Source organism: Burkholderia sp. YIM B11467, assembly GCF_052952715.1.
The window spans coordinates 364,035-477,789 of sequence record NZ_JBQVSQ010000003.1 but is presented as its reverse complement, the minus strand read 5'-3'; the positions used below and the strand labels follow the sequence as shown (position 1 = coordinate 477,789).

At 66.2% G+C, this 113,755-nt stretch carries 101 protein-coding genes, 1 tRNA gene, 1 pseudogene and 1 riboswitch (1 of these 104 running past the window's edge); of the genes and pseudogenes, 57 read left to right on the top strand and 46 right to left on the bottom strand.

Annotated elements, in window-relative coordinates; genetic code table 11:
• The 8 genes from ACTRWB_RS14235 to ACTRWB_RS14200 form a co-directional block, all read left to right on the top strand.
• Positions 1-753: the 3' portion of a glycosyltransferase gene (locus ACTRWB_RS14235; RefSeq protein ID WP_446902265.1), read on the top strand. Its footprint begins 315 nt before the window's first position; 753 of the gene's 1,068 nt are visible here — the last part of the coding sequence; the start codon falls outside the window, past its left edge; it ends in the stop codon at positions 751-753.
• Positions 754-803: 50 nt separating this feature from the next.
• Entirely contained in the window at positions 804-1,820 is a 1,017-nt protein-coding gene (locus ACTRWB_RS14230) for a hypothetical protein (RefSeq protein WP_446902264.1), read from the top strand.
• Positions 1,817-2,566 carry a hypothetical protein gene (locus tag ACTRWB_RS14225; protein ID WP_129513806.1) on the top strand — a complete coding sequence of 250 codons (750 nt, stop codon included), beginning with the start codon at positions 1,817-1,819 and terminating at the stop codon, positions 2,564-2,566. The genes ACTRWB_RS14230 and ACTRWB_RS14225 overlap by 4 nt, the downstream gene beginning before the upstream one ends.
• Entirely contained in the window at positions 2,563-3,720 is a 1,158-nt protein-coding gene (locus tag ACTRWB_RS14220; protein ID WP_446902263.1) for a hypothetical protein, read from the top strand. Before ACTRWB_RS14225 ends, ACTRWB_RS14220 begins: the two co-directional genes overlap by 4 nt.
• Positions 3,717-4,334 carry a phosphatase PAP2 family protein gene (locus ACTRWB_RS14215; protein ID WP_446902262.1) on the top strand — a complete coding sequence of 206 codons (618 nt, stop codon included), beginning with the start codon at positions 3,717-3,719 and terminating at the stop codon, positions 4,332-4,334. Before ACTRWB_RS14220 ends, ACTRWB_RS14215 begins: the two co-directional genes overlap by 4 nt.
• Positions 4,331-5,278 carry a fatty acid desaturase family protein gene (locus ACTRWB_RS14210; protein ID WP_446902261.1) on the top strand — a complete coding sequence of 316 codons (948 nt, stop codon included), beginning with the start codon at positions 4,331-4,333 and terminating at the stop codon, positions 5,276-5,278. The genes ACTRWB_RS14215 and ACTRWB_RS14210 overlap by 4 nt, the downstream gene beginning before the upstream one ends.
• Before the next feature lie 43 nt (positions 5,279-5,321).
• On the top strand, positions 5,322-6,476 hold the full coding sequence (locus ACTRWB_RS14205; RefSeq protein WP_446902260.1) for a beta-propeller fold lactonase family protein: 1,155 nt from the start codon (positions 5,322-5,324) through the stop codon (positions 6,474-6,476).
• A gap of 78 nt (positions 6,477-6,554) precedes the next feature.
• Positions 6,555-8,891: a hypothetical protein gene (locus tag ACTRWB_RS14200; RefSeq protein WP_446902259.1), complete on the top strand. Its 2,337-nt coding sequence runs from the start codon at positions 6,555-6,557 to the stop codon at positions 8,889-8,891.
• Positions 8,892-9,139: 248 nt separating this feature from the next.
• Here ACTRWB_RS14200 and ACTRWB_RS14195 read toward each other — a convergent pair.
• The 9 genes from ACTRWB_RS14195 to ACTRWB_RS14155 form a co-directional block, all read right to left on the bottom strand.
• Positions 9,140-9,216, bottom strand: a tRNA-Lys gene (locus ACTRWB_RS14195).
• 111 nt (positions 9,217-9,327) lie between these two features.
• Positions 9,328-10,077: a tol-pal system protein YbgF gene (ybgF, locus tag ACTRWB_RS14190; RefSeq protein WP_048242890.1), complete on the bottom strand. Its 750-nt coding sequence runs from the start codon at positions 10,075-10,077 to the stop codon at positions 9,328-9,330.
• A gap of 19 nt (positions 10,078-10,096) precedes the next feature.
• Complete coding sequence (gene pal, locus ACTRWB_RS14185; RefSeq protein WP_446902258.1) at positions 10,097-10,609, bottom strand: peptidoglycan-associated lipoprotein Pal; 513 nt, start codon at positions 10,607-10,609, stop codon at positions 10,097-10,099.
• Positions 10,610-10,626: 17 nt separating this feature from the next.
• Positions 10,627-11,922, bottom strand: coding sequence for a Tol-Pal system beta propeller repeat protein TolB (tolB, locus tag ACTRWB_RS14180; RefSeq protein WP_446902257.1), 1,296 nt, complete (start codon positions 11,920-11,922; stop codon positions 10,627-10,629).
• Between the two features lie 111 nt (positions 11,923-12,033).
• A complete protein-coding gene (tolA, locus tag ACTRWB_RS14175) occupies positions 12,034-13,071 on the bottom strand; it encodes a cell envelope integrity protein TolA (protein ID WP_193097706.1) in 1,038 nt (345 codons plus the stop codon).
• Complete coding sequence (tolR, locus tag ACTRWB_RS14170; RefSeq protein WP_034182823.1) at positions 13,068-13,517, bottom strand: protein TolR; 450 nt, start codon at positions 13,515-13,517, stop codon at positions 13,068-13,070. Before tolR ends, tolA begins: the two co-directional genes overlap by 4 nt.
• 10 nt (positions 13,518-13,527) lie before the next feature.
• The gene (gene tolQ / locus ACTRWB_RS14165) at positions 13,528-14,205 is read right to left on the bottom strand and encodes a protein TolQ (RefSeq protein WP_129513815.1); all 678 of its coding nucleotides are present in this window, start codon (positions 14,203-14,205) and stop codon (positions 13,528-13,530) included.
• 130 nt (positions 14,206-14,335) lie between these two features.
• Positions 14,336-14,821, bottom strand: a complete 486-nt coding sequence (gene ybgC, locus ACTRWB_RS14160; protein ID WP_129513816.1) for a tol-pal system-associated acyl-CoA thioesterase — start codon at positions 14,819-14,821, stop codon at positions 14,336-14,338.
• A gap of 106 nt (positions 14,822-14,927) precedes the next feature.
• A complete protein-coding gene (locus tag ACTRWB_RS14155) occupies positions 14,928-15,674 on the bottom strand; it encodes an SDR family NAD(P)-dependent oxidoreductase (protein ID WP_412022408.1) in 747 nt (248 codons plus the stop codon).
• A 180-nt stretch (positions 15,675-15,854) separates the two neighbouring features.
• Positions 15,855-15,955: riboswitch (ZMP/ZTP riboswitch) on the top strand.
• A 137-nt stretch (positions 15,956-16,092) separates the two neighbouring features.
• On the opposite strand from ACTRWB_RS14155, the gene glyA reads away from it, so the two are divergent.
• From glyA to ACTRWB_RS14120, 7 genes are all read left to right on the top strand, one after another.
• Positions 16,093-17,340, top strand: coding sequence for a serine hydroxymethyltransferase (glyA, locus tag ACTRWB_RS14150; RefSeq protein ID WP_048242883.1), 1,248 nt, complete (start codon positions 16,093-16,095; stop codon positions 17,338-17,340).
• Between the two features lie 3 nt (positions 17,341-17,343).
• Positions 17,344-17,823, top strand: a complete 480-nt coding sequence (nrdR, locus tag ACTRWB_RS14145) for a transcriptional regulator NrdR (protein WP_006476792.1) — start codon at positions 17,344-17,346, stop codon at positions 17,821-17,823.
• Positions 17,824-17,976: 153 nt separating this feature from the next.
• Positions 17,977-18,540, top strand: coding sequence for a GspH/FimT family pseudopilin (locus ACTRWB_RS14140; RefSeq protein WP_446902256.1), 564 nt, complete (start codon positions 17,977-17,979; stop codon positions 18,538-18,540).
• A 5-nt stretch (positions 18,541-18,545) separates the two neighbouring features.
• Positions 18,546-18,947: a type IV pilus modification PilV family protein gene (locus tag ACTRWB_RS14135; RefSeq protein ID WP_446902255.1), complete on the top strand. Its 402-nt coding sequence runs from the start codon at positions 18,546-18,548 to the stop codon at positions 18,945-18,947.
• Entirely contained in the window at positions 18,937-19,770 is an 834-nt protein-coding gene (locus tag ACTRWB_RS14130; RefSeq protein ID WP_446902254.1) for a PilW family protein, read from the top strand. Before ACTRWB_RS14135 ends, ACTRWB_RS14130 begins: the two co-directional genes overlap by 11 nt.
• Positions 19,771-19,973: 203 nt before the next feature.
• Entirely contained in the window at positions 19,974-20,435 is a 462-nt protein-coding gene (locus tag ACTRWB_RS14125) for a hypothetical protein (protein WP_446902375.1), read from the top strand.
• A complete protein-coding gene (locus ACTRWB_RS14120) occupies positions 20,432-20,878 on the top strand; it encodes a type IV pilin protein (protein WP_446902253.1) in 447 nt (148 codons plus the stop codon). The genes ACTRWB_RS14125 and ACTRWB_RS14120 overlap by 4 nt, the downstream gene beginning before the upstream one ends.
• A 54-nt stretch (positions 20,879-20,932) precedes the next feature.
• Here the strand turns inward: ACTRWB_RS14120 and ACTRWB_RS14115 are convergent, their stop codons facing one another.
• The 3 genes from ACTRWB_RS14115 to ACTRWB_RS14105 form a co-directional block, all read right to left on the bottom strand.
• On the bottom strand, positions 20,933-21,376 hold the full coding sequence (locus ACTRWB_RS14115) for a DUF3318 domain-containing protein (RefSeq protein ID WP_048242879.1): 444 nt from the start codon (positions 21,374-21,376) through the stop codon (positions 20,933-20,935).
• Positions 21,377-21,419: 43 nt separating this feature from the next.
• On the bottom strand, positions 21,420-21,809 hold the full coding sequence (locus ACTRWB_RS14110; protein WP_048242878.1) for a phage holin family protein: 390 nt from the start codon (positions 21,807-21,809) through the stop codon (positions 21,420-21,422).
• 123 nt (positions 21,810-21,932) lie between these two features.
• A complete protein-coding gene (locus tag ACTRWB_RS14105; RefSeq protein WP_048242877.1) occupies positions 21,933-22,235 on the bottom strand; it encodes a DUF883 family protein in 303 nt (100 codons plus the stop codon).
• 319 nt (positions 22,236-22,554) lie between these two features.
• On the opposite strand from ACTRWB_RS14105, the gene ACTRWB_RS14100 reads away from it, so the two are divergent.
• The gene (locus ACTRWB_RS14100; RefSeq protein ID WP_011351087.1) at positions 22,555-23,193 is read left to right on the top strand and encodes a peroxiredoxin; all 639 of its coding nucleotides are present in this window, start codon (positions 22,555-22,557) and stop codon (positions 23,191-23,193) included.
• Between the two features lie 119 nt (positions 23,194-23,312).
• Here ACTRWB_RS14100 and ACTRWB_RS14095 read toward each other — a convergent pair whose 3' ends face one another.
• Positions 23,313-24,500, bottom strand: coding sequence for an acyl-CoA dehydrogenase (locus tag ACTRWB_RS14095; RefSeq protein WP_193097714.1), 1,188 nt, complete (start codon positions 24,498-24,500; stop codon positions 23,313-23,315).
• Between the two features lie 118 nt (positions 24,501-24,618).
• Here ACTRWB_RS14095 and ACTRWB_RS14090 point away from each other — a divergent pair, with 118 nt between their 5' ends.
• On the top strand, positions 24,619-25,410 hold the full coding sequence (locus ACTRWB_RS14090; RefSeq protein ID WP_446902252.1) for an IclR family transcriptional regulator: 792 nt from the start codon (positions 24,619-24,621) through the stop codon (positions 25,408-25,410).
• 217 nt (positions 25,411-25,627) lie between these two features.
• Here ACTRWB_RS14090 and ACTRWB_RS14085 read toward each other — a convergent pair whose 3' ends face one another.
• On the bottom strand, positions 25,628-26,431 hold the full coding sequence (locus tag ACTRWB_RS14085) for an EAL domain-containing protein (RefSeq protein ID WP_446902251.1): 804 nt from the start codon (positions 26,429-26,431) through the stop codon (positions 25,628-25,630).
• A gap of 363 nt (positions 26,432-26,794) precedes the next feature.
• Here ACTRWB_RS14085 and ACTRWB_RS14080 point away from each other — a divergent pair, with 363 nt between their 5' ends.
• Genes ACTRWB_RS14080 through fahA form a run of 5 tightly spaced genes read left to right on the top strand, consistent with a single transcriptional unit; the run spans position 26,795 to position 32,724 of the window.
• Positions 26,795-28,456 (top strand): FAD-dependent oxidoreductase, encoded by a 1,662-nt coding sequence (locus ACTRWB_RS14080; protein WP_446902250.1) that lies wholly within the window; start codon positions 26,795-26,797, stop codon positions 28,454-28,456.
• A 28-nt stretch (positions 28,457-28,484) separates the two neighbouring features.
• Positions 28,485-28,715, top strand: a complete 231-nt coding sequence (locus ACTRWB_RS14075; RefSeq protein WP_048242872.1) for a DUF2783 domain-containing protein — start codon at positions 28,485-28,487, stop codon at positions 28,713-28,715.
• The gene (locus tag ACTRWB_RS14070; RefSeq protein ID WP_446902249.1) at positions 28,712-30,073 is read left to right on the top strand and encodes an MFS transporter; all 1,362 of its coding nucleotides are present in this window, start codon (positions 28,712-28,714) and stop codon (positions 30,071-30,073) included. Before ACTRWB_RS14075 ends, ACTRWB_RS14070 begins: the two co-directional genes overlap by 4 nt.
• Before the next feature lie 15 nt (positions 30,074-30,088).
• The gene (gene hmgA, locus ACTRWB_RS14065) at positions 30,089-31,423 is read left to right on the top strand and encodes a homogentisate 1,2-dioxygenase (RefSeq protein ID WP_343493015.1); all 1,335 of its coding nucleotides are present in this window, start codon (positions 30,089-30,091) and stop codon (positions 31,421-31,423) included.
• Positions 31,420-32,724 carry a fumarylacetoacetase gene (gene fahA, locus ACTRWB_RS14060; RefSeq protein ID WP_446902248.1) on the top strand — a complete coding sequence of 435 codons (1,305 nt, stop codon included), beginning with the start codon at positions 31,420-31,422 and terminating at the stop codon, positions 32,722-32,724. The genes hmgA and fahA overlap by 4 nt, the downstream gene beginning before the upstream one ends.
• A gap of 78 nt (positions 32,725-32,802) precedes the next feature.
• Here fahA and ACTRWB_RS14055 read toward each other — a convergent pair whose 3' ends face one another.
• The 6 genes from ACTRWB_RS14055 to ACTRWB_RS14030 all read right to left on the bottom strand — a co-directional run bounded on the left by ACTRWB_RS14055 (position 32,803) and on the right by ACTRWB_RS14030 (position 39,118).
• A complete protein-coding gene (locus ACTRWB_RS14055; RefSeq protein ID WP_446902247.1) occupies positions 32,803-33,963 on the bottom strand; it encodes an MFS transporter in 1,161 nt (386 codons plus the stop codon).
• 92 nt (positions 33,964-34,055) lie between these two features.
• A complete protein-coding gene (locus tag ACTRWB_RS14050) occupies positions 34,056-35,225 on the bottom strand; it encodes an MFS transporter (RefSeq protein WP_048242867.1) in 1,170 nt (389 codons plus the stop codon).
• 241 nt (positions 35,226-35,466) lie between these two features.
• Complete coding sequence (gene bluB / locus ACTRWB_RS14045) at positions 35,467-36,216, bottom strand: 5,6-dimethylbenzimidazole synthase (protein WP_446902246.1); 750 nt, start codon at positions 36,214-36,216, stop codon at positions 35,467-35,469.
• A gap of 180 nt (positions 36,217-36,396) precedes the next feature.
• On the bottom strand, positions 36,397-37,395 hold the full coding sequence (locus ACTRWB_RS14040; RefSeq protein ID WP_343493018.1) for a 2-hydroxyacid dehydrogenase: 999 nt from the start codon (positions 37,393-37,395) through the stop codon (positions 36,397-36,399).
• 30 nt (positions 37,396-37,425) lie between these two features.
• Positions 37,426-38,409, bottom strand: coding sequence for a LysR family transcriptional regulator (locus ACTRWB_RS14035; RefSeq protein WP_048242861.1), 984 nt, complete (start codon positions 38,407-38,409; stop codon positions 37,426-37,428).
• Between the two features lie 532 nt (positions 38,410-38,941).
• Positions 38,942-39,118: a hypothetical protein gene (locus tag ACTRWB_RS14030; RefSeq protein ID WP_193097724.1), complete on the bottom strand. Its 177-nt coding sequence runs from the start codon at positions 39,116-39,118 to the stop codon at positions 38,942-38,944.
• Between the two features lie 33 nt (positions 39,119-39,151).
• On the opposite strand from ACTRWB_RS14030, the gene ACTRWB_RS14025 reads away from it, so the two are divergent.
• Positions 39,152-40,363 (top strand): pyridoxal-phosphate-dependent aminotransferase family protein, encoded by a 1,212-nt coding sequence (locus ACTRWB_RS14025; protein ID WP_048242859.1) that lies wholly within the window; start codon positions 39,152-39,154, stop codon positions 40,361-40,363.
• 18 nt (positions 40,364-40,381) lie between these two features.
• Here ACTRWB_RS14025 and ACTRWB_RS14020 read toward each other — a convergent pair whose 3' ends face one another.
• Positions 40,382-41,317: a helix-turn-helix domain-containing protein gene (locus ACTRWB_RS14020; RefSeq protein WP_446902245.1), complete on the bottom strand. Its 936-nt coding sequence runs from the start codon at positions 41,315-41,317 to the stop codon at positions 40,382-40,384.
• A 136-nt stretch (positions 41,318-41,453) separates the two neighbouring features.
• On the opposite strand from ACTRWB_RS14020, the gene ACTRWB_RS14015 reads away from it, so the two are divergent.
• Entirely contained in the window at positions 41,454-42,344 is an 891-nt protein-coding gene (locus ACTRWB_RS14015; RefSeq protein WP_193097726.1) for a DMT family transporter, read from the top strand.
• Positions 42,345-42,456: 112 nt separating this feature from the next.
• Here ACTRWB_RS14015 and ACTRWB_RS14010 read toward each other — a convergent pair whose 3' ends face one another.
• Positions 42,457-43,671: an MFS transporter gene (locus tag ACTRWB_RS14010; RefSeq protein WP_446902244.1), complete on the bottom strand. Its 1,215-nt coding sequence runs from the start codon at positions 43,669-43,671 to the stop codon at positions 42,457-42,459.
• A 348-nt stretch (positions 43,672-44,019) separates the two neighbouring features.
• On the opposite strand from ACTRWB_RS14010, the gene xdhA reads away from it, so the two are divergent.
• The 4 genes from xdhA to ACTRWB_RS13990 all read left to right on the top strand — a co-directional run bounded on the left by xdhA (position 44,020) and on the right by ACTRWB_RS13990 (position 49,094).
• A complete protein-coding gene (xdhA, locus tag ACTRWB_RS14005) occupies positions 44,020-45,570 on the top strand; it encodes a xanthine dehydrogenase small subunit (RefSeq protein WP_446902243.1) in 1,551 nt (516 codons plus the stop codon).
• A gap of 18 nt (positions 45,571-45,588) precedes the next feature.
• Positions 45,589-47,952: a xanthine dehydrogenase molybdopterin binding subunit gene (xdhB, locus tag ACTRWB_RS14000; protein WP_446902242.1), complete on the top strand. Its 2,364-nt coding sequence runs from the start codon at positions 45,589-45,591 to the stop codon at positions 47,950-47,952.
• Between the two features lies 1 nt (position 47,953).
• Positions 47,954-48,571 carry a xanthine dehydrogenase accessory protein XdhC gene (gene xdhC, locus ACTRWB_RS13995; RefSeq protein ID WP_412022390.1) on the top strand — a complete coding sequence of 206 codons (618 nt, stop codon included), beginning with the start codon at positions 47,954-47,956 and terminating at the stop codon, positions 48,569-48,571.
• A 121-nt stretch (positions 48,572-48,692) separates the two neighbouring features.
• On the top strand, positions 48,693-49,094 hold the full coding sequence (locus ACTRWB_RS13990) for a polyketide cyclase (RefSeq protein WP_446902241.1): 402 nt from the start codon (positions 48,693-48,695) through the stop codon (positions 49,092-49,094).
• 16 nt (positions 49,095-49,110) lie between these two features.
• On the opposite strand, the gene ACTRWB_RS13985 is transcribed toward ACTRWB_RS13990, so the two are convergent.
• The 3 genes from ACTRWB_RS13985 to ACTRWB_RS13975 all read right to left on the bottom strand — a co-directional run bounded on the left by ACTRWB_RS13985 (position 49,111) and on the right by ACTRWB_RS13975 (position 52,292).
• Complete coding sequence (locus ACTRWB_RS13985) at positions 49,111-50,058, bottom strand: LysR family transcriptional regulator (protein WP_048242847.1); 948 nt, start codon at positions 50,056-50,058, stop codon at positions 49,111-49,113.
• Positions 50,059-50,126: 68 nt separating this feature from the next.
• Positions 50,127-50,765 (bottom strand): DsbA family protein, encoded by a 639-nt coding sequence (locus tag ACTRWB_RS13980; RefSeq protein ID WP_412022387.1) that lies wholly within the window; start codon positions 50,763-50,765, stop codon positions 50,127-50,129.
• 84 nt (positions 50,766-50,849) lie between these two features.
• Complete coding sequence (locus tag ACTRWB_RS13975; protein WP_446902240.1) at positions 50,850-52,292, bottom strand: TAXI family TRAP transporter solute-binding subunit; 1,443 nt, start codon at positions 52,290-52,292, stop codon at positions 50,850-50,852.
• 431 nt (positions 52,293-52,723) lie between these two features.
• On the opposite strand from ACTRWB_RS13975, the gene ACTRWB_RS13970 reads away from it, so the two are divergent.
• The 3 genes from ACTRWB_RS13970 (at position 52,724) to ACTRWB_RS13960 (ending at position 57,769) form a co-directional block, all read left to right on the top strand.
• Positions 52,724-53,089, top strand: coding sequence for a BON domain-containing protein (locus ACTRWB_RS13970; protein WP_446902239.1), 366 nt, complete (start codon positions 52,724-52,726; stop codon positions 53,087-53,089).
• 138 nt (positions 53,090-53,227) lie between these two features.
• Positions 53,228-55,318, top strand: coding sequence for a D-(-)-3-hydroxybutyrate oligomer hydrolase (locus ACTRWB_RS13965; RefSeq protein WP_446902238.1), 2,091 nt, complete (start codon positions 53,228-53,230; stop codon positions 55,316-55,318).
• A gap of 612 nt (positions 55,319-55,930) precedes the next feature.
• Positions 55,931-57,769, top strand: coding sequence for a S10 family peptidase (locus tag ACTRWB_RS13960; protein WP_446902237.1), 1,839 nt, complete (start codon positions 55,931-55,933; stop codon positions 57,767-57,769).
• 156 nt (positions 57,770-57,925) lie between these two features.
• On the opposite strand, the gene ACTRWB_RS13955 is transcribed toward ACTRWB_RS13960, so the two are convergent.
• The 5 genes from ACTRWB_RS13955 to ACTRWB_RS13935 form a co-directional block, all read right to left on the bottom strand.
• The gene (locus ACTRWB_RS13955) at positions 57,926-58,714 is read right to left on the bottom strand and encodes a sulfite exporter TauE/SafE family protein (RefSeq protein WP_446902236.1); all 789 of its coding nucleotides are present in this window, start codon (positions 58,712-58,714) and stop codon (positions 57,926-57,928) included.
• A gap of 294 nt (positions 58,715-59,008) precedes the next feature.
• On the bottom strand, positions 59,009-60,448 hold the full coding sequence (locus tag ACTRWB_RS13950) for an MFS transporter (RefSeq protein WP_446902235.1): 1,440 nt from the start codon (positions 60,446-60,448) through the stop codon (positions 59,009-59,011).
• Between the two features lie 118 nt (positions 60,449-60,566).
• A complete protein-coding gene (locus ACTRWB_RS13945; protein WP_193097737.1) occupies positions 60,567-61,298 on the bottom strand; it encodes a DsbA family oxidoreductase in 732 nt (243 codons plus the stop codon).
• A gap of 210 nt (positions 61,299-61,508) precedes the next feature.
• Complete coding sequence (locus tag ACTRWB_RS13940) at positions 61,509-62,303, bottom strand: helix-turn-helix transcriptional regulator (protein ID WP_129513850.1); 795 nt, start codon at positions 62,301-62,303, stop codon at positions 61,509-61,511.
• On the bottom strand, positions 62,300-63,262 hold the full coding sequence (locus ACTRWB_RS13935; RefSeq protein ID WP_446902234.1) for an ornithine cyclodeaminase family protein: 963 nt from the start codon (positions 63,260-63,262) through the stop codon (positions 62,300-62,302). Before ACTRWB_RS13935 ends, ACTRWB_RS13940 begins: the two co-directional genes overlap by 4 nt.
• A 381-nt stretch (positions 63,263-63,643) precedes the next feature.
• Between ACTRWB_RS13935 and ACTRWB_RS13930 the strand changes: the two genes are divergently transcribed.
• The 9 genes from ACTRWB_RS13930 to ACTRWB_RS13890 all read left to right on the top strand — a co-directional run bounded on the left by ACTRWB_RS13930 (position 63,644) and on the right by ACTRWB_RS13890 (position 72,624).
• Positions 63,644-64,423 carry an ABC transporter substrate-binding protein gene (locus ACTRWB_RS13930; protein ID WP_446902233.1) on the top strand — a complete coding sequence of 260 codons (780 nt, stop codon included), beginning with the start codon at positions 63,644-63,646 and terminating at the stop codon, positions 64,421-64,423.
• Positions 64,424-64,490: 67 nt separating this feature from the next.
• Positions 64,491-65,735, top strand: a complete 1,245-nt coding sequence (locus ACTRWB_RS13925; protein WP_446902232.1) for an NAD(P)/FAD-dependent oxidoreductase — start codon at positions 64,491-64,493, stop codon at positions 65,733-65,735.
• Positions 65,736-66,260: 525 nt separating this feature from the next.
• Positions 66,261-69,005 carry a beta strand repeat-containing protein gene (locus tag ACTRWB_RS13920; RefSeq protein WP_446902231.1) on the top strand — a complete coding sequence of 915 codons (2,745 nt, stop codon included), beginning with the start codon at positions 66,261-66,263 and terminating at the stop codon, positions 69,003-69,005.
• 284 nt (positions 69,006-69,289) lie between these two features.
• Positions 69,290-69,649, top strand: coding sequence for a COG4315 family predicted lipoprotein (locus tag ACTRWB_RS13915; RefSeq protein ID WP_048242825.1), 360 nt, complete (start codon positions 69,290-69,292; stop codon positions 69,647-69,649).
• A 43-nt stretch (positions 69,650-69,692) separates the two neighbouring features.
• Entirely contained in the window at positions 69,693-70,208 is a 516-nt protein-coding gene (locus ACTRWB_RS13910; protein ID WP_048242823.1) for a sigma-70 family RNA polymerase sigma factor, read from the top strand.
• Complete coding sequence (locus tag ACTRWB_RS13905) at positions 70,205-70,987, top strand: anti-sigma factor family protein (RefSeq protein ID WP_446902230.1); 783 nt, start codon at positions 70,205-70,207, stop codon at positions 70,985-70,987. The genes ACTRWB_RS13910 and ACTRWB_RS13905 overlap by 4 nt, the downstream gene beginning before the upstream one ends.
• Before the next feature lie 28 nt (positions 70,988-71,015).
• Complete coding sequence (locus ACTRWB_RS13900) at positions 71,016-71,435, top strand: quinol oxidase (RefSeq protein WP_446902229.1); 420 nt, start codon at positions 71,016-71,018, stop codon at positions 71,433-71,435.
• On the top strand, positions 71,432-72,064 hold the full coding sequence (locus ACTRWB_RS13895; RefSeq protein WP_129513858.1) for a LolA family protein: 633 nt from the start codon (positions 71,432-71,434) through the stop codon (positions 72,062-72,064). The genes ACTRWB_RS13900 and ACTRWB_RS13895 overlap by 4 nt, the downstream gene beginning before the upstream one ends.
• A 44-nt stretch (positions 72,065-72,108) precedes the next feature.
• Positions 72,109-72,624, top strand: coding sequence for an SRPBCC family protein (locus ACTRWB_RS13890; RefSeq protein WP_419686394.1), 516 nt, complete (start codon positions 72,109-72,111; stop codon positions 72,622-72,624).
• Between the two features lie 26 nt (positions 72,625-72,650).
• On the opposite strand, the gene ACTRWB_RS13885 is transcribed toward ACTRWB_RS13890, so the two are convergent.
• The 6 genes from ACTRWB_RS13885 to ACTRWB_RS13860 form a co-directional block, all read right to left on the bottom strand.
• Complete coding sequence (locus ACTRWB_RS13885) at positions 72,651-73,700, bottom strand: ABC transporter ATP-binding protein (protein WP_446902228.1); 1,050 nt, start codon at positions 73,698-73,700, stop codon at positions 72,651-72,653.
• A 28-nt stretch (positions 73,701-73,728) separates the two neighbouring features.
• Positions 73,729-75,327 carry an ABC transporter permease gene (locus ACTRWB_RS13880; RefSeq protein ID WP_446902227.1) on the bottom strand — a complete coding sequence of 533 codons (1,599 nt, stop codon included), beginning with the start codon at positions 75,325-75,327 and terminating at the stop codon, positions 73,729-73,731.
• Positions 75,328-75,329: 2 nt separating this feature from the next.
• Positions 75,330-76,364, bottom strand: a complete 1,035-nt coding sequence (locus ACTRWB_RS13875) for an iron ABC transporter substrate-binding protein (protein ID WP_446902226.1) — start codon at positions 76,362-76,364, stop codon at positions 75,330-75,332.
• A gap of 72 nt (positions 76,365-76,436) precedes the next feature.
• Positions 76,437-77,744: an iron uptake transporter deferrochelatase/peroxidase subunit gene (gene efeB / locus ACTRWB_RS13870; protein WP_446902225.1), complete on the bottom strand. Its 1,308-nt coding sequence runs from the start codon at positions 77,742-77,744 to the stop codon at positions 76,437-76,439.
• Positions 77,745-77,755: 11 nt separating this feature from the next.
• Positions 77,756-78,889, bottom strand: coding sequence for a hypothetical protein (locus ACTRWB_RS13865; RefSeq protein ID WP_129513864.1), 1,134 nt, complete (start codon positions 78,887-78,889; stop codon positions 77,756-77,758).
• A 67-nt stretch (positions 78,890-78,956) separates the two neighbouring features.
• The gene (locus ACTRWB_RS13860) at positions 78,957-80,423 is read right to left on the bottom strand and encodes a carbohydrate porin (protein ID WP_446902224.1); all 1,467 of its coding nucleotides are present in this window, start codon (positions 80,421-80,423) and stop codon (positions 78,957-78,959) included.
• A 918-nt stretch (positions 80,424-81,341) separates the two neighbouring features.
• Between ACTRWB_RS13860 and ACTRWB_RS13855 the strand changes: the two genes are divergently transcribed.
• From ACTRWB_RS13855 to ACTRWB_RS13845, 3 genes are all read left to right on the top strand, one after another.
• Complete coding sequence (locus ACTRWB_RS13855) at positions 81,342-82,916, top strand: tetratricopeptide repeat-containing glycosyltransferase family protein (protein WP_446902223.1); 1,575 nt, start codon at positions 81,342-81,344, stop codon at positions 82,914-82,916.
• Between the two features lie 560 nt (positions 82,917-83,476).
• Positions 83,477-83,614 carry a hypothetical protein gene (locus ACTRWB_RS13850; protein WP_446902222.1) on the top strand — a complete coding sequence of 46 codons (138 nt, stop codon included), beginning with the start codon at positions 83,477-83,479 and terminating at the stop codon, positions 83,612-83,614.
• A gap of 244 nt (positions 83,615-83,858) precedes the next feature.
• Complete coding sequence (locus tag ACTRWB_RS13845; protein WP_446902221.1) at positions 83,859-84,029, top strand: hypothetical protein; 171 nt, start codon at positions 83,859-83,861, stop codon at positions 84,027-84,029.
• Between the two features lie 91 nt (positions 84,030-84,120).
• Here ACTRWB_RS13845 and ACTRWB_RS13840 read toward each other — a convergent pair whose 3' ends face one another.
• Positions 84,121-84,831, bottom strand: coding sequence for a response regulator transcription factor (locus ACTRWB_RS13840; RefSeq protein ID WP_343493045.1), 711 nt, complete (start codon positions 84,829-84,831; stop codon positions 84,121-84,123).
• Positions 84,832-85,310: 479 nt separating this feature from the next.
• On the opposite strand from ACTRWB_RS13840, the gene ACTRWB_RS13835 reads away from it, so the two are divergent.
• The 3 genes and pseudogenes from ACTRWB_RS13835 (at position 85,311) to ACTRWB_RS13825 (ending at position 93,578) form a co-directional block, all read left to right on the top strand.
• Positions 85,311-85,619 (top strand): H-NS histone family protein, encoded by a 309-nt coding sequence (locus tag ACTRWB_RS13835; protein ID WP_419686408.1) that lies wholly within the window; start codon positions 85,311-85,313, stop codon positions 85,617-85,619.
• 700 nt (positions 85,620-86,319) lie between these two features.
• A pseudogene (locus tag ACTRWB_RS13830) lies at positions 86,320-92,661 on the top strand (YadA-like family protein); the annotation flags it as partial.
• A gap of 113 nt (positions 92,662-92,774) precedes the next feature.
• A complete protein-coding gene (locus ACTRWB_RS13825; RefSeq protein ID WP_446902220.1) occupies positions 92,775-93,578 on the top strand; it encodes an EAL domain-containing protein in 804 nt (267 codons plus the stop codon).
• A 167-nt stretch (positions 93,579-93,745) separates the two neighbouring features.
• Here the strand turns inward: ACTRWB_RS13825 and ACTRWB_RS13820 are convergent, their stop codons facing one another.
• Positions 93,746-94,429: a GntR family transcriptional regulator gene (locus ACTRWB_RS13820; protein WP_129513869.1), complete on the bottom strand. Its 684-nt coding sequence runs from the start codon at positions 94,427-94,429 to the stop codon at positions 93,746-93,748.
• Between the two features lie 747 nt (positions 94,430-95,176).
• On the opposite strand from ACTRWB_RS13820, the gene ACTRWB_RS13815 reads away from it, so the two are divergent.
• The 3 genes from ACTRWB_RS13815 (at position 95,177) to groL (ending at position 98,755) form a co-directional block, all read left to right on the top strand.
• Positions 95,177-95,965: a response regulator transcription factor gene (locus ACTRWB_RS13815; protein WP_446902374.1), complete on the top strand. Its 789-nt coding sequence runs from the start codon at positions 95,177-95,179 to the stop codon at positions 95,963-95,965.
• An 809-nt stretch (positions 95,966-96,774) separates the two neighbouring features.
• A complete protein-coding gene (gene groES / locus ACTRWB_RS13810) occupies positions 96,775-97,068 on the top strand; it encodes a co-chaperone GroES (RefSeq protein WP_048251535.1) in 294 nt (97 codons plus the stop codon).
• A gap of 46 nt (positions 97,069-97,114) precedes the next feature.
• Positions 97,115-98,755: a chaperonin GroEL gene (groL, locus tag ACTRWB_RS13805; RefSeq protein ID WP_047899968.1), complete on the top strand. Its 1,641-nt coding sequence runs from the start codon at positions 97,115-97,117 to the stop codon at positions 98,753-98,755.
• Between the two features lie 143 nt (positions 98,756-98,898).
• On the opposite strand, the gene ACTRWB_RS13800 is transcribed toward groL, so the two are convergent.
• A complete protein-coding gene (locus tag ACTRWB_RS13800; RefSeq protein ID WP_048251533.1) occupies positions 98,899-99,765 on the bottom strand; it encodes a hydroxymethylpyrimidine/phosphomethylpyrimidine kinase in 867 nt (288 codons plus the stop codon).
• Positions 99,766-100,019: 254 nt separating this feature from the next.
• Here ACTRWB_RS13800 and ACTRWB_RS13795 point away from each other — a divergent pair, with 254 nt between their 5' ends.
• The 8 genes from ACTRWB_RS13795 (at position 100,020) to ACTRWB_RS13760 (ending at position 106,629) form a co-directional block, all read left to right on the top strand.
• Complete coding sequence (locus tag ACTRWB_RS13795; protein ID WP_004186709.1) at positions 100,020-100,190, top strand: rubredoxin; 171 nt, start codon at positions 100,020-100,022, stop codon at positions 100,188-100,190.
• A 104-nt stretch (positions 100,191-100,294) separates the two neighbouring features.
• Positions 100,295-101,596, top strand: a complete 1,302-nt coding sequence (locus tag ACTRWB_RS13790; protein WP_446902219.1) for a hypothetical protein — start codon at positions 100,295-100,297, stop codon at positions 101,594-101,596.
• Positions 101,597-101,778: 182 nt separating this feature from the next.
• Positions 101,779-102,357 carry a YqgE/AlgH family protein gene (locus tag ACTRWB_RS13785; RefSeq protein ID WP_011351143.1) on the top strand — a complete coding sequence of 193 codons (579 nt, stop codon included), beginning with the start codon at positions 101,779-101,781 and terminating at the stop codon, positions 102,355-102,357.
• Positions 102,354-102,803, top strand: a complete 450-nt coding sequence (ruvX, locus tag ACTRWB_RS13780) for a Holliday junction resolvase RuvX (RefSeq protein WP_048251531.1) — start codon at positions 102,354-102,356, stop codon at positions 102,801-102,803. Before ACTRWB_RS13785 ends, ruvX begins: the two co-directional genes overlap by 4 nt.
• A complete protein-coding gene (gene pyrR / locus ACTRWB_RS13775; protein WP_446902218.1) occupies positions 102,790-103,305 on the top strand; it encodes a bifunctional pyr operon transcriptional regulator/uracil phosphoribosyltransferase PyrR in 516 nt (171 codons plus the stop codon). The genes ruvX and pyrR overlap by 14 nt, the downstream gene beginning before the upstream one ends.
• A gap of 74 nt (positions 103,306-103,379) precedes the next feature.
• Positions 103,380-104,411: an aspartate carbamoyltransferase catalytic subunit gene (locus ACTRWB_RS13770; RefSeq protein WP_027807413.1), complete on the top strand. Its 1,032-nt coding sequence runs from the start codon at positions 103,380-103,382 to the stop codon at positions 104,409-104,411.
• Positions 104,412-104,462: 51 nt separating this feature from the next.
• Positions 104,463-105,752: a dihydroorotase gene (locus ACTRWB_RS13765; RefSeq protein ID WP_446902217.1), complete on the top strand. Its 1,290-nt coding sequence runs from the start codon at positions 104,463-104,465 to the stop codon at positions 105,750-105,752.
• Positions 105,753-105,771: 19 nt separating this feature from the next.
• A complete protein-coding gene (locus ACTRWB_RS13760; RefSeq protein ID WP_446902216.1) occupies positions 105,772-106,629 on the top strand; it encodes a lysophospholipid acyltransferase family protein in 858 nt (285 codons plus the stop codon).
• A gap of 79 nt (positions 106,630-106,708) precedes the next feature.
• Here ACTRWB_RS13760 and ACTRWB_RS13755 read toward each other — a convergent pair whose 3' ends face one another.
• From ACTRWB_RS13755 to ACTRWB_RS13725, 7 genes are all read right to left on the bottom strand, one after another.
• Positions 106,709-107,938: a hypothetical protein gene (locus tag ACTRWB_RS13755; protein ID WP_446902215.1), complete on the bottom strand. Its 1,230-nt coding sequence runs from the start codon at positions 107,936-107,938 to the stop codon at positions 106,709-106,711.
• A gap of 335 nt (positions 107,939-108,273) precedes the next feature.
• Entirely contained in the window at positions 108,274-109,089 is an 816-nt protein-coding gene (locus tag ACTRWB_RS13750; protein WP_446902214.1) for a glycosyltransferase family 2 protein, read from the bottom strand.
• A gap of 9 nt (positions 109,090-109,098) precedes the next feature.
• Positions 109,099-109,455 carry an SMR family transporter gene (locus ACTRWB_RS13745; protein ID WP_446902213.1) on the bottom strand — a complete coding sequence of 119 codons (357 nt, stop codon included), beginning with the start codon at positions 109,453-109,455 and terminating at the stop codon, positions 109,099-109,101.
• On the bottom strand, positions 109,452-110,288 hold the full coding sequence (locus tag ACTRWB_RS13740) for a sugar phosphate isomerase/epimerase family protein (protein WP_446902212.1): 837 nt from the start codon (positions 110,286-110,288) through the stop codon (positions 109,452-109,454). Before ACTRWB_RS13740 ends, ACTRWB_RS13745 begins: the two co-directional genes overlap by 4 nt.
• Before the next feature lie 7 nt (positions 110,289-110,295).
• Positions 110,296-111,078, bottom strand: a complete 783-nt coding sequence (locus ACTRWB_RS13735; RefSeq protein WP_446902211.1) for a pyridine nucleotide transhydrogenase — start codon at positions 111,076-111,078, stop codon at positions 110,296-110,298.
• An 8-nt stretch (positions 111,079-111,086) separates the two neighbouring features.
• Positions 111,087-112,241 (bottom strand): FAD-dependent oxidoreductase, encoded by a 1,155-nt coding sequence (locus tag ACTRWB_RS13730; RefSeq protein ID WP_446902210.1) that lies wholly within the window; start codon positions 112,239-112,241, stop codon positions 111,087-111,089.
• Positions 112,241-113,263, bottom strand: a complete 1,023-nt coding sequence (locus ACTRWB_RS13725; protein WP_446902209.1) for a glycosyltransferase — start codon at positions 113,261-113,263, stop codon at positions 112,241-112,243. Before ACTRWB_RS13725 ends, ACTRWB_RS13730 begins: the two co-directional genes overlap by 1 nt.
• Positions 113,264-113,755 lie beyond the last annotated feature (492 nt).

Below are 113,755 nucleotides of genomic sequence, written 5' to 3'. Positions count from 1 at the left end.
GGATTCGACCGCGTCGACGCGGAGCGCTGCGACATCGTCGTGTTCGGCGATGCCGATTGCCGGCCGGCCGACAACTGGCTCGAGCACCTGCTCGCGCCATTCGCGCGCGACGCGGGTGATGCGCCCGTCGCGGTGGCGGGGCGCACCAGCTATGCGCCGAACGTGCTCGGCACCGCGCTGACGTCGATCGACTTCATGTATTTCCCGAGCCCGCTGCGCGACGGCGCGACGCGCAATTTCTACGCGAACAACGTCGCGTTCCGGCGCGACGTGTTCGCGTCATTCCGCTACGAGCCGCTCGATGGCGTCTATCGCGCGCATTGCCAGGTGATGGGGCTGCGGATGCAGGCTGCCGGCGTGGCCATCGAATTCGCGCCGGACGCCCACACCGAGCATCGGCTGCCGGACACGCAGCGCGAATCGCTGAAGCTGCGCTGGATGCGCGGCGAGGACAGCGTCGCGCTGACGCCGTATCTCGTGAGCGCGTATTTGCCGCACCACTGGCAGTGGTTCGGACGCAGCGGCCCGCTCGCCCCGTTCTGCGTGATGGCGATGCGACTCGGCTACAGCCTGCGCGCGCTCAATCGCCAGCAACTGCCGCGGCTCGGCGCCGCCCGCTATCTCGCGGCGGTCGGCGTCACGATCGTCGCGTCCGGCGTCGATACGCTCGGCGCGATCGCGCGCGGTTTCGGCCTCACCGGGCGCGCATCGGCCCGGCGCGATCTCGAAGCGCTGTCCTATCACCGTCATTGACACGGCGCCGCCACGACCGCCGACACCCTGCATCCATCCCGACGACGACCATGCCCTCACTCGCCACCCGTGTTGCCTGCCTCGCCCTGTTTGCCGCCAGCGCCGGCGTCCATGCCGCGCCGGTCGATCACGCGGGGCGGGGGATCTACCACTTCGCGTCGCAAAGCGGCTGCCCGTTTGCGAGCACGGCCGCGACGGACTGCAATCGCGTCGCGCTCGATGCGCCCGACGTTCACGCGAGCATCGATACCGACGCGCATGCGATCGTGTTTTCGAGCGATGCGAATCGCCGCACGAAGGACGTGCTCGGCGACGTGCTGTTGCAGGGCACGGGCGTCGACGGCGACGGCCGGCGCGTGCCGTTGAGCGTGCACGTGCTGCTGCGTCGCGATGGCGCGAAGTGGGACCGCGACGTGTACGTTCATGCGCCCGTGCGCGGCAAGTTCACCGATGTCCGGATCGATCCGTATCGTGTGCGCGTGAAGGAGGGCGACGGCGAGCGCGACATGCTCACGCCGGATGAAACGCTTGCGCTGTTCGCGCATCCGTCGCTGGCATCGCGGCTCGCGCGGCATCTCGTGAAGGTGAGCGCGACCGATCCGAAGCAGCCGTCGGCGGACGACATCACGATCGCGCTCGGCGTCGGCGGCCTGACGAAGTCGGTCGCGCGCGCGAGCTTCACGTCGAACGCACCGCACGATGCCGACGTCGATCGCGCGCTCGCGTCCGGCACGTGGTCGATCCGTTTCGATGCGCTGAGCGATCACATTCCGGTGTGGGTCGCGCAGCGCGAGCTGTTCCTGTTCGGTCTCGACGGCAGCGCACTCGTGAAGGACGTGCGCGCGCGCGGCTTCAGGAAGAACGACCGGATCGAATTCGGCGCGCGCGACGGCACCGGCTATCTGCGTGTGAACGGTCATGAGGAGGCATTCGCGGGCGCGGCCGCATCCGCGCATGCGTTCATGCAGGAAAGCTTCGTTGGCCTGATCCTCGGCTGGCGTCGCGATTCGGCTGCGGCTGCGGCGGCCGCGACGAAATCCGCGTCCGCACGAGGCGTGCCCGCATGACTTCGGCGCGCGAACTGCCCGCTTCGCCGCAGGCATCGCACGGCGAGCGCTTCGACTGTCTCGATGCGCCCGTGCCGCGCGGCGTGGCGCGGGCACGTGCCTATCTCGTCGATCGCATCAAGCGGGCGGCGCTCCGGCGGCTGCATCGCAGCCCGCATGGCGAGCGCTGGCTGTTGCGCATGTACCTGATCGGCGAGGAAGCGACCGAGTGCGCGCTGCACGAGGACTGGACCGGGCAGCCGCCGGACTGGCTTGCGCCGCGGATCGAGCAGCATCTCGCGGACGAGCACCGCCACGCGGCCGCGTTTGCCGATGCGCTGCGTGCGCGCGGCGTCGTGCCATCGACGGCGCCGCACGAACTCGACTGGCTGAGCCGGCGCAAGATCATCCGATGGCGGCGGCTCGCGCAGCGCCATGCGCCGCACTTCGCGCAAGGCAAGCTCGTGCCCGCCTATGCGGCGGGCCTGTGTGCGGAACAGATGGCGATGCGCGTGCTCGCGCGCCACTGCGAGACGATCGGCGCGGCGCATCCGCTGTATCCGCTGTTCGCGCGCGTGCTCGCCGACGAGACGCGGCACGTCCGGCTCTGCTCGGACGCACTGCGCCGTCTCGTTGCACCGTCCGAAGCCGCACATCTCGCCGCGTTGCTGGACGAGATTCGCGCGATCGAGGCCGGCTTCGGCGTGACGGGCGCACTGGCGCTGTACGCGGCCGGCTGGCTCCAGTCGCTTCGTCCGCACGCATGATGCAGCGGATCGTCTATCTCGCGACGGCCGACGCGCGCGGCCACCTGATGCGTGCGCAACTGCTCGTGCATGCGTTGCGCGCGGCCGGTGCGCAGGTCGACGTGCTGACGACGTCCGATGCGGGGCAGGCATTCCTGTCGGCATTCGGCATCGACGCGGCCGTACTGTCCCGTCACTACGCGGTGCAGTTCGACGAACGGCAGAACATGCTGCGCGACGCGACCGATCGCAACGTCGCGCACTACGTGTTCAGGCCGACGCGCATGTTGCGCGACATCGCGCGGCTGCATGCGATCGTCCGCGATGCCGATCTCGTGATCAACGACTCGTTTCATCCGGCGCTGCTGTTCATGGGCGCGGTGCCGGGCTGGCGGCGTCGCATCGTTCACGTGTATGGCGGCAGTCTCCGCCGCGCGTTGACCGCGAACTTCGACGAGCGGCTGCCGCGCGCGCTGGCGCGTGCTTTCGCGCGGATCGTCGACTGGCAGATCGATTCGGCGCTGGGCTGCATCGAGCACGACTTTGCGTACGACGTCCCCGACGATGCACCGCGCTCGCACCTGCATTGCCGGCTGCCGACGCCGGTACCGGTCGCCGCCGAACTGCCGGCTTCGGAACTGGCTGCCGCGGCCATTTATCTGAACCCGAACTTTCGCGATGTCGCGATTGCCGATGCGCTGTCGGCCGGGATGCGCGACGCGGGGCTCGCCGCGCACCGCGTGGGCGAGGGCTACGCCGGGCACGACGGCTGGAGCGGCGTCGACGCTGACTGGCCGACGCGCGCCGCACATGCGCCGCTGATCGTATCGGCGCCGGGCATGGCCGCGCTGTCGATCGCGCGTGTGTATCGCCGTCCGATCCTGCTCGTGCTGACCGATCAGCCCGAGCAGGTGAGCAACGCCGCACGCGCGGCACGGCTGCAACTCGTGCATCGCGTCGTCACGTGGCGCGGCGATGCGGCCGCGTTCCGGCACGAAGTCGGGCAGGCCGCAACCGAGCTGATGCGCGATCCCGGTACGCCGGCAGGAACGATCGCCGGTCGCGAGCATGCGCGTGCGCGCGTCGATGCATGGACGTCGCGCGTCCTCGCGTTGCGCCCGCGGGCGCAGGCGATCGACGCCGATACGCGATGCGAGGCGCCGGCGCCGCGATGAACACGTTGTCGATTCGAGACGAGCGCCGGCTCGATATCCGGCAGATGCTGGCCGCGATGTTCGGCATGGTTGCCGGCCTTGCGATCTTCCTTTTGCTGGAACGCGGCGTCACGCCGCGCTATGTGTTCGCCACGGCGATCGATGCGCGGATTCCGTTCATCGCGTGGTCGTGGGCCATCTATGTCGGCTTCTTTCCGTTCGTGATTGCGCTTGCCGCGTATGCACGGCCATCCGCGTTCGCCGCGTTCAAGGAGGCCGCGCTGATCGCGTTCGTGCTCGGTGTCGTGTCCTTCCTGCTGTTTCCGGAAGCGGTGCCGAGGCCGGATGTCGCGGAGATCGGCAATGCGTTCCTGCGCCAACGTCTTGCGCGCATGTGGCAGCTCGATGTCGCGGCCAACGGTTTTCCGAGCCTGCACGTCGCGGTGACGTGCCTTGCCTGCCGGATGCTCGCGGAGCGGCGCCGGATCGTGGCAACGGGAATCGGGCTGCTGATCTGTGCGTCGACGTTGACGCTCAAGCAGCATACGGTTGCCGACGTGCTGGGCGGCGTGGCGCTCGCGATGGTCAGTGCGCTGTGGGTCGAGCGCCGTTCGCTGCGCAGGAGGCTCGCTTGACGGATGCCCAGGTTCATCACGCCGGATCGAACGCCGAGCTCGCGCGGTTCGTGCCCGATCCCGCGCTGTTTCGCGTGAACGCGTCGCGCATCGGCGCGGCGCTGGCAGGCGACTGGCTGATGATTGCCGCCGCGTTCGCGGTTGCGATCGCATTCCCGCATCCGCTCGTGTACGCGGTTGCCGCGATCGTGATCGCGCGCAGCCAGCTCGCGCTCGCGGTGATGATGCACGAAGGCGCGCACGGGTTGCTGGCACGGAACCGGCGCGTCAACGACGCGTTGGGCCAGTTGTTTGCGGCCGGCCCGCTGTGGCTGTCGCTTCGCACGTATCGCGCGGGCCATCTGAAGCATCATCGCGCGCCGATGCAGTCGGACGATCCCGTCGCGCTGCTGTTCGGCGTTCACGACTATCCGGTGACGCGCGGGCGGCTGGTCGGCCGCCTGCTCGCCTACGCGTGCGGGATCGGCTACGTGACGAGCGTCGTGAAGCTCGCGCGCGGCGAATTTGCGCATGCGTTGCCGAAGGTCGGCAAGTCGCGCGCGTATACCGTGTGGGAAGTCGCATCGATGTTGGCCGGCAACGGCGTGCTGTTCGGCGCGCTCGCGCTGGCCGGGCATCCGCTGCTGTACGTCGCGTTGTGGATCGTGCCGTCCGTCACGCTGTTGCCGCTCGCCGGGCAGGTGCGCGCGATCTTCGAGCACGCGGGGCTGCCGGCTGGCGCGGACCAGAGCCGCAATGCGCGCACGATCGTCCGGCGTTCGTGGCAGACATTCCTGTTCGGCCCGCACGCGATTCATTTCCATATCGAACATCACCTGTTCACGCGGATGCCGTTCCATAACCTGCCGATCGTGCACCGGCAACTCGCGCAGCGGCAGTTGCTGCCCGACGGCAATCTGTACGCGGGATACGGTGCGGTGCTGCGCGACGTGAGCGTGCGCTGAGGTGTCATCCGGCGCCGCATGCCCATCTTCCAGGAGCAAAAAAGTGAGAGTCGATTTCAAGCCGCGGATCCTGCATCGGGCGGTGCTTGCCGTGGCGCTCGCGATGCTGGCGGCCGGCGCGTGCGCCCAGACGGACCCTGCGGCGGCAACGCCCGCGAAGACCGATGCGCCGGCCGTCATCGCGGTCGGTAGCGGGCCGGCCGGCATCGCGTTCGGGCCGGACGGCAAGCGCCTGTACGTCACCAGCAACAGCGACAACATGGTCGCGGTGATCGACGTGGCGGCCGGGCAGCGCATGCGCGATCTGGGCGATCGACCGGCGAAGCCAGCCAAGGATGGGTGTCCTGACAACTTTTGTCGCGGGATGGGGGCGACGGGCATCGCGATCGCTGCTGACGAACGCCATGCGTACGTCAGCTCGATGCGTCCCGATTCGCTGGCGCAGCTCGATCTCGACAGCGGGCGTGTCGATGGCGTCGCGAAGGTGCAGCGTTTTCCGCAGGCCGTCGCGGTGTCGCCGGACGGCACGCGCGCGTATGTGCTCAACGTGGTCGCCAATTCGGTATCCGTCGTCGATCTCGCGACCTTCCGCACGCTCGGCAAGCCGATTGCGCTGAGCGGCGGGAACGCCGGCAACCAGCCGTTCGGGCGGCCTGCCGCGCTCGCGTTGTCCGCGGACGGCCGGCGCCTGTTCGTCACGAACGACGTGGCGGGCGGCATCGATGCCTTCGATACGCAGACGCGCGCGCAGGTCGGCACGATCGCCGATGCCGACGCATACGACGTTGCGGTCGAACCGCGTTCCGGCGATCTGGTCGCGCTGTTTCGCGACGGCATCGCAGCCTATGACGCGAACACGTTGCGGCCGCGTCAGGCCGCGCAGTATTGCCGCGCGCTGACGAGCTATCACTTGGCGTTCAGCCCGGACGGCCGCACGGTGGCTTTCACGCTGCCGCAGGAGAACACCGTGCTGGTCGCCGATCGCGCGACGGGCATGCTGCGCGCGGCATATCGCACCGGCGAATGGCCGCTCGCGCTGACGTTCAGTCCGGACGGCAGCCGGCTCGCGGTGCTCAATGCGAGCCAGGACGGCAGCGTGTCGCTGTTCGATGTGCGCGATCCGGGGCGATTGGCCGACTATGTCGCCGCCAATGGCGAGCTGTTCTGCCAACCGGCTGCGCAAGCCGCGTCGCAGTGAACGACAGGAATCGTCCGGCTGGCCCGCGCGATGCGCGTACCGGCAGCCGGCGTGAATGGAACGGGTAAGGAGAAGAGGATGATCCGGAATGCGAACGGGTTGGGCGTGCGCATCGCGACCTGCGCGGCCGTGGCCGTGCTGCTGAGCGCATGCGGCAATTTTCCGCTGGCGGGCGGGCCGTCGCTCGAATGGGTAGCCGGCACGCCGGGTTCGGAAGGCAATCTCGACGGCACCGGCGCGGCTGCGCGTTTCGCCGGCGCCCTGCGGCTGCATGCCGATCGTGACGGTGGCGTGCTCGTGGTGGACAAGTACGCGTCGACGGTGCGGCATATCGATGCGCAGGGCCGTGTGACGACGCTGGCCGGCCGCAGCGGCGTGCGCGCGTATCAGGACGGTGCGTCGTCGGCCGCGCGCTTCGACCAGCCCGGTGACGCCGTGCGTGCGCCGGACGGCACCGTCTACGTGGCCGACGCCGGCAATTCGCTGGTGCGCGCGATCCGGCCGGACGGCACCGTCGTGACGGTCGCGGGCGTGCCGGGCAAGTCGGGCGACGCCGATGGCCCGCGCGGGGTCGGCCAGCTCGATCAACCGGACGCCATCGCGCTCGACGCGCAGGGCCGGCTCTGGACGCTCGAACAGTACTCGGGCCATTTGCGCATCGTCGGCGCCGACGGATCGGTCGCGACGTGGAAGCAGCCCGACGGCGATTGCACGCCGACGCGGATCCGCGCGATCGCGGCGAGCCCGGATGGCGCGATCTGGATCACCGACGGCAAGACGTTCGGCCGTGTGACGCCGACCGGCTATACGCCGCTGCCTTCATGCAAGGCAGCCGACGCGTCGGACGTGGCGGCGGCCGCGAGCGACGCAGCGGCCGCTGCCACGCGCGTGCCGCCCGAACCCGGCCCGGTCGCCGCGCTGGCCGGCAGCGTGCCGTTCATCGGCGCGGCGCCGGCGAGCGAGACCGACAAGAACACCGAAGCAAGCGACGCACACGACGATCCCGACTACATCGCACTTGCGTTCGATGGCGCGGGGCAGATGATCGCGGCCAGCGCACGTTCGATCGTGACCGTCGGCGCCGACGGCAAGCCGGGCGCGACCGTGCGCATCGCACAGCCGACGTTGCGCCGCGGCCGCTCGGACGATCGCGACCTGACCTCGCTGGCGATCGACGGATCGGGCCGCCGGCTGGTGACGACGGGCAGCGGCGAGGTCGTGCTGCAGGCAGCGCCGGACGGCCGCCTGCTCGCGTACGCGGGGGTGAGCAATCGCAGCGATGCGCTACTGGTGACCGACACGGCCGACGCGAAGGCCGTGCCGTTGCCGGGATCGGTCGACGACGACTTCGCGGTTGCCGCCGACGGCACGATCTACTACGTCGACCGGCTCGACGACGCGATCTACCGGATCGCGCCGGACGGCAAGGGCGAGCTGTGGGCAGGCGCGCCGGACGACAAGGGGCGCAGCGACGGGCCGCGCTTGCGTGCGCGCTTCCGCTATCCGTCGGGGCTTGCGCTGGATGCGTCGGGCAACCTGTATGTCGCGGACAGCGGCAATGCGCTGATCCGGCGCATCGATCCGCAGGGCAACGTGCAGACGGTGAGCGGCAAGGTCAGCGACGAGACGCGGGTCGACGGTCCGTTCGCGCAGGCGACGTTCTGGCGGCCGCGCTACCTGCGGTTCGACCGCGATGGCCGGCTGTACGTGCTCGACGACAGTCCGTATGTGGCGGGTCACGGCGCGAGCATCCGCCGGCTCGATTTCTCGACGGGAACGGTCGCGACGGTGGCGCGCGAGGCGCAGCAGTACAAGATTCCGCGCGAAGACGTCGAGCGTTTCGTCGCGAGCCGGCGGCGGCCGGGCAGCTATGAAGATCTGGCGATCGGCCCGCAAGGACAGCTCTACGTGCTGAGCCGCGATGTGATCTGGCAGATCGATCCCGCGACCGGCGCCCACCGGATCCATTTCCTGCCCGGGCCGTGGCCGGCCGCGGAGCACGCGTACTACGGCGCGCTTGCGAATGCGAAGTCGCGCGACGAGGAGGACCGGCTGACGAACAACCTGATCAGCTGCGACTGGACGTGGTGCATGCCCGACCGGATCGCGGCCGATGCAAGCGGTAACGTGTACATGAGCGACAGCGGGAACCATACCGTGTTGCGCATCGACGCGAAGGGCGATGCGGCGGTGATCGCCGGGCAACTCGGGTCGCGCGGCAATCGGCCCGGCGCGTTGCCGGGGTCGCTGAATCGTCCGTCGGGGATGGTCGTCACGCCGCACGGTGATCTGTTCGTCGAAGTCGGGGAGGCGGGAATCGTGCGGTTGCGCGCGCCGGGAGCAGCGGCGGGGCAGGTGCCGGTTGCGGCGGCGACGTCCGACGGGGCCGTGGCGGCGAATGCGCGTCAGCCGTGACGGACAGGGCGATTGTGGCTTGTTTGCAGGCGCGTGGGCCGTAGCGATGGCCGGTGCCGGGCACGAGCCGAAGGAAAAGGGGCTTGGCATTGCTGCCGAGCCTCTTTTTGCATCCTGCTAGGCGATGAGCCTTGAGTCATCAGGCGAGTCAGGAAGGATGCCGGATGCTTGCGAATTCGACGCGCAGAAAGCAGACGCAAAAAAGCCTCCGCGCGGGAGGCTTCAATTGCATCTATCAAAAAGATAGATGGTAGGGTGGGAGGGACTCGAACCCTCGACTCTCTGATTAAAAGTCAGATACTCTAACCAACTGAGTTACCACCCCACGTGCTCAAGCACTTCTCGAGATCCGCTGCGCTAACAACTAAGCCAACGACCCGAAGAGCAAAAGATTATAGCGACGGATTGTCAGGCCGTCAACAATCCGCCACGATAATTATTTGATCGTTTCGAGCTTGCCCTGTGCCGTCTGCGCCGCGTTCGACCCCGCGTACTGCGAGACAACCTGCTCGAACGTCTTCTTTGCGGCCGCCTTCTGGCCTTGTTCGAGCTGGTTCGTACCGATCGCCACGAGGGCGTCGGCCGCGCGCGGGTGCTGCGGGAACTTGCTGACGATCCCTTGCCACGTCGCGGTCGAACCGCGGTAGTCGCGCAGCGCGTATTGCGCGTTGCCGAGCCAGTACTGCGCGGTCGGCTGGTAGGGGCTCTGCGGATACTTCGCGATGAAGCTGCGGAACGAAGCCGCCGCCGCCTTGAAGTTGCCGTTGCGGAACTGCTGCTGCGCCGCGCTGAGCGCATCCGTCTCACCCGGCTGCACGGTGCCTTCGACGCCGTCGATCGTCGCCTGCTGCGGCTCGAACTTCTTGAGCCGCGTGTCGAGATCCTGGTAGTACTCCTTCTGCTGCCGCTCGAGCGTCGTCAGCCGGTTCGTCAGGTCCTCGTTCTCGCCGCGCAGCGTCGCGACCTGCTGGTTCAGCTGGTCGAGACGGCTGGTTTGATCGAGGATCGTACGCTGGGCGGCCGACAGCTGGCTTGCCAGGTTGTCGGTCTTGCTGCGCAGGTCGAGCACGGCGCGGCGCGCTTCGTTGTCGTCGAACACGCCGGCGTGCGCCGGCGCGGCCGACCACGCCGCGCCCGCGACGCAGATTGCTGCGGCGACGCGCAGCCAGGATACACGGTGCGTCATACGGCGATTCTTCCGTTACTTACTGTTGGTAGACGAGGTCGGCGCGACGGTTCTGCGCCCACGATGCTTCGTCGTGACCCGTTGCCTGCGGCTTTTCCTTGCCGAGGCTCACGGCTTCCATTTGCGAATCGGACACGCCGAGCAGGGCCATCGCACGGCGGACGGCTTCCGCACGCTTCTGGCCCAGCGCGAGGTTGTACTCGCTCGTGCCGCGTTCGTCGGTGTTGCCCTGGATCAGCACGTGGCGCTGCGGGTGGCTCTTCAGGTACTGAGCGTGTTGCTGCATCAGCGACTGGTAGTCGTCCTTCACCGAATAGCTGTCGAAGTCGAAGTAGATGCTGCGCTTCGCGAGCGGGCCGTTCGGGTCGTTCAGCGGATCGACGTTCACTTGCGCGACGTTGTCGGCGCTCGGCTGCGTGCTTACCGCACCCGCGTTGTTTGCCTTGTCGTCGAGCTTCACGCCCGACTTGCACGCTGCGAGCGCGCTGATCATCATCACGGCCAGGGCCAGACGAGCTTTATTCGACATCATGGTTACTCTCCTTGTGGTCATTGCATGAAGGGCCCCCACGACGGCTCACGAACGGAGCCGCCCTGGACGGACAGGATTTGCGGCGGCGCGCTGCCGTCGGAGGGCACTGCAGCCAGAACGTTGCGACCACCCGACTGGGTAGCGTACAGAAGGTACTGGCCGTTTGCCGCGAAGCTCGGCGATTCGTCGTGATTCGTGTTCGTGATGGCGTTCGCCGCGCCGGATTGCAGATCCTGAACATACAGCTTGAAGCCCCCGCCCGTGCGGGATATGTAGGCAAGCTGCTTGCCGTCCGGGCTCACGCGCGGACTCGTGTTGTAGCTGCCGGTGAAGGTCACGCGCTGCGCGGCACCGGCGCTTTCGCCCTGTGCGGGCATCCGGTAGATTTGCGGCGCGCCGCCGCGATCGCTCGTGAAGTAGATCCAGCGGCCGTCCGGCGAGTAGTACGGCTCGGTGTCGATCGAGCTGCTCTGCGTGAGACGGCGCAGGCCGCCGCCGTTCGCATTGACCGTATAGATTTGCGTATTGCCCGTGAGCGACAGCGCGACGGCGAGCGTGTTGCTGTCCGGCGACCATGCCGGCGCGCTGTTGTTGCCCTTCTGGTCGGAGACCATGTAGCGGCGGCCGGTCGGCAGGTCATGGATGTAGACGATCGGCTTCTTGCGCTCGAACGACACGTACGCGACCTTCGTACCGCTCGGCGACCAGGCCGGCGAGATGATCGGTTCGGTGCTCGACAGCGCGATGCGCGCGTTCTGGCCGTCCGAATCCGAAATCTGCAGCTGGTAGCGGTTACCGGTCTTGATCACGTAGGACAGGCGCGTGGCGAATACACCGCGCACGCCGAGCAGCTTCTGGTAGATGTAGTCGGCGATCTTGTGGCCGGCCGTGCGCAGCGTGGTGTCGGTGGCCGTCAGCGACAGGCCGCCGAGGCTTTGCTGCTTCACGGTGTCGTACAGGATGAAGTTGACCTTGTACTGGCCGCTCGCTTCGCGGTTCACGCTGCCGGCGACGAACGCATTCGCGCCCTTGGCCTTCCATGCGCCGAGATCGACCGAGGCGGTCTCGGGCACGGGCGTGCTGCCCGCGTCGATGTTGGTGAATTTGCCGCTGCGGGCGAGGTCGGAGCGGACGATCGACGTGACCTGCTGCGGCAGGCCTGCCTCATTCGCGAAATTCGCGGTGGCAATGGGGAACTGGGTCGACCCGACACCGGTGATCAGCACGTTGACCTGGGCGTTAGCGGCGCTGCCCGCCGTAATCAGACACGAGGCCACGAGTGCCCTGAAACCTAGCTTTGTCATCAAACTCATGCTTCTTGCTTCCCGTATGGCTTGGATCGCTGCGCAACCGCAGAGAGACAGTAAAAATACCCGATTCGTTCCCGTCTGACCGCGACGCACGGAGTGTAAGTGTATTTCCTTTCACTCCGCCGCCTTGAAGGTAATCGTAATGTCAGACGGGGTACGACCGTTAGAATCGGGCGGCAACGGGACCGACGCGTGGATCGCACTGACCACGGCTTGATCCCACCCCGAATTCCCGCTGGAGCGGGAGACCGATGCGCTCAATACGTCACCGGTCGGCGTGCACCGAATCTTGACGACGGTGGTCAGGCCTGTGCGCTCGCCGGCCCAGACGATGTTCGGCTTGACGCGGCGGCGCACCTTGTCAGCATAGCCGGGCGTGGCGGCATTGCCGCCGGAGCCCGTGCCCGTGCCGCTCTTCGCGAGGCCTTCGCCGCCGCCTTCGCCGGCGCCGGACAGGCCCTGCATCTGCGCGAGGCGTGCACTGCGTTCGCGATCGAGCTTGGCGTTTGCCGCCGCGTTAGCCTTCGCTTCGGCCTTCGCCTTTGCCTGGGCTTCCGCCTTCGCCTTCGCGGCCGCGTCGGACTTGGCCTTCGCCGCCTGCTGCGCCTCGAGCTGTGCCTGCTTCTGCTGCTGAAGTTTCTGCTGTTCGAGCTTCTGCTGCTCGGCGAGCTGCTGTTGCTTGAGCTTGTCGGCCTGCTTCTGCTTGTCGCGTTCCGCGGCCTTCTGCGCGGCGAGCGCGGCAGCCTGCTGCGCCGCGAGCTGCGCACGCCGGGCGTCGTCTTCCTGCTGGGCCTTCAGTTGCTGCGCGCGGCGCTGCTGCTCGAGCAGCGCTTCGCGCGCGGCCGCTTCCTGCTGCCGCTTCTTCTGCTGCAGCGCGATGTCGGCCTGCTCGTCGCGCACCGGGGGAGGGGGCGGCGCGACCTTCGCGGGCGGCGTCACGACGGGCCGCGGCGCGGCGACGTCGGGCACCTCGGTCCACAGCTCGGCTTCGGCGCCGGCCGGCGTGCTGTTCTGCCACTGCACGCCGTGATAGAGGAACAGCGCGAGCAGCACGTGCATCAGCGCGGCGAGCGCGAACGCGCGCCACGTGCCCCGCTCGCGGGGAGGCTGAGGCGGGTAGCCGGTGCCGCGCGTGGATTGCTGCGGGTTCATTGCGATTTGACGAGGAGACCGACGCGCTTGACGCCGCGCGCCTTCAGATCCGACATCACGGTCATCACTGCATCGTACTGCACGGTCTTGTCGGCCGCGATCACGACCGGCTGGTCCGGATGATCGGCCTGCCGGGCCGAGATGAAGCCGTCGAGCTCGGCCTTCGTCATCGTGTCTTCCTGGGTCGCGCCCGAGTCGCCCTTGTACTTGACGCTCATCGTGCGGTCGGCCTTGATGTTGACGACGACGGGCGGGGTCTGCTCCTGCGGCGCGGCATTGCCGACGGTCGGCAGATTGATGATCGACGGGGCGACGAGCGGTGCGGTGACCATGAAGATCACGAGCAGCACCAGCATCACGTCGATGTACGGCACGACGTTGATGTCGGCCATTGCACGGCGCGAGCGGCCGCCGCGCATGCTAGATCGGATGGGGCTTCCTGCCATGGCGCGCTCCTTACTGGGCCTGACGCTGCAGGATGTTCGAGAACTCTTCGATGAAGGTCTCGAAGCGGATCGCGAGGCGGTCGATGTCGTGCGCGTAGCGGTTGTACGCGACCACGGCCGGAATCGCGGCGAACAGGCCGATCGCGGTGGCGACGAGCGCCTCGGCGATGCCCGGTGCGACGTTCGCGAGCGTGGCCTGCTGCACGTTCGCGAGGCCGCGGAACGAGTTCATGATCCCCCAGACCGTGCCGAACAGACCGATGTACGGGCTGACCGAGCCGACCGATGCGAGGAACGCGAGGTTCGCTTCGAGCACGTCCATTTCACGCTGGAACGACGCGCGCATCGCGCGGCGGGCACCGTCGAGCACGAGGCCCGGATCGCTGATGCGCTTTTCTTTCCCCTTCAGGAATTCGCGCATCCCCGATTCGAAGATCCGCTCGAGTGCGCCGATCGTGTGGCGGTTGTTGGCCGCGCTCTGGTACAGCGCCTGCAGGTCGCCGCCCGACCAGAAGTCCTTCTCGAAGCGTTCGGTCTGCGCGCGCGCGCGGCGGATTGCAAACCACTTGCGGAAGATGAAGGTCCACGACATCAGCGACAGCAGCAGCAGCAGCCCCATCACGGCCTGGGCCAGCACGCTCGCGTTGAGGACGAGGGAAATGATCGACAGGTCTTGAGAAGTGTTCATAGAGGTTTGAGTAACGTCCCTTCGGGGCGCCCGGTATGCGTGTGGCGCGGCGCGCCGGCCATGCCTGGCGCCGAACCTTGCTTAGTATCGAATCAGGAAGGCAAGTTCATAGGCTTTGTCTAAACGGCGCTCATGCGAGCTTCGTTGACAATACAGTCTGCCCGGCCTCGATGACGGGCCCGCGGTGCAGTGCGTCGAGCACGACCGGCGGGATGGCCGCGGGCCGGATGCCGGTACGGTCGACGCAGCCGAGGCGGATGTGTCCGGCCACGAGCAGCGTATCGCCACACCAGGCTTCCTGCCTGAATTCCACCGATGCGCGGCCGATGCGTCCGGGCCGGCTCGTGATCGCCAGCGTGTCGTCGAGTCGCGCCGGCGCGCGGTAGTCGAGCGACGTGCTGCGGACGATGAAGATCGCGTCGGTATCGTCGGCGAGCCGGCGCTGGTCGATGCCACATGCGCGCAACCACTCGGTGCGGGCACGTTCGAAGAACTTCAGGTAGTTGGCATAGAAGACGATGCCGCCTGCATCGGTATCCTCGTAGTACACGCGCACCGGCCAGGTAAAGCCGGAAGGCGCTTCCGGGGGGCGGGTAGGCTGAGTCATGGCGCGCATTCTACCGGAAGGCGGGAACCGGATTCGTAACGGTTTCGTAACGGAATGTAGTACGACGTAGCACACCGCGGGCCGGCCGGAGGCGGCCCGCGGTGTGCCCGGTGTGTCAGCCGCGATGGATCGTGAGGCCGGCCGGCGCCTGGGCGACCGGCATCATCTCGATCGTGTTGATGTTCACGTGCGCCGGGCGCGTCGCGATCCAGTAGATCGTGTCGGCGATGTCCTCGGCCGTGAGCGGCTGGACGTTCTGGTAGACGTTCGCGGCCTTCGTGTCGTCGCCGCGGAAGCGGACGTTGGAGAACTCCGTGCCGCCGCACAGGCCCGGCTCGATGTCGGTGACGCGCAACGGCGTGCCGAGCAGGTCGGCGCGCAGGTTCAGGCTGAATTGTCGGACGAAAGCCTTGGTCGCGCCGTATACGTTCCCGCCCGGATACGGATAGGTGCCGGCAACCGAACCGAGATTGAAGATGTGGCCGCGGCCGCGCGCGATCATGCCGGGCAGCAGCGCGTGCGTGACCGTGACGAGGCCCGTGCAGTTCGTGTCGATCATCGTGTGCCATTCGTCGAGGCTGGCCTTTTGGGCCGGCTCGACGCCGAGCGCGAGGCCGGCGTTGTTGACGAGCACGTCGAGCGCCGCGAATTCGGCGGGAAGGGCGGCCGGCACGGCTTCGACGGCCGCGCGGTCGCGCACGTCGAGCTCGAGCGGCAGAAGGGAGTCGCCGAGTTCGGCGGCGAGCGCATCGAGACGATCCTTGCGACGCGCGGTCGCGACGACGCGGTGGCCTCCGTTGACGAAGGCACGGGCGATGGCGGCGCCGAAGCCGGCGGACGCGCCTGTGACGAACACGATCATTGCTGCTCCTGGTCGATGACGAAATAGCGTGCGATATCCCGCAAGCCTACTGAGATTGCCGCACCGCGGCAAGGCGCCAAAGCGTTTCGGCACGGGCACGTAGAGTCTGGCCCCAATTGCTTGGGGCGCACTGCCGTGCGGTTGCCTATTCATGACGCATCCAATACACTAACGCGCTCATCACCCCTGCGTGACTGGCGATAGAACCCTTCGGGTTCAAGGTGGAGCATCCCACCGTGAAGCGCGGGGCGCCGTTTTTGCCGTTCGCCTGGGCAGCCGTTGTGCGCCGTTGCGTGCATCGCCGGTGGCTGTCCTGCCTCGCGTCATACGGATTCTTCCGCCACGTCGAGCTGGTCCCGCCAGCAACGCACCGTACTCGGCCACTCCGGTCAACCTGTACACACTTAACGGAAACCGTATGTTTGACAGAGCCCAAAGCACCATCGCGAACGTCGATCCCGAAGTCTTCGCAGCGATCGAACAGGAAAACCGCCGCCAGGAAGATCACATCGAGCTGATCGCGTCGGAAAACTACACGAGCCCGGCCGTGATGGCCGCGCAGGGCTCGCAGCTCACGAACAAGTACGCGGAAGGTTATCCGGGCAAGCGCTATTACGGCGGTTGCGAGTATGTCGATGTGGTCGAGCAACTGGCGATCGAGCGCGTGAAGCAGCTGTTCGGCGCGGAAGCCGCGAACGTGCAGCCGAACTCGGGTTCGCAGGCGAACCAGGGCGTGTTCTTCGCGATGCTCAAGCCGGGCGACACGATCATGGGTATGAGCCTCGCGCACGGTGGTCACCTGACGCACGGCTCGCCGGTGAACATGTCGGGCAAGTGGTTCAACGTGGTGAGCTACGGCCTGAACGAGAACGAAGACATCGACTACGAAGCGGCCGAGAAGCTTGCGCAGGAACACAAGCCGAAGCTGATCGTCGCGGGCGCATCGGCGTTCTCGCTGAAGATCGATTTCGAGCGTCTGGCGAAGATCGCGAAGTCGGTGGGCGCCTACCTGATGGTCGACATGGCGCACTACGCCGGTCTGATCGCCGCGGGCGTGTATCCGAACCCGGTGCCGCACGCGGATTTCGTGACGACGACGACGCACAAGAGCCTGCGCGGCCCGCGCGGCGGCGTGATCCTGATGAAGGCCGAGTACGAGAAGCCGATCAACTCGGCGATCTTCCCGGGCATCCAGGGCGGCCCGCTGATGCACGTGATCGCGGCGAAGGCGGTGGCATTCAAGGAAGCGCTGTCGCCGGAGTTCAAGGCCTACCAGGAGAAGGTGGTCGAGAACGCACGCGTGCTGGCTGAAACGCTGGTGAAGCGCGGGCTGCGGATCGTGTCGGGCCGCACGGAAAGCCACGTGATGCTGGTGGACCTGCGCGCGAAGAACATCACGGGCAAGGCAGCGGAAGCGGCGCTGGGCGCGGCACACATCACGGTGAACAAGAACGCGATCCCGAACGATCCGGAAAAGCCGTTCGTGACGAGCGGCGTGCGCCTGGGTTCGCCGGCGATGACGACGCGCGGTTTCGGTCCGGCGGAAGCGGAGAAGGTGGGCAACCTGATCGCCGACGTGCTGGAGAACCCGGAAGATGCAGCGACGATCGAGCGCGTGCGCGCGCAGGTCGCCGAGCTGACCCAGCGTTTCCCGGTCTATCGCTGATCGATGCGCTGCCCGTTCTGCCGGCATGACGACACGCAGGTCGTAGACTCGCGCGTGTCCGAAGATGGCGCCGCGATTCGCCGGCGCCGTCGCTGCTCGGCTTGCGACAAGCGCTTCACGACGTACGAGCGGGTTGAGTTGTCCCTGCCGTTCGTCGTGAAGAAGGACGGCAGCCGCACGGAATTCGACCGTCGCAAGATCGTCGCCAGCATGCAACTCGCGCTGCGCAAGCGGCCGGTTGCTGCCGACGCGATCGACGCGGCGGTCGCCCGCATCGAATATCAACTGCTCGCGACAGGCGAGCGCGAAGTGCGTAGCGAGAAGCTCGGCGAACTCGTGATGAACGAGTTGCGCGGCCTCGATACGATCGCCTATGTCCGCTTCGCATCGGTATATCGCCGGTTCGAGGACGTTTCCGAATTTGCCGACGTGATCGAAGAGTTCCGTCGCGCCTCTCCCGCCAAGACACCGCGTAAGCGCTGACGCGCTGCGTCCGTTCATCGTCTTCTCCGTTGGTTCAGTTCGCGTCGATTGTGTCGGCCGCGATCGCATGTCGCCAGTCGGCCGTTCGGCAAATGGCGTGCGTCCGCACGCGTCGCTACAGTCGTCGCATCACCTTGACGGAAGACGACTGCGATGGGACTTCACTGTCACCCCTTGAAAAACGTGGTGCGACGCCCGGGCGGGTTCACGCTTGTCGAGCTGATGGTCGCCATCTCGCTGGCGGCCGGGCTCGCGCTCCATGCGGCGCCCGCGTTCGACCAGTGGCGCATGCGTGAACGCGTGGATGCGCGCTCCCGCGCGTTGCTCGGGGCGCTGTCGTTTGCGCGGTCCGAGGCGACGCGTCTCGGCGTGCGCGTCACGCTGTGCCGGGCCGGGAGTGACGGCGCCTGTCTGCGTGCCGGCGAGCGGTGCGATCCGGCCGAATGGTCGTGCGACTGGATCGTCAGCGGGCAGTTCGACGGGCAGTCGCGCGTTCTGCGGCGCTATCCGCGCGATGCCGAAGTGGCCGTCGCGGGCGCAGCGCACGATCTGGCTTTCGCGCCGCCGGTCGGTCAGGCGGTCGGCGGAATCCGGCGCTTCGAATTGCGTCCGCGACGCGGCCCGTCCGGAGTCGACGACGCGCGCGTATCGCGTTGCGTGCGGATCGCTGCAGGCGGCCGGGCGCGTGTCGCCGCCGGCCGTTGCGACGCGGCGTGATCGCCATGCGCAACACCATGCATGGCACGTCGCTGATCGAGGCGATGCTGGCCATCGCGCTGCTCGCGACCGTGATGCTGGCGGTGGCCGGCAGCCAGCTCGCGATGGCGCGCGCGCAGCGGTCGACGATCTGGCGCGAGCGCGCGCTGTGGCTGGCCGATGCGCGCATTGAGCTATCGCACGCAGCAGCGGGAGACGACGCCGGTCTCGCGGCGCTGGCGGCTGCGTCGTTGCCCGGCGGCGCGATGACGCTCGATGAAGGTCTCGACGGTGTCCGTTACGCGGTGGTCGGCTGGCGCGGCGGCAAAACGGCCGCGTCGCCGCGATGCGAAACCGCTGGCGTGTCGGCGCAGCCGCCGTCGTGCGTCCGGATTCCGTTTCGGGAGGCTGCCGCCGATGCAGGTTGATCGCCGCATGCGCGCCCATACGCTGCTCGAAGTGCTGATTGCGATGACCGTCGGTCTCCTCGTGCTCGCGGCGGCCGGTGTGCTTTACCACGCGCAACGCGTTGCGCAGCGGCGCGCGGAAGAAGGGTTCCGGATGCGCGATGCGGCCGGCACCGCGCTGATGCTGATTGGTCAGCAGATCCAGATGGCGGGATTCAGGCCGCTCGATGCCGAAGGGGCGTCGTCATTGCCGCCGGTGTTCGGTTGCTCGATGGCGCGCGTGCGGGGCGACGGCGCGCAGGTGCGGTGCGAGCCCGGGCGCGCTTTGTCGGACGGGGTGCTGATCCGGTATGTCGGCGATGTCGTGTCGACATGGCCGACCGTGAGCGGGCAGGTGTCGGACTGCCTCGGGCAGGGTGTCGGCGAGTCCGGCGAACGATCGCCGGTCGAGAACCGCTTCGATGCGCATGTCAGCCCGTCGACGGGCGAACCCGAACTGTATTGCGAAGGAAGCGGCCGCCCGGGCACATCACAGCCCGTCGTGTCGGGAATCGATCAGTTGCGCGTGCGCTATCTGCGACGCGGCGGCATGCCGTTCGTCGATGCCAATGCAATGCGTGTCGACGACTGGCGCGATGTCGTGGCCGTGCATGTCTGCGTGCGTGTGCGCGGCGAGCCGATGCGCGCGCCGGTTCGCCACGTCGACTGCGACGGTCGCGTTGCCGTTGCACCGGACAACCGCGCACGTTTGACGCTTGATCGCATCGTCGCGTTGAGGAATTCCGCGATCGCATTCAACGATACGTTGAGCGACGCAACGCACGCACGTGAGGTGTTGCGATGAGCGGAGCAGGACATCACGAGCGGGAGATGTCGCGATGCGTTGCGGCAGGCAACACGCATCGACGCATCGCGGCGAACGGCGACGAACCTCGGCAGGCTGCCCGCGCGGGAACTCCGACGGCGAGCGGGTGCGAGCCGCGCATACGCTTGCGGTCAGCCGGTCGCGATTGGCGACGCGACGCAGGGCTTGCATTGCCGGCAGTGATCGCGGTCAGTGCGGCCGTCGCGGCGCTGACGGGCACGTGGTTCGAATCCGCGCTGACGGAAGCGCGCCGCACGCGTGCGTTGTCGGATCGGCTGATCGCATTCCATGCGGCCGATGCCGCGCTTGCGGCGTGCACCGCGCGCTTGCTGCGCGGCTCGGCGCCGTATCTGAGCGAACGCGAATCGCACGCGGAGCCCGATGCGTGGCGGCGTATGCCGGCGCTGGCAACCGACGAAGCGTTCGCGCCGTTTGCCGGATGGCCGATGGCCGCGCAGCCGCCGCGATGCCTGATCGAGGCATGGCACGGGGCAGGGCCGGCCGGTGGCCGCGCTTACCTCATCACCGCGCGTGGCGTCGGCGCGCATGCGTCGAGCGCCGTCTGGCTGCAGCATCAGGTCGCGATACGCGACGGGCGCATCGTCGCACTACGCTGGCGTCGTGTCGCAGCGGGGCTTCGATGAGCGGCCGCACGTTCGTGTACCGATCGGCGGGATTCACGCTGATCGAGCTGATGATCGTGCTCGCGATCGTCGCGGTGCTGGCCGGCTGGGGCATTCCGTCGTATCGCGAGCATGTCGTGCGTGTTCATCGCGCGTCGGCGGTGTCCGCGCTGTACCGGGCGGCCCACTATCTCGAAACGCTGGATGGCGCGCCGCCTGCGGCATTGCCGGATGCGCTCGCGCAGGCGCCGCCGGATGGGCGGGCCGTCTATCGATTGACGCTCGGGCAGCCGGACGGCGATGACTCGCCGGTGAGCTACGAACTGGAAGCAAGCCCGCTCGACAACGGCCCGATGCACGACGACGCCTGCGGCGCATTCACGCTGCGCTCGGACGGAACGAAGGGCAATGTACGGAACGATGGCGCGGACGAACAGCGCGCTGCTTGCTGGGGTGTGCGTTGAATTCGCAAGAAAGGCGCGCGACGGCGCATGGCCGTCCGCGCGTGTCGCCGGGTGTCAGTCGTCGTGCGCGTCGAGTCCGCGCTCGTCGCGGGACTGCTTCCAGATCCGGTAGACCTCCCATGCGGCGAAGCCGAGCGTGCCCCACTTCAGCGCGGGGCCCGCGCTCGCGCGCAGCAGCGAGCGAACGGGTTTCGCCAGCACGAGCGACGCGAGCGAACTCAGCATCGGATACTGGTTGACGAGGTTGCCGAGGCTCGCGTTCAGGTTTTTCGCGGACTGGCCGAACTTGTTGCTGGACAGGCCGGGGACGAACACCTTGAGCCAGCTGAAGCGCGTGACGGCCTGGCGCATTTCGCCGGCAGCCTCCGCGAGTTCGAGCCGCTCGACTTCGGATCGCAGGATCAGCAGTTCCTTGCGGAGCGCGCGGTGCTGCGACGCGCTCCAGTTCGATCGCGACGAATGGGAGCGGGGTGAATTGCCCGTAACGTTCTGGCTCATGGCGCGTCGGCGAAGTAGGTGGGAAGGGTGAGCGCGACTGCGTTCACGGCTTGCCGCGGAACAGTTCGCGGTCTTTGTCGAGTTCGGCGAGCGTCGCCTCGAACACGGTCGGCGCATCGCGCAGGCTCGAGCGCGCCTTCAGCGCGCACGCGATGCCGCCCGCGGCATACAGCGCGGTGATCGCCGCGAGCGACTGCCAGCGATAGGTGTCCCAGAACGCGATCGCGACGAGCACGGTCAGGCTGATGAGCGCCATCGTCGCGAGCATCATCGCGGCGAGCCCGAGGAACAGCACGCCCATCAGGCGCTCCTTCTCCTCGGCGAGCTCGATGCCCACCAGTTCGAGGCGCGTCTGCAGAAGTCCGATCACGGAGCCGACGAGGCGGCGCAGCGGTCCTTGGCCGGACGGCTGCGAAGTAGTGTCTGTCGTCATGGATGAGATGCTTGCGCGTGCAGTGAGCAGCTAGGACAAAGCCGGCCGGCGGCATCCGCCGGCCGGCTTCGACGTCCGTGGCCCGCGCGACGCGGCCCACGGGACGGAACGGCGCAGAGCGCGTTACTTGCGGTTGATCAGCAGACCGACCAGCACGCCGACGCCGGCGGCGACGCCGATCGACGTCCACGGATGCTCGTGAACATAGTCGTCGGTCGCGCGAGCGGCCTTCTTGCCTTTCTCGACCACGACGACCTGGACGTCGGCTGCCTTGTCCTTGGCCTGCTTCAGGCGCGACATGGCCTTCTCGCGCAGTTCGGCTGCACGGTCGCCGGTGCTGCTGGCGGCTTGCTTGAGCAGGTCTTCGGCGTCCGCGAGAACGGTTTTGATATCCGACATCAGTTTCTCCTTGTTGATTTCCGACATTGCAACTCCCTTCGTGCTGTCATGCTGCAGGTTCACATCGTAGCGAAACCCCTGCCTGCTGGCGAGCCGGGAAGACGCACGGCGGCAGTGCAAGACTGCATGGTAAACGACTTGTAATCATGAACAGAGCGGCAAACGGGGTGAAAAGTTTCCTCCGCGGCCGGTCGTCGTGCAGCAGCACCGGGTAAAAATGACAAAAAAGTATGAATATCAAACGGAATAATCGTTCGCACGGCCCATTGCTTCCCGTAAGCTGACAGACTGTCCCGCGCCGACCCGGCGCGCGATTTCAACCAGCATCGTTCGAGGAGGGAACATCATGAGTCTGCGTCTTGGCGACATCGCACCGGATTTCGAGCAGGAATCGAGCCTGGGCCCCATCAAGTTTCACGAGTGGCTCGGCGACGGCTGGGGCGTCCTGTTCTCCCATCCGGCCGACTACACGCCGGTGTGCACGACCGAACTCGGCCTGACCTCGAAGCTGAAGGGCGAATTCGAGAAACGCAACGTGAAGGTGATCGCGCTGTCGGTCGACGGCGTCGAATCGCACAAGGGCTGGATCAACGACATCAACGAAACGCAATCGACGGTCGTCGGTTTCCCGATCATCGCCGATGCAGACCGCAAGGTTTCGCAGCTGTACGACATGATCCACCCGAACGCGAACGAGACGCTGACGGTGCGCTCGCTGTTCGTGATCGACCCGAACAAGAAGGTGCGCCTCACCATCACCTATCCGGCCAGCACGGGGCGCAACTTCGACGAAGTGCTGCGTGTGATCGACTCGCTGCAACTGACCGACAACTACAAGGTCGCGACGCCCGGCAACTGGAAGGACGGCGACGACGTCGTGATCGTGCCGTCGCTGCAGGATCCGGAAGAGCTGAAGAAGCGTTTCCCGAAGGGCTTCAACGCGGTGCGTCCGTATCTGCGCCTGACGCCGCAGCCGAACAAGTAAGCATCGGCGGCCCGGACCTGCGGATCCGATGAAAAACGGCCCGCCCGGCAGTCATGCCGGGCGGGCCGTCTCTTTTGCGCGGGCGCGGCAGGGCTGCCGGGCACGTCGCATCCGGACGATCAGAAGAATGCCTGGATGCCGGTCTGCGCGCGGCCGAGGATCAGCGCGTGGATGTCGTGCGTGCCTTCGTACGTGTTGACCACTTCGAGGTTCACGAGGTGGCGCGCGACGCCGAATTCGTCCGAGATGCCGTTGCCGCCGAGCATGTCGCGCGCGAGCCGCGCGATGTCGAGCGACTTGCCGCACGAATTGCGCTTCATGATCGACGTGATCTCGACCGCCGCGGTGCCTTCATCCTTCATCCGGCCGAGACGCAGCACGCCTTGCAGGCCGAGCGTGATTTCGGTCTGCATGTCGGCGAGCTTCTTCTGGATCAGCTGGTTCGCGGCGAGCGGCCGGCCGAACTGCTGGCGGTCGAGCACGTACTGGCGCGCGGTGTGCCAGCAGGACTCGGCGGCGCCGAGCGCGCCCCACGCGATCCCGTAGCGTGCCGAGTTCAGGCACGTGAACGGGCCGCGCAGGCCGCTCACGTTCGGCATCAGATTCTCTTCGGGTACGAACACCTCGTCGAGGACGATCTCGCCGGTGATCGACGCGCGCAGCCCGACCTTGCCGTGGATCGCGGGCGCCGACAGGCCCTTCCAGCCCTTCTCGAGGATGAAGCCGCGGATCGCGTCCTTGCCGTTCTCTTCCAGCTTCGCCCACACGACGAACACGTCGGCGATCGGCGAGTTCGTGATCCACATCTTCGTGCCGGACAACGCGTAGCCGCCGGGCACCTTCTTCGCGCGCGTGACCATGCTGCCCGGATCGGAGCCGTGGTTCGGCTCGGTCAGCCCGAAGCAGCCGATCCATTCGCCGGTCGCGAGCTTCGGCAGGTATTTCTGCTTCTGCGCGTCCGAGCCGAATTCGTAGATCGGCACCATCACGAGCGACGACTGCACGGACATCATCGACCGGTAGCCCGAATCGACGCGCTCGACTTCGCGCGCGATCAGCCCGTAGCTCACGTAATTGAGGCCGGGGCCGCCGTATTGCTCCGGAATCGTCGGGCCGAGCAGGCCGATTTCGCCCATCTCGCGGAAGATCGCTGCGTCGGTGCGTTCGTGGCGGAACGCTTCGGTGACGCGCGGCGCGAGCTTGTCCTGCGCGTAGGCCTGCGCGGCATCGCGCACCATCCGCTCTTCCTCGGTCAGCTGCTGGTCGAGCAACAGCGGATCGTCCCAATGAAAAGTTGCAGCGCTCATCGTGTCATCTCCTGTGGGCCCTGCGGGTTTGGGGGCGGGCCTCGTACCTAAAGTTCGCTTGACTGAAGTTCCGCTGTGCGGAACAATGTTTTGCAAATCGAACCCAGTGTAGCATCAGATGACACTTTCAACCATCGACGAAACCACGATCGACGAACGCAAGTTCGTCGTCGCGCTCGCGCGCGGGCTCGACCTGCTGCGCGCATTCCGGCCCGGCGAGGCGATGCTCGGCAATCGCGATTTCGCGGAGCGCACGGGGCTGCCGAAAGCGACGGTGAACCGGCTCGCCTATACGCTGACCGTGCTCGGCTACCTGCGCTACGACGAGACGCTCGGAAAGTATGCGCTCGACGCCGGCGTGCTGTCGCTCGGCTACGCGCTGCTGTCGGGCTCGGGGACGATCGACCTTGCGCGGCCGCACATGCAGGCGCTCGCGCGCGAGATCGGCGCGGCGGTGTCGCTCGGCTGCCGCGACGGGCTCGACATGATCTATCTGGAGACGATCCGCAGCGAGACCGCGCTGACGCTTGGGCTCGCGCCCGGCTCGCGGCTGTCGATGCTGACGAGCTCGATGGGGCGCGCGTACCTGGCCGTGCAGCCGGAGGACGTGCGCCGCGCGCTCTATGCGGAACTGCATCGCGCGGCCGGCGGCGCGGCCGATGCCGATGCGCTCGTCGCCGCCGCGCAGCAGGCGGTGGCCGAGTTCTCGGCGGGTGGTTGCTGCTATTCGTTCCGCGCGTGGCACATGGACGTGAACGCGGCGGCCGTGCCGTTTCGCGAGCCGCGCGAGGGGCGCTGGCTGATCCTGAGCTGCAGCGGCCCTGCGTCGTCGATGGACGAGGACGCATTCCGCTCGCAGGTCGGGCCGAAGCTGAAGGCGCTCGCGCAGCGGCTCGGGCAGACGGCCTGAGCCCGGCGGCGCGCGGCAACCGGTCGGTCGCCTGTGTCGGCGGGAACGGGCGAGGGCGGCAGCGCTGCCTTCAGGCCAGACCGGCTGTTCCCCGCCTCCAATAACGAATCGGCCGCCGTCGACTACCCCGTCGCGCCGGCCGGATTCCGCAAGCAGTATTCGCCGATTCAGGCATCCGGCGCGCCGCTTCCCGCGCGCGCTTGCCACTTCCCTCCGTTCAGGCCGTCACGACCTTCGCGAACACGGGCCCCTGCATGAACCGCACGTCGTGCTGGCGCAGCAGCTCGCACTGCATCTCGTCGACGACGCCGTCGAAGATCAGCGGAATCCGCACGCGCTGCGCATATGCGACCAGCGCCTTGACCATCCCGTCGCGCAACGCGATGCCCGCATCCATCTTGATGTAGTCGGGTCGCGCCATGTCCGATTCGACCGCGAGGATGCGGCCCGGATCGGGCAGCTTGTCCGCGACCTTGAAGCCGTGATGCTGGTAGCTGCGCGTCAGGTAGCCGAGGAAGGTCTTGTGCGCGACCGCGACCGCCGGCAACTCGATCACGATCCGCTCGGTCGGCAGCCCGAAGCGCTGCAGCACCGACGAGAAATGCTTGCCGTGGTCGTACTTCACGCTCTTGAGCAGTCGTTCGTGCACGCGCAGGAACAGCAGCCCGTGGCGCTGCGCGCCGAAGAAGTTGATCGCGTGCAGCGTTCGCGACAGGCGGTCGATCGCGACGAGTGTCTGGTCGTCGACGGCCGAGTCGACCGGATCGTGCGGCGCACCCGTGACGAGCGTGACGGCCTGGAAGCCGAGTTCGTCGCCGTAGCGCTCGATCGTATCGGCGAACGACGTCGATTGCGGCGCGCCGGGCATCGTCACGTCGTAGATCGGTTCGTAGGCGCTGCCGAGCGTGCGCTCGGGCAGATTCGCGCCCGCGGTGCCGCCTTCGGCGAGCGCGAGGTGATCCCGCAGATACGGCAGTTGCCCGGCACGGGCGACCAGCTCGGGAATGGTGGGCGGAATCATCGGCGTAAGAAGGAAAACGGCGGCCGAACGGGCCGCCTCGTATCTCGATATTAGCAGTGCGCGCCCCGCTCGGCTTGGCGTTTCGCTCATAAGGTTATCCCGTCTTGGGGCCGATACCTCGGGTTTACGTTGATTTCACTATTCGTAATTGGTTTTACTATTCGTAAATCCAGGATTTGTCGCCGATCAAGAAATGCGGCATTCGGGCGCTGCGGAACGGCGCCGTTCGCGAATCAACAGGAAGCAAGGAGCGAGACGTGGCGGTTGACAGGAAATGCGCATCGGACGGCGGGCCGGCGCACCGGCAGATGACGGGCGGGACGACGGGTGCGCCGGTGCGCGCGCGGCGGCGTTGAGGAGCGGATGGCGACCATGAGCATCGATTACCAGACGCTGAAGTTCGAGTACCGCCCGCGCGGGCATGACGCGGCCGTCCACCCGGTGATCGTCGTCGGTGCGGGCCCGGTGGGCCTGTCGGCCGCGATCGACCTCGCGCAGCAGGGCGTGCCCGTCGTGCTGCTCGACGACGACGACACGCTGTCGACCGGCTCGCGCGCGATCTGCTTCGCGAAGCGCACGCTCGAGATCTTCGACCGGCTCGGCTGCGGCGAGCGCTTCGTCGACAAGGGCGTGAGCTGGCACGTCGGCAAGGTGTTCCTGCAGGACGAGCAGTTGTACGCATTCGACCTGCTTCCAGAGGAAGGGCACGCGCGCCCCGCGTTCATCAACCTGCAGCAGTACTACGTCGAAGGTTATCTGGCCGATCGCGCGTTCGAGCTGCCGAACATCGACATCCGCTGGAAGCACAAGGTGACGGGCGTCGAGCAAACGGCCGAGCACGCGGTGCTGACGATCGAGACGCCGGAAGGCGTCGCGACGCTGCGCGCGCAGTACGTGATCGCGGCCGACGGCTCGCGCAGCCCGATGCGCACGATGATGGGCCTCGAAAGCCACGGCCGCACGTTCAAGGATCGCTTCCTGATCGCCGACGTGAAGATGAAGGCGGAGTTTCCGACCGAACGCTGGTTCTGGTTCGATCCGCCGTTCCATCGCAACCAGTCGGTGCTGCTGCACCGCCAGCCCGACAACGTGTGGCGCATCGATTTCCAGCTCGGCTGGGACGCGGATCCGGTCGCGGAGAAGCAGCCGGAGCGCGTGATCCCGCGCGTGCGCGCGCTGCTCGGGCCGGACGTCGAGTTCGAGCTCGAATGGGTGAGCGTCTATACGTTCCGCTGCCAGCGGATGGACACGTTCCGTCACGGCCGCGTGCTGTTCGCGGGCGATTCCGCGCATGGCGTGTCGCCGTTCGGCGCGCGCGGCGCGAACAGCGGCGTGCAGGACGCGGACAACCTCGGATGGAAGCTGAAGCTCGTGCTCGACGGCCGTTCGGCCGACCGCCTGCTCGATACGTATGCCAGCGAGCGCGAGTTCGCGGCCGACGAGAACATCCGCAACTCGACGCGCTCGACCGATTTCATCACGCCGAAAAGCCCGGTGTCGCGCGTGTTCCGCGACGCGACGCTGAAGCTCGCGCGCGACTGCGAGTTCGCGCGCAAGCTCGTGAACAGCGGCCGCCTGTCGGTGCCGGCGGTGCTCGCCGATTCGCCGCTGAACACGCCGGACCGTGACGGCGACGTATTCGCGGGCGCGATGCGGCCGGGCGCGGCGGCGGCCGATGCGCCGGTGCGCGCGCAGGGTGCGTCGGGCTGGTTGCTGCAGCACTTGAGCGGCGGTTTCACGGGCGTGCTGTTCGGGTTGCCGGGCGATGCGGCCGCGCTCGCGCGGGCCGTCGACGGCCTCGCGCTGCCGGTACGGCCCGTGCTCGTCGTGCCGGCCGGGCACGCTCAGCCGGTGGCCGGCGTCGACGTCGTGGAGGACGTCGACGGTTTCGCCGCGCAACGCTATGACGCGAAACCCGGCACGTTCTACCTGCTGCGTCCCGACCAGCATGTCTGCGCACGGACGCGCACGCTCGACCGCCAGGCGATAACCGACGCACTGGCACGCGCGACCTGCGCACGCTGAACACGATAACGACACCGGAGACCCCGTCATGCCCCCACTCGATACCCGTCCGCGCCTGGCCGATCCGGACGCGTTCTACGAAGCGCTGATCGACATGCATCGCGACCTGTCCGATAGCGACAGCCAGCTCGTCAACGCGAAGCTGATCCTGCTGCTCGCGAACCAGATCGGCGACGCCGACGTGCTGCGCGAAGCGATGGCGCTCGCGCGGCAGGGCGTGACGCCGCCCGCGCATCCGGCCGCCGAGGTGGCGCAATGAGCGCGGCGCCGGCCGACGCGCGCGTGCTCGAAGTCGAGCGCGTGATCGACGAGACCCATCGCCCGGGTTTTCACTGGATGCTGCTGGTGCTGTGCGGGCTGTGCCTCGTGATCGACGGTTTCGATGCGCAGGCGATGGGCTACGTCGCGCCGAGCGTGATCGCCGAATGGGGTGTGCCGAAGCAGGCGCTCGGCCCGGTGTTCAGCGCGAGCCTGTTCGGGATGCTGCTCGGCGCGCTCGGGCTGTCCGTGCTGGCCGACCGGATCGGGCGGCGCCCGGTGCTGATCGGCTCGACGCTGTTCTTCGCGGTGACGATGCTCGCGACGCCGTTCGCGGGCTCGATTCCGGTGCTGATGGCGCTGCGCTTCGTCACGGGCCTCGGCCTCGGCTGCATCATGCCGAACGCGATGGCGCTGGTCGGCGAGTTCAGCCCGGCCGCGCATCGCGTGAAGCGGATGATGATCGTGTCGTGCGGCTTCACGCTCGGCGCGGCGATCGGCGGCTTCATCAGCGCGGCGCTGATCCCGGTGCTCGGCTGGCGTGCGGTGTTCTTCGTCGGCGGCGCGGTACCGCTCGTGCTTACGATCGCGATGGTCAAGCGCCTACCCGAGTCGCTGCAGTTCCTGGTGCTGAAAGGGCGCGACGCGCAGGCGCGCGACTGGCTCGCGCGCTTCGCGCCGCAGGCCGGCATCGATGCGAACACGCGGCTCGTCGTGCGCGAGCGCGCCGCGACCGGCGCACCGGTCGCCGAACTGTTCCGCCACGGCCGCCTGCCGGTCACGCTGCTGCTGTGGGCGATCAGCTTCATGAACCTGATCGATCTGTACTTCCTGTCGAACTGGCTGCCGACCGTGATGCGCGATGCGGGTTATGCGCAGGGCACCGCGGTGATCGTCGGCACGGTGCTGCAGACGGGCGGCGTGATCGGCACGTTGTCGCTCGGCTGGTTCATCGAACGCTACGGCTTCGTGCGCGTGCTGTTCGCGTGCTTCGCGTGCGCGGCCGTCTCGGTGGGGCTGATCGGCTCGGTCGCGCATGCGCTGCCGTGGCTGCTGGTCGTCGTGTTCGCGGGCGGGTTCTGCGTGGTCGGCGGGCAGCCGGCCGTGAATGCGCTCGCGGGCCAGTATTACCCGACGTCGCTGCGCTCGACGGGCATCGGCTGGAGCCTCGGCATCGGCCGGATCGGCTCCGTGCTCGGGCCGCTCGTCGGCGGGCAACTGATTGCGCTCAACTGGACCAACGGCGCGCTGTTCCATGCGGCGGCGGTGCCCGTGCTGTGCTCGGCGCTGTTCGTCCTTGGCCTGGCGGGCGTAACGCGGCGCAACGGCGTGCAGGCGCCGAACGCCGCCATGAATTGATGGAGAAAGGAAACGATGACGCTTGACCTGTCGAAACCGGCAACCGCCGGCTACCTGAGCGGTTTCGCGAACGAATTCGCGACCGAGGCATTGCCCGGCGCGCTGCCGCACGGCCGCAACTCGCCGCAGCGCGCGCCGTACGGGCTGTATGCGGAGCAGTTGTCGGGCACCGCGTTTACCGCGCCGCGCGGCCACAACCGCCGCTCGTGGCTGTACCGCATCCGCCCGGCGGCGGTGCACCGGCCGTTCGAACCGTTCGCGGGCCCGCAGCGGCTCGTGTCGGAATTCGGCGACTCGGCCGACGTGCCGCCGACGCCGCCGAACCAGTTGCGCTGGGATCCGCTGCCGATGCCGGTCGAGCCGACCGATTTCGTCGAGGGGCTGGTGACGATGGCCGGCAACGGCTCGGCGGCCGCGATGAACGGCTGCGCGATTCACCTGTACGCGGCGAACCGCTCGATGCAGGACCGCTTCTTCTACAGCGCGGACGGCGAACTGCTGATCGTTCCGCAGCAGGGGCGCCTGTTCATCGCAACCGAATTCGGCCGGCTCGACGTCGAGCCGTTCGAGATCGCGGTGATTCCGCGCGGCGTGCGTTTTTCCGTCGCGCTGCCGGACGGCGACGCGCGCGGCTACATCTGCGAAAACTTCGGCGCGCAGCTGCGCCTGCCGGATCTCGGCCCGATCGGCTCGAACGGTCTCGCGAACCCGCGCGACTTCCTGACGCCGCAGGCCGCATACGAAGACCGCGAAGGCGCGTTCGAGCTGATCGCGAAGCTGAACGGGCGCCTGTGGCGCGCGGACATCGGCCATTCGCCGCTCGACGTCGTCGCGTGGCACGGCAACTACGCGCCGTACAAATACGACCTGCGCCTGTTCAACACGATCGGCTCGATCAGCTTCGACCACCCCGATCCGTCGATCTTCCTGGTGCTGCAGTCGCAGAGCGACACGCCGGGCGTCGACACGATCGACTTCGTGATCTTCCCGCCGCGCTGGCTCGCGGCCGAGGATACGTTCCGTCCGCCCTGGTTCCATCGCAACGTCGCGAGCGAGTTCATGGGGCTCGTGCACGGCGCGTACGACGCGAAGGCCGAAGGCTTCGTGCCGGGCGGCGCGAGCCTGCACAACTGCATGTCGGGCCACGGGCCCGACGCGGACACGTTCGAGAAGGCGTCCGCGAGCGACACGACGAAGCCGCACAAGGTCGACGCGACGATGGCGTTCATGTTCGAGACCCGCACGCTGATCCGGCCGACGCGTTACGCGCTCGACACCGCGCAACTGCAGGCGGACTACTTCGAATGCTGGCAAGGCATCAAGAAACACTTCAACCCGGAGCAACGATGAGCGATACCCAAGACTGGCGCGCGACGCTCGACCCGGCCCGCAAGAGCTGGGTCGACACGGCGAACGATCCCGCCTGCGATTTCCCGATCCAGAACCTGCCGTTCGGGATCTTCAGCGATACGAAGCAGGCGGCGCGCCGTGCGGGCGTCGCGCTCGGCGACCAGATCGTCGATCTCGCGGCGCTCGCGCGCGCGGGCCTCGTGACGCTGCCGGCCGGCGCCGATGCATTCGCCGCGCCGACGCTCAATGCGTTCATCTCGCTCGGCCGCGATGCGTGGCGCAGCTTGCGCGTGCAACTGTCGGACCTGTTCTCGCGCGACAACGCGCGGCTGCGTGACGATGCGGCGCTGTGCGCGCAAGTGCTGGTCGCGCAGCGCGACGCGACGCTGCATCTGCCGGTCGAGATTCCCGGCTACACCGATTTCTATTCGTCGAAGGAGCACGCGACCAACGTCGGCTCGATGTTCCGCGATCCGAAGAATGCGCTGCTGCCGAACTGGTCGGAGATGCCGATCGGCTACAACGGCCGCGCATCGTCGGTGGTCGTGAGCGGCACGCCGGTGCGGCGCCCGAACGGGCAACTGAAGCTGCCCGACCAGGAGCGCCCGGTGTTCGGCGCGTGCCGCAAGCTCGACATCGAACTGGAGACGGGCTTCATCGTCGGCCGGGGCAACGCGCTCGGCGAGCCGATCGCGTGCGAGGACGCGGAGGCGCATATCTTCGGGATGGTGCTGCTGAACGACTGGAGCGCGCGCGACATCCAGCAGTGGGAATACGTGCCGCTCGGCCCGTTCAACGCGAAGACCTTCGCGACGACGATCTCGCCGTGGATCGTCACGCTCGACGCGCTCGAACCGTTCCGCACCGCGCAACCCGAGCAGGCGCCGCAGCCGCTCGCGTATCTGCAGCATGCGGGCAAGCATGCGTTCGACATCGCGCTCGAAGTGACGCTGCGCGCCGAAGGCGACGCCGAAGCCACGTCGATCTGCCGCACCAACTTCAAGCACATGTACTGGACGATGGCGCAGCAGCTTGCGCATCACACGGTCGCGGGCTGCAACACGCGGGTCGGCGACCTGATGGGTTCGGGCACGATCAGCGGGCCGACGAAGGATTCGTTCGGCAGCCTGCTCGAACTGACGTGGAACGGCAAGGAGCCGATCGCGCTGAATGGCGGCGGCAGCCGCGCGTTCATCGAGGATGGCGATGAGCTGACGCTCGCGGGATGGTGCCAGGGCGACGGTTATCGCGTCGGCTTCGGCACCTGCGCCGGCAAGATCCTGCCGGCGCGAAGCGCATAACGCGGCAGACGTCGCGCGCGACACGGAAGGTCCGGACGGCCCGCATTGCGCGGGCCGTCGTCGTTTGGCGGGCCGGTATCAGACCGCGCGTTGCAACGCGGCGCGGCGCTCCCACAGCGCGGCCGCGACGAATGCCGCGACGCAGACGACCAGTACGCCGACCAGCGCGTTGCTGCCCACTTGCTCCATCAAGGCGCCCGCAACGAGCGGGCCGCCGAAGCTCGCGGCGCTCCACGAGGCCGACACGAGCGAGCTCGCGGTGACCAGCGCCGCGCCGCGGAAGCGTTCGCCGCACGCGACGAGCGACAGCGTGTAGATGCTGCCGGCCGCCGCGCCGAGCACGAACAGCAGCGGCCAGCACAGCCACGGATTCGCGATGACGAACGGCAACAGCGGCAGGCCGGCCAGCACGATCCAGCCCGCGCCGAGGTGTACGCGTTCGCGGCCGAGCTTGTCCGCGAGCCAGCCAATCGGGAACTGCATCGCGGTATCGCCAAACAGCATGATCGACGCGAGCAGCACGGCGGTGGCGCTCGCGACGCCGTGATCCATCGCATAGAGCGGCAGCAGCGACAGCGCGAGCGTATCGAACAGCGCGAAGAACCCGGTGCCGATGATCAGCGCGGGCATGCGCGGCAGCACGGCGAGCCAGTGGTCGTGTTCCGCATGGCGCGCGTCGTCGCCGGCGAGCGGCGCGCGCCGGATCGTCGCGAGCGTCGGCAGCGCAAGTAGAAACAGTGCGCCGCACAGCGCGAAGCGGATGCTCGTCGCGCCCGCGATCTGACTCACGAGCACCGGGCCCGCCATCTGGAACAGCGTGAAATTGGTCGCGTAGATCGCGACGACGCGGCCGCGCGTCGAATCGTCGGCAAGCTGGTTGACCCATGCCTCGCCGATCGTGAACAGCAGCATCAGCGCGGCGCCGCACAGCACGCGCAGCACGCCCCACAGGATCAGGTTCGACGTGAACTGCATCAGCGCGGTGGCCGCGGCGAGCAGCACAACCGACACGACGATCGCGCGGCGCGAGCCGATGTGCCGCGCGAGCGCGGTGACGAACGGGACGATCGCGAGGCCGCCGAGTGCCTGCGCGGCCGTCAGCATGCCGACGACGTTGGTGCCGTGTCCGGCTTCGGTCAGCGCGAGCGCGGTGAGCGGCAGCGTGGCGCCGGTTCCGAGGCCGACGACCGCGACGCTCAGGATCAGCGCGAGGAAATCACGATTGAGAATGGCTTTCATCGGGCCGGATGCTACACCGCGGACCTTGAAAGGTCCATGAAGGCCATCAGCATCGAGTGGAGTTGCACGCGCAACGAATGCGCGCCGTCGAGTTACACGTATTCGGTCGGTACGGCCACCGGACGACGTTCGAGCGACGCCGACCACAGCGTGAGCGCGAGCGCCGCGACGGCCATCGCGACCCCGACCCACGGCAGGTTCACGAGCGACACGCCGGAACCGATCGCCATCCCGCCGAGCCACGCGCCGGTCGCATTGCCGAGGTTGAACGCGCCCTGGTTCAGCGTCGACGCGAGGTTCGGCGCGTCGCTCGCGCGATCGACGATCATGATCTGCAGCGGCGGCACGATCGCGAACGCGAGGATGCCCCACACGAAGATCGTCGCGAGCGCGGCGAACGGCAGGTGCATCGTGCCCGCGAACAGCGCGAGGACGATGCCGATCAGTGCGAGCGTCGCGATCAGCGACGGCATCCGGCGCCAGTCGGCGAGCTTGCCGCCGAGCGTGCCGCCGACCGTCAGGCCGAGGCCGAACAGCAGCAGCACGTAGGTGACCTGGCGCGGCGAGAAGCCGGTCACATCCTCGAGGATCGGCGTGATGTACGTGAACACGCTGAACAGGCTCGCGGACGCGAGCACGCTGATGCCGAGCACCATCAGCACTTGCGGGTGCTTCAGCACGCTGAATTCGCGCGTAATGCTGGTGTCGGGCATCGCGAGATTTTTCGGCAGGCACACGGCGAGCGCCGCGGCCGCGACGATGCCGATGCCGGTGACGGCCCAGAACGTCGCGCGCCAGCCGAACGCCTGGCCGAGCGCGGTGCCGAGCGGCACGCCGAGCACGTTCGCGAGCGTGAGGCCGGTGAACATCAGCGCGATGGCCTGCGCGCGGCGGTTCGGCGCGACGAGGTTGCTCGCGACCACCGAGCCGATCCCGAAGAACGCGCCGTGGCAGAACGCGGTGACGACGCGCGCGGCCATCAGCACTGCATAACCGGGGGCGATCGCGCAGAACAGGTTGCCCGCGATGAACAGCCCGATCAGCCCCATCAGCGCGCGCTTGCGCGGCATTTTCGCGGTGACGATCGCGAGGATCGGCGCGCCAATCGTCACGCCGAGCGCGTAACCCGACACGAGCATCCCGGCGGCCGGAATCGACACGCCGAGATCGCGCGCGACATTGGGCAGCAGCCCCATGATCACGAATTCGGTGGTACCGATTCCAAAAGCGGCGACGGCAAGGGCGAAAAGAGGTAAGGGCATCGCGGTAGGCTCGGGAAAAGCCGCTGCTCGGGCCAGGCGCAGGATGCGCGGGACGGGCGGGCGGTAAGGCGAACGACAGCGCGATTCTACTTCAGTGAAAACCCCTACGCTCGGGGCCAAAACGGTTGTTGCCGGCGTGCGACGGGGCAACGCGCGTGACGCTCACAGTGTGGGATCCGGCAACGGTTTGCGGCGGGTGAGTGCGCCGGGGTCGGAACGAGGGCGGCGGCCGGGCCGCGCTTCACGCGATTCGTTCGGGTGATCCGTCGGTGCTGGGGTTCGATGCGTTAGCCGAGTCGGCATCCGGCGCCTGGGTCGCGGGCGACGCAGGCGAGCCGGCGGCGTCGAGCGTGGCCGGATCGTCCCAGCCGTTCTCGAACAGGCACGCTTCGATCGGCATCCGCGCGGCCCAGCGTTCCTCTTCGAGCATCGGCTTTGCGTAGAACGCGTCGACATGCCCGACGCACAGCACGGCGATCGGCTTCGCGCCGTCGGGCATCCGGAGCAGCGTGCGCAGCGCATCGACGTCGAACAGCGACACCCAGCCCATCCCGAGCCCTTCCGCGCGGGCCGCGAGCCACATGTTCTGGATCGCGCACGCGGCGGACGCGAGATCCATCTCCGGCAGCGTGCGGCGGCCGAACACATGGCGTTCGCGGCCGTCGGCGAGCGCGACGACGAGCAGCTCGCCGCATTCGCGCACGCCTTCGACCTTCAACCGCATGAATTCGTCCTGGCGCTCGCCGAGCGCATCGGCGGTTGCGCGGCGCTCGGCGTCGACCAGCGCGTGGATCGCGGTGCGCAGCGCGGGATCGGTGATGCGGATGAAGCGCCACGGCTGCATGAAACCGACGCTCGGCGCATGGTGCGCCGCGCGCAGCAGCCGCGCGAGCACGGCCGGATCGACGGGCGCCGGCGTGAAATGGCGCATGTCGCGCCGTTCGAAGATGGCGCGGTAGACCGCGGCGATGGCGGAGTCGTCGAAACGCATGAGCGGGAGGAGGCGGGGTAACGTCGGCGCAACGATAGCAGACGGCGCGCGGGAATCGTTACATCAGTCGAAACAAAACGCGAAATTGTTCATGAAAAAAGCCGGTTGCGCAGCAGTGGGCGCAAGCAAACGATTGCGGTGGCGCCGGCAACCATCAAATGAGCCAATTTCGTCGATTTGTCAGCGAATCGCCGTCACGACGTTCTGCGGCGTGCCCGCATGCCAGGCCTCGATGTTGCGCAGCGTCGTCTGCGCGATCTCCGCCAGCGCCTCGCGCGTGAAGAACGCCTGGTGCGACGTGACGATCACGTTCGGGAACGTCAGCAGCCGTGCGAGCACGTCGTCCTGCAGCGGCTGGTCGGAGTGATCCTCGAAGAAGAGCCCGCTTTCCTCCTCGTACACGTCGAGTCCGAGATGGCCGAGCTGGCCGCTCTTGAGCGCGTCGATCAGCGCCTGCGCGTCGACGAGGCCGCCGCGGCCGGTGTTGATCAGCATCGCGCCGTGCTTCATCCGCGCGAGCGTGCGCTCGTTGATCAGATGGTGTGTCGACGGTAGCAGCGGGCAGTGCAGGCTGACGACGTCGGCGTGGTGCAGCAGCTCGTCGAGCTCGACATAGCGCGCGCCGAACGCGATCAGCTCGTCGTTGTACGGCGGCACCGAATGCGCGAGCACGTGCATCCCGAAGCCCATCATGATCTTCGCGAACACGCTGCCGATGATGCCGGTGCCGATCACGCCGACGGTCTTGCCGTGCAGGTCGAAGCCGAGCAGCCCGTTCAGCGAGAAGTCGCCTTCGCGGGTGCGCGCGACGGCGCGCGGCAAGCGGCGGTTGAGCGCGAGGATCAGCGCGACCGCGTGCTCGGCGACCGCATGCGGCGAATAGGCGGGCACGCGCACGACCGTGATGCCGAGCCGCTCGGCCGCCGCCAGGTCGACGTGGTTGAAGCCCGCCGAGCGCAGCGCGATCAGGCGCGTGCCGCCGTCGGCCAGCCGTGCGAGCACGGCCGCGTCGACGGTGTCGTTGACGAACGGGCAGACGACTTCATAACCATGCGCGAGGATCGCGGTTTCCGCGTCGAGGTGCGACGGCTGGAAGTGCAGCCGATAGCCGAACTGCCGGTTGACGGCAGTAAACGAATCGTTGTCGTACTGCCGGCTGCTGAACAGGATCACGCGCACGCTGCACCTCCGATGGCTGTCGCGCGCAGTTTACTGCAGGCCCGTGACGATGTCGGAGCGTTCGGGCCCGCGCGGCGGACGCAGGAAGCTGTAGTCCACCCGCTCGCGGGCCGTCTGCGCGCTGAAATGATCGAGCGCGTGCTCGACGAAGCTGCGCGTGCGGGCCGGCACGTACTGGCGGTTCGGATAGACGAGCGACAACTGCGTGTCGGGATCGTCGATCCGGTAGCCGGCCAGCAGCCGCACGAGCGTGCCGGTGGCGAGCGCGTCGGCGACGCACGGCTCGGGTAGCACCGCGATGCCGGCCCCGGCAACGGCGGCCGCCTGGACGAGCGCGAGCTGGTTGACCGTGCAGGCCGGGCGCACCGTGACGGAATGCGCGACGCCGTCGTGACCGATCAGTTGCCACGCGGGCGCATGCTGGTGCGGCGCGAGCGTGACCCAGTCGTGGCCCGGCAGGTCGTCGGGCACGCGCGGCTCGCCGCGTCGCTCGAGATAGGCCGGCGCCGCGCACGCGACGAACGGGTTCGGCGCGAGCGCATGGCCGATCAGCGTCGGATTGCCGTCGAGCCGGTTGCCCGTGATGATGCCGACGTCGTAGCCCGAATCGAGCACGTCGAGCGGCCCCTCGGAGACGGTCAGCTGCACGCGCAGCTCGGGGTAGCGGTGCCGGAAGCTGCTGACGAGCGGCGTCAGCGCAAGCGGCGACAGCAGGCCCGACGCGACGACGCGCAGCGTGCCGGCCGGTTCGCGCACGGCATGCGCGACGGACGATTCGAGGTGATCGAACTCCTCGAGCAGCGCACGGCAACCGTCGAGGTAGCGTACGCCGGCCTCGGTGAGCGACAGGTTGCGCGTGGTGCGGTGGATCAGCCGTGTGTTCAGGTGGCCCTCGAGCATCGCGATCGAACGCGTGACGAGCGCATTGGACACGCCGAGATGGTGCGCCGCGCGCCGGAAGCTTTGCTGCTCGGCGACGCAGACGAAGACACGCATGGTCTGAATCTGGTTCATGGCTGGCGTATTTCTGGCCCGGTTGATTGATTATGGTTGTGGATTTTCGCCGCGTAGCGCTCGAAAGCGCATCGCGCGGCCCCCAGTTCTCCATCGCATCGAAAAAATCGTTTTTCGATTCTGTAGACGATTGTTAAATACAGAAGCGATATCCGTCAACCTGAGAAAATGGGCGGGTTGCGGAAAATCTAAATCGCGAGTACCGGTTAAACGTGGTAGAGCGCGCAAGCGCCTGCCTGGAAAACCGGATCGGTATTTGAGTATGTGCCGAAGGTGCGAATATTTCTTATGTTAATCAATCGGTTGTGTGTGATTCGGACAGCCGGGATCGGATAAATAGGGGAATCGTTCCCCAATACATGCAACCGTAATAGATGTTTTTTCCACACGCGAATTTTGCGTATCGTATTCCGCGCGGCGGATTTTTATCAGGCATCCGGTCTATTTTGTTCGATGCACAAGTCGTGCTGAACCGCCGGCCTCGGCCAATCGCAGCGATACTGCCCGAGAAAATCGCGTGCATGGAACCGTTTCACAACCGGCCGGCAATCCTTTTCCAATCCGGAATCTCGTCGCGAGATAAGTGTCCTGCCGGCTGGCCCGGTCCGGCGACCGGGCCACCGGCGCGCTGTCCGGCGGCGCGTGCCTCTTGCGCGAGGCCGCGGAACGCGGAATGATCGATCAGTTCGCCATGCAGCGCGGCGAGCATCCGTGCATTTCCTTTCCTCATCCTTTACCCGCCATGTCCATCGATTACTCGCCGATTCCCTGTCCCGTCGTCGTGCCGCTCGACGCGATCCTGCCCGAAGAACCGCTGCTGATGATGGGGGCCGGCCCGGTTCCGATCCCGGCCGCCGTCGCGAAGGCGAACACGATCGTGATCAACCACCTCGGCGCGACGATGGCGAAGATCATCGAGCAGGTGAAGGAGATGGCGCGTTACGTGTTCCAGACCCGCACGAAGTGGGTGCTCGGCGTCGCGGGCCCCGGCTCGGCCGCGATGGAAATGGCGATCTCGAACCTCGCATGGCGCGGCACGCGCGTACTGTCGATCCGCAACGGCTTCTTCAGCGCGCGGATGGCCGAGATGGCCACGCGCGTCGGCGCCGACGTCGTGACGCTCGAAGTGGCCGACCGCGCGGTCGCGAGCCTCGACGAGATCGCGGACGCGATCGCGCGCGAGCGGCCCGAGATCGTCACGATCGTGCAGGGCGAGACGTCGAACACGGTGTGGAACCGTGACCTGCGCGACATCGCGGCGCTCGCGAAGGCGGCCGGCGCGCTGGTCGTCGTCGACGCGGTGTGCACGCTGTCGACGATGCCGCTCGAGATGGACGCGTGGGGTATCGACGCGGTGATCACCGGCGGTCAGAAGGGCTTGTCGTCGATCCCGGGCGTGTCGCTGATCGCGTTTTCCGACGCCGCGTGGGAGCGGATGAAGCATCGCGCCGAACCGAACACGCACTGGTGCCTCGACATGGCGCTCGCGGAGAACTTCTGGCACAACGCGGGTTATCACTACACGGCACCCGTGTCGGGTGTGCTCGCGCTGCACGAGGCGCTGCGGCTCGTCTGCGCGGAGACGCTCGAAAGCCGCTTCGCGCGCCATCTGCGCTGTTCGCTCGCGCTGCAGGCGGGCGTCGAGTCGATGGGGCTCAAGCTCTATGCGCCGAAAGACTGCCGGCTCAATTCGGTGGTCGGGATCGAGACGCCGGAAGGGCTGACGCCCGGCATGGTCTGCGGCCATATCTCGAAGCAGTACCAGGTCGAGATCTCGGGCTCGTTCGGCTTGCCGATCGTGCGGATCGGGCAGATGGGCGAGCAGTGCCGTGAACACAACCTGTTCCGCACACTGCATGCGTTCGGCCGCACGATGGTCGACCTGAAGGTGCCGGTCGACCTGCCGGCCGGTGTCGCGGCGCTCGAGCAGGAACTGTCGCAACGCGGCGCGTAACGCCGCGGCGGGCCGCGCTCAGCGGCCCTGCATCGCGCGCCGGTACGTATTCGGCGTCGTGCCGTGCGCGTCGCGAAAGCGATGGCTGAAGTGGCCGGCGTTCGCGTAGCCGCAGTCGGCCGCGATCTGCGCGAGCGGTAGCGCCGTCGTGCGCAGCAGCTCGCGCGCCCGTGCGAGCCGCTGCTCGGCAACCCACGCATGCGGCGCGCGGCCGAACGACAGCCGGAACATCCGCGAGAAGTGGTATTCGGACAGCGCGGCGACGTCGGCGAGTTCGCCGAGCGTCAGCGGCTGCGTCAGATACGTGTCGATGTAGTCGCGCACGCGGCGGCGCACGGCCGGCGCGAGCCCGCCGCGAAACGATACGTCGGTGCGCGTCGTGCTCTGCCCGCGCAGCAGCAGGCTCAGCACCTCGTGCGCGGTTTCGTTCACACGCAGCCGCTCGTCGGCATCGTCCCAGCCGTCCAGCGCGAGCGAGCGCAGCAGCGCGGCGACGCGCGCATCCTCGAAATAAGTGCGGTCGGCGAGCTTCAGCTCGCGCGGCTCGCGGTCGAGTTCGCGGATCGCGCGCTGCGTGAAGTGCTCCGGCAGGAAATACAGGTGGATGAAGTGCATCTCGCCGCGCACCCACCAGCGCGATTCATGGTCGCCCGGCAGCGCGCACAGCAGGCTCGGCGCGCCGTAGCGCGGCACGCGCTGGCGCTCGGTCCGGTAGCCGCCGTCGAGGTAGCACGACAGCGTGTGGTGGCCGGGCTGCTCGTAGATCGTCTCGCTTTCGTCGGTGATGCGCGTCCATTCGGCGATCGCGAGATGGTCGCCGAGCCACGCGAAGCGCTCGAGCGTCGCGTTCGCGTCGGCGAGCGTGCGGCAGACCGACTGCAGGCCGAACGGCAGATCGCCGCCGGCCAGGGCGGTGGCGCGGTCGACGGGCGGGGCGGAGAGGGAGAGGCTCATGATGCGACGAGTATAAGCGGGCGCGCGGCAGCGGGTACGGCGGCCCGCAAAAGACCGCAATTCCGGACAATCGGCGCGCGCCGCGCGGCGGCATAGTCGGGATCCCGTTTCACCCGCTTTTCGGACCGCCACCGCCATGAACCTGTCGCTTTATTTCGTCACCGTGCTGATCTGGGGCACCACCTGGATCGCGATCAAGTGGCAGCTCGGCGCCGTGCCGCCGCCCGTGTCGATCGCGTGGCGCTTCTGGCTCGCGGCCGCCGTGCTGTTCGCGCTGCTGCGCGTGATGCGCCGGCCGGTCCGGCCGCCGCGCGAGGCGTGGCGCTTCCTCGTCGCGCAGGGTTTCGCGCTGTTCTGCCTGAACTTCCTGTGCTTCTATTACGCGGAGCAGGTCGTGCCGAGCGGTCTCGTCGCGGTGATCTTCTCGACCGCGCCGCTGTTGAATTCGATCAACGGCCGGCTGTTCATGGGCCGGCCGCTGCGGCCGTCGGCGATCGCCGGCGCGCTGCTCGGCCTGGTCGGCATCGCGTGCCTGTTCTGGCAGCAGATGGCCGGCCATCTCGACGATCACGCGACCTGGATGGGGCTCGCGATCGCGTTCGCCGGCACGATGTGCTTCTCGGCCGGCAACCTGCTGTCGAGCCGGATGCAGTCGATGGGGCTGCATCCGCTTGCGACCAACGGCTGGGCGATGCTGATCGGCGCGGTGATCCTGACCGTCGGCAGCGCGGTGGCCGGAATGCCGTTTACGCTCGACCTGAGCCCGCGTTATCTCGGCGCGCTTGTCTACCTGGCCGTGCCGGGTTCGGTGATCGGCTTTACCGCGTACCTGACGCTCGTCGGCCGGATCGGGCCGGAGCGCGCCGCGTATTGCACGGTGCTGTTCCCGATCGTCGCGCTGGCCGTGTCGACGGTGTTCGAGGGCTACCAGTGGTCGCCGCTCGCGGTGATCGGGCTGCTGCTCGTCGTGGCCGGCAATCTCGTCGCGTTCGACCTGACGCGCCGGTTGTTTCTCCGGACGGCCTGACCGCTCGGCCCCTGAATGAAAAAACGCCCGCGCGATGCGGGCGTTTTCTTTTGTTGCGCTGGCGCCGATGCCGCGACTTCCGCGACCGCCCGCCGTGCGGCGAGCCGCGTGGTCACGCCGCCGCGCCGCTCCCCTCAACGCGCGCCTGCCGCTGGTACAGCACCATCGACAGCGCGACGCCCGCCGCGGCGGCCGCCGCCGCAAACAGGAACACCTGCGGATAACCGAACGCGCCCGCGATATAGCCGGCGAGCGGGCCCGTGATGCCGAGCGACAGGTCGAGGAACACCGAGTACGCGGACAGCGCCGCGCCGCGGCTCGCCGGCGGCACGAGCGCGACGGCCTCGACGCCGAGCGCGGGGAAGATCAGCGCGAAACCGAAACCGGTCAGCGCGGCGCCGACGAGCGCGACGTGCGGCACGGGCGCGAGCCACAGCAGCACGAGGCCCGCGCATTCGAACGCAAACGACACGATCGCGACGCGGAAGCCGCCGTAAGTTTTGATCGTGTTCGCGAACAGCAGGCGCGTGCCGATGAACAGCGTGCCGAACACGGTCAGCGACAACGCGGCGTTCGGCCAGTGGCGCGCCGCGTAGTACAGCGTGACGAAGGTTGCGATCGAGCCGAAGCCGGCCGAGCCGAGTGCGAGGCCGAGGCCGTGCGGCAGCACGCGCGTGAACACGCTCGCATACGACATCCGTTCGCCATGCACGAGCGGCACGGCGGCGATCAGGCGCGCAAGGTAGAAGCCGGTCGCCGCCAGCGCGATCACGATCACGCCGATCAGCGCCGGATTCAGCGTATGCGCGATCGCGACGCCGACCGGCGCGCCGAGCGCGAGCGCGCCGTAGGTCGCGATGCCGTTCCACGAGATCACCTTCGCGTTGTGCGTGACGCCGACCCGGCCGATGCCCCACAGGATCGCGCCGGTGCCGCACAGGCTCTCGCCGACGCCGAGCACGAGCCGGCTCGCGACCAGCAGCACGAGGCTCGCGACCGGCCAGTGCGCGAGCAGCAGCGCGATGAGCAGCAGCACACCCGACACGCCGCAGCCGATCAGCCCGCGCAGCACCGTCTGCTTCGGGCCGAGCGTATCGGCGAAACGCCCGGCGAGCGGCCGCGATGCGAGCGTCGCGAAATACTGGACGCTGATCGCGCCGCCCGCGACGATCGCGGAAAAACCGAGGTCGTCATGGACGAAACCCGGCAGCACCGCGAGCGGCAGGCCGATGGTCAGGTAGCAGATGAACGTGAAGCAGACGACGGACACGATTTGCAGCGTGACCGCGAACCCGCTGCGCGGTGGTGTGGCGGAGTCGGTTGACATGGGGTCGGAACGATTGAGCGAAACGGAGCGTGACGGAACGGAAGACGGCGAAAAGCGGAATCGGGATTTTCCCATGGAACCGGTTTTCACGCAGGTACCATTTAGTTAATCACGACCCGATTTCATCGCTCGCGAACCGGCGAGGGCATGCCGGAGAGGCGCGCGGAGCACCGTGCGAAGGGGCGCCGGGCGGCCCCGGCGCTCATATCGCGGCAGTTATATGGGCCCCATGCGTGATGGGCTATGGGTTGCGGAATTTGATGGTGATAGCGTGCAAACTGTCAGAAAAACGTCGGTCGAGCGCCCCGCGCAGGCCGCTTTGCCCCCCATTTGAAGAATCATAGAGACATGAGTGAGCCGATTCGCTTCTACCATCGTCACGCGATCCGCGAAGTCAGCGGCGCGGACGTCACCCGCACCGTGCTGCAATACCTGCGCGAGGACGCGCATTGCACCGGCACCAAGGAAGGCTGCGCGGAAGGCGACTGCGGCGCGTGCACGGTCGTCGTCGGCGAGCTGACCGACACCGGCGCGGTCGAGTTCAAGGCCGTCAACGCGTGCATCCAGTTCCTGCCGACGCTCGACGGCAAGGCGCTGCTGACGGTCGAGGACCTGCGCCAGCCGGACGGCGCGCTGCATCCGGTGCAGCAGGCGATGGTCGATTGCCACGGTTCGCAATGCGGGTTCTGCACGCCCGGCTTCGTGATGTCGATGTGGGCGCTGTACGAGAAGCACGGCCACGAAGGCTGCGCGAGCGCCAGCACGTGCGCGAAGGCGAAGGACGTGCCGACGCGCACCGAGATCGCCGATGCGCTGACGGGCAACCTGTGCCGCTGCACCGGTTATCGCCCGATCGTCGACGCGGCGGTGCAGATGTTCGACGCGCCGGCGCCGTCGGCACCGGTCGACACGGCCGCGCTCGCCCGCACGCTCGCATCGCTCAAGCGCGACGACACGTTCGACTACGCCACGATCAACGGCGCCCGCTTCGCGGCGCCGCGCACGCTCGACGCGCTGGCCGCACTGAAGGCCGAGCGGCCCGACGCGCGGATCCTCGCGGGCAGCACCGACATCGGCCTGTGGGTCACGAAGCAGATGCGCCGGCTCGACGACCTGATCTACGTCGGCCAGATTGCCGAACTGCAGCGCCTCGTCGAACGCGGCGACTGGATCGAGATCGGCGCGGGCGTGACGGTCGAGAAGGCGTATGCGGCGCTGGCCGGCACGTACCCGGAACTGATCGAGATGTGGAAGCGCTTTGCGTCGCTGCCGATCCGCAACGCGGGCACGATCGGCGGCAACGTCGCGAACGGCTCGCCGATCGGCGACTCGATGCCCGGCCTGATCGCGCTCGGCGCGCGGGTCGTGCTGCGCGGCGGCGACACGGTGCGCGAGCTGCCGCTCGAGGCGCTCTACACGGGCTACCAGCAGAAGGACATGGCGCCGCACGAATTCGTCGTCGGCCTGAAGGTGCCGACCCGCACCGGCGCGCGCGAGAAGCTGCAGTTCCGCACGTACAAGCTGTCGAAGCGCTTCGACTCCGACATCTCGGCCGTGTGCGCGGCATTCGCGTTCATCGCGGACGGCGATACGGTGCGCGAACCGCGCATCGCGTTCGGCGGGATGGCCGCGACGCCGAAGCGCGCGACGCACACCGAAGCCGTGCTCGACGGCGCGCTGTGGCACGAAGCCACCGCGCAGGCCGCGATGCAGGCACTCGAGCGCGACTACCAGCCGCTGTCCGACATGCGCGCGACGAGCACGTACCGCCTCGATACCGCGAAGAACCTGATGTATCGATTCTGGCTGGAGACGCGCCCGCACGACCCGCTGCCGCCGCAAGCCCTGAATGTGCGTGAAGTGGCCGCCGAAGCCGGCGCCGACGCGGCGCGCGTCTGAAGACGGAGAACACCGAAAATGAACCAGCAAGCAGAACCGTTCCTGAGTACCCTCGACCCGCAAGCCGACGCCGCGCAGGTGCACGTATCGCGCGCTCACGAATCCGCGCACCTGCACGTGAGCGGGCGCGCCACCTACACCGACGACATTCCGGTCGTCGCCGGCACGCTGCACGCGGCGCTCGGCTTGTCGGCGAAGCCGCACGCGAGGATCGTGTCGATGAACTTCGACGCGGTGCGCGCGACGCCGGGCGTGGTCGCCGTGTTCACGGCCGACGATATCCCGGGTGTCAACGATTGCGGCCCGATCATTCACGACGACCCGGTGCTCGCCAAGGGCATCGTGCAGTTCGTCGGCCAGCCGATGTTCATCGTGGTCGCGACGTCGCATGAAACCGCGCGGCTCGCCGCGCGCCGCGCGCAGGTCGACTACGAGGAGCTGCCCGCGATCCTGACCGCGCAGGAGGCGCGCAAGGCAGAGACCTACGTGATCCCGCCGCTGAAGCTCGCGCGCGGCGACGCGGCCGCACGGCTCGCCGCCGCGCCGCACCGCGAGTCGGGCGAGATGCTGCTCGGCGGCCAGGAGCAGTTCTACCTGGAAGGGCAGATCGCCTACGCGGTGCCGAAGGACGACGACGGGATGCACGTGTACTGCTCGACCCAGCACCCGAGCGAAATGCAGCACCTCGTCGCGCACGTGCTCGGCGTCGCGTCGCACAACGTGCTGGTCGAATGCCGCCGGATGGGTGGCGGGTTCGGCGGCAAGGAATCGCAGTCGGGCCTGTTCGCGTGCTGCGCGGCGCTCGCCGCGTGGAAGCTGCTGTGTCCGGTGAAGCTGCGCCCGGACCGCGACGACGACATGATGATCACCGGCAAGCGGCACGACTTCCATTACCGCTTCGACGTCGGTTACGACGACGACGGCCGCCTCGACGGCGTGGCGCTCGACATGACGTCGCGCTGCGGCTTCTCGGCCGACCTGTCGGGGCCGGTGATGACGCGCGCGGTGTGCCACTTCGACAACGCGTACTGGCTGGGCGACGTCGACATCGCCGGCTACTGCGGCAAGACCAACACGCAGTCGAACACCGCGTTCCGCGGCTTCGGCGGCCCGCAGGGCGCGTTCGCGATCGAGTACATCCTCGACGACGTCGCGCGCTCGCTCGACCTCGATCCGCTCGACGTTCGTTATGCGAACCTGTACGGCAAGACCGAACGCAACGTGACGCCGTACGGGCAGACGGTCGAGGACAACGTGCTGCAGGAGCTGCTCGGCGAACTCGAGGCGACGAGCGACTACCGCGCGCGGCGCGCGGGCGTGCGCGAATTCAACGCGCGCAACACGGTGCTGAAGAAAGGCATCGCGATCACGCCGGTGAAGTTCGGGATCGCGTTCAACGTCACGCACTTCAACCAGGCCGGCGCGCTGGTGCACATCTACACCGACGGCTCGGTGCTCGTGAACCACGGCGGCACGGAGATGGGGCAGGGGCTCAACACCAAGGTCGCGCAGGTCGTCGCGCACGAGCTCGGCATCCGCTTCGGCCGGATCCGTGTGACCGCGACCGATACGAGCAAGGTGGCCAACACGTCCGCGACGGCCGCGTCGACGGGCTCGGACCTGAACGGCAAGGCCGCGCAGGATGCGGCGCGCCAGTTGCGCGAGCGACTCGCGGTGTTCGCGGCGAAGCAGTTCGGCGAAGGCAAGGTCGATGCGGCCGACGTGAAGTTCGGCAACGACTTCGTGTGGGTCGGCGGCAACGGCGTGCCGTTCGGCGAAGTGATCGCGAAGGCGTACCTCGCGCGCGTGCAGTTGTGGTCCGACGGTTTCTACGCGACGCCGAAGCTGTACTGGGATCAGTCGAAGCTGCAGGGCCGGCCGTTCTACTACTACTCGTACGGCGCGGCCGTGTCGGAAGTCGTGATCGACACGCTGACGGGCGAGATGCGCACGCTGCGCGTCGATGCGTTGCACGACGTGGGCGCGTCGCTGAACCCGGCGCTCGACGTCGGCCAGGTCGAAGGCGCGTTCATCCAGGGGATGGGCTGGCTCACGACCGAGGAGCTGTGGTGGAACAAGGGCGGCAAGCTGATGACGCATGCGCCGTCCACGTACAAGATCCCGACCGTGAACGACACGCCGCCCGAATTCAACGTGAAGCTGTTCCAGAACCGCAACGTCGAGGACAGCATCCACCGTTCGAAGGCCGTCGGCGAACCGCCGCTGCTGCTGCCGTTCTCGGTGTTCTTCGCGGTGCGCGACGCGATCGCGGCGGTCGGCGATTACCAGGTGAACCCGCCGCTCGACGCGCCGGCCACCGGCGAGTCGATCCTGCGCGCGGTGAGTGCGGTGCGCGCGGCCCGCGCCGTTCAGGCAGGCTGACATGAACGGGCCCGCACGCTCGCTTCGCGCCGCGCCGAACCCGACGTTCGCGCAGGGCACCGGCCAGCGCAACCGCGCGACCGGCGCGCCGGCACCGATGCACATCGTGTTGTTCGGTGCCGGGCACGTCGGTCACGCGCTCGTCACGCTGCTCGGCGCGCTGCCGTGCGTCGTGCAGTGGGTCGACACGCGCGACGAGCTGTTCCCGGACGAATGTCCGCCGAACGTGCAGCCGGAGCCGACCGACACGCCGGAGGCCGTCGTCGACGCGGCGCCGCCCGGCGCGTACTTCCTCGTGATGACGCACAACCACGCGCTCGATTTCTCGCTCGCCGCGCAGATCATGCGGCGGCGCGACTACGCGTACTTCGGGATGATCGGCTCGCGCACCAAGCGCGTGAAGTTCGAGCGCCGGCTTGCCGCACGCGGCGTCGATCCGGCGCGGCTCGTGGAGATGGTGTGCCCGATCGGCGTCGCGGGCATCGTCGACAAGGCGCCGGGCGCGATCGCGGTGGCCGTGTGCGCGGAGTTGCTGCAGGCACGTTCGGGCATGCCGGTGGCCGACGCGAAGGCGGCCGCGTCGGGGCGCGCGCGCGACGACGTGTCCTGCGCGCGGTAACGCCGCGCGGCGAGCGCAAGGCCGTTACCGGCGGGAGCGGGCCCCAGCACACGGCCGCGCGTTTTTGCATACACTGCACGGCAACGCGCGGCACCGGGCCGCGCTTTTCCGTGCAGGTGCCATGTCCGATCACCCGATTTATCTCGACGCGCTCGATACGAGCCTCGTCGCCATCGAGCGCTGGCTGTCCGGCGTCGATACCGAGCCAGCGGCGCTCGACGCGCTGCTCGCGTCGTTCTCCGCCGAATTCACGATGATCCTGACCGACGGCCGCGTGGTCGACCGCGACGGCACGCATGCGCTGTTCGCGAAGCTCGCCGGCGCGAAGCCGGGGCTGCGCATCACGCTGTCGGAGATTCGCGTGCTCGCGGCCGACGCGTCGCATGCGGTGATCACCTATCTCGAAGCGCAGCACGCGGCATCGGGCGAGCTGCCCGCGCGTCGCGCGACCGCCGTGTTCGAACGCGACGCGGCGGGCGTCGTGCGCTGGACCCATCTGCAGGAAACCTTCTGCACGGCCTGAGCGGCCGTGCTGCATCTCAGCGCTTGCGGCTGCGGGCGACCGTCAGCTCGTCGGACACGCTCTGCATCAGCGAGCACAGCCACGCGATGTCGGTCGGGCGGTCGGGCTGCGGATGCGTGAGCAGGTAGCTCTTGATGCGCGGGAACGGCACGGGCGGCGTGACGACGACGAGCGGCAGCAGCTGCGCATAGTGCGTCGCGAAGCGGCGCGTCGTCGTGAAGATCAGGTCCGACTGCAGCAGCACCTGCGGCACGATCCCGAAGTAAGGCAGCGTCGTCACGATGCGCCGCGTGAGGCGCGCACGTGCCAGGCCGATCTCGATCGCGTTGCGCTTGTCGCCGGTGTACGGCGTGGGCGCGACGTGCGCGGCCGACGCATACGCTTCGCGCGTGAGCGGCACCCGTGCGAGCGGATGCGCTTCGCGCATCAGGCACACGATCGTGTCGGAGAACAAATCCTGGCGCGCGAACTGCGGGTCGGGCTTCGGCCAGTTGCCGATCACGAGATCGAGCGCGCCGGATTCGAGCGCGCCCGCGTGGTCGAGCGCGGGATTCAGCGAATCGATTTCCAGGTGCGCATGCGGCGCCGCGTCGCGAAAGCGCTCGATCAGCGTCGGCATGAAGAAATCGTTCAGGTAGTCGGGTGCAGCGACGCGAAACGTGCGCCGCGCCGACGACGGGTCGAAGTCGCCGTGCGGCGTCGCGATGAAGTCGACTTCACGCAGCGCGCGCTGCGCGGCTTCGAGCAGCGACGCGCCGTATTCGGTCGGCACCATCCCGGATTTGCCGCGCACGAGGATCGGGTCGTTCAGCGTCTCGCGCAGCTTGCGCAGCGCGGTGCTGATCGCGGGCTGGGTCTGGTTCAGCCGCAGCGCGGCCTGCGTGACGCTGCGCTCGAGCAGCAGCGTGCGCAATACGCGCACGAGCCAGATGTCGAGCGAGGCGGTACGGTCGTCGTCTTCCATCGGTGCCGGTTATTCAGGGGAAGCGTAACCTTACCGCAGCCGCGCGTTGCCGTGCGTGATACCGGCCATCACGCACGACCCTTGGGCAGCGTGCTGATCCGCTTGACCTCGCGCGATTCGAGCCAGTTCGGCGTGCGCGCGCAGTACAGCACCATCGGCAGCGCGTCCTCGCCCCAGAACAGCTGCTGGTTCATCCAGAAGGTCGGCACGCCGAACACGCCGAGTGCGATCGCGTCCGCGTTGTTGCGGGCCAGTTGCGCATGCGTCTCCTCGAACTCGATCAGCTCGTCGCCATGGCCGACGCCGACGCGTTCGCACAGCGCCGCGAAGCCTTCCGGCGTCGACGGATCGTTGCCGTCGCGCCAGATGAAGCGGAAGATTTCCAGCACGGTCCCGATATCGGCGCGCAGCGCGATCGCGAGGCGCAGCACCTTGTCGGAATCGAACGGGTGCGCGGGCGGCATCTTGAAGCGGATGCCGAGCTGTTCCGCGCGAAACAGCGCGTGACGGTACGTGAACGTGCGCTTGGCCGGCACGTCGGCGCTCGGGCGTTGCCCCCAGTGGCGCTGCAGGTCGATGAGCGATACCGCGACGGGTTCGAACGGCACGTCCGGCCACTTGTCATGCTGTTCGAGCAGCAGATAGGAGAACGGCGACACGAAGTCGAAGAACCAGGCGGGCTGGGCGGTGTCGAGGCCGGTTGTCATGACGATCTCCAGAGGGTGGGGCGTACGGCGGCCTCCATGGTACGCGGCGGTGCGCGCTTGCAGCAATGATCGCGGATCGTCTGCTCAGGCGGAACCGGGAGTCGCCCGAGGGGGATCGCCGGCCGGCGGCGCGGCAACGGTGCTTGCGTGCGGCTGGCCGGCGGCGCCTGGCGGCCCCGCCGGCGCGTCCTGGTCGTGCGAGGTGAGCCGCTCGCGCACGAAGCCGATGTGCTCGCGCAGCACGTAGAACTGCCCCGCGTACGCCAGCGGCATCTTCATCCGGTTCACGGCTTCCTCGATGTCGTCGAGTTCGTCGAGCAACTTGACGCGCTCTTCGGCCGTGTGTTCGCCGAGCGCGCTGCGTTCGAGCGCGATCAGCGCGCCGTACCAGCGGTAGATGCGCGAGCGCACGCGCCAGCCGTACAGCGACGGCACGAGCCGCAGCCCGGGGATCAGCACGACGATCAGCGGCACGATCACGACGAGCAGCCGGTCGACGAGGCTCGCGACCCAGAACGGCAAGCGCCGGTACAGGAAGGTCTTGCCCGACTTGTAATAGCGCGCCGCATCGTCGGACAGCGGGAAGCCGCGCGTGACCGACGACGGGAATTCGCCCGCATGCTGCAGGATCGTCGCGTGGCCGTGCACTTCGCGTGCGGCCTCGATCAGCAGGTCGGACAGCGCGGGGTGCAGCGAGTCGCGCGCGACCAGCTCGATCGTCGGTGCGACGGTGTGGATGTCGCTGGGCGGCAGGTTCTGGCCGAGATCGTAGACGCCCATCGGCAGCGTGATCGCGGTCAGGTACGGAAAGCGCCGCGCGTACGCTTCGGCCTGCGTGAACGAATACACGTGCACGCCGGGCGCGCGGAACAGTTTCGCCATGACCGGGATCTGCGTCGAGTCGCCGGACAGGAACGCCGCGTCGATCTTGCCGTCGAGCAGCGCGGTCGCGGCGTCCTCGCCGGCGGTCGGCAGCAGCTCGGTGGAGCCGCCCGGCACGATGCCGTTCATCTTCAGCAGCGCGAGGCTCAGCTCGCGCGCGCCGCTGCCTTCCGCGCCGAGCGCGAGCCGCTTGCCCTTGAAGTCGGACAGGCGCGCGACGACCGGGCCGCGGTACATGATCGCGAGCGGCACGTAGCCGATGCTGCCGAGCGAGACGAGCTGCTCGTCGCGCTCCTTCGGGCCGATGCCGCTCTGTACGAAGCCGACGTCGACCGCCGCGTTCGGGTTCGACAGCCGCGCGAGGTTCTGCGCGGACCCTTCGGACGATTCGACGTCGAGCGTGACGCCGTTCTTCGCGAGGATGGTCTTGTATTTCTGCGCGGCGTTCCAGTACGTGCTGCCGGGCGGCCCGGCCGAGATCACGAGGGTGGACGGCGGCGCCGGCTGGATCAGCCTGACCGCGAGCCAGACGGCCGCGCCCGCGAGCAGCACGGTGGGGCCGATCGACAGCGCGAGGTCGCGCCATGACACCGCGACGAAGCGGGCGAGGATGCGGCGAGGCGGGCGAGGGCGGGCTGGCTTCATGGGATCGGCGAATGACGCTGGCGTGACGCATCGATGACGGTCGTCGTGGACGATGCGCATTCTCGCGGCGATGGTACCCGGTTTCGCCGCGCGTGCGCGAGTCGGGCGGCCGTGGCGCGGCTGCGCGGCGACAGCGCCGGGGGCCGCCGCGTCAAAAGCTTTGCGCTTCCGCGGGCGCTGGATTACATTGTGCGACGCAGCCGCGCCCGATTCGCGCGCGACCCGGCACGCAATGAGACCGGGCGCGTCCGGCCGGCGGCTGTCCGGCCCGGCCGGCCCGCTCTCGCGTGCGCCGGCTGCCGGCCCGTCTCGCCTCTCTCGCATCGCCGTGGAAATCACCGGCTGTCCCGCCCGTTCGCGCGCGGGCCGGCTGTCTTTGGGGGTATCCGGCCGTACTGTGCACGGCCGTTCCGGAGTTACAAGGAGATAGCATGAAGTCGATCGTGTTGAGAGCGTTGGGTGTCGCCGCCGTGGCGGCTTGTCTGTCGGGCAGCGTGTATGCGCAGTCGAGCGATGCGGCGGCCACCGAGGCGCCGGCGGCCGCGACGAGCACGCCGAAGGCCGCCGCGAAAACCGCGAAGAAGGCGAACCGCCAGCTCGGCTACGCGGTGCGCAAGGCGATTTCGAAGCAATCGGGCGTCGACGTGGCGAACCTCGTCGTGCGCTCGAAGGGCGGCGCGATCTCGCTGCAAGGCACGATGCCGTCCCAGGACCAGATCGACAAGGCTGAAGCCGCGGCCAAGGGTGTGAAGGGCGTGACGTCGGTCACGAACAAGCTGACGGTCCAGCAGCAGTAACGCCGGGCGGCGGCGCGCGAGCGCCGCATGCGCCTGCTTTCAGGCGGGCCCCGGCATGCCGGGGCCCGTTTGCGCTTCAGAGGCCGCGAACCGCGTGCGACGCGGCGGCGGACCGATAACGATATCGAGAGGGCGGCGATGACGAGGCTCGGGTGGGGCAGGCAGATGGTTTTCGGTGCGGCGCTGGCCGCTGTCGCGATGCTCGGCGCCTGCAACGGCAACGACACGGGCGAGCGCAACCGGTTGCCCGGCTTCGTGTCCGGCAGCGTGCGCACGACCGCCTACGACGGCGCGAGCGACGATCTGCTGACGGCCGGCCTCGGCAAGACGGGCCTCGGCGCGGCGACCGCGCCCGGCTTCGCGAACGCATCCCGGCCGACGAGCGCCGAGCTGCGCCGTCTCGCGATCTGGTCGAACTACCGCGCGCTCGTCGACATGAGCGCGAACGGCGGCTACGGCCGTTTCTGGGGGCCGAACGTCGACCTGAACGGCAACGACACCCTCGGCGAAGGCAAGATTCCCGGCACCGAATATCTCGCGTACTCCGACGACGGCAGCGGCAGCAAGAACGTGACGCTGCTCGTGCAGGTGCCCGCCAGCTTCGATCCCGCGCAGCCATGCATCGTCACTGCGACGTCGTCGGGTTCGCGCGGCGTGTACGGCGCGATCTCCGCCGCCGGCGAATGGGCGCTCAAGCGCGGCTGCGCGGTGGCCTACAACGACAAGGGCGGCGGCAACGGCGCGCACGAGCTCGGTTCCGACACGGTCACGCTGATCGACGGTACGCTCGCCAATGCGGTGCTGGCCGGCACCGCGAGCCTGTTTACCGCGAACGTGACGAGCGGCGATCTCGCGGCGTTCAACAACCGTTTCCCGAACCGCTATGCGTTCAAGCACGCGCATTCGCAGCAGAATCCCGAACAGGACTGGGGGCGCGTGACGCTGCAGTCGGTCGAGTTCGCGTACTGGGCGCTCAACGAGCAGTTCGGACCGCTGATCGACGGCTCGCATCACGGCGTGCGCTATCGCGCGGGCGACATCACGACGATCGCCGCGTCCGTCAGCAACGGCGGCGGCGCGTCGCTCGCGGCGGCCGAGCAGGACAGCCGCGGCTGGATCACCGCGGTCGTGGTCGGCGAGCCGCAGATCAACGTGCGGATGGCGCCGAACGCGATCGTGCGCACGGGCGGCCAGCCGGTGCCGTCGTTCGGCCGGCCGCTGGCCGACTACGCGACGCTCGCGAACCTGTTGCAGCCGTGCGCGGCCGCGTCGGCGTCGCTCGCCGGCGCGCCGTACCTGAGCGCGCTGCCGGCCGCGACCACGCAGTCGATCCGCACGCAGCGCTGCGCGACGCTCGCCGCGGCCGGGCTCGTGTCGGGCGGCGATACGCAGAGCCAGGCCGCCGACGCGCTAGCGCAGCTGCATGCGGCCGGCTATCTCGCCGACTCCGACCTGCTGCAGGCGCCGATGTGGGATTCGCAGGCGATTCCGGCGATCGCGGTCACCTATGCGAACGCGTACACGCGCTCGCGCGCCACCGACAACCTGTGCAATTTCAGCTTCGCGACGACGAACCCGGCGACGGGCGCGGTCGCGCCGCCCGCCACGTCGCCGATGCCGGCCGTGTTCGGCCTCGGCAACGGCGTGCCGCCGACGTCCGGCATCGACCTCGTGTTCAACACGGGGGCGGGCGTCGACCACCGGCTCGCGACACCCGACGCGAGCTTCGCGGGCGCGCTGTGCCTGCGCCAGCTGTGGACGAACGGAATGCTCGGGATGCCGGCGAACGTCGACGCGGTGCGCGTGAACGCGAACCTGCAGGGCAAGCCGGCGATCATCGTGCAGGGCCGCAGCGACGCGCTGGTGCCCGTGAACCACGCATCGCGCGCGTACGTCGTGCAGAACGGCATCAGCGAAGGCGCGCGCAGCCAGCTCGTGTTCTACGAGGTGACGAACGGCCAGCACTTCGACGCGTTCCTGCCGGTCCCGGGCTTCGACACGCGCTTCGTGCCGGTCCACTACTACAACCTGCAGGCGCTCAACCTGATGTGGCGGCACCTGAAGAACGGCGCGCCGCTGCCGCCGTCGCAGGTGATCCGCACGGTGCCGCGCGGCGGCACGCCGGGCGCCGCGCCCGCATTGACGAGCGCGAACCTGCCGCCGATCTCGACCGCGCCCGGCGCGAACGCGATCACGACCGGCGCCGGCGCGATCGACGTGCCGCTCTGACGGCGCCCGCCGCGCCGCCATCACGAAGCCGGACAGCCGTCCGGCTTTTTCTTTTGGCCGGATGGAATCGGTCCCGTGCCGCCTTTTATCCGAATGGCGAGCGCTGTAACAAATTATTACTTTACGGCGGTAAATCAGGACCCTAATATGCGCCGGTATTTTCACTTAATTTAATAAATTCCATATACGAGAATATTCCTTTCCGTTTAGTTAATCGATCCTTTCGATTTTATTAAATCGACTCGAGCTGCGATTGGTCGCCGTTGCGCGATTAATCGGCATCTTGCCGAGGGGGATTGTTCGTCTGTCGGAAGCGAAGCGCCCTTGTCGGGCGGGCTTTGCCGGGTATAGTTTTGCCGTTGATTTTGTGCGTATGCGAATGCGTGGAATGAATTCGCATTGCTGCGGATTATTGAATTGTCGTTTGCAATGGAATTGATTCCATTGTGCAGTCGCAAAAATATGGGTGGGGTAAATCATGCCGGTCGGTATTCGCCGATCCGGTAAAAAACTCGGAGTGCGTCGCATAACGAATGCATTCCCGGTGCGGAGCGTCGGCGCAAATGATCCTTTGCGGCCGGCGGTATTTATCGTTCTGTTCGAGAGGCAATAATGACGACACGGAAGTCCTTGAAAGACGGTTTCGCGCTATTCGGAACGACACTGAGCCTGCCGCTCGCCGCAGCCGCGGCCGCGGCGCTGCTCGTCACGGGGTGCGGCGGAGATGACGGGCCGAGCCCGACCGCTTCGGCCGCCGCCGCGGCCGCGACGACGTCAGGCGGCAGCACGTCGGCCAGCACCAACGCCACGGCCGCCACCCCGGCCGACCAGCCGTTCGTCGACACCGACGTGTACGGCACCGGGCCGAACGACGCGGTCACGGATTCGACGGAAGGCGCCGCGGTCGTGCACCGCCAGGTCACGATCGGCGGCAAGACCATCAAGTACACGGCCACCACGGGCCACCTGACGACGATCGACCCGACCACGTCGGCGCCGAACGCGAAGATGTTCTACGTCGCCTACACGCAGGACAATCCGGACCCGTCGAAGCCGCGCCCGGTCACGTTCTTCTACAACGGCGGCCCCGGCTCGTCGTCGGTCTACCTGCTGCTCGGCTCGTACGGGCCGAAGCGCCTGCAGTCGTCGTTCCCGAACTTCACGCCGCCCGCGCCGTACAAGCTGCTCGACAACCCGGACAGCCTGCTCGACCGCACCGACGTGGTGTTCATCAACCCGGTCGGCACCGGTTATTCGGCGGCGATCGCCCCGGCGAAGAACAAGGACTTCTGGGGCACCGACCAGGACGCGCGCTCGATCGACCGCTTCATCCAGCGCTACCTGACCAAGTACTCGCGCTGGAATTCTCCGAAGTTCCTGTACGGCGAGTCGTACGGCACCGCCCGCAGCGCGGTCGTGTCGTGGGTGCTGCATGAGGACGGCATCGACCTGAACGGGATCACGCTGCAGTCGTCGATTCTCGACTACGCGAACGCGCTGTCCGCGCCGGGCATCTTCCCGACGCTCGCGGCCGACGCGTTCTACTGGAAGAAGACGACGCTCAACCCGACGCCGACCGATCTCGACGCGTACATGGTCCAGGCCCGCAACTACGCGGACAACACGCTCGCGCCGCTGGTGCAGAAGCCGAACCCACAGGACGGCGGCTTCGTGAACGTGCGTCTGAACCTGAACCTGCAGACCGCGCAGCAGATGGGCTCGTACATCGGCACGGACCCGACGTCGCTGATCCAGACGTTCGGCAACCCGGCCGCGCTCGGCAACGTGCCGTCGTCGAACGACAACCCGCCGTATACGTTCTTCCTGACGCTCGTGCCGGGCACGCAGATCGGCCAGTACGACGGTCGCGCGAACTTCACGGGCAAGGGCATCGCGCCTTACATCCTGCCGAACTCGGGCAGCAACGATCCGTCGATCACGAACGTCGGCGGCGCGTACACGGTTCTGTGGAACAGCTACATCAACACCGACCTCAAGTACACGTCGACGTCGTCGTTCGTGGACCTGAACGACCAGGTCTTCAACAACTGGGACTTCAGCCACACGGACCCGACCGGCGCGAACAAGGGTGGCGGCAACACGCTGTACACGGCCGGCGACCTGGCGTCGACGATGAGCGTGAACCCGGACCTGAAGGTGCTGTCGGCGAACGGCTATTTCGACGCGGTCACGCCGTTCCACCAGACGGAGCTGACGCTCGCGCAGATGCCGCTCGATCCGACGATCAAGGCACAGAACCTGACGATCAAGAACTACCCGTCAGGCCACATGATCTACCTGAACGACGCGTCGCGGACCGCGCTGAAGAGCGATCTCGCCAACTTCTACGACGGCATCCTCGCGAACCGCACCGCACTGCAGCGCGTGCTGAAGCTGCAGGCGCGCACGCAGCAGCTCAAGCAGCAGAAGCTGCAGCAGCAGGGGCAGTAAGCGCCGCGGGCGGCTCGCGCCGCCCCGGATGGACGACAGCCCGATCGGCGCAGGCCGGTCGGGCTTTTTTTTTTTTACGGCGGGTGACGGGCCGGCGCGTCGTGCGCCGGCGGGGAAGGGGCGGGCTAACCGCGCAGGAAACGGCGGCCGGGCCGCCTACGCAAGCACGAGCCGCACGCCGACCGCGACGAGCGTCGCGGCGAGCAGGTTGCGCAGCAGCCGCTCGGGCGCGCGCGCCGACAGCAGGCTGCCGAGCACGATGCCGGGCAGCGAGCCGATCAGCAGCGACAGCAGCATCGACCAGTCGACCGAGCCGAGCAGCCAGTGGCCCATGCCCGCGACGAGCGTGAGCGGCACCGCGTGCGCGATGTCGGAGCCGACGATGCGGGTCGTCGCGAGTGCCGGATACAGCAGCAGCAGCACGGTCACGCCGATCGCACCGGCGCCGACCGACGTCATCGACACGAGCACGCCGAGCACGGCGCCCGTCAGCACGGTCGACCACAGCGTGCGCGCGGGGCTCGGCGCGAGCGGGTTGCGCGCGGCGAACGCGGCGAGCTGCGGCCGGAAGATCAGCGCGAGCGACGTGAGCAGCAGCGCGACGCCGAGCACGAGCTGGATCATCCGCGCGGTGCCCGGCGCGTTCATCCCGTGTGTGTGCAGCCACCACAGCGTGAGCGCCGCGGCCGGCACGCTGCCCGTCGCGAGCCGGCCCGTGATGCGCCAGTCGATCGAACCTTTCAGGCCGTGGACCAGCGTGCCGGTGCCCTTGGTCGCGGCCGCGTACAGCAGGTCGGTGCCGACCGCCGTCGCGGGGTGGACGCCGAACAGCAGCACGAGGATCGGCGTCATCAACGAACCGCCGCCGACGCCCGTCAGGCCGACGAGGATGCCGACGAACAGACCGGACAGGGAGTACAGCAGATCGATATGGGGGAGCGACATCGGAAGCAGGCGGTTATGCGGCGTTCGGCGGCGGCGCGTGGGTCAAAGTCCGCCATTGTCGCAAAAGTGGCGCGTCGATGTACGACTGCGTTAAAAATCGGCTGGGAAGGCCCGTGCGGCGGGCGTCCGGGCGGGTGTGAAACGGGCGTTTGGACGGGAAGAGGGGCCGCTGACGGCGATCGGCCTGCAAGGCATCGCAAACCGGGCGTGTGCGTGCTGCCCGGTTCATGCCAAAAAGGGCGCGATGATATGCGCGCGGGTTCGATGCCGGCGACGGGTGCCGCCGGCCACCAGTCAATGCATCGCGGGGCCGACGCCTTCGACCGCGTCTTGCCGCCGGATGCGCAGCGCGAGGCCGATCAGCGCGGCCACGGCGGCGAACGCCGCGCCGAATGCAAAGGCCGCGTGGTAGCCGCCGTTCAGCGCGGCGAGCGGTGCGGCCTGCGCGGCCGCGAGCGTGTCGGTGCGGGCGGCCGCGAGGCTCGCGAGCACGGCGAGGCCGAGCGCGCCGCCCATCATGAACGCGGTATTGACGATTCCCGACGCGAGCCCGGAATCGGCCGGATCGACGTCGTTCATCGCGGCCAGCAGCAGCGGGTTGAACGCGACGCCCGCGCCGATGCCGAGCAGCGTCATGCCGGGCAGCACGTGCCAGACGAAGCCGCCGTCGACCGGCGCGCGCGAGAACAGCGCGAGGCCGCAGGCCGCGATCAGCAGGCCGGCCGCGATCGGGCCGCGGATCCCGAAGCGCATCACGATGCGCGCGGACAGCCCGAGCGAGAACGCGGCCATGATCAGGTTCGCCGGCAGGAACGCGAGGCCGACCTGCAGCGGCCCGTAGCCGAGCACGCGCTGCATGTAGAGCGCGGACAGGAAGAACCACGCGAACATCGCGGCCGCCCACAGCACGGCGATCACGTTCGCGAGTGCGACGTTGCGCGCGGCAAACAGCGTGAGCGGCATCAGCGGATGCGCGGTGCGCGACTCGATCGCGATGAACAGCGCGAGCAGTGCGATGGCCGCGCCGAGCAGCGCGACGGTTTGCGTCGACAGCCAGCCGGCTTCGTTGCCGCCGACGATCCCGTAGACCGCCAGCATCAGCGATGCGGTTACGGTGATCGCGCCCGCGACGTCGAGCCGCGCGGCGGCGGCCGGCGCGCGCATGCGCGGCAGCAGCGTGACGCACATCGCATAGACCGCGATGCCGATCGGCAGGTTGACGAGGAAGATCCAGTGCCACGACAGCGAACTCGTCAGCAGCCCGCCGAGCAGCACGCCGATGCTGCCGCCGCCCGCGCAGACGAAGCCGTAGACGCCCATCGCGCGCGCGCGTTCGCCCGGCTCGGTGAAGAGATTCATGATCAGCGACAGCGAGACAGCCGACACGACCGCGCCGCCGAGCCCCTGCACGGCGCGCGCGGCGATCAGCATCGTCTGCGATTGCGCGAGGCCGCATGCGAGCGACGCAACCGTGAACACGACGAGGCCCGCGAGGAACATGCGCCGCTGGCCGTACAGGTCGCCAAGCCGGCCGCCGAGCAGCAGGCAGCCGCCGAACGTCAGCAGGTACGCGTTGACGACCCACACGAGGGCCGTTTCGGTGAAATGGAGGTCGGTGCTGATCGACGGCAGCGCCACGTTCACGATCGTGCTGTCGAGCACGATCATCAGCACGCCGAGGCAGAGCACGATCAGCGCGTACCAGCGCTTCTCGCCGTGGATCCCGTGAGTCATGGGCTCGCAGCCTTCCGATAGTTATCTGAAAGGCTGCATTGTAGATGCCGACGGCGCGGGCTTCCTGCCGGTTTGTGGCAGGAGCGTCGCGTAGTCGCGCGTCCGGACATGACGGATGTTACGAGCGCGCCGGCAGTTCGCAGCCGTCGGGGCCGCACGCGGCCGCGTCGTTGCCGTCGAGTTCGACGATGCCGTCGCGCCATGCCTGGTCGAGCGCCTGTGCGAATGCGTCTGCCGGCTGCGCGCCCGACACCGCGTAGCGGCCGCCGAACACGAACAGCGGCACGCCGCGCCCGCCGATTTGCTCGGCGCGTGCGATGTCGGCTTCGACTTCGTCGCGGTACGCGTCGCTGCGCAGCACGGCTTCGACGGCCGAGCGCTCGAGCCCGGCTTCGACCGCGAATTCGGTCAGCTCCGCATGATCGAACAGCGAGCCATGCTCGCAGAAATACGCGCGGTACAGCCGCTCGGTCAGCGCATGCGCGCGGCCGGTCGCTTCCGCGAGTTTCACGAGCCGGTGGCCGTCGAGCGTGTCGCCGGCGAGCGTGCCGGGCAGGTCGTAGCGCAGCCCAACGCTCGCGGCCGCGTCGGTGATCTGGCGCAGCATCTGGTCGACCTGCGGGGGCGACATCCGGTACTTGCCCGCGAGCATTGCCTCGACCGGCTCGACGGGGTGGCCGGGCATCAGCCGGTACGCGCGCAGCGCGACGTCGACGCGGTCGGCGTGCGCGAACGCGGCGAGCGCCTCGTCGAAGCGGCGCTTGCCGATCCAGCACCACGGGCAGATCAGGTCGGACCAGATTTCGACGGTCAGGGTCGGGCGGGTAGTCGGGGCGGGAGCGGTCGTCATGGGCGGTTCCGGGCGGCAAAAAAATGTAACCGAGACTATATCATTTTGTGCTTCGACGCTTCGTCGTCGCCAGGCCCGTGTGGAACGGGCCCGTGCCGGACGTATCACGAAGCATAGACACGGAAGCCGCGTCCCGATAGCGAGGGGCGATGCCGGCCGTTGCCGCGTGCCGCGACGAGGTGGGGCGAAGCGGCCCGCCGGGCACGCGGCTTACGCGTCGCCTTGCGTCTCCTTCAGGTGCTTGAGGTGCTTGTAGACCGTCGCGCGGCCCATCCCGAGCACGTTCGCCACGTAGTTCGCCGCGCTCTTGCCGCGGAACGCGCCTTCCGCGTAAAGCGCCTCGACGAGCTCGCGCCGGTGTTCGCGCGTGAGCCCGTTCAGCCCGACCTGTCGCTCGTGCAGCCAGCCGTGCAGGAACGTGTTGATGCGCTCCTGCCAGTCGTCGCGGAACAGTTCGTCGGGCTGCGCGACGATGCCCGCGCCCTTGATGAACAGGTCGAGCGTCGCGCGCACCTCGTCGAACACCGCGATGTTGAAGTTGATGCACATCATCCCGGCCGGGCGGCCTTCGTCGTCGAACAGCACGTTGCTGACGCAGCGCATCCGCCGGCCGTCCCAGTTCAGCTTCTCGTACGGGCCGATCACGCGCTCGCGCGCGGAATGATCGATTTCCTCGAGCGCGGAATCGTCGCCGACCTCGCGCTTCGACAGGTTGTTCGCGAGATACAGCACGGTCTGGTCGTGCAGGTCGTGGATCACGACTTCCGCGTACGGGAAGAACAGCGCGGCGATACCGTCGGCGATCGGCGCATAGCGGGTGAGCAGCAGGTCTTTGACGGGGGATTTCTTCTTGCGCATCGGTGTCGCCATCTCGAGTGGACGGGAGCCGGGCGGCGCATCGGGCCGGCGTGCCGCTGAGCCTGTGGCCGGCATGCCCGTGCGCCCGCGCGCGGCCGCCGCGGCGGTTGCGCCATTGTATCGGCCCCGCGCTCGCGTGCCGCTCATGCGCGTGTCAGGTGCGTGTACAGCGCGTGCGCGATGGCGATGTCCTCGAGCCCGAGGCCGATCGAGCGGAACAATACGTGACGCGTGCGCGACGGCGCCGCGCAGGTGCCGGCGACGAGCGCGGGCAGGTCGCCGACGATCCGCGCGGTGTCCCAGCCGTGATCGGCCACCGCGATCTGCATCTCGCCGGCGCTCGCGGGCGTCGTGTGCCGGTAGTCGCAGTACACGTCCATGTCGGGCAGCCACGCGGGCGGAATTTCGTGTGCGCGCGCGACGTTCGTGCTGATCGACGTGACGAGTGCGGGGCGCGTGAGCATCCCGTCGCCGAGCACGGGCGTGCCCGACGACGTGCACAGCATCACGACGTCCGCGTCGCGTACGCAGGCCTCGACGCTCGCAGCCGGCCGCACGCGCGGGTCGAGCTGCGCGAGCGTTGCCTGCAGCGCCGCGTCGCCGGCGAGTGCGGGCGAATACACGCGGATCGTCTCCCAGTCGCGCAGCGCCGCCGTGTGCCGCAGGTGCGCGAGCCCGACCGCGCCCGCGCCGACGATCGCGAGATGGCGCGCATCGCGCGGTGCGAGACAGTCGACCGCGAGCGCCGTCGTGCCGGCCGTGCGCTCGACGGTCAGCAGCCCCGCGTCGCACCACATCAGCGGCTGGCCCGTGCGCATCGACATCAGTGCGGTCCACGCTGTGACGATCGGTTTCCCGCCGGTCACGACGTACGGCGATAGCTTCGCGCCGAACACCTGTTCGTCGGCGAGCGCGCCGAGATAAGTGATGAAGTCGCCGGCATTTTCGGGAAACAGCGTGAGGGTCTGCGGCGGCTGCACAGCGCGCGCCGCGGCGAGCGACGCGAACATGCGGCGCAGCGTGCCGAGCACGTCGAGCGACGGCAGGGCCGCGCGCACCGCGGCTTCGTCGACGGTCAGCGGCAGGGTCGGGACGGTTTGCATCATGGGGACATCTCCGGTCGGAGCTGGACGGTACAGTCTCGAAAGACGGCGTCCGGCGGTGTTCGTGATGGACGAAAAGTCTAATATAGACAAACTAAATCGGGAGAATTTTTCTTTTCGAGACTCTGTGTTGTCGTGGGTTTTCTGGAAAACACTGGAAAATCAACGGTGTTTTCGAGTGGTCGTAAAAATTCAGGCGCGATGTGAAGGCGCACGATCCTCGTATCCCCTATAGTCTAATATAGACTTTGAGTCTATATTTCGCATGCAGGACACGACGTGTCGCCGTGCGGCGGCCGCCTCCCTCGAGTGCCGATTCGGCGCCCGGTCGAGGGCGTCGTGCGACCGATCTTCATCGCCTCAATCCAGAACAGAAGGACCGCCATGAACTGGAAGCTTTCCCTTTGCGCCGCCGCGGCGCTTGCATGTACGGCCGTCGCGGCCCATGCGGAACAGACCACGTTGCGCTTCGGGATCGAAGCCGCCTATCCGCCGTTCGAGAGCAAGACGCCGGCCGGCCAGCTGCAGGGTTTCGACGTCGACATCGGCAACGCGGTGTGCGCGAAGCTGAACATGAAATGCGTGTGGGTCGAGAATTCGTTCGACGGCCTGATTCCGGCGCTGCAGGCGCGCAAGTTCGACGCGATCAACTCGGCGATGAACATCACCGCGAAGCGCAAGCAAAGCATCGACTTCACGCCGGCCATCTACGTGGTGCCGATCGTGATGGTCGCCAAACGCGGCTCGCCGCTGCGGCCCGACGTCGCGAGCCTGCGCGGCAAGCACGTCGGCGTGCTGCAGGGCTCGTCGCAGGAGGATTTCCTGAAGGCGCACTGGGCCAATGCGGGCGTGGCCGTCGTGTCGTATCAGGACCAGGACCAGATCTACGCCGATCTCGTCGCGGGGCGTCTCGATGCGGCCGTGCAGGAAGCGCAGACCGCGCAGGACGGTTTCCTCGACAAGCCGGCCGGCCGCGACTACCAGATCGTCGGCGAGCCGCTGAAGGATCCGGCGACGCTCGGCGAAGGCACGGGCTTCGGGATGCGCAAGGGCGACAAGGTGCTGCAGGCGAAGATCGTCGGCGCGCTCGATGCGCTGAAGAAGGACGGTACGCTCGGCGCGCTGTCGCAGAAGTACTTCAAGCGCGACATCGTCGCGAAGTAAGCACGGCCGCGCGCCGGCCGCGGTGCCGGCGCGTGTCGCATCCAATCTCGACGCAGTACGGGGAACCATGGATTTCGACGTCATCGTTCTGGGGGCCGGCATCGTCGGCGTGTCGTCGGCGCTGCATCTGCAGGATCGCGGGCTGCGCGTCGCGCTCGTCGACCGGCGCGCGCCGGGCGAGGAAACGAGCCACGGCAACGCCGGGCTGATCGAGCGCTCGTCGGTCGTGCCGTATGCGTTTCCGCGCCGGCTCGGCACGCTGCTGCGCTATGCGCGCAACCGCTCGGTCGATCTCTATTGGGACTACCGCGCGCTGCCTGCCTATGCGGGATGGCTCGCGCGCTTCTGGCGCGAATCGTCGCCGCAGCGGCTCGCGGCCGCCGCGCGCGACCTGCTGCCGCTCGTCGCGGCGAGCGTCGTCGAGCACGACGCGCTGCTCGCGCGCACCGACGCGCAGCCGCTCGTGCATGACGGCGGATGGATCGAGGCATTCCGGTCGCTCGCGCTGTTCGATGCGGAAGCGCGTGCGCAGCAGCGCGTGGCCGCCGCGCACGGGCTGCGGATGACGGTGCTCGACGCGCGTGCGCTGCGCGAGCGCGAGCCGGGCGTCAGCGACGCGTTCTGCGGCGCATTCCACTGGCAGGATCCGAAGACCGTGTCGAGCCCGGGCGGGCTGACGAAGGCTTATGCGCGGCTGTTCGAACGCGACGGCGGCACGTTCGTGCGGGGCGACGCGACGACGCTCGCGCAGGTGGATGACGGCTGGCGGGTCGGTACCGAGCACGGGCCGATCTCGGCACGCTCGGCCGTGGTCGCGCTCGGGCCCTGGTCAGATCACGTGTTCGCGCCGCTCGGCTACCGGATTCCGCTGCGCGCGAAGCGCGGCTATCACATGCATTACCGGCCGACGCGCACGCCGCTGAACGTGCCCGTGTGCGATACCGAGGAAGGTTTCGTCGTCGCGCCGATGGAGGGCGGCCGCCTGCGGCTCACGACCGGCGTCGAGATCGCACTGCGCGACGCGCCGCCGACCGGCGTGCAACTCGCCCGTGCCGAACCGCTGGCGCGCGACGCGTTCGGCATCGGTGAGCGGCTCGATCCCGAGCCGTGGCTCGGGATGCGGCCGTGCACGCCCGACATGCGTCCGGTGATCGGGCCCGCGCCGCGTCATCGGCATCTTTGGTTCGCGTTCGGCCATTGCCATCACGGGCTGACGCTCGGCCCCGCGACCGGGCGCCTGCTTGCCGAAATGATGACGGGCGCGCCGACCTATATCGATCCCCATCCGTATCGGCCCGCGCGCTTCGGTTGAACCTGCGGCGCGGCGATACGGCCCCGGTTGCCGCCGCCGTGCGCGCTCCGATTGCGATGCGGCTGTCACAGTTTTTCGTTCGGCTGTCCGTATTGTCGAATGCCACGCGATCGGAAATGATCTGCGTAATCGTCAAGAAAGAAATCGCGGAATAAAGAAAATAAGCCAATTCGCGATTTATCAATGCATTTTCATATCGCTGAAATGCGCAATGCGTAGCCGGCACTGACGAGGTGCCGCACCGTCGCGACCGGACGTTCCGGCGTGACGCGGAATGTACCGGAACACGTTACCACGGGGCTCGCAAACGTTACGTTACATCCGCGTTCCATCAGCCTTTTTCGTCAGATGATTCGGACTCCGCAACCGTCCGCAACCCGCCTGTTTCGCCTGAAATCAATAAAAAAAGCGTTATCGAGCAGAAATGGACAGACGAATGGATCCGCTTTTTTGAATTGGCACGCTTCGTGCAATCCGTCCCCATGCTTTATCAACGTAGTGCCAACCGAGATGGGGTGAATAAGGATGGGACAAAATCTTAAATTGACGGGTGTGGCGCTGTCGGTCGCGACGGTGTTCGGGGTACTGGCTTCGGGTTCCGCGATGGCGGGGGCCCTCGATTCGCTGCCGATCCCGCAAGTGATCGTCAATCCGCCGACGAACAGCGTGTCGGTCGGGCTGGTCGCGACGGGCACGTCGCCGCTGGGCTCGGTGACCGTGGCGGCGGGCGGGGCAGGCGCAATCCAGACGTCGCTCGGCGATCCCGGCCAGGTGCTGTCCGGCGCCGTGGGGGCGGTGACGGGGGCACTCGGTGGTGGCGGCGGCACGGTGACGCCGCTCGCGCCGGTACAAGGTGTGCTGAACCAGGTGACGGGCGCGCTCGGTAGCGGCAACCCGGCGGGCGCGTTGACCGGTGCATTGAACACGGCGACCGGCGCGCTGAGCAACGCACTCGGTACCGCAACGGGCGCACTGGGCGGTATCGGCGGCGGCGCGAATCCTTTGGCGCCGGTACAAGGTGTGGTGAATCAGGTGACGGGTGCGCTTGGTGGCGGCAACCCGGCAGGCGCATTGACTGGTGCACTCGGCACGGTGACTGGCGCGCTGGGCGGTATCGGCGGCGGTTCGAATCCGCTGGCGCCGGTGCAAGGTGTGGTGAATCAGGTGACGGGTGCGCTCGGTAGCGGCAACCCGGCAGGCGCGTTGACCGGTGCACTCGGCACGGTGACCGGTGCGCTGGGCGGTATCGGTGGCGGTTCGAACCCGCTGGCGCCGGTGCAAGGTGTGGTGAATCAGGTGACAGGCGCGCTCAGCGGCGGCAATCCGGCCGGTGCACTGACTGGCGCATTGAATACGGCGACCGGCGCGTTGAGCAACGCACTCGGTACCGCAACGGGCGCATTGGGCGGTATCGGCGGCGGCTCGAACCCGTTGGCGCCGGTCCAAGGCGTGGTGAATCAGGTCACGGGCGCGCTGAGCGGCGGCAACCCGGCGGGTGCACTGACCGGCGCGCTGAACACGGCGACGGGGGCACTGAGCAGCGCACTCGGCTCCGCAACGGGCGCACTGGGCGGCATCGGTGGCGGCAACCCCGCAGGCGCACTGACCGGCGCTCTCGGCACGGTAACGGGTGCATTGGGCAACATCGGTGGCGGCTCGAACCCGCTCGCGCCGGTCCAGGGTGTGGTGAACCAAGTCACGGGCGCCCTCGGTGGCGGCAATCCGGCCGGCGCGCTGACCGGCGCTCTCGGCACGGTAACGGGTGCATTGGGCAACATCGGTGGCGGCTCGAACCCGCTCGCGCCGGTCCAGGGTGTGGTGAACCAAGTTACGGGCGCCCTCGGCAGCGGCAACCCCGCCGGCGCACTGACCGGCGCACTCGGCACGGTAACGGGTGCATTGGGCAACATCGGTGGCGGCTCGAACCCGCTCGCGCCGGTCCAGGGTGTGGTGAACCAAGTTACGGGCGCCCTCGGCAGCGGCAACCCCGCCGGCGCACTGACCGGCGCACTCGGCACGGTAACGGGCGCACTGGGCAACATCGGCGGCGGTTCGAACCCGATCGCGCCGATCCAAGGCGTCGTCGACCAGGTCACGGGCACGCTCGGCAGCGGCAACCCGGCCGGCGCGCTGAGCAATGCGGTCAACACGATCACGGGCACGCTCGGCAACGTCGGCGGCGCAGGGAGCCCGCTCGCGCCGGTGCAAGGCGTCGTCACGCAGCTCGCGGGCACGCTCGGCGACGGCAATCCGGCAGGCGCACTGACGAACGCGCTGAACTCGGTGACGGGTGCGCTCAGCGGCGCGAACCCGCTGGCGCCGGTGCAAGGCGTCGTGAACCAGGTCGTCGGCACGCTGTCCGGCGCCGGCGGCGGCAGCCCGATCACGCCGATCACGAACCTCGTCAACGGCCTGCAGAACGCGCTGCCGACGGGCGGCAACGCGGCCGGCGCGCTGACCGGCGCCCTTGGCTCGGTGACGGGCGCACTCGGCAACCTCGGCGGGTCGAATCCGCTGGCGCCGGTGCAGGGCGTCGTGAACCAGGTCGTCGGCACGCTCGGCAGCAGCAACGCGGTCGGCACGGCCACGAACGCACTGGGTAACGCGGTCGGCTCCGTGGTGGGCGCGCTCGGCGGGCTGGGCGGCACGAACCCGCTGGCACCGGTGCAAGGCGTCGTGAACCAGGTCGTCGGTACGCTCGGCAGCGGCAATCCGGCCGGTGCACTGACGGGCGCGCTGAACTCGGTGACGGGCGCACTCGGCAACCTCGGCGGGTCGAACCCGCTGGCACCGGTGCAAGGCGTCGTGAACCAGGTCGTCGGAACGTTGTCGGGCGCGGCGGGCAACAACCCGATCGCACCGATCACGAACCTCGTGAACGGCCTGACGGGCGGCGGCAACCCGGCCGGCGCACTGACCGGCGCGCTCGGTTCGGTGACGGGCGCACTCGCGAACGGTCCGGCGGCCCTCGGGCAGGCTGCCGGCGCGTTGACGGGCGCGGCCGGTTCGACGGCTGCGGCCGGCGGCAGCCTGCTCGGTTCGGGCGCGAACGCGGCCGGTGGCACGGCGGGCGCGGTCGGCTCGCTGCTGACGACGGGCGCGAACGCGACGGCGACGGTCGTCAATGCGGTCGGCACGACGGTGGGCACGGCGCTCGGCTCCGCGCCGGGCCTGTCGGTCACGCCGCATTCGGGCAGCAGCTCGCCGAGCAACCCGCTTGCACCGGTGACGTCGCTGCTCCAGTCGCTGACGGGCGCACTGCCGAAGTAACCTGCCTGATTGCCCGGCGGCGCCGTCTCGGCCGCCGGGCAATACGGGGCGCGCAACGCGGCATGACAGGAATGTCATGCCGCGTTGTCTTTTGATGCCGCGCTTTCTTTCGTCGCACGAATGGCCGCTGCCGACCCGCGCCGGACGGCATGGAATAACCGGCCGCCTCCGTCCGTTTACATACCGAATCCCGGCACGGCCGCCCGGCGGGATAATGATCGCGACGAAGCCGATCGTCCCGTCCGGTGCCGCCGTGCCGCGAGGCCACGTCAAGGAGAACGGCAATGAAACGGATGCTCCTCGCCGCCGCGCTGACAGCGGCGATCGTGCGGCCGGCGGCCGCGGAACCGCCCCAGGTCGGCGACGGGAAACTGGTCGACGAAGCGCACATGACGTTGTACGTGTTCGATCGCGACGCGCCTGGCAAGAGCGCGTGCGACAGCGCCTGCGCGGCCAACTGGCCGCCCGCGCTCGCCGACCCGTACGACAAGGCATCGGGCGCGCTGAGTCTCGTTGCGCGCGACGATGGCAAGAAGCAATGGGCGTATCGCGGGCGCCCGCTGTATCGCTGGAAGATGGATCACAAGGCCGGCGACACGGGCGGCGACGGGATCGGCGGCATGTGGCACGTCGCGCGTCCATGATGGCGCGACGGTGTGATGGGGCGGCGACGCGCGAGGCATCCTGATGAGCTACGAATCGGATCTGCTGGTGTGGCTGCCGCATCTCACGCGCTATGCGCGTGCGCTGACGGGCGACCGGGCCTGGGCGGACGATCTCGTGCAGGACACGCTCGAGCGTGCGCTGAACCGGCCGCCGCGCGATGGCGGCAACCTGCGCGCGTGGCTGCTGACGCTGCTGCGGCATCGCTTCATCGACCAGTTGCGTGCGCGGCACGAGATCGCGGTCGACGACGCGACGGCGCCGTGGCAGACGATGGCCGCGCCGGCCGGCGAGATCGGCGGGCTGGTGCTGCGCGACGTGCAGCGCGCGCTGTACCGGCTGCCGGTCGAGCAGCGCGAGGTGCTGCTGCTGGTCGCGCTCGAAGAGTTGAGCTATCGCGACGCCGCGCAGGTGCTCGGCGTGCCGGTGGGAACCGTGATGTCGCGGCTCGCGCGGGCGCGCGGGCAGATGCGCGCACTGCTGTCGGACGAGCCGTCGGCGCACGGCACGGCCGCGTTACGGGTGATCGGGAAAACATGATGGACGATTCGCACAAGCCTTCGAACGAGCGGGACGACGATGCGTCGGCACAACTGCTGTCCGCGTTGCTGGACGGCGAGCTGTCCGGGCACGAGCACCGCGAGGTGCTCGAGCGCCTGCAATCCGATCCGGAGGAGGCCGAACGATTCGCACATTACCGGGCGCAGCGCGACGCGCTGCAGGCGCTGTTTCCGCTGCCGAGCGCCGCGTCCGCGCTGTTCGTGCAGCGTCGCGCGTCGCGCCGGCGCGGGTTCGCGTATGCATTCGCGGGGCTGGCGGCCGGGCTGCTGATCGGCGTCGCGCTGCACGCGGGCTGGACGGCGTTCGGCAGCGCACCGGCGTTTGCCGCGCGCGCGGATGTCGCGTATGCGGTGTACGCAGCCGATCGCGAGCATCCGGTCGAGGTCGGCGCGGGCAATCCCGAACGTCTCGCCGCGTGGCTGTCGGCGCGTGTCGGGCGACCCGTGCGCGCCCCGTCGCTCGACGAATACGGCTATGCGCTGCTGGGCGGCCGCTTGCTCCCCGGCGAAGCGGGGCCGGCCGCGCAACTGATGTACCAGCGCGCGGACGGCGAGCGCGTGACGCTGTACGTGACCGCGTACGACACGCGGCACCTCGCGCCGCAGGCGATGTCGGCCGACGGCCGCTACACGTATTTCTGGTCGGATCGCGGCATGGGCTACGCATTGTCCGGCCGCGGCGACGAACGACGCCTGCGCGAGCTCGCGATCGAAGCGTGCGGCGCGCTCGGCGGCTCGACCGACGCGTGGAAGGGATGACGCGCGCGGCGCCGGCAGGGAGCAGCCGATGAAGACGACGATGGCAAAGGGGCTGGTGCTGGCGGCGCTCGTGACGGGCGCCGCGCTTGCACGAGCGGACGGCGACGCGCCCGTGCGCGTGCCGGTCGACGCCGACGGCGTGCAGCGGGTGGCGATCGTCGGCGGCAGCTATTTCTTCCATCCGAACCACGTGATCGTGCGGGCGCACGTGCCGGTCGAGCTGACAATTTCGGCGGAGCGCGGCCTGGTGCCGCACAGCTTCGAAATCGATGCGCCGCAGGCCGGTATCGCGGTGCACACCGAACTGACCACGACACCGAAGACCTTTCGCTTCACGCCGACACAAGCGGGCCGGTTCGCCTACTATTGCACGCATCGGCTGCTGTTTTTCAGGAGCCATCGCGAGCGCGGGATGGAAGGCGTGCTCGACGTCGAGGCGGCGCCGTGATCGCCGCGTTGCTGGCCGCGAGCCTGATAGGAGCGAGCATGACAGCCGATCCCGTGACCGTCGCGCAGACGCATTTCGACCACGTCCGCTCGTACCGCGCGACGATCCGCTCGTCGGCGCGGGGCGGCGAGCACACCGAATTCCGCTATGCGTACCTGAAACCGGGTTTCGTCCGGATGGATTTCGTGTCGCCGCATCACGGCGCGGTGCTCGCGTACGATCCCGGCGAAGGCAAGGTGCGGCTGCGCCCGTTCGGCGCACACGCGCCGCCCGCGCTGACGCTGTCGCCGTCCAATCCGCTCGTGCGCGACCGCAGCGGCCACCGGGTCGACCGGTCGGACGTCGGCGAACTGCTGCGCAACGTTCATGCGCTGCAGCAAGGCGGCGCGACGGTGACCGAAGGCGAGGAGGCCGTCGGCGGCCGGACCGCGCTGCGCGTGTCGGTCACGGGCGCGCCCGCGCACGTGGTCGACGGTGTGCATCGCTACCGGTTGTGGCTGGACACCGAGGACGGCTTTCCGCTGAAGGTCGTCAGCTTCGCGGACGATGACGACGTGCCGCTCGAAACCGTGACGCTTGACGATGTCGAGATCGACGTCGCGTTTCCCGAGCGCTTCTTCGCGCCCTGACCGGCGCCCTGATTCATGCCCGTGACGGGCACGCCGGAGGCTGCATGGCGGAATACCGGTTCTCGACGACCTGGCGCGTGGATGCGCCGCTCGCGGCGGTCTGGGACGCGATCTACCAGGTCGACCGCTGGCCCGACTGGTGGAAGGGCGCCGTGCGCACCGTGGAGATCGAGGAGGGCGACGCGCGCGGCGTCGGCGCATTGCACCGATATACGTGGAAGGGCGCGCTGCCGTACCGGCTGACCTTCGACATGCGCGTGCGGCGCGTCGAGCCGCCGCATGCGCTCGAAGGCCGCGCGAGCGGCGCGATCGAAGGCAACGGATGCTGGTCGTTTGCCGGTGACGGTGCGTGCACCGTCGTGCGCTACGACTGGCATATCCGTACGCACGTGCGCTGGATGAACTGGCTGGAGCCGCTCGCGCGGCCGCTGTTCCGCTGGAATCACGACGTCGTGATGCGCGAAGGCGCGAAGGGTCTCGCGCGGCTGCTGGGCGCGGCGGTCGAGACGGAGGGCCGGACGTTCCGGCCGCTGTCGGGCGCGGGCTGCGCCGACGCGTGACCGCGTGTGACGACGATCCGCGCCGCTCAGCGCGCGTACGCCATCACCGCGCCGTCCACCACCAGTGCCACGCGTTCGCCGATGGCCGGACACCGGTGTCCCGGCACGCGTACGCGCACGAGTACGTCACTATCGGCATCGAGGCGCGCGAGCACGTCCGCGTCCTGGCCTGCGAACTGCGCGGCTTCGACGCGCGCCGTATGGCCACGTGCCGCGTCGACCTGCGTGACCGGCACGATGCCGATCTGCTCGGGACGCAGCATCGCGTCGGCCGGCCCGTCGGGTAGCGGCGCGACGAGCGGCAGGTCGCCGAGCGCGCACGCGATGCGCGCGTTGTGCACGCGGCCCGCGAGCAGCACGGCCTGACCGACGAACGACGCGACGTCGCGCGTCACCGGCTGCCGGTACAGCATCTGGGGCGCGGCCGTCTGCACGAGCCGGCCTTGCCACATCACCGCCACTTCGTCGCCGAGCGTCATCGCCTCGGGCTGGTCGTGCGTGACGAGCACCGACGTCGCGCCCGCCGCGGCGAGCGCGTCCGCGACCGCGCTGCGCGTTTCGTGCCGCAGCGACGTATCGAGCGCGGAAAACGGTTCGTCGAGGATCACGAGCGACGGCTCGGGCGCCAGCGCGCGCGCGAGTGCAACACGCTGCTGCTGCCCGCCGGACAGTTGCTGCGGCGCACGGCTCGCATACGAAGCGGGCAGGCCGACCATCTCGAGCAGTTCGTCGACGCGATGATGGCGCCGCCGCGCCGCGCGCGGCAGCCCGAACGCGATGTTGTCGGCCACCGACAGATGCGGAAACAGCGCGCCTTCCTGCGGCACGTAACCGATCCGGCGCTGTTCGGGCGGCAGGTGCACGTCGGGCGCGGCCACACGACGCCCGTCGATCTCGACGGTGCCGCGCTCGGCACGCTCGAAGCCGCACAGCACGCGCAGCAGCGTCGTCTTGCCGCTGCCGGACGGGCCGAGCAGCGCGAGCCGCGAGCTGCGCCGCACCGTGAGATCGATGTCGTGCAGGACGGTATGCGATCCGAACGATTTGGACAGGCCGTGAATGCGTAATTCGCTCATGAGCGGTTCCGGAGAAAAAGGGCGGCGCTCAGTCGCGCACCGACGCGCGGCCGAGCAGCAGGAACAGCAGTCCCGAAGCGCCCAGCGACAGCGCGACGAGCAGCGCCGCATAAGGCGCCGCGGCCGCGAACGCGAGCGTCGCCGTATCGCTCCACACCTGCGTCGCGAGCGTGCGGGTGCCGATCGGCGACAGCAGCAGCGTCGCGTTGAGTTCCGTCACGACCGAAATGAACACCATCGTCGCAGCCGCGCCGAGGCCCGGCGCCGCGAGCGGCAGCACCACGCGCGTGAGCGTCGCGCGCCAGCCGAGGCCGAGCGAGCGTGCGGTTTCCTCGAGCCGGACCTGCACGTGCGACAGCGCCGCACGCACGCTGACGACCGCGAGCGGCAGGAACAGGATCGCGTACGCGCCGACGAGCGCCGGCGCGCTCTGGTAGAGCGGCTGCAGCAGCCGCACCGTGATCGACACGATCGCGAGCGCGACGACGATGCCCGGCACGCCCTGCACGGTCATCGCCGTGCGTTCGAGGAGCGTCGCGACGCGGCCCGGATAACGGACCAGCAGGAACGCGAGCGGCAGCGCGAGCAGCGTCGTGACGGCCGCCGCCGCGAGGCCGTAGCCGCTCGACGCGAGCGTGGTCTGCCACAGCAGCTCGGGCGACACGTCGGCCGGCGTGACGGCGGCCGCGCCCTGTTGCGTGAGCCAGTAGCCGATCATCGCGAGCGGCACGCCGAGCGTCGCGGCCGCGAGCGCGGCAAACGCGACGGCGACCGGGCCGCGAAGATACCCGAGCGGATAACGCATCGCGACGCGGCGCGCGGCGCGGTGCGTATGGCCATAGCGTGCATGGCCGCGTGCACGCGCCTCGATTGCGAGGCACAGCAGGCACAGCGCGATCAGCACGCAGCCGAGCAACGATGCGCCGCCGCCGTCGAACGCGGTGCGGTATTCCGCGAAGATCTCGGTGGTGAAGGTACGAAAGCGCAGCAACTGGAACGCGCCGAACTCCGACAACACGCCGAGCGCGACGAGCAGCATCCCGCCGCACAGCGCGGGGCGCAACTGCGGCAGCACGACGCGAAAAAAGGTATGCCACGGCGAGCAGCCGAGCGTGCGCGCGCTTTCTTCGAGTGCGGGATCGAGCTCGCGCAGCGCGGCGGCCACCGGCAGATAGACGAGCGGAAAGTACGCGGACGTCAGCACGATCAGCGCGCCGAGGAAATCCTGCAAGTCGAGGCTCAGCGACACCCACGCATAGCTCGTGATGAACGGCGGCACCGCGAGTGGTGCGGCGGCGAGCGCGGTCCACAGCGGCCGGGCCGGCAGGTCCGTGCGCTCGATGAACCACGCGACCGCGGTGCCGAGCAGCGTGCACGCGACGGTCGCGGCGAGCGTGATCGACAGCGTGTTGACGAGCAGTTCGCCGACGAGCGGCCGCCACAGCAGCTCGATCGCATCGTCGAAGCCGAAGGTTGCCGCGCGGTACAGCGTGAAGCCGAGCGGCAGCAGGATCAACAGCGGCCCGCACGCGGCCGCGGCGACGAGCGCGCGCGACGGGCGCCGCCGCGTCGCGGTGCGTTCGCCGTCGTGCACGGCGCGCGCCGTGCGGGACACGGCGTCGCTCACGGTCAGAGCAGGCCGGCCTGGCGCAGCAGCTTGCCGGCCTGGCTGTCGTCGCCGAGCTGTTCGAACGTCAGCGCCGGCGGGCTTAGTTCGTTGAACGGCTTCAGGATCGGGTCGGGTGCGACGCCCGGGTGCAGCGGATACTCGAAGCTGATGTGGCCGCCCGCCATCAGTTTCTGCGCGCGCTCGCTGACGAGATACGCGACGAACTTCTGCGCGTCGGCCTGGTGCTTCGACGCTTTCAGCACCGCGGCGCCCGACACGTTCACGGCCGCGCCTACGTCGTGATTGCCGAAGTGGTGGATCGCGCTCTTCGTCGACTTGTCGCCGAGCTCGGCGTGCAGGCGGTCCCAGTAGTAGTTGTTGATGATGCCGGTCAGCACGCCGCCGCGGTTCACGGCCGCCGTCACGCCTTCGTCGTCGTCGAAGATCTGCGCGTTGGTCTTCAGCCCCTTCAGCCATTGCAGCGTCGCGGCTTCGCCGTGCAGCGCGAGCACCGCGCTCACGAGCGGCAGGAAGTCCGCATCGCTCGGCGCGACGCCGACCTTGCCTTTCCATTCCGGCTTCGCGAGATCGAGCAGTGACGCGGGCAGCTGCTGCGGCTGGAGCTTCGCGGTGTTGTAGACGAGCACGTTTTCGCGCGCGAGCACGCCGACCCAGTTGCCGTCGGCCGGGTTGAAGCGCGCGGGCACCGCTTGCAGCGCGGCGCCGTCGGTCTTCCCGAGCAGGCCCTTGCGGTCGAGCAGCACGAGCTCGGGCGAATTCTCGGTGAAGTACACGTCGGCCGGCGTACGATCGCCTTCCGCGACGATCTGCGCGGCGAGCGCCGGGCCTTCGCCCGAGCGCACCTTCACGGTGATGCCGCTCTGCGCTTCGAAGTCCTTGACGAGCTGGTTGACGACTTGCTCGTGCTGCGCGTTGTACAGCGTGAGCGTCGCGGCATGCGCGTGCGAGACGTGCAGCGCGCCGGTCAGCATGAGCGCGGCGGCGGCCGCGGAGATCAGGTGCCGCAGCGGGCGGCTAACGGGTGAAGTGTTCATGTCGTCGTCGTGAGTTGCATCCGGGCGGCCCGGAAAAATGAGTGCGTTGCGTGTCGTTGCGTCGTCGTGTCGTTACGCTTCGAACAGCGCCGCGCCGATATACGAACCGGGTTGCGCGCCCGGCGGACACGCGAAGATCGCGCTGCCGACGTGCGTGGTGAACTGGTTCATGATGTCCAGCTTCGCGAGCTTCTCGTTGATCGGAATGAAGCCCTTGCGCGGGTCGCGCTGGTGCGCGACGAACATCAGCCCCGCGTCGTACTCGGTCTGCTGGCGCCACGGCGGCCAGCGCTCGATGTAGAAGTTCGCGCTGTCGTTGTACGAATACGCGCGACGCAGGATCTGCGCGCCGTTGTTCAGTTGCGGCGATGCGAGACGCGCGTGCGCGTTGTCGGGGATCACCGAATTGCCGTCCTTGTCGACCGCGTCGAGGTCGAGCGCTTCGAATTCCTGCTTGCCGCCGAGCGGCGCGCCGCTGTACTTCTTGCGGCCGAACACCTGCTCCTGGAAACCGAGCTCGGTGTTGTCCCAGTGTTCGAGCGTGATGCGGATGCGGCGCACGACCGTGTAGGTGCCGCCGTTCATCCACGCCGGGCCTTCGCTGCCGGCCCACACGAACTCGTTCATCGCGGCCGGGTCGTCGCGCGACGGGTTCATCGTGCCGTCCTTGAAGCCCATCAGGTTGCGCGGCGTCTCGCCTGGCTTGCCGGATGTGAAACCGGCCTGGCCCCAGCGCATCTGCACGGCGTTGCCGCCGAGGCGCACGAGCTGGCGCACCGCGTGGAACGCGACCTGCGCGTCGTTCGCGCACGCCTGGATGAACAGGTCGCCGCCGGTCTTCTCCGGAATCAGCTGGTCGCCGTTGAAGCGCGGCAGGTCGACGAGCGCGGCCGGGCGCTGTTTCGCGAGGCCGTAGCGGTCCTTGCCCGCGACCGCGAACAGGCCAGGCCCGAAGCCGAACGTGATCGTCAGCCGCGACGGGCCGATGCCGAGCGCGTCGCCCGAGTCGGCCGGTGCCACGTCGTCGCCGCCAGTCGCCGGCAGCGGCTGCGCGGTGTCGCCGTGCGTCAGGCGCGCGGCCGCGTCGGTCCACGTCTTCAGCAGCGCGATCACGTCCGCGCGCTTGGTCGTAGCGAGGTCGAGCGCCGCGAAATACGCGTTGCGCTGCTGCGGCGTCGTGATGCCGCTCTGGTGCTTGCCGTAGAACGGCTCGAGGTCGTTGTCGTGCGCGTGCGCATCCGGCGCGGCCGGGGCGGCTGCATCGGCTGCGTGCGCGGCCGGCATCGCGCCCGCTGCGAGGCCCGCGGCCACCGCCGCGCCGCCGGCCTTCAGGAAGCCGCGGCGCGCGGGGCGCGACGGCGGGTTCAGATCGTCTGCCATGGTCGGCTCCGTTACTTCGCGAGCATCAGCGTGTTGACGTCGTCCTGGACGTAATAGAAACCGTCGCCGGCCGGCGTCATCGCGATCCCGAACAGGTCGCCGTTACCGGGCGGCGATTGCGCCTTGTCGGTGTCGATCCAGCGCGCATAGAGCTGCTTGCCGGCGACCGGATCGATCTCGACGACCTGGCCATTCAGCGCGTTGGTCGCGAGCAGATGGCCGTTCGGCGCGGTCGCGAGTGCGAGCGGGCGGCGCAGGAAGCCGTCGGCCGTGACCTGGCGGCCGACACCCGCGCTCGTGTCGCGCGTGAGCGGATCGTCGATCTCGACCACCCGGTTGCCGATCGCGTCCGACACGTACAGCTTCTTCTGGTCGCCGGACAGCGCGAGGCCCGTCGGGCCGACGAGGAACACGCCCTTGTCGGCCTGCGCGCCGAGGCCGCTCGCGACGACCGTTTCCTGCTTGATCGCGGGCGGCTTGCCGGCGGGCACGTCGAGGTCGAGACGCAGCACGGTCGCCTGCTTGTAGACGGGCGGGTTGCCGTCCGCACCGCCAACGCCGAAGCCGGCCATGCTGACGAACAGCGTCGCGCTGTCGCCGCGGTCGACCACGGCCATGTTGCCCCACGGGTCGTTGATGTTCGGGCTCGACCACGTCGAGGCGACCTTGCCTTGCGGATCGAGCACGATCAGGCAGCCCGCGCCTTTCGTCGACGTCGTGCCGTCGTTGCTCGGCGTGCTGCCGACGATCACCCAGCCCGACTTCAGCATCGTCATCGCGGTCGACAGGCCGACGCCGCCCGGGCATGCCTTCAGGTCGCGCGGAATCGTCGCGAACAGGCTCATCTGCTTGGTCGACGGGCGGTAGTTGACGATCGTGCTGCCGGTACCTTGCAGGTTCGCCGCGTTGTTGAAGTTGTCGACGAGCACGTCACCTTCCTGGATCGTGCCGGCCGACACCGGTGCGACCGCGATCGCGTACGGGTTCTGGTCGCCGTTGTCGGGCACCGTGTTGACGAGCAGCGAGTGGCGATGGAGTGTCTCGAGGAAGCCTTGCGGCTCGGCGAACGCGCCGGCGGCGGCCGTCAGCGCGACGGCGGCCAGTGCGCCCGTCGCGAGGCGGCGAAGCGGGGCGGATTGATTCATCTGGGTCTCTCCTGGGGGACGCGCCGCCGCGGCGGCGCGTGAAAAACGGGTAGCGTGGGCGCGGTGCTCAGAACGTGATGGTCGTGCGCGCGCCGAGCACGAACGTGTTGCGCAGCGGCTGGGTCGCGTCGCTCGGGTTCTGGCCGGCACCGGCATTGAACGTGTACTGCGCGTCGGCCTGGATCACCCACCACGGGTTGACCTGGTACTGGTAGGTCGCCTCGACGGTCGTCTCGCGGGTGCGCACGCCGTACGGGCCCGTCGCCAGCGCCTGCGCGGTCTGGTCGAGGTCGGTCACGTGGTTGCCGACCTGGATGTACGTGACGCCGAGGCCGACGCTGTCGTTGTCGCGGCCTTCGAACGGCGCCTTCAGCACGACGCCCGCATTGGCCGAGAAGCTCACCAGGTTGCGGTCGCCGGGGGCGCCCATCACGCGTGCGAACACGCCGAGGCTGCGCGGGCCCGTCGGGTCCGGGCGCCAGATCATCTGGTCGGCCACTGCGTAGAAGCTGTAGTCGCCGTGGTGCTGCTGCGCGCTGCCGTTCGATGCGGGATCCGAGAGCGACAGCCCGTCGGTGCCGACGTTCTGGTCCGCGAAGCGGCCGTTGTGATACCAGACGCCAACCTTGTAGGTGCCCGGCAGCCCGTTCGAGCGGCCGGTGTCCATTTCGCCGTCGGACGGCTGGTTCAGCGCGTACTGCAGCTCGCCGATGTAGAGCGCGCCGTTGTGCAGGTTGAAGTTCGTGCCGCTCAGGTTGTTCGGGTTGTTGCCGAGCGGATCGCCGTCGAACACGCCCGCGAGCGCGGTGAGCTTCGGCGTGATCTGCGCGCGCACGCGCACGCCGAGGCCGGCGAGCGGATAGGCGGGGCCGCCATTGGGCAGGTCGTACGACGGCAGCGCGGGCCAGCCGAACATCGTGTTGACGAACGTGTTCGCATACGTGCTGACCATGAATTCCTGGTCCAGGCTCTGCTGGCCGATCTTCACGTCGACGCGCTTGTCGAGGAACGACTGCTGGTACCACAGCTCCCAGAGGCGCGTCGTGCCCTGCGCCTCGATGCCGCTCGCGGTGTTGAGCGTGCCGAGATTCCGCGCGCTCAGGTTGGTGCCGTGGATCTGCAGCGCGCTGACGTTGAACGTGCCGCCGGGCAGGCCGATCGCCTTCTGCGTATCGACCGTCAAAGTCGCCGTCGTCAGCCCGTCGTACGCGCCGCCGCGATTCAGGCCGCCGCGCAGGTTCGCGAGATATTCGCTGGTTTCGGTGATCTGCAGCGTCGCGCCGTACTTGCCGAGCCACGGGCGGATGCCGCCCATGTCGCCGAGCAGGCTCTGGCGGCTCCAGATGCCGGTCCACATGTTGGTCGGCTTTGCCTGGATCGCGAGGTCGGCTTCGGGCGCTTCGGGCTGCGCGTCGACCGGCGTGTCGGCGAACGCGGCGCCGCTCGCGAACGACGCGCAAGCGAGGACGGCCGCACAGGCGGCGGGGCGCATCCGGACGCGGATGCGGTCTCCGTGGAACGACACAAACTTCATATCAAACCCCTGGTTTTCTTAGTCTGGAGTCCTGCTTTTAAGGCGCTATCCGAACGCTCGGCGCCGATTGGCCAGGGCACAAAGATGAACGCAACGCGGCGCATCGTAGGAGTGTCGAATGGGAAAGTCAATGTAAACGAGAATGATTCGCATCTAAATTACTGAATGTAATCCGATGGCTTACGGGTTTTATGCGGGCGTCGTTTACCGCAGAGGTAAAACGTAAAGATCGATGTAATGAAAATGAATGGTGTTGCGCGGACCGATGGATACGAGCGGAAGGGCGCAAGGGGGCGTCCGGCAAGCGCGAAGGCGGTGTTGCTGCGCGTCGGATCGACGCCGGCACGGGTTCTTTGATGGGGTGTCGTTGGGCTGCAGGTCCGGCCGGTTAGCGCGCTTCGCGGTTTTGTTTTGAAAGGGGGCTTTTGTTGTTTTCGCGCGTTTTTACCGCTGTCGCTGTCGTGACTCATGCAACTTCGAACCGGTCATGTTGCCGATATGACGCCTTCCGGTGGGGGCGCATCGCTCGTTGAACCCGTTTTGGGGGCGGCGGTGTCCACGGCAGCGATGTTGAGGCCATGGTGCTACTCGTCATTTCGTGGGGTCAGGAGATCTGATGTGGTCAATATTCCTAAATGTGACAATCGTTCAGATCTCGCCGCATACCGGCGAGTAGCATTGCAATTGCGCTGTCCACTAGAGCGCAAACCCTCGGATTTTCGCCAAGCTCGCGCTTGGCGTTTTTTTCTCATCGTGGAGGGCAGTGGGCGGGATTCCCTTGGACGGTGTTCGGCCACGACCGATCTCTGGATATTGTTTGTTCGGTATTGAGGCGATAGTGGATATCCATCATCCATATCGCGATTCCGGACTGCGCTGCGGAACGTTCACTACCGTGGGTGGCTGATCGGGGTTCCTATGGAAACGAATATCGACGATATCCAGTTGTGCTATGACAAGGCCATCGAGGCTTATCACGCTGGCCAGCCTGAACGCGCTCTTCGGCTGGTCGAAGACGTTCTGAAGGAGTACCCGTCAAGCGGTGATGTCCTGCATCTGAGAGGGCTGATCGCTTTTTCATTGGGTAAGGCTGAGGATAGGGCTGAGGAGGCGGAGGACTGGTTCAAGAGGGCTATTGATGCGTCTCCCAATGCCGTCTTCTACAACAGCCTGAGCGTGGTGCAAACACGATTGAGGGCATTTTCGCAGGCGGCAGCAAGCGCGCGAAGCGGTCTGGCGTTTGCCGAAGATCACCAGCCGGATCTGGACACTTCGAAGTTGTTGTACAACCTGTGTCTGGCTTTGGTGCTGGACGAAAAGCCGGAAGACGGCATCGATATTTGTCGACGCACGATTGAACGAAATCCGGCACGTTCGGATGCCCATAGCTATATGGGCGTGTGCCTCAGCCTGTTAGGCGAGACCGACCTCGCAATCAGTTCGTATCGTCGAGCAATCGAGTTGGATCCCAAAAATCTCGTAGCCTGCGGCAACCTTGGATATGCATTGCTTCGCGCCGGTGAATATAGGGAGGCCTGGCCATACTTCGAACACCGGTGGGTAACCATGCTGGCGGGCGATTCGTATCCGGGGGCCAAGTACCCGGCTTTGCCGATCCGTCGGTGGCAGGGGCAAGGGCTGCCGCCTGGCGAAAACCGCCTGCTCGTTCTGGCCGAGCAGGGATTGGGCGATACGTTGCATTTTTGTCGATATCTCGAAATGGTGCTTCGGCAATTCACGGCAGTTGGCCTTTTATGCCCGAAACCACTGCGCCGGCTGCTGACTGATTCGCTCTGCTCTCGGTGGCCAAATCTGACACTGCTCGACGACAAGCCATTCGACGCGCTTCAGTGGGACTGGTATTGCCCGCTCCTGTCGCTGCCGATGGCCTTCGGAACGCAAGTAGACAACATTCCCGCCGATCTGCCTTATTTGTACGCGAATCGGCGACGGTCGCGAAAATGGTCATCGAAGGTGGCGAAGTTGCAGCCTGGCACCTTGCCACGCATCGGGGTGGTCTGGGCGGGAGGGCATTCGGGCACGCCCGATGATCGCCGGCGTAGTATCGATCTGGATACGATGGCGCCATTGCTTGCGTGGCCTCACGCGCACTGGATCAGCTTGCAGAAGGCGGATGACATTTCGAAAGAGCTTTCTCACGAGAAGTATCCACACGTAGTCGACTGGATGCACGAGGTGAGGGATTTTGCCGATACAGCGGCCCTCATCGACGCGCTGGATCTTGTCATTTCCGTTGACACCGCGGTCGCTCATCTGGCCGCAGCCATGGGGAAGCGCGTGTGGTTACTGAACCGGTATGCGGGCTGCTGGCGCTGGTTGCGCAACCGCGATGATAGTCCGTGGTATCCCGGCATGCGAATCTTTACCCAGACCACGCGCGGAAACTGGACCGAGGTAATCGAGCGCGTTTTGTCTGAACTGGAGTTCAACGCTAAGGCTTTGTCGGCGGAGAGGGCGTATCGGCGCGACTAGTCGACCAAATGGAGCAAACGGAACCGTCTCCTGGGCCATTCCGGCCCGCGGCTTTCGGGCATTTCAGGCGACCGTGTCGGGCAACTGCCGGCCAGTTGTGGCCGGGCGACACAAACGCGTGAACCGTCGAGAGTCCGCTCCGATCTGATGATGCTTCGGTATCTTGGGTGAAGTCGGATTTTTCACTGATTACTCTGCATTACTGATTAATTGAATGGTGAGAAATTGAAGCTGACCTATTCTCCGAAGATCAACGACGAACCTCTTTGTGGGCAACAAGTGATATCGCCGCGGATGCGTTCAGGGATCGCCGAAAGGCTCGGTTCGCCATCGGGACTCGAGATAGTCAACGACCGATGCGCCTCGTCATGGCAATGGCAACTTCAGCGCGATCGACGGCATCAACGGCGACGCGACCGTCACCAGGACGCATTCTGTGGCCGGTCATCGGGCGATCGAATCGCGTCGAGCCTTCCGGGTGTGATTCGAGTGTCCGTGCACGGTCGCCCGAGCGGCTCGATCGGTGCATTCGGTCAAACGATGCAGGGGGGAGCGCAGAAATGAATAAAGCAATGCTCGGGATGTGCGGTCTTCTGATCTGCGGGCTTGTCGTGACGCTGGTGGTCGTCCTCGAAACGGTACCGAAACCGCGGGCGACAATCACGCAGGCCGCGGCCAAGCCGGTGAAGGTGAGGTGAGTATGCGTGTTCTGTTGACATTGTGGGGGAGCGCGATTGCGCTGGCCGTCTGCGTGGCCTGGCTAGCCGATCGCCCCAAACATGGCGAGCCCATGCCACTTGCGTCTCGACTGATTCAAGGCTCGACGAAGCCGATCATCAGGCCGCCGCGCGAGCAGGCTCGGTAACGGCGGCTCGTGCAGTCTCCCGTGCCGGTCACGATCGTACCGATGCCAGAGACGACGTTCCGATGTGAGGTTGAAAAATGCGACATTCCCTGTATCGAATTCTGAGCGTCACGGCGCTCGCTTGGAAATTGGCGGTACCAGCAGAGAGGGAAACCATGGTCAACGGCGCGTCGATCACCGATGCCGGCTGCCGTATCGTGCAACCAGCACATGGTTTGCGCGGCGGTCAGGGTGACGCCATTTCCTGACTGCAAGCCCCTCAGTGCTCACCCGGCAGGAACGGCGCGTGACAGTTTCTCGGTCACGTAGGGTTGTCTTTGGCGCGGATGACGGCAGCCGCTATTCCGCATCGTGCGTGTGGTTGGGATCGAGCAACTCCAGCCGATAACCGTGATTGTAGACAGCGCGAAGCCGAACACCGTTTTCGGGGCCGATACGCATCTTGGATCGAACACGATAGATGTGCGTGTCGAGCGTGCGGGAAATATGGTCGCTATGGCGCCCCCAGATCGACTTGATCAGCGCGTCTCGCGGCATTGCGCGGCCACAATTCTGAAATAGCGCTACGGCAACTGTGAACTCTCGAGATGTCAGTTTGATCGGCTCGTCGCTCAAGAACGCGGTCTCGGTCACGAGATCCAGACGGTAACGACCAATATTGATCGATGCCGGCTTTGAATTCACCGGATAGGCCCGTCGCAGCAGAGCACGCACTCGTGCGATCAATTCATGGCGACGGATGGGCTTGACCATGTAGTCGTCGGCACCTGCCTCGAGTGCGACGACGAGCTGGTCCTCGCGCACACGATTCGTCAGGAACAGCACGGGGAGATCTCTGCCGATTCGTGTGCGAATCCAGGCGAGGACTTCCAGTCCGGAGATATCCGGCAAGTTCCAGTCAAGCACGACCAGATCGACGGTGTCGGTTTCGAGGAAACGGATGGCCTCTGCGCCCGCGGTGGCGCTCCGTACATCGAATCCCTCGGCGATCAGTGTGTCGCGGAGAAGCGCCGCCTGTGCTGGCTCGTCGTCAACGGCAAGAATTTTCATTGGCACCATCTTTCATCGTGTTGCTCGAATCCGCGCATGCCTGCTTGCATTGGAGCTGATTGACTTTTTCGAATGTTTTGAAAGGAAATTGCAATGATCTGATTTGATTCCTCGTGGCCGGGTAGCAGGTCTGATTTGCGTAATAGAGTGGCATTTCTCGACAGTCTTTTTGTCAACTTTTATGAACGAATTGGATCAATTGGGGATCGATTAATGTGTGACAAATGTTGTCAATCGATGCTCGTCGCGGATATACGATGCGACATATGGATTGTTGAAGCAGGTGTAGGGTCCGCTCCGGATGTTTTTGTGGCTGGAATTGTGCATGGGGCAGTGCGGCAAATAACGATTGGCTGTCGTTGACGTTGTGATTCAGCCGCGACAAGTAACGAAGAATGGAGCGAGTCGCGTGATGTTTTCTGGTTGTCGACTCGATCGACATTTTTCTTGATGACAAATGGCGGTTTGTAATTATCTCAATGAGCAAGCTGGAGTCGTATCGAGAGTATCTTGATACAAAATCGAAACTGGAATCTCGGATCGCTGAGGAGCGACGAATTGCCATGGAGGCGATTTTGCTCGAGATCAAGTATTGCGTTCGAGAGTTCGGTTTTGTTCCAGAGGATATTTTTACTGTCGATGTCCTGCGGCAGGCGACCAAACGGCGGCCGCGCTACTTCGATCCTGTCAGTGGCGCGACGTGGTCAGGGGTAGGGCGTGCGCCCGAGTGGATTCGCGACAAGGATCGCAAGCAGTTCGAGATATCCAGTTCTAATCGTGAAGATTGAGGCGCTCGATCTCGCGGTGAAGTGACGGTCGGATGTCCCGCGCCTCCAGGTGTTTGCGTCGCTTGGGGTGCTTCAGGCGGGATCGAAATATAAATGGGCTGTCATGCCAATCGACATGGCAATCCTGGTGCCGCAGTGATCATGGTTGATGTCGTGAGCTGGGGCGCTTCGTTTTATTTGCATTGATGTAATTCAAAAGGCTTCGATTATCCGAGGTGCTTCTGTCGTGGCTCACCTGATAAGGACGGTGGTGCGTCGATACGAGCGCCGGGAAACGTGTGCGCTCAACAAAAATTTATAAATCGCATGTGCAGGAGCTATTGGAATGTCGATCGATTGGCGAGATTGCTCGTCAAGTCGATTGCTCAATGCTGAATGCTATCGAAACAAATTCCGTGATTTTTGAGTAGGTGAAGTGGTGTGTCTGCGGGAAGAGACCAAGCGTCGCTAATACAAGTCATCCAGGAAACGCGAGCAGATGACGGCCGCAGCAAGCGAGGGCAACGCAATACGAATGTCGAGCCGCCGTTCAAAACGAAGGCGGTCTGGGTGCTGAGTGCGGAAGAGCGCAAGTCGTCGGGGACGGGCTTCCCCGCGCGCCAGTCTGCCGGGTTTTTCTTTCACAAGAGCCGCTGCTGTTTTTGGGTGGCAGTGCTGAACGGGTTAGCAGAAGAAGAAGAGGGTCGAAATGAACAAGGTTTACAAGAGCGTCTGGTGCGAGAAGACGGGCACCTATGTGGCCGCGTCGGAAATTGCGACAGGGCGGAAGAAGTCTGGCAGGTCGAGTGTCGCCGTGCGACTGCTGACTGCTGCGGTGCTGGGGGGGGGCGGAATTTTCGCGCCGATCGCTGTGTATGCCGCTGCATTTGTCGTTTGTGGCAATGCAACGACTGGTGCCTTCGGTCCGTCGGGCGTGCAAGCCAGCACCTATAACATGGGCTGCGTCACCGGCAGCGACGTGCTTTTCATGGGCGGCACGTCAGCGGGGCCGGGAAACAATTCGGGCGCTAGCACGTCGTCCACATGGATCACTGTCAACAACGCCACGACGGCAAGTCCGAGCCTCACCGGCTCCGTACCGGGGCAGTCGATCGAACTGTATGCACCGGGAAGCATCATCCTGAATGGCAGTAACGTCAACGTATCCGGTTACAAGATCACCAACCTTGCGAACGGTACCGTTGCCTCCGGCAGCGGGGACGCGGTCAACGGCGGCCAACTGTTTTCGCTGTCGACTTCGACGTCGACCGGCTTGTCGTCGGCCACCAGCTCGATTTCTTCGCTGTCCACGTCGACTTCGACGGGCCTGTCGTCGGCCACCAGCTCGATCACGTCGCTGTCGACTTCGACGTCGACCGGTCTGTCGTCGGCTACCAGCTCGATCGCTTCGCTGTCCACGTCGACTTCGACGGGCCTGTCGTCGGCCACCAGCTCGATCACGTCGCTGTCGACTTCGACCTCGACCGGTCTGTCGTCGGCCGCCAGCTCGATCGCTTCGCTGTCCACCTCGACTTCGACGGGCCTGTCGTCGGCGAATAGCTCGATTTCCTCGCTGTCCACGTCGACGTCGACGGGTCTGTCGTCCGCGAACAGCTCGATCACGTCGCTGTCGACTTCCACGTCGACGGGCCTGTCGTCGGCCAATAGCTCGATTTCTTCGCTGTCTACGTCGACTTCGACGGGCATCAGCTCGCTGTCGACTGGCCTGAGCTCGGCTAACAGCACGGTGTCGTCGCTGTCGACGTCGACGTCGACCGGTCTGTCGTCGGCCAACAGCTCACTTTCGTCGCTGTCCACGTCGACCTCGACGGGGCTGTCGTCCGCGAATAGCTCGATCACGTCGCTGTCGACTTCGACCTCGACCGGTCTGTCGTCGACCAACAGCTCGCTTTCCTCGCTGTCCACGTCGACGTCGACGGGTCTGTCGTCGGCGAACAGCTCGATCACGTCGCTGTCGACCTCGACGTCGACCGGCTTGTCGTCGGCTAACAGCTCGATCTCTTCGCTGTCCACGTCGACCTCGACCGGCATCAGCTCACTGTCCACTGGCCTGAGTTCGACGGATAGCACGGTGTCGTCGCTGTCGACTTCGACCTCGACCGGTCTGTCGTCGACCAACAGCTCGATTTCCTCGCTGTCCACGTCGACGTCGACGGGTCTGTCGTCGGCGAACAGTTCGATCACGTCGCTGTCGACTTCGACGTCGACCGGCCTTTCGTCGGCCAACAGCTCGATTTCTTCGCTGTCCACGTCGACGTCGACGGGCATCAGCTCGTTGTCGACAGGGCTGAGCTCGACCAATAGCTCGGTGTCGTCGCTGTCGACTTCCACATCGACCGGTTTGTCGTCGGCCAATAGCTCGATCTCTTCGCTGTCCACGTCGACCTCGACGGGCATCAGCTCGTTGTCGACGGGCCTGAGCTCGACGGATAGCACGGTGTCGTCGCTGTCGACTTCGACGTCGACCGGTTTGTCGTCGGCCAACAGCTCGATTTCTTCGTTGTCGACTTCGACCTCGACGGGCCTGTCGTCGGCCAATAGCTCGATTTCTTCTCTGTCCACGTCGACTTCAACGGGTCTTTCGTCCGCGAACAGCTCGATCACGTCGCTGTCGACTTCGACCTCGACGGGCTTGTCGTCGGCTAACAGCTCGATCTCCTCGCTGTCCACGTCAACTTCGACGGGCATCAGCTCGTTGTCGACGGGCCTGAGCTCGACGGATAGCACGGTGTCGTCGCTGTCGACTTCGACGTCGACCGGTTTGTCGTCGGCCAACAGTTCGATTTCCTCGTTGTCCACGTCGACCTCGACGGGCCTGTCGTCCGCGAACAGCTCGATCACGTCGCTGTCCACCTCGACGTCGACCGGCCTCTCGTCGGCCAACAGCTCGATTTCTTCGTTGTCGACTTCGACCTCGACGGGTCTCTCGTCCGCGAACAGCTCGATCACGTCGCTGTCGACGTCCACGTCGACCGGCTTGTCGTCGGCTAACAGCTCGATTTCTTCGCTGTCCACGTCGACTTCGACGGGGATCAGCTCGCTGTCGACCGGCCTGAGTTCGACGGATAGCTCGGTGTCGTCGCTGTCGACTTCGACGTCGACCGGCTTGTCGTCGGCCACCAGCTCGATTTCTTCGTTGTCCACGTCGACCTCGACGGGTCTCTCGTCCGCGAACAGCTCGATCACGTCGCTGTCGACTTCGACCTCGACCGGCTTGTCGTCGGCCACCAGCTCGATTTCTTCGTTGTCCACGTCGACTTCGACGGGTCTCTCGTCCGCGAACAGCTCGATCACGTCGCTGTCGACCTCGACCTCGACGGGCCTGTCGTCGGCCAACAGCTCAATTTCTTCGCTGTCGACGTCGACCTCGACGGGCCTGTCGTCGGCCAACAGCTCAATTTCTTCGTTGTCCACGTCGACTTCGACGGGCATCAGCTCGCTGTCGACCGGCTTGAGCTCGACGGATAGCTCGGTGTCGTCGCTGTCGACCTCGACGTCGACCGGTTTGTCGTCGGCCAACAGCTCGATTTCTTCGCTGTCCACGTCGACTTCGACGGGTCTTTCGTCCGCGAACAGCTCGATTTCTTCGTTGTCTACGTCGACCTCGACCGGCTTGTCGTCGGCCACCAGCTCGATTTCTTCGTTGTCGACGTCGACTTCGACGGGCATCAGCTCGCTGTCGACCGGCTTGAGCTCGACGGATAGCTCGGTGTCGTCGCTGTCGACCTCGACGTCGACCGGTTTGTCGTCGGCTAACAGTTCGATTTCTTCGCTGTCCACGTCGACTTCTACCGGGATCAGTTCGCTTTCTACCGGCCTGAGCTCGACCGATAGCACGGTGTCGTCGCTGTCGACTTCGACGTCGACCGGTCTGTCGTCGGCTAACAGCTCGATTTCTTCGTTGTCTACGTCGACTTCGACCGGCATCAGCTCGCTGTCGACCGGCTTGAGCTCGACTAGTAGCTCGGTGTCGTCGCTGTCGACGTCGACGTCGACCGGTTTGTCGTCAGCCACCAGCTCGATTTCTTCGTTGTCCACGTCGACCTCGACAGGCATCAGTTCGCTGTCGACCGGCCTGAGTTCGACCGATAGCACGGTGTCGTCGCTGTCGACGTCGACCTCGACCGGTGTTTCGTCAGCCACCACCTCAATTTCTTCGTTGTACACGTCGACCTCGACAGGCAACAGTTAGCTGTCGACCGGCCTGAGGTCGACCGATAGCACGGTGTCGTCGCTGTCGACGTCGACGTCGACCGGTCTGTCGTCGGCCACCAGCTCGATTTCTTCGCTGTCGACCTCGACCTCGACGGGCCTGTCGTCGGCCAACAGCTCAATTTCCTCGTTGTCCACGTCGACTTCGACCGGCATCAGCTCGCTGTCGACCGGCTTGAGCTCGACGGATAGCTCGGTGTCGTCGCTGTCGACCTCGACGTCGACCGGTTTGTCGTCGGCCAACAGCTCGATCTCTTCGCTGTCCACGTCGACCTCGACGGGTCTCTCGTCGGCCAATAGCTCGATTTCTTCGCTGTCCACGTCGACTTCGACGGGGATCAGCTCGCTGTCGACCGGCCTGAGCTCGACCGATAGCACGGTGTCGTCGCTGTCGACCTCGACGTCGACTGGACTGTCGTCGGCCACCAGCTCGATTTCTTCGCTGTCCACGTCGACCTCGACGGGCATCAGCTCGCTGTCGACCGGTCTGAGTTCGACTAATAGCTCGGTGTCGTCGCTGTCGACTTCGACGTCGACCGGTTTGTCGTCGGCCAACAGCTCGATCTCTTCGTTGTCCACGTCGACTTCAACGGGCATCAGCTCGCTGTCGACCGGTCTGAGTTCGACTAATAGCTCGGTGTCGTCGCTGTCGACTTCGACGTCGACCGGTTTGTCGTCGGCCAACAGCTCGATCTCCTCGTTGTCCACGTCGACTTCAACGGGCATCAGCTCGCTGTCGACCGGGTTGAGCTCAACTGACAGCACGGTGTCGTCGCTGTCGACTTCCACGTCGACGGGCTTGTCATCGGCCAACAGCTCGATTTCTTCGCTGTCCACGTCGACTTCGACGGGGCTCTCGTCCGCGAACAGCTCGATCACGTCGCTGTCGACTTCCACGTCGACCGGCTTGTCGTCGGCCAACAGCTCGATCTCCTCGCTGTCCACGTCGACTTCAACGGGCATCAGCTCGCTGTCGACCGGCCTCAGCTCGACCAACAGCTCGGTGTCGTCGCTGTCGACCTCGACATCGACCGGTTTGTCATCGGCCAACAGCTCGATCTCTTCGCTGTCCACGTCGACTTCGACGAGCATCGGATCGCTGTCCACCGGCCTCAGCTCGACCAACAGCACGATCCTGTCGCTGTCGACCTCGACGTCGACCGGCATCGGCTCGCTGTCCACGGGACTCAGCTCGACCAACAGTTCGATGACGTCGCTGTCCACGTCGACCTCGACCGCGATTGAAGCCGCGAAAACGCATTACTACAGCGTCAACGACGGTGGTACGCAATCGGCGAACTACGCCAACAGCGCCGCGACCGGCCTCTACTCGCTGGCCGCCGGTGTCGGCGCCAGCGCGGCGGGCGCAAGCAGTGTCGCGGTCGGTTACGGCTCGAACGCGCAATCGAACGGCGCGGTCGCGATCGGTCAAAGCGCTTCGGCAACAGGCGGCAAGGCCGTGTCGATCGGCTCCGGTAACACCGCGAGCGGCGACGGCGCGGTTGCGATCGGCGACCCGAGCGTCGCGACGGGCACCGGCGCAGTCGCGATGGGTGCAAACGACACGGCGACCGGCACCGGCGCAGTGGCGCTCGGCAACGCGAGCACGGCAACCGGCAACAGCGCGCTGGCATTCGGCAGCTCGAGCCAGGCCACCGCGGACAACACGATCGCACTCGGCAACCAGGCCACGGCCAGCGCCATCGGCGCGCAGGCCTACGGCTCGGGCGCCACGGCCAGCGCCACCAACGCGCTCGCGTTCGGTTCGAACGCCACCGCGAACGTCGCCAACTCGATCGCGCTCGGCGCGAACTCGGTCACCGGCAACGCGGTTGCGGTGTCGAGCGTCACGGTCGGCGGCGTCACGTATCCGGTCTTCGGCACCAGTCCGGTGGGCGTTCTGAGCGTCGGTGCGCCGGGCGCGGAACGCCAGATCACGAACGTCGCTGCCGGCCAGGTCTCGGCCACCAGCACGGACGCGATCAACGGCAGCCAGTTGAACGCGACGAACCAGGCGGTCAACACCCTGTCGACGACGACCGCGACAAACGTCGCATCGCTGTCGACCGGTATCAACTCGCTGTCGACGGGCCTGAGTTCGACCAACAGCAGCGTGTCGTCGCTGTCCACATCGACCTCGACCGCGATCAACACGCTGTCGACGTCGACGGCGGCCGGCCTCAGCTCCCTGTCCACCGGCCTGAGCACGACGAACAACAACGTGGCGTCGCTGTCGACTGGTGTGACGAACATCAACAACCAGTTGAGTCAGCTGTCCACGTTGATGACGACGAATACGACGAACGCTGCCGGCGTCGCGGCCGACATGAACGGTACCGGCTCCGACAAGCCGACCGTCACAGCGGGCTCGAACTCCGTGGCGATCGGTGCGAATTCGACGGACGGCGGGCGCCAAAACGTGGTGTCGGTCGGCAGCGATACGCAGCAGCGCCAGATCATCAATGTGGCGCCGGGTACGCAGGGCACCGACGCGGTCAACGTGAACCAGCTCAATGCAGTGCAGTCGACGTTGTCGACGGCGCTGTCAGGCCAGCAGGCGCAGATCAACTCGCTGGGTTCGCAATTGCAGCAGACCGACCAGATGGCGAAGCAGGGTATCGCGGCCGTCGGCGCGATGGCCTCGATCCCGCAGCTCGATCGCGACGCCAACTTCGGCATGGGCGTCGGTACGTCGACCTTCCTCGGCCAGAAGGCGATGGCGGTCAACATGCAGGCGCGCATCACCGACAACCTGAAGGCGTCGATCAACGGCGGTTTCAGCGGTGGCCAGCGGGTGATCGGTGCCGGCATGCTGTATCAGTGGAAGTAGTCGCGTGTTCATGCACTGACTGACGGAAAGCCCGGGCAGCGGCAAGCCCGGGCGACCCTAAGGCTGTGTCAGCAGGCACTGGAAAATCTGATGTGCGTGCATTGGAGATCGCTTTGGACAGTACGACAGTGCATCGCAATTATGATGATCTTGTCGACGACGCGGAACTTGGGCTGGCCCGGAAAGAATTCTTTTTCGTGTATCAGCCCAAGCTCCGCCTTGAGGCCGGATTGCTGTCCGGGTTCGAGTCGTTGATACGCTGGCATCATCCGGAACATGGTGTGTTGATGCCATCGGCATTCATTGATCTTGTCGAGGATTCGTATCTGACGAGCCAGTTCACTGATTACGTCATGACGGAATCTGCGCGGGTGCTCGCCAGTTGGGCTGCTCGCGGATATGGTGGCCTGTCGCTGTCTGTCAATTTGCCTGCCCGTGAAATTACGCGGCCGGGAGCGGAAAAAAGACTGTCCTCGATTCTCGATTCCCATGCGGTTCGTGCCGGGAATTTTCAAATCGAACTTACGGAATCCATCGACCCGGGTCCAATCGAGACGCTCGCAACTGCCATCGCTTCGATCCGGAACATGGGGGTGAGCGTTGCGATCGATGACTTCGGTTCAGGCTGTTGGTCGCTGACCAAATTGCATCGCCTGGCAGTAGATACGCTCAAGCTGGATCGGTCCTTCATGTGCGATATCCACGAAAATATCGAATCGCGGGCCATGGTGGAAACGCTCGTCGAGCTCGGGCGCCGCTTGAAGAAGCGTGTTGTGATCGAAGGCGTCGAAACCGAGGCTCAGTTCGAGTGGTTGAGGGAGATGACGCCAATTGATTGCCAGGGATATTACATATCCGAGCCCATCCGGGAGGAGCAGGTAGGCGGGTTGATTGAACGGCGCGGAATTCTGTGTTGAATGACGAGTGGTTGTCGACGTCTTGCTCGGTGCTGCTGCTCGACGTCGACGGTAATTCCACCATGTCTGTTCGAGATCGACGGTGTTTTGCCGACATCGCTACGTGCGCGATTGAGCTGGCACGATATATACCTGGTTGCGGGTGTGCTCAATTCATCGAAGGCATATCAGACCGCAGCTCGCGAGTGATACGGTTCAAAATCAAGGGTAAAGCAGTCCCGCGTAAATGCATCAATGTAGTCCATCATCATGTCTGATGCGAGTTCGGCTTCCTGCTCGTCACCATCAGCTACTGCACGCGCGACTCTCACGTGCTGCAGACTTGCCGACGGCAAATTATTCAACCGTTTGTGATACATGAAGTAAAAGCGCCGGGACAACGCATGTAGCGGTGCGATAGCCTCAGCAGCGAACTGATTTCGCGAACATTGAGCGATAAGCTGATTGGCCGCATATAGGCTTCTCAAGTAGTCGACAACGTTTTGTGATTCGCCTGCCGCGTCGAGTTTTTCAACGACGTCGCGGATCTGCTCGCGCTCCTCGGGCGATGCACGCCGTGCAGCGCGCCGTGCGATGAGGCGCTCGAGTTCACGGCGTGTTTCGAGCACGAGCAACTGATCATGAATGTTCGGGACAGTGATCATGATGCCGTGACGCGGCACGATCTGAAGCAGATGCGACGCAGCCAGTCGTTGTGCGGCCTCGCGAACCGGCGTTCTCCCCGTATTGAGCTTCTCCGCGAGGGATGCCTCCGACCAGACACTGCCGGGCGCAAGCTCGAGCGTCACGATCAGTTCTTCGAGTTTCTGGTGAGCCTGTTCGGCAAGGGTGGTACCCGTTAGTCCGTTCATGTGTCCGGTGATCCAGCAGAAAATATTACTAACATATTAGCGTGGTCACCCCCCGTTTTCAACACGCTGTAAAGGGGTCAATGCTGGCGAGCGGGTTTACCCGCTTTGACCTCTGCCACACGTCTCGATATCCTACTGATATGTCAGTAACATCTGAGTGGCATACTTGATGAACGAGTTGGGCCGAAGACACGGCGGCGTCGTGCCGGACACCGATGGATCTGCCCAATTCGCTGATCGCTACCGAGGTCGACATGCGCGTCGCTGATATAGGTGCCAGAGTGCGTGGCACGCTCGTGATGATCTGCTAGCTCGGTGAGTGCGGCTTCACTGGAATTGCATACAACATTCGCGAACGGGTGTTCACCTGCGTGATTGCAGCCGCGGGGCTTCGGATGAATTACCGGCAACCAAAAGCGGCATCACGCGCGAAATGGGGACGCAAAAATCGGCTATCTGCCCGTGGAGGATTCCGATGGGTGCAGCAAGACTTCCACGCTACGCGCCGAGCACGTGCTGTTTGAAATAAAGGGCGCCGAATTTATTTTTTATCGAAATGAGAATGCACGAAAAAAAGTGCAGGTGTCCGCTCGGGTTGTGTTGTATCGGATCGAATGGGTCCGTTGTGAGTTGATGTTGAAGTTTGAGTGAGGAAGATCTCAATCGCTCGGTAGTTGTTAAAAATATTATATTTGTGTCTGCATGTTCGGGCGATCGATTGGAGTGGTCTGAAAATTAATCGTGTCGATGAAGGCTGGGGGTGTTATGAGTATCCTGTTAGTGGAAGGTGATCCGGGTCAGGCGTCAGCATTTGAAAAGGCGCTGCGAGGGTCAAACCGGGAAATTTCGGTGGCGTGCGATAGTGCGCGAGCCGTTCAGTTTCTGAGAAAGAAAGTCGTGGAGCTCGTGGTGCTTGACTGGAGAATCCCGGACGCCAGCGGTCTGAATTTGTTGCACTGGATTCGAGCCAATCTTGGAGACGCGCCCGTCGTTTTGTTTCTGGCCGCGAGAACGCTGGAGGCAGATATTGCCGCTGCGCTGGATGCCGGGGCCGACGAGTACATTGGCAAGCCCTTTCGTGAGATCGAGTTGATGGCTCGAATCAATGCGCTGCTGCGTCGAAGCGGCCGAAATAAAAAAACCGATAATAGAGTCGAGGTTGGGGCGTATGTTGTGAATCCGCTTATGCGCACGATAACCCTGCACGGCAAAAACATCGATTTGACTGCGAAGGAATTTTCCTTGGCGAGTTGCCTGTTCAATAATCTTGGAAACGTAGTCTCCCGAGATTCCTTGTCGACGCTGGCATGGGGGCGGACACTGGATGGCACGTCGCGAAGCCTTGACACGCACATCTATCGACTTCGTCAGAAATTGGCGCTTCGCCCGGAAAACGGCTTTCAATTGAGCGCTGTGTATACGCACGGCTATCGGCTCGATATGGTCGACGATTTCTCGACGGCGGAGAATTTCATGGTCCGTGGCCAGGTCGCGCGAGGTGCGATGACTGAGGGTGCCGCTTCCGCGCTGCTTTAAAAATGCCGCGTGATTCGTCCGGTGAATGAGGGGTGTGCGGCGAAAGCGATCTGCGGTGCTCCTCGTGGTGATTTCGCGAGCGAGATCCTCGTGACCTGACCCTGTGACAAGACGAATTCGATGGGTGGCTGGTCGACGAACAGATCGTCCGGATCTAGCCGGCAGTGCATTTTGACCATTCCGCCAACAGGCGGCTTCGAGGCCGGTTGCTTTCTCACAGGCAACCGGCCGACGTCGCTCGGGAAACGACATTCGTCCTTCCGATCGATGTGTGGCCGATCGGGCGTTCACGATTGCCCGTCGAGCGTCGGCTGAGACGCGGCGAAGAGACCAACTGCTCCGATCCTGAGAGGAGGGCGTCGTGACGCGCTGCCTGCGCGTTGATCGCGAATATATGTTTGCACCCTATTTGTTTCGACAGCGCTTGCTCGGGATGTACGGGAATTCCCGAGGTGTCGCAGCCGCTGCTGCATGGCCATGGCGACGAACCGAACAGGCGACTCCTGCTATCCTCCCGGATACCGCCGCCGTCGCTCGTGGTTTTTGCTAGGCTATTGTTTTTGCACGATATATTTCCGTGGATCCGGCCTCTTCCACGTCGCCTCAAGCCCAATCTCAAGCGAACGAAGCTCAGCGCCGAGCGCCCCCCGCCTGCCCGGAAAAATCCTCCGGATCCCCTTCTTGAATTTGTCAAAACCCGTCCATATAATTAGCACTCGCTGCACGAGAGTGCTAACAATTCTCTGCCGGGCGATTTGCCGGGCAGATTCCCTAAGCGTTCTTCAATCTCAGTCAAGAGAGGAGTGAATATGAACCTTCGTCCTTTGCACGATCGCGTGATCGTCAAGCGCCTGGATCAGGAAACCAAGACCGCCTCGGGCATCGTGATCCCCGAAGCCGCTGCTGAAAAGCCGGATCAAGGCGAGATCCTCGCGGTCGGCCCGGGCAAGCGTGACGACAAGGGTGCACAGATCGCGCTCGACGTGAAGGTCGGCGATCGCGTCCTGTTCGGCAAGTACGCAGGCCAGACCGTGAAGGTCGACGGCCAGGAACTGCTGGTCATGCGCGAAGAAGACATCATGGCCGTGGTCAACGCTAACTAAGCGTCCTCCGACGGTACATATTCCCAAGAATTCAAGGAGTTAGAAGATGGCAGCTAAAGACGTCGTATTCGGCGATTCCGCCCGTTCGAAGATGGTCGAAGGCGTGAACATTCTCGCCAACGCAGTCAAGGTCACGCTGGGTCCGAAGGGCCGCAACGTGGTGCTCGAGCGCAGCTTCGGCGGCCCGACGGTCACCAAGGACGGTGTGTCGGTCGCGAAGGAAATCGAGCTGAAGGACAAGCTCCAGAACATGGGCGCGCAAATGGTCAAGGAAGTCGCTTCCAAGACCAGCGACAACGCAGGCGACGGCACGACGACGGCAACCGTCCTCGCGCAATCGATCGTTCGCGAAGGCATGAAGTACGTCGCATCGGGCATGAACCCGATGGACCTGAAGCGCGGCATCGACAAGGCAGTCGCAGCGGCTGTCGAAGAGCTGAAGAAGATCAGCAAGCCGTGCACGACGAACAAGGAAATCGCACAGGTCGGCTCGATCTCGGCGAACAGCGATTCGTCGATCGGCGATCGCATCGCTGAAGCGATGGACAAGGTCGGCAAGGAAGGCGTGATCACCGTCGAAGACGGCAAGTCACTGGCCGACGAACTCGACGTCGTCGAAGGCATGCAATTCGACCGCGGCTACCTGTCGCCGTACTTCATCAACAACCCGGACAAGCAAGTTGCCGTCCTCGACAACCCGTTCGTGCTGCTGCACGACAAGAAGGTGTCGAACATCCGTGATCTGCTGCCGGTACTCGAGCAAGTCGCGAAGGCTGGCCGTCCGCTGCTGATCATCGCTGAAGACGTCGAAGGCGAAGCGCTCGCAACGCTGGTCGTCAACAACATCCGCGGCATCCTGAAGACCGTTGCGGTCAAGGCACCGGGCTTCGGCGATCGTCGCAAGGCGATGCTGGAAGACATCGCGATCCTGACCGGCGGTCAAGTCGTCGCGGAAGAAACCGGCCTGACGCTCGAGAAGGCAACGCTGGCAGAACTGGGCCAGGCGAAGCGTATCGAAGTGGGCAAGGAAAACACGACGATCATCGACGGCGCAGGCGAAGCCGTGAACATCGAAGCACGCGTGAAGCAAGTGCGCGCGCAAATCGAAGAAGCGACGTCGGACTACGACCGTGAAAAGCTGCAAGAGCGCGTGGCCAAGCTGGCCGGCGGCGTGGCAGTGATCAAGGTCGGTGCTGCGACCGAAGTCGAAATGAAGGAAAAGAAGGCACGTGTCGAAGACGCACTGCACGCAACGCGCGCAGCTGTGGAAGAAGGCATCGTGGCAGGCGGCGGCGTTGCGCTGATCCGCGCTCGCACCGCGATCGCGGGCCTGACCGGCCTGAACGCCGACCAGAACGCCGGCATCAAGATCGTGCTGCGCGCCATGGAAGAGCCGCTGCGCCAGATCGTCACGAACGGCGGCGAAGAAGCCAGCGTCGTGGTGGCGGCAGTTGCTGCAGGCAATGGCAACTACGGCTACAACGCAGCAACGGGCGAGTACGTCGACATGGTCGAAGCCGGTGTCGTCGACCCGACCAAGGTCACGCGCACCGCACTGCAGAACGCAGCTTCGGTTGCAGGCCTGCTGCTGACGACGGACGCAGCTGTTGCAGAACTGCCGAAGGAAGATGCACCGATGGCTGGCGGCATGCCGGGCGGCATGGGCGGCATGGGCATGGACATGTAATCGACTTCGGTCGATGGTGTCCGGAGCGCGCAGCGATGCGCGTTCCAGCCAAAAGAAAAGACCCGCAGCGATGCGGGTCTTTTTTTATTTGCGCGCGGGATTCACTGCACGCGCGGGCCGGCGTTCAGCCCGCCGCACGCGCTTCAATGCCGGTGCGACGTCCTCGGCACCGGGTCGACCTTCGTGGCCGGCGGCGTGTCCGAGTCTTCGTTGCTGCGCGCCCAGAAGAACCGGTCGGGCATATGCGCACCCATGCCGGGCCGGAACGCGTCGCGCACGGCCTGGTACAAGTACTCCTGCGCCTCGCGGACCGCTTCGGGCGGCTCCTGGCCGTTCGCGAGCAGCGCCGCGATCGCAGCGCCGAGCGTGTCGGTGATGCCCATCAGCCGGTGCGGCGAGCGATCCCACATGTCCTCGCGGAGCTGGCCTTCCTCGCCGTACAGCGTGTTGACGAGCCGGTGCGAGCCCATTTCGGACGACAGGATGTACTCGCAACCCTGCGACAGCAGGTGCGATACGGCCGCGTCGAGATTCGGCGCCTCGGCATCGCCGTCCGGCTGTGCGAGCGCGATCAGCGTCGCGTAGTCGGCGACCAGCAGCGTCGTCTGGGGCGCCAGCAGGTCGGCGATCGATTCGCGCAGGTCGTCGGCTGCCAGCACGTGTTCGTCGTCGAGCGTGAAGTCCGGCGCGAGCACGAGCGGCACACCGTCGTAGTCGGCGACGACCTCGGCGATCGCGCTCACGACTTCCGCGCGCGTCGCCGCGCCGATCTTGAACGCGGCGACCGGCATGTCCTCGAGCAACATGCGCGCCTGGGCGGCGACGACGTCGGGATCGAGGCCGGTCACTTCGTCGCAGGCGGCCGAGTCGCGCACGGTGTAGCCCGTCAGGACGGACACGCCGTGACAGCCCATGCTCGCCAGGGTCATCAGATCGGCTTGGAGGCCGGAGCCGCCGGTGGGATCGGACAGGCCGAAGGTGAGGACGATCGGAGGGGCGTTGCTGGACATGTAAAAATGGGGCAAGAGAAAAACGGGAAAGCGACGGGTATGCGGACGGCGAGGCGAAATGGGCTTTTTCGGCCCTGTGTTGCCCGGCAGGCCGCACTTTTCAGCCATTATGCGGCGTAATCCGGCCCGCACGACGGATTTTTTAGCGCAGCGCAACGTAGTTGCCGTACTCCAGCGCGATTGCTAGGCAGTCCGGCCCCGACACGGTACCATCATGGCTCCCGAATTTACCGACTTTCCCGACGCGGCTTAAGATGGAATACAAGAGCTGGATGTGCCTGATTTGTGGCTGGATTTACGACGAAGAAGCCGGGCTGCCGGAAGAGGGCATTGCCCCGGGCACGCGCTGGGAAGACGTCCCGATCAACTGGACGTGTCCCGAATGCGGCGCCCGCAAGGAAGACTTCGAGATGGTCCAGATCTGACCGGACCCTTGGCCCACGGACACACCGCTCAGGCCTCGCATCGGCCCGGCGCTCGCGCGCCGAGGTTCGCGCGAGCGACTCGACGATGACAGGCGCGCGTGTCCATGACGGCCGATCCGGCGAACATTCCCCAACCTGACGCACTGCCCAACCCGCGTGGCGGGGCGGTGCGTGCAGCCGACGCGTGGCTTGCGGCCGCCGCCGACGCATTCGAACGTCGCGACGACGCAACCGCGCCGCTGTCCGCTGCCGCGGCCGTGCTGGCGGAAGCCGGCTGGCTGCCGGCCGCGCGTTTCGCGGGGCAACTATCGGCCGCCGCGGCGCTCGTCGCCACCGAGCCGACTTCGGCCGGCTGGCGTGCCGCGTTGCGCGATTTTCGCGCGGCCGTCGGGCGCCACAACCTGCGCGAGCTAGCCTGCTCGCCCGTTCTCTTCGAGCATTTCCGTGCGTTGCGTGCGCAAAGCGCCGCCGACCTGCGCGCGAGCGTGCCGCTCGACGCGCTCGCGCTCGTCGGCCGCGCGGTGCCGCCAGCGACGCTGCGGGCGCTGCCCGATGCGTTCGCGACCCGGATACGCGCCCGCTACGAGCAGGCGCTGCTCGGCGTGCTGCGCGCGCAGCAAGGCGCGCCCGATGCGGCGCTCGACGAACTCGAGGCGATGCTGGCGGCGCTCACCGACGACGGGCCGTACGATTTCTGGCGGCTCGCGACCGCGTGCCTGCGTGCGCTGCGCGCAAGCGGCGCGCCGGAGCTGAAGCGTTTTCTCGCGCGGACGAACCTGCTGCTCGGCGAGCATGCACAGGGTCGGCGCAGTGCGCCGCCCGAACTCGTGTGCGAGGCGGTTGCGCTGTTATGGCGCGATTTCGCGCTGTTCGGCGCCGCGGCCGAGGATGTCGCGCTCGTCGACGTGCTGCACGACTACGGGCTGACGGTCGACTGGCACGTCGCCGGCACGCCCGCGTCCGAAGCGCTGTGGGAGGCCGATGCCGCGCGGGCCGAGCACGATGCGGTGGTCGCCGCGCCGACCCGCACGCTCGGCGTCGTGACCGTCAATGCGCATGCCTATGAGGATTTCCTGCAGACGGCCGATGCGTCGATGGTCGATCTCGCGGTCGATCCGGCCGCCGCCGACGCGGGTGCCGCGTGGCATGCGTCCGGCGCCGCCTACCGGGTCGGCACGGCCGCGTGCGCGCTCGGGCTCGGCCACGCGGCGCTGCTGGCCGATACGCTCGGCCTGGCGTGGCGCCGTGCGGCGCACGGCGTGCCGCTCGCGGACGGCGGCCTCGATGCGCACCGTCACGCGTCCGACATGTTGCGCGCGGCGCTGCTGAAGATCGCGGCCGGCGTCGCGCCGCCCGACCTCACCGCGGCGTCCGCGGCGCTTGGCGCGGCGCTCGGCCGGACCTGACGCACAAGGGGACGGACACATGGCGGCGGCCCTTGCCGCGCGGGCCTGCAACACGCTCCCGACAGCGCCCGCGCGCGTGTTAGAGTGCCGTGTGATCCGCGCGCGCCGTTGCCAGCGTGGCGCGGCGTTGCTTGTTGATCGCGGCCCGGTCAGGTCGCGGCGTCTTTGCTAAAATTCAAACCATGTCAAAGCCTTCCGATCGCATCAATCTCACCAACCAGTTCCTGATCGCCATGCCGAACATGGCGGATCCGACGTTTTCGGGAACGGTGGTCTATCTTTGCGATCACAGCGAGCGCGGTGCGCTCGGCCTCGTCATCAATCGTCCCACCGACATCGACCTCGAATCGCTGTTCAACCGCATCGACCTGAAGCTCGACATCGAGCCGTTGCTGCACATTCCCGTGTACTTCGGCGGCCCGGTCCAGACCGAGCGCGGTTTCGTGCTGCACGAGCCGGTGGAGGGCGCGAGCTACAACTCGTCGATGTCCGTCGAAGGCGGGCTGGAGATGACGACGTCGAAGGACGTGCTCGAGGCGGTCGCGACGGGCACCGGCCCGAAGCGCTTCCTGCTGACGCTCGGCCATGCGGGCTGGGGCGCAGGGCAGCTCGAGGAAGAAATTTCCCGCAACGGCTGGCTGACGGTCGCCGCCGATCCGCGCATCGTGTTCGACACGCCGGCCGAAGAGCGCTTCGAAGCCGCACTTGGCCTGCTCGGCGTCAGTTCGTCGATGCTGTCAGGCGAAGCAGGGCACGCATGAGTGGCGCGAGCGCGCGCGATGCGACGCTCATGGCGTTCGACTACGGCGAAAAGCGTATCGGCGTCGCGATCGGCAATGCGCTGACGCGCTCGGCCCGCGCGCTTCTCGTGATCCAGAACCTGAACCGCGAACACCGCTTCAAGGCGGTCGGCGACCTGCTGGCCGAATGGCGGCCGGACGCGCTCGTCGTCGGCCTGCCGATGCATCCGGACGGCACGCCGCACGACATGACGCAGCAGGCGAAGCGGTTCGGCAACCAGCTGAACGGCCGTTTCGGGCTGCCCGTCACGTGGGTCGACGAGCGCTATTCGTCGGTCGAGGCCGAGGCCGGGCTGCGCGAGCGCAACGTGCGCGGCCGCGCCCGGGCCGAGATGCTCGATGCCGAGGCCGCCCGCGTCATCCTTCAACAGTATCTCGATCAATTGTCCGACCATGAGCACCATTGATGCCGAGGCGCTTTACCGCGTCCTGCTCGACCAGATCCGCGCCGCGTACGGTACGGCTTTCGCCGAACCGGACGGCCCGCGCCTCGCCGGCATTTACAGCGGCGGCGCGTGGCTTGCCGAGCGTCTCGCGCGCGATCTCGGCGCACCGGCGTTCGGCGTCGTGAACGTTGCGCTGCATCGCGACGACTACGCGAAGAAGGGCCTGCACAGCCAAGCCAGCCCGACGTCGCTGCCGTTCGAGATCGACGGCGCGCGCATCGTGCTCGTCGACGATGTGCTGTACACCGGGCGCACCGTGCGCGCGGCGCTCAACGAGCTGTTCGACTATGGCCGTCCGGCCGCGGTCGAGCTCGCGGTGCTCGCCGATCGCGGCGGCCGCGAGCTGCCGGTCGCTGCGCGTTTCGCGGGCGGCGCGCTCGACGTGCCGGCCGGCGCGACGCTCGTGCTCGCGCGCGACGATGCCGCGCAGTTCACGCTGCGCGTCGAGGCGCACGGCGCCTGAACGGCACGCGAAACCGTATCCCGGGCCGCTGGTTCGCACCGCGGCCCGTTTGCATAGTTGGAATCACGCACACCATGACCACCGACACCACTGGCCGCACCGGCAATCCCGCCGCGGCCGCGAGCCCCGATCGATTCCGCTACGGTTTCCTGAAGGGCAACCCGCAGCTCACGAAAAACGGCGAGCTGAAGCATCTGCTGTCGATCGAGGGCCTGCCGCGCTCGATCGTCAATCACATCCTCGATACGGCCGAGCAGTTCGTCAGCGTGACGGACCGTGAAGTGAAGAAGGTGCCGCTGCTGCGCGGCAAGTCCGTCTTCAACCTGTTCTTCGAGAACTCCACGCGCACGCGCACGACCTTCGAGATCGCCGCGACGCGCCTGTCGGCCGACGTGCTGAACCTGAACATCAATGCGTCGTCGACGAGCAAGGGCGAATCGCTGCTCGACACGATCAACAACCTGTCGGCGATGCACGCCGACCTGTTCGTCGTGCGCCACGCGTCGAGCGGCGCGCCGTACCTGATCGCCGAGCATTGCGCGCCGCACGTGCACGTGATCAACGCCGGCGACGGCCGTCATGCGCACCCGACGCAGGGCCTGCTCGACATGTACACGATCCGTCACTACAAGCGCGACTTCACGAAGCTGCGCGTGGCGATCGTCGGCGACATCCTCCATTCGCGCGTCGCGCGCTCCGACATCCATGCACTCACCACGCTCGGCGTGCCGGAAGTGCGTGCGATCGGCCCGCGCACGCTGCTGCCGGGCGGTCTCGAGCAGATGGGCGTGAAGGTGTTCCACAACCTCGACGAAGGGCTGAAGGGCGTCGACGTGATCATCATGCTGCGCCTGCAGAACGAGCGGATGAGCGGCGCGCTGCTGCCGTCCGCGCAGGAATACTTCAAGACCTGGGGCCTGACGCCCGAGCGCCTCGCGCTCGCCGCGCCCGATGCGATCGTGATGCACCCGGGCCCGATGAACCGCGGCGTCGAGATCGATTCGCAGGTCGCCGACGGTCCGCAGTCGGTGATCCTCAACCAGGTCACGTTCGGCATCGCCGTGCGGATGGCGGTGATGGGCATCGTCGCCGGCAACAACGACTGAGCCCGCTTTCGCGCATCCTTTTCACGCAATCAACGCATTCACAGACAGCGCATGAAGATTCATATCAAAGGCGGCACGCTGATCGACCCGGTCGCCGGCACCGAGCGGCAGGCCGACGTATTCGTCGCGGCGGGCAAGATCGCCGCGATCGCCGAGGCCGGCACGGCGGCGCCGGCCGATTTCAACGCCGCGAAGACCATCGACGCATCGGGCCTGATCGTCGCGCCCGGCCTCGTCGACCTGTGCGCGCGGCTGCGCGAGCCCGGCTACGAGCACAAGGCGACGCTCGCGTCCGAGATGGCCGCGGCCGTCGCGGGCGGCGTCACGACCCTCGTGTGCCCGCCGGATACCGATCCCGTGCTCGACGAGCCGGGCCTCGTCGAGATGCTCAAGTACCGCGCGCGCAACCTGCACCAGGCGAACGTGCATCCGCTCGGCGCGCTGACGGTCGGTCTCAAGGGTGAGGTGATCACCGAGATGGTCGCGCTGACCGAGTCCGGCTGCGTCGGCTTCACGCATGCCAACGTGCCGGTGCGCGACACGCAGGTGCTGCTGCGCGCGCTGCAGTACGCGAGCACCTATGACTACACCACGTGGCTGCGCCCGCTCGACGCGTTCATCGGCCGCGGCGGCGTCGCCGCGAGCGGTGCGCTCGCGTCGCGGCTCGGGCTGTCCGGCGTGCCGGTCGCGGCCGAGACGATCGCGCTGCACACGATCTTCGAACTGATGCGCGTGACGGGCGCGCGCGTGCACCTCGCGCGGCTGTCGTCGGCGGCCGGTCTCGCGCTCGTGCGTGAGGCGAAGGCCGAAGGGCTGCCCGTCACCTGCGACGTCGGCGTGAACCATCTGCACCTGATCGACGTCGACATTGGCTACTTCGATTCGCAGTTCCGGCTCGACCCGCCGCTGCGCAGCGAGCGCGACCGCGAAGCGATCCGCGTGGCGCTCGCCGACGGCACGATCGACGCGATCTGCTCCGACCACACGCCTGTCGACGACGACGAGAAGCTGCTGCCGTTCGGCGAAGCGACGCCGGGTGCGACGGGGCTCGAGCTGCTGCTGTCGCTGACGCTGAAGTGGGCGGAAGAAACGCGCACGCCGCTCGCGCAGGCGCTGCGCCGTATCACGTCCGCGCCGGCCGATGTGCTGAAGCTGCCGGCCGGCCGCCTGGCCGAAGGCGGCGCGGCTGACCTGTGCGTGTTCGATCCGCGCGCACACTGGCGCGTCGAGCCGCGTGCGCTGAAGAGCCAGGGCCACAACTCGCCGTTCCTCGGTTACGAACTGCCTGCCTGCGTGCGCACGACGCTCGTCGCCGGGCAGATCGCGTTCGAGCGCCACTGACCCACGCCGGACCCTCGCCATGACCGCCCTTCGCAAGCTGCGTCTCGTCTTTCACCTGTTGCGCGGCATGGCGATCGTCGCGCTGCGTTTTTCGCACGTCACGCCCGCGCGCCGCGCCGAGATGACGCGCCGCTGGTCGCTCAAGATGCTGCGGATCTGCGGGATGCGTGTCGTCGTCCATAACGACGGTGCGCGGCTCGACGCGAGCGCGCTCGTGGTCGGCAATCACGTGTCGTGGCTCGACATCTACGCGATCAACGCGTGGCGGCCGACGCCGTTCGTGTCGAAGGCCGAGGTGCGGCAGTGGCCGGTCGTCGGCTGGCTCGCCGAGAAGCTCGACACCGTGTTCCTGCAGCGCGAGAAGCGCACCGAGGCGATGCGGATCATGCACGAGATGGCCGAGCGCCTGCGCAACGGCGGGCTGATGTGCGTGTTTCCGGAGGGGACGACGACCGACGGGCAGGAACTGCTGCCGTTCCATGCGAACCTGTTCCAGGCCGCGGTATCGGCCGGCTGCGCGGTGCAGCCGATCTGCCTGATGTACGAGGACGCGCAGCGACGGCAGTCGGTCGCGCCGGCCTACACGGGCGAGCTGTCGCTCGGCAAGTCGCTCGACATGGTGTTGCGCGGCGGCCCGCTCGTCGCGCACCTGTACGTGTGCGAACCGATCGCGCCGGGCGGTGACCGGCGCACGACGTCCGCGGCGGCGCGCGAAGCGATCGCGGCCGCGCTGGCGAAGCTGCAGGCGAACGTCGGCAAGCCGACGGCCGAGTCGCTCGCGGAGCTGGCCAGGCATGCGTATCCGGCGACCGAACTCGGCGCCGGCACGGCGGGCGACGGGGCGGCCGACCAGCCCGTGCCGGGGCGCGAAGGGTAGGTTGTTACGTCGTCGTCCAATATTCGCGTCGGTCCTGCAGCCAATCGGTGTTGCCGCGCTTTTCAGCGTCTGACGCCTGTCAGACGCGTGAGCGCAAATGGCGTGCGTACGCTGCGATCTCCGAGCCGTACTGGAGCATCAGAATGCAGAAACCAATTCCAATCGTGGCGGCGAAAATGTTCCACTCGTACATGAAGTGCCACATGATGTGCTGATATCCGAACACGTACCACGACACATAGGACAAGGGTGCCCAGACGAATATCAACTTCTCCAGCCGCGTAAGTCGGTGGAAGCGCACCAACAAGGCGATGGTTGCGATAGCGAAAACATTGCCTTCCGTCAGCTTCCATTCACGGAACCACGGAAAGACAAAGGCGGTGTCACCCATTCGGCCGCGAATGACATCGAAGAACTGTGTGGTGAGCGGTACCGGGACATTGTCGAAACTGGCGGTGCGCTGGGTCAGGGACGAGAATGCCAGTTCGGCACCCGCGCGAAGAGAGCTTCGACCGATCGCGTGACAGACGATCAAAACATGATCGATAGCGGCGATAAGAAATCCAAAGCACACCGATGCAAATATGGCGATGCTGACCTGGATGAGATGCCGGTTCGATCCTCGCATAAAGCATAATGCGGAAAACACGCAGTTGATGGTGTAGATGGTCGCAAATTCGTAGCCTCGTGAAAAATTGAGAAAAGAAAGTGCGACGAAGCCTGCGTAAAGCGCCCAGTTTTTCCATCGACCTGCCGCGATCGCTGAAAAAGCAAACGGTGCATAAAATATCGGGGAAATGAAATAGAGATTCTGCGCGAAAAACACGAATCCTGCGAGTGAGGAGAGCAGAATGGGTACAAGAGGTGCGCAACCGAGCTGGTAATCCCTGACAATTCTTCTGAAAAATATGCTGAGAATCAGGGCCAGCAGCAGTGCGTTTGTGAATCGGAGTGCGGCCAGAAAAACATCGATCTGTTTTTCTGTTTTCAAATTTAAGCCGCGCGCCACCAAGGAAGCGGCATAAGCCTGCAGGGCTAGATTCGTATAATAAAGGCGTGTTCCGTCGGTATGGTAGGCGTAATCGTTATCCGGATATCCGCGGGGAATGATCAGTAGAACGCCTTTGTTTTCCGTGCCGAGGATCTCGTTCTTGACTTTGTCCCTTACCAGGTATTCGGAAAACGAGTCGACAATGTCGATGTATTTTCCTTTGCCATCACCAATGTCGTGACGCAATCCGGCTGGATTGAAAATAAAAACCGTTGCTATAATCAGTGGAAATAGCACTAACCAAGTCAGACGCTGCATGATTGTCTCTGTAAATTCCTTGAATCCGACCGATCCGAACATCCACGCGGAACCCTTTCATCTAGTCGCGCTGCACGATTTCGATTTGCCTTGCAGGAGCCAACGATCGATTGACAGAATTCATGTTTTTGATTTTTGAGGTGGTGTGCAGTTCCGAAAAAGACGGCGATAAAGACAAGGCCGAAAGTGAGTCACCTGGAATCGCATAGCCCTGTTTTGAGGTCATTTTCGATTGAAACCTTGGTTGGCTGTCACTTTGCACGGCGGAGGCGGTCTGTGTGCGGCCAGCAACAGCACGCATCTGCGATGTAATGGCACGCTATGGCGGATAGCGGTCATACGTTATAGGCGCCGAAGCACGCTTTAAAAAGCATCTTCAACACCGCGACGTTACCCTTCACAGCGCTAATCTTCGTGGGCACCTCACCTTTAGGGTAGCGGCGGGTGGTTGCCAGTTCCATGCATCGGTAGCCGAGCTTGGGGGCGCGGTACGACAGATAGACGAGCAGCTCGTAACTCATGAACACGTTGCGAAAGATCGCGATCTTCGGATCGAGCAGCATGCGCCGGCTATAGCCCCGGAAACCTTGTGTGGTGTCGGTCCATGAGAAGCCGGAGAACAGGCTTAGCATTGGCGCGTGAATGAATCGAATCGCGAAGTCGCGGGATTTCGGTGTGTTCTCGGCGATGCCTCCAGCGAGAAAGCGCGACGCCTGGACGAAGTCGGCGCCTTGCTCGAGCGCGTGGATGAAGCGGGGAATGGCTTCCGGGTCGTCCTTGTCGTTTCCGTCGATGGTGACGATATGCTCGTAGTCCTGCTTCAGCGCGAACGCATAGGCGCAACGCAACTGCGCGCTCAATTTTCCGGGCGCCGTTTTCAGGAGCAGTCCGCGTACGTCATGCTCGCGCAGGAATGCTTCTGCGAGCGAGCCATCGGTGCTTCCGCCATCCACGATGATGATATCGGCGCTCGCGGCAATGTGCTTTGCACGCATGCGTGCCAATAGACTGCGAATGCGATCGCCTTCATTAATCACCGGAATGATGACGCATGCCCGGTGCTGCTTTCCCAGCCATAGCAGCGTGTCGAAGCTCGGGACCTGCCATGCGGCGCGGTCGTCGCCCAAGGGCGAAGCGGGTACAGTGTTCATGGATTTTCGTCAGGCTACGCGCATGGTCAGGAGAACCACGCCCGTCACGATCAGGCCGATCCCCGCGCCTGTCGTCCAGTGAAACGGTTCTCGGAAGATGAGCACGGAACTCAGTGCAACGGAAGCGATCGCGCCCGACGTCAGCACGGGATGCGCGACGTTGAGCGGTAATCGTGCCAGCGCCGCAGCATAAAGTAGAAATGCCGCGCCATACAATGCCAGGCCGAGCCAGAACGGCCAGTTCGTCAAGGCAGCCATGGGGGCGGACAAGGACGGAAACTTGCGCGGTGGAAGCATGGCGAACTTGACGAGCACGCTTGCCGCTGCGTTGGACGCAATGCCCAGCGCCAGAATGATCCACTTCATTTCGATGCTCCGGCTCCTGGGTTGCCATAGCACGAAAGTGCCTTTTTTAGCGCTCTCTCGATGGACACGTGATGAGGCTCGTCGTTCGTCGCCACCATTTCCAGGGTGACGATATGCCCCGGCAGGAAGTTGCGGATGCTGTGTGCGATCGAGGCGTGATCGCAAGAACCGTCGCCGATGGGTATCAGGCCGGGCTCACTCGCGTGGATATGGCCGACCAGGGGCGCGCAGGCAATCACGGTTGCCGCCGCGTCTTCGGCATTGATCGTCATCGCGCCCGTGTCCAACTGCATCCTGATCGCTGAGTGCCCGATTTGTCTGACAACGCTCAAAGTCTCTTCGCTCGTGGTCATGAAATTCGCGCCGTAACGAGGAGGATTGGGCTCCAGGCAGAGCATGACGCCATGCTCACCCGCGATATCGCCCAAGCGCTGAAAGAACGGCACGGCGATCTCGAGCGCCTGGTCATCGCTGAGTTCACCGCGGTCGCGGTTCTTCGGTGATCCGAACACGAGACGCGTCGCGCCAACACCCCTGCCGATGCGGCAGACCGCTTCCATGTGCGCGACCATGGCTTCGCGGCTGTCGCGGGAGCCAAACACGTTGAGACCTGTCGTGCCGAACAGCAGGGACTGCATGCCGACTATCTCGATGCCGTGTCTGTTCCACCAGTCCTTGACGCGGACCATATCCTCGGCGCTCGCCGCCGCAGGCTCGGGGAAGTACTTCCCCGGGGCGATGTCGATAGCGTCTACGCCATAGCGTGTATAGAGCGTCGCCAGCGTTTCGTCCTCGGCAACGTCCCATGCGATATTGGAGACTGAAATTCTCATGCGATGTTCACGCTCGAGCGGTGCCGGCGCGGGGCTCGGACTGGGCATAGGCGCGCACGGCCTGCACGGTTTCGCGCCTGCTGTACTGGTAATGACCGGAAGCGCCGAACAGATTGGCATGACGCGTGCGCAGATCGTAGCTGGCCGGCGCATTTCCAAGGTGTTGTTCGAACGGCTTGCCGAATCCCTGTGCCGAAATGTCGGCGACGCTGATGGGCTCGGCGGTGAGATGGATCAGCTTGAGTCCCGCATTGCGCGCAATCGCGATGTCGGCGGCAAGATTGACCATCGGATAGAACTGGAACACGCCACGGCTGTCGATAACGCCCAAGTTGTTGTCGTTGAGGAAATCGAAAATGACATTCTTGCGCAGGCCCGGCCCGACGAGCCCCGGGAGGCGCACGACAAGATGGTCGGGAAAGTGCGATTCGACGAATTTCTCCAGGTGGCGGCGATTTTTGCCATATGCGTGAAGGTCAGCCTCTTCCACTGCGGAGCCTTCGTCTACGCCGACGGGATGCTTGAAAACATCGACCGTGCTGATCAGCGTGAAATGACGGCAGCGGATCGTTCCGAGATGCGCGATCAGGTCTTCGATGTTCCGCAGGTCGGCTTCCGGCTCGCGGTTGGCAATCCATTTCTGTGCGGGTGTGCCGGCGCACACGACATCGTCGAAGGACTGGCCGTCGATATGTCCGATGTCGGTCGATCGGTACAGTGATTCGAATGTGCTCTGCCTGAGCAATGATTGCCCGACAAAGCCGGAGAATCCGATAAGCGCGTTAGTCATGTCAAGTTTCACTGGCAAAGTGATTGATCCGAGGGCACGATGAGTGTTTCGGCGTCGAGTTTCTCGAGCACGTCGTAGATATTGTCGATCTTTCCGCCCAGAATCGAGAAGCAACCAGGCAAATCACGGTGCTTTTCAAACAGAATCGGCCGCCCATCGTCGACTTCGTTCTTGGTAAGCACGGTCTTGATTTCGAAGAGCGATTCCATGTACTTCGCGTTTCGCACCGACGGCATATAACGCGCGGCATCACGAATCATGCGGTCCATGTGCGTATCCCGCGGATATGTGGCCAAGCGAAGATAGGGGTCGACGTGACGCTCGTCGTCCCAGTGCAGATGAGGTGTGTATCGCACATGCGAGAGCGTATGGAGTCCGCGCGACGGGAACGGCATCATTGAGAAAAACGGTCCGTCCATCACCGTGATCCCCTTGTCTTCCAGTTCGGGTGGTGCCTGCACCAGCGCCATCTCGGTGATCTCGTGCTTGAGGCACGTATGCGTGCCGGGAAAGTCGCCGCTGAACTGGTTGAGGCCGCTGTATGTGCAGTTAAAGAGGTGGTACGCGTTCAGTTGGTACAGATCACCTTGGGCGTCACGTGCAACGACGGCCAGTTGTCCATTGTCCGTGCGGTTGATTGCTTCCGCTCGCGTGCGCAGGCGCACATCGACGGCCGCATCGAGCAGTTCGTCGCGCACCCAGGCGGCGAGCCGTTGCGAGTCGAACGCATACTCTTGCACGACGAATACGTCTTCAATCAGTCGAGGCTCGAACAGCGCCTTGAGCGGCGGTGCCGCTGGCTCCAGTTGGGCGTTCGTCTCGCGGCAAAATCGCTGAAACTGTTTTGAGGTGACCTTTGAGTTGCGGCGCGCGATGGCGTACAGCTTGGTGAAGTCCGTCTTCACTACTTGCGGCCAGTCGCGTACGAACTTGGGCAGATTGATGCGGCTGCGATACGCGGTCGTGAAGCTGCGGGGATAGTGATAGCCGTTGTGTACGCGCGCCTGATTGTTCAACGACGCACGTTGCAGCAAGTCGGCTTCCCGCTCCAGCAAGCAAATTCTCTTGAATCCGCGTTGACGCACGAGATAGAGCGCGATGACTGCGCCATAGAATCCGCCGCCGATTACCACCGCGTCATACACCGATGTCGATGCTCGCATTAGTGCGCGCGCTCCGCGTGACCGTTTGGTTGGTCGACGGGAGGTTGCGCTTCCTCAACGTTGAGCTTCTCTCGACGCGTCATGCGCGCGCTCGTGAATTCTTGTCCGACATGATAAAGCGGCCCTTCGTTCGAGAGGCTCGCCATGTTCAGGATGTATTCGCCCAGAACCAGCAGGACGAGAGAAATCAGAAAGAACATGCCGGATTGTTGCAGCGAGATGCTGATCCAGCCCGGCGCGACATGCGCTTGAAATAGGCCAATCAGCACCACGTACACCGAATAGACCAGATTGGCGCCCGCACCAAACATGCAGAGCGAAGTCACGACCCGCATCGGAGCCTGCGTCGTCGACACCAGCACTCGCATGCCGCGATCTATGCTCTCGCCGAGGTGCTTGACACGAGACTCCTTCGGCGCAGCGCTATAAAGCAGCTTGCAGCGGCGAAAGCCACCGGTGAGCGGCAAATGGCGATATGTGATTGCCGGTTGCGGATGTTGAAGTATGAAGTTGACGACACGCTTGCTGACGAGCCGGTACGGGGGTGTTTCGTTGGCGAATTTCACACCGCTGGAATAGCGATACAGCAGATCGAACGCCGCGTGAGCAAGCCTGTACGGCACACTTTGTGCAGGCCGCTGCTGGTTATGCGCCAGCACGATGTCGGCCCCGCTCGTGGCCTTGTCCAGCATCGATTCCACGACAGAGATGTCGTCGAGCAGCGGATCGAGCACAACGACGAAATCACCGAGCGCATTTTCGAGGCCGACCCAAAACGCCGTGTCCGTGTCGACTTCCTTCGTGAGTGCATAGACCTGAAGGTTCGGCTGCCCGGATTCCGAAGTCAGGTCACGCAAGGTCGCTACGCTTTCGTCTTCGGATGCGTTGTCGACGATGATCAACTCGTAATCGGACACCAGACGGTCCACCGTCGCGGCAGCCTCGCTCACAAGCGTTTCGATACATGCGCTTTGGTTGCGAACAAGTAAGACGACCGAGAGGAATATGGGGAACGGCTTCATTTGTACCCTTGGCTGTTACCTGTTTGCACCAACCGGAAATTGACTCGCCTGTAGGGGGCTGTAGGAGGGAATTGACCCAGCATTTTAACCGGTGCTGCTTGCTTTTGGACGGGGATTGTGGAGGGGATTCCGATCACAATCTCTGCGCAAGACGAAGTCAATGCGGCTGGTGCCGTTTCATGACAGCTTCGCGCCGGGGCATCGACGAGCAGGCGACATCGGGCACTGGCCTTCGCAATCGTAGTGAAGACTGCGGCCGTATTGCCGGCGGTCACCGTGCTGCGGCTCGGTACCCGGACCCCATCACCCCGCGAGAGCGTCCAGCTCCTGTCGCCCGGTTCGACGGCGACTCAGCGACCCGGTGATGGTTGATTCCCGCCCATGAAGGGCCGTGAGCGGTCAGGTTGCGCGCTGCGACAACGGCTGCGGGCTACTCCCCGGGCGCGCGGCACGCTTCGCATTGCACCTGCGTGACCGTGCGCCCGGCCGGGG

Coding starts and splice junctions, on each gene's coding strand:
- ACTRWB_RS14230 (WP_446902264.1), top strand. CDS start 804: ATGCCCTCACTCGCCACCCGTGTTGCCTGCCTCGCCCTGTTTGCCGCC.
- ACTRWB_RS14225 (WP_129513806.1), top strand. CDS start 1,817: ATGACTTCGGCGCGCGAACTGCCCGCTTCGCCGCAGGCATCGCACGGC.
- ACTRWB_RS14220 (WP_446902263.1), top strand. CDS start 2,563: ATGATGCAGCGGATCGTCTATCTCGCGACGGCCGACGCGCGCGGCCAC.
- ACTRWB_RS14215 (WP_446902262.1), top strand. CDS start 3,717: ATGAACACGTTGTCGATTCGAGACGAGCGCCGGCTCGATATCCGGCAG.
- ACTRWB_RS14200 (WP_446902259.1), top strand. CDS start 6,555: ATGATCCGGAATGCGAACGGGTTGGGCGTGCGCATCGCGACCTGCGCG.
- ybgF (WP_048242890.1), bottom strand. CDS start 10,077: ATGACGCACCGTGTATCCTGGCTGCGCGTCGCCGCAGCAATCTGCGTC.
- pal (WP_446902258.1), bottom strand. CDS start 10,609: ATGATGTCGAATAAAGCTCGTCTGGCCCTGGCCGTGATGATGATCAGC.
- tolB (WP_446902257.1), bottom strand. CDS start 11,922: ATGAGTTTGATGACAAAGCTAGGTTTCAGGGCACTCGTGGCCTCGTGT.
- tolA (WP_193097706.1), bottom strand. CDS start 13,071: ATGAACCCGCAGCAATCCACGCGCGGCACCGGCTACCCGCCTCAGCCT.
- tolR (WP_034182823.1), bottom strand. CDS start 13,517: ATGGCAGGAAGCCCCATCCGATCTAGCATGCGCGGCGGCCGCTCGCGC.
- tolQ (WP_129513815.1), bottom strand. CDS start 14,205: ATGAACACTTCTCAAGACCTGTCGATCATTTCCCTCGTCCTCAACGCG.
- ybgC (WP_129513816.1), bottom strand. CDS start 14,821: ATGCGCGCCATGACTCAGCCTACCCGCCCCCCGGAAGCGCCTTCCGGC.
- ACTRWB_RS14155 (WP_412022408.1), bottom strand. CDS start 15,674: ATGATCGTGTTCGTCACAGGCGCGTCCGCCGGCTTCGGCGCCGCCATC.
- glyA (WP_048242883.1), top strand. CDS start 16,093: ATGTTTGACAGAGCCCAAAGCACCATCGCGAACGTCGATCCCGAAGTC.
- nrdR (WP_006476792.1), top strand. CDS start 17,344: ATGCGCTGCCCGTTCTGCCGGCATGACGACACGCAGGTCGTAGACTCG.
- ACTRWB_RS14140 (WP_446902256.1), top strand. CDS start 17,977: ATGGGACTTCACTGTCACCCCTTGAAAAACGTGGTGCGACGCCCGGGC.
- ACTRWB_RS14135 (WP_446902255.1), top strand. CDS start 18,546: ATGCGCAACACCATGCATGGCACGTCGCTGATCGAGGCGATGCTGGCC.
- ACTRWB_RS14130 (WP_446902254.1), top strand. CDS start 18,937: ATGCAGGTTGATCGCCGCATGCGCGCCCATACGCTGCTCGAAGTGCTG.
- ACTRWB_RS14120 (WP_446902253.1), top strand. CDS start 20,432: ATGAGCGGCCGCACGTTCGTGTACCGATCGGCGGGATTCACGCTGATC.
- ACTRWB_RS14115 (WP_048242879.1), bottom strand. CDS start 21,376: ATGAGCCAGAACGTTACGGGCAATTCACCCCGCTCCCATTCGTCGCGA.
- ACTRWB_RS14110 (WP_048242878.1), bottom strand. CDS start 21,809: ATGACGACAGACACTACTTCGCAGCCGTCCGGCCAAGGACCGCTGCGC.
- ACTRWB_RS14105 (WP_048242877.1), bottom strand. CDS start 22,235: ATGTCGGAAATCAACAAGGAGAAACTGATGTCGGATATCAAAACCGTT.
- ACTRWB_RS14100 (WP_011351087.1), top strand. CDS start 22,555: ATGAGTCTGCGTCTTGGCGACATCGCACCGGATTTCGAGCAGGAATCG.
- ACTRWB_RS14095 (WP_193097714.1), bottom strand. CDS start 24,500: ATGAGCGCTGCAACTTTTCATTGGGACGATCCGCTGTTGCTCGACCAG.
- ACTRWB_RS14090 (WP_446902252.1), top strand. CDS start 24,619: ATGACACTTTCAACCATCGACGAAACCACGATCGACGAACGCAAGTTC.
- ACTRWB_RS14085 (WP_446902251.1), bottom strand. CDS start 26,431: ATGATTCCGCCCACCATTCCCGAGCTGGTCGCCCGTGCCGGGCAACTG.
- ACTRWB_RS14080 (WP_446902250.1), top strand. CDS start 26,795: ATGGCGACCATGAGCATCGATTACCAGACGCTGAAGTTCGAGTACCGC.
- ACTRWB_RS14075 (WP_048242872.1), top strand. CDS start 28,485: ATGCCCCCACTCGATACCCGTCCGCGCCTGGCCGATCCGGACGCGTTC.
- ACTRWB_RS14070 (WP_446902249.1), top strand. CDS start 28,712: ATGAGCGCGGCGCCGGCCGACGCGCGCGTGCTCGAAGTCGAGCGCGTG.
- hmgA (WP_343493015.1), top strand. CDS start 30,089: ATGACGCTTGACCTGTCGAAACCGGCAACCGCCGGCTACCTGAGCGGT.
- fahA (WP_446902248.1), top strand. CDS start 31,420: ATGAGCGATACCCAAGACTGGCGCGCGACGCTCGACCCGGCCCGCAAG.
- ACTRWB_RS14055 (WP_446902247.1), bottom strand. CDS start 33,963: ATGAAAGCCATTCTCAATCGTGATTTCCTCGCGCTGATCCTGAGCGTC.
- ACTRWB_RS14050 (WP_048242867.1), bottom strand. CDS start 35,225: ATGCCCTTACCTCTTTTCGCCCTTGCCGTCGCCGCTTTTGGAATCGGT.
- bluB (WP_446902246.1), bottom strand. CDS start 36,216: ATGCGTTTCGACGACTCCGCCATCGCCGCGGTCTACCGCGCCATCTTC.
- ACTRWB_RS14035 (WP_048242861.1), bottom strand. CDS start 38,409: ATGAACCAGATTCAGACCATGCGTGTCTTCGTCTGCGTCGCCGAGCAG.
- ACTRWB_RS14030 (WP_193097724.1), bottom strand. CDS start 39,118: ATGCTCGCCGCGCTGCATGGCGAACTGATCGATCATTCCGCGTTCCGC.
- ACTRWB_RS14025 (WP_048242859.1), top strand. CDS start 39,152: ATGTCCATCGATTACTCGCCGATTCCCTGTCCCGTCGTCGTGCCGCTC.
- ACTRWB_RS14020 (WP_446902245.1), bottom strand. CDS start 41,317: ATGAGCCTCTCCCTCTCCGCCCCGCCCGTCGACCGCGCCACCGCCCTG.
- ACTRWB_RS14015 (WP_193097726.1), top strand. CDS start 41,454: ATGAACCTGTCGCTTTATTTCGTCACCGTGCTGATCTGGGGCACCACC.
- ACTRWB_RS14010 (WP_446902244.1), bottom strand. CDS start 43,671: ATGTCAACCGACTCCGCCACACCACCGCGCAGCGGGTTCGCGGTCACG.
- xdhA (WP_446902243.1), top strand. CDS start 44,020: ATGAGTGAGCCGATTCGCTTCTACCATCGTCACGCGATCCGCGAAGTC.
- xdhB (WP_446902242.1), top strand. CDS start 45,589: ATGAACCAGCAAGCAGAACCGTTCCTGAGTACCCTCGACCCGCAAGCC.
- xdhC (WP_412022390.1), top strand. CDS start 47,954: ATGAACGGGCCCGCACGCTCGCTTCGCGCCGCGCCGAACCCGACGTTC.
- ACTRWB_RS13990 (WP_446902241.1), top strand. CDS start 48,693: ATGTCCGATCACCCGATTTATCTCGACGCGCTCGATACGAGCCTCGTC.
- ACTRWB_RS13985 (WP_048242847.1), bottom strand. CDS start 50,058: ATGGAAGACGACGACCGTACCGCCTCGCTCGACATCTGGCTCGTGCGC.
- ACTRWB_RS13980 (WP_412022387.1), bottom strand. CDS start 50,765: ATGACAACCGGCCTCGACACCGCCCAGCCCGCCTGGTTCTTCGACTTC.
- ACTRWB_RS13975 (WP_446902240.1), bottom strand. CDS start 52,292: ATGAAGCCAGCCCGCCCTCGCCCGCCTCGCCGCATCCTCGCCCGCTTC.
- ACTRWB_RS13970 (WP_446902239.1), top strand. CDS start 52,724: ATGAAGTCGATCGTGTTGAGAGCGTTGGGTGTCGCCGCCGTGGCGGCT.
- ACTRWB_RS13965 (WP_446902238.1), top strand. CDS start 53,228: ATGACGAGGCTCGGGTGGGGCAGGCAGATGGTTTTCGGTGCGGCGCTG.
- ACTRWB_RS13960 (WP_446902237.1), top strand. CDS start 55,931: ATGACGACACGGAAGTCCTTGAAAGACGGTTTCGCGCTATTCGGAACG.
- ACTRWB_RS13955 (WP_446902236.1), bottom strand. CDS start 58,714: ATGTCGCTCCCCCATATCGATCTGCTGTACTCCCTGTCCGGTCTGTTC.
- ACTRWB_RS13950 (WP_446902235.1), bottom strand. CDS start 60,448: ATGACTCACGGGATCCACGGCGAGAAGCGCTGGTACGCGCTGATCGTG.
- ACTRWB_RS13945 (WP_193097737.1), bottom strand. CDS start 61,298: ATGACGACCGCTCCCGCCCCGACTACCCGCCCGACCCTGACCGTCGAA.
- ACTRWB_RS13940 (WP_129513850.1), bottom strand. CDS start 62,303: ATGAGCGGCACGCGAGCGCGGGGCCGATACAATGGCGCAACCGCCGCG.
- ACTRWB_RS13935 (WP_446902234.1), bottom strand. CDS start 63,262: ATGATGCAAACCGTCCCGACCCTGCCGCTGACCGTCGACGAAGCCGCG.
- ACTRWB_RS13930 (WP_446902233.1), top strand. CDS start 63,644: ATGAACTGGAAGCTTTCCCTTTGCGCCGCCGCGGCGCTTGCATGTACG.
- ACTRWB_RS13925 (WP_446902232.1), top strand. CDS start 64,491: ATGGATTTCGACGTCATCGTTCTGGGGGCCGGCATCGTCGGCGTGTCG.
- ACTRWB_RS13920 (WP_446902231.1), top strand. CDS start 66,261: ATGGGACAAAATCTTAAATTGACGGGTGTGGCGCTGTCGGTCGCGACG.
- ACTRWB_RS13915 (WP_048242825.1), top strand. CDS start 69,290: ATGAAACGGATGCTCCTCGCCGCCGCGCTGACAGCGGCGATCGTGCGG.
- ACTRWB_RS13910 (WP_048242823.1), top strand. CDS start 69,693: ATGAGCTACGAATCGGATCTGCTGGTGTGGCTGCCGCATCTCACGCGC.
- ACTRWB_RS13905 (WP_446902230.1), top strand. CDS start 70,205: ATGATGGACGATTCGCACAAGCCTTCGAACGAGCGGGACGACGATGCG.
- ACTRWB_RS13900 (WP_446902229.1), top strand. CDS start 71,016: ATGAAGACGACGATGGCAAAGGGGCTGGTGCTGGCGGCGCTCGTGACG.
- ACTRWB_RS13890 (WP_419686394.1), top strand. CDS start 72,109: ATGGCGGAATACCGGTTCTCGACGACCTGGCGCGTGGATGCGCCGCTC.
- ACTRWB_RS13885 (WP_446902228.1), bottom strand. CDS start 73,700: ATGAGCGAATTACGCATTCACGGCCTGTCCAAATCGTTCGGATCGCAT.
- ACTRWB_RS13875 (WP_446902226.1), bottom strand. CDS start 76,364: ATGAACACTTCACCCGTTAGCCGCCCGCTGCGGCACCTGATCTCCGCG.
- efeB (WP_446902225.1), bottom strand. CDS start 77,744: ATGGCAGACGATCTGAACCCGCCGTCGCGCCCCGCGCGCCGCGGCTTC.
- ACTRWB_RS13865 (WP_129513864.1), bottom strand. CDS start 78,889: ATGAATCAATCCGCCCCGCTTCGCCGCCTCGCGACGGGCGCACTGGCC.
- ACTRWB_RS13860 (WP_446902224.1), bottom strand. CDS start 80,423: ATGAAGTTTGTGTCGTTCCACGGAGACCGCATCCGCGTCCGGATGCGC.
- ACTRWB_RS13855 (WP_446902223.1), top strand. CDS start 81,342: ATGGAAACGAATATCGACGATATCCAGTTGTGCTATGACAAGGCCATC.
- ACTRWB_RS13850 (WP_446902222.1), top strand. CDS start 83,477: ATGAATAAAGCAATGCTCGGGATGTGCGGTCTTCTGATCTGCGGGCTT.
- ACTRWB_RS13845 (WP_446902221.1), top strand. CDS start 83,859: ATGCGACATTCCCTGTATCGAATTCTGAGCGTCACGGCGCTCGCTTGG.
- ACTRWB_RS13840 (WP_343493045.1), bottom strand. CDS start 84,831: ATGAAAATTCTTGCCGTTGACGACGAGCCAGCACAGGCGGCGCTTCTC.
- ACTRWB_RS13835 (WP_419686408.1), top strand. CDS start 85,311: ATGAGCAAGCTGGAGTCGTATCGAGAGTATCTTGATACAAAATCGAAA.
- ACTRWB_RS13820 (WP_129513869.1), bottom strand. CDS start 94,429: ATGAACGGACTAACGGGTACCACCCTTGCCGAACAGGCTCACCAGAAA.
- ACTRWB_RS13815 (WP_446902374.1), top strand. CDS start 95,177: ATGAAGGCTGGGGGTGTTATGAGTATCCTGTTAGTGGAAGGTGATCCG.
- groES (WP_048251535.1), top strand. CDS start 96,775: ATGAACCTTCGTCCTTTGCACGATCGCGTGATCGTCAAGCGCCTGGAT.
- groL (WP_047899968.1), top strand. CDS start 97,115: ATGGCAGCTAAAGACGTCGTATTCGGCGATTCCGCCCGTTCGAAGATG.
- ACTRWB_RS13800 (WP_048251533.1), bottom strand. CDS start 99,765: ATGTCCAGCAACGCCCCTCCGATCGTCCTCACCTTCGGCCTGTCCGAT.
- ACTRWB_RS13795 (WP_004186709.1), top strand. CDS start 100,020: ATGGAATACAAGAGCTGGATGTGCCTGATTTGTGGCTGGATTTACGAC.
- ACTRWB_RS13790 (WP_446902219.1), top strand. CDS start 100,295: ATGACGGCCGATCCGGCGAACATTCCCCAACCTGACGCACTGCCCAAC.
- ACTRWB_RS13785 (WP_011351143.1), top strand. CDS start 101,779: ATGTCAAAGCCTTCCGATCGCATCAATCTCACCAACCAGTTCCTGATC.
- ruvX (WP_048251531.1), top strand. CDS start 102,354: ATGAGTGGCGCGAGCGCGCGCGATGCGACGCTCATGGCGTTCGACTAC.
- pyrR (WP_446902218.1), top strand. CDS start 102,790: ATGAGCACCATTGATGCCGAGGCGCTTTACCGCGTCCTGCTCGACCAG.
- ACTRWB_RS13770 (WP_027807413.1), top strand. CDS start 103,380: ATGACCACCGACACCACTGGCCGCACCGGCAATCCCGCCGCGGCCGCG.
- ACTRWB_RS13765 (WP_446902217.1), top strand. CDS start 104,463: ATGAAGATTCATATCAAAGGCGGCACGCTGATCGACCCGGTCGCCGGC.
- ACTRWB_RS13760 (WP_446902216.1), top strand. CDS start 105,772: ATGACCGCCCTTCGCAAGCTGCGTCTCGTCTTTCACCTGTTGCGCGGC.
- ACTRWB_RS13755 (WP_446902215.1), bottom strand. CDS start 107,938: ATGCAGCGTCTGACTTGGTTAGTGCTATTTCCACTGATTATAGCAACG.
- ACTRWB_RS13750 (WP_446902214.1), bottom strand. CDS start 109,089: ATGAACACTGTACCCGCTTCGCCCTTGGGCGACGACCGCGCCGCATGG.
- ACTRWB_RS13745 (WP_446902213.1), bottom strand. CDS start 109,455: ATGAAGTGGATCATTCTGGCGCTGGGCATTGCGTCCAACGCAGCGGCA.
- ACTRWB_RS13740 (WP_446902212.1), bottom strand. CDS start 110,288: ATGAGAATTTCAGTCTCCAATATCGCATGGGACGTTGCCGAGGACGAA.
- ACTRWB_RS13735 (WP_446902211.1), bottom strand. CDS start 111,078: ATGACTAACGCGCTTATCGGATTCTCCGGCTTTGTCGGGCAATCATTG.
- ACTRWB_RS13730 (WP_446902210.1), bottom strand. CDS start 112,241: ATGCGAGCATCGACATCGGTGTATGACGCGGTGGTAATCGGCGGCGGA.
- ACTRWB_RS13725 (WP_446902209.1), bottom strand. CDS start 113,263: ATGAAGCCGTTCCCCATATTCCTCTCGGTCGTCTTACTTGTTCGCAAC.